The organism is Nocardia cyriacigeorgica (genome assembly GCF_029868385.1).
GTDB lineage: Bacteria > Actinomycetota > Actinomycetes > Mycobacteriales > Mycobacteriaceae > Nocardia > Nocardia cyriacigeorgica_F.
The window spans coordinates 57,672-154,601 of record NZ_JARWNX010000026.1 but is presented as its reverse complement, the minus strand read 5'-3'; the positions used below and the strand labels follow the sequence as shown (position 1 = coordinate 154,601).

92 protein-coding genes and 3 pseudogenes (1 of these 95 cut by a window edge) are annotated in these 96,930 nt (G+C 67.8%); 51 read left to right on the top strand and 44 right to left on the bottom strand.

Annotated features, from left to right (window positions below; genetic code table 11):
• Positions 1-193: 193 nt before the first annotated feature.
• On the bottom strand, positions 194-373 hold the full coding sequence (locus QH168_RS05345) for a YbdD/YjiX family protein (RefSeq protein ID WP_280233315.1): 180 nt from the start codon (positions 371-373) through the stop codon (positions 194-196).
• A 47-nt stretch (positions 374-420) separates the two neighbouring features.
• The gene (locus QH168_RS05340) at positions 421-2,682 is read right to left on the bottom strand and encodes a carbon starvation CstA family protein (RefSeq protein WP_280233303.1); all 2,262 of its coding nucleotides are present in this window, start codon (positions 2,680-2,682) and stop codon (positions 421-423) included.
• Between the two features lie 219 nt (positions 2,683-2,901).
• On the opposite strand from QH168_RS05340, the gene QH168_RS05335 reads away from it, so the two are divergent.
• The 3 genes from QH168_RS05335 to QH168_RS05325 all read left to right on the top strand — a co-directional run bounded on the left by QH168_RS05335 (position 2,902) and on the right by QH168_RS05325 (position 6,064).
• The gene (locus QH168_RS05335) at positions 2,902-4,206 is read left to right on the top strand and encodes an ABC transporter substrate-binding protein (RefSeq protein WP_280233314.1); all 1,305 of its coding nucleotides are present in this window, start codon (positions 2,902-2,904) and stop codon (positions 4,204-4,206) included.
• Between the two features lie 44 nt (positions 4,207-4,250).
• On the top strand, positions 4,251-5,153 hold the full coding sequence (locus tag QH168_RS05330; RefSeq protein WP_432421035.1) for a carbohydrate ABC transporter permease: 903 nt from the start codon (positions 4,251-4,253) through the stop codon (positions 5,151-5,153).
• A 101-nt stretch (positions 5,154-5,254) separates the two neighbouring features.
• Complete coding sequence (locus QH168_RS05325; protein ID WP_280233312.1) at positions 5,255-6,064, top strand: carbohydrate ABC transporter permease; 810 nt, start codon at positions 5,255-5,257, stop codon at positions 6,062-6,064.
• Positions 6,065-6,196: 132 nt separating this feature from the next.
• Here the strand turns inward: QH168_RS05325 and QH168_RS05320 are convergent, their stop codons facing one another.
• The 3 genes from QH168_RS05320 to QH168_RS05310 all read right to left on the bottom strand — a co-directional run bounded on the left by QH168_RS05320 (position 6,197) and on the right by QH168_RS05310 (position 8,247).
• A complete protein-coding gene (locus tag QH168_RS05320) occupies positions 6,197-6,808 on the bottom strand; it encodes a malonic semialdehyde reductase (protein ID WP_280233302.1) in 612 nt (203 codons plus the stop codon).
• Positions 6,809-6,989: 181 nt separating this feature from the next.
• Positions 6,990-7,400 carry a VOC family protein gene (locus QH168_RS05315; RefSeq protein ID WP_280233301.1) on the bottom strand — a complete coding sequence of 137 codons (411 nt, stop codon included), beginning with the start codon at positions 7,398-7,400 and terminating at the stop codon, positions 6,990-6,992.
• Positions 7,401-7,410: 10 nt separating this feature from the next.
• On the bottom strand, positions 7,411-8,247 hold the full coding sequence (locus QH168_RS05310; RefSeq protein WP_280233300.1) for an AraC family transcriptional regulator: 837 nt from the start codon (positions 8,245-8,247) through the stop codon (positions 7,411-7,413).
• A gap of 47 nt (positions 8,248-8,294) precedes the next feature.
• Between QH168_RS05310 and QH168_RS05305 the strand changes: the two genes are divergently transcribed.
• From QH168_RS05305 to QH168_RS05270, 8 genes are all read left to right on the top strand, one after another.
• Positions 8,295-9,179 (top strand): LysR family transcriptional regulator, encoded by an 885-nt coding sequence (locus QH168_RS05305; RefSeq protein ID WP_280233299.1) that lies wholly within the window; start codon positions 8,295-8,297, stop codon positions 9,177-9,179.
• 61 nt (positions 9,180-9,240) lie between these two features.
• Positions 9,241-9,375 (top strand): hypothetical protein, encoded by a 135-nt coding sequence (locus QH168_RS05300; protein ID WP_280233298.1) that lies wholly within the window; start codon positions 9,241-9,243, stop codon positions 9,373-9,375.
• 181 nt (positions 9,376-9,556) lie between these two features.
• Complete coding sequence (locus QH168_RS05295) at positions 9,557-10,480, top strand: quinone oxidoreductase family protein (protein WP_280233297.1); 924 nt, start codon at positions 9,557-9,559, stop codon at positions 10,478-10,480.
• A 41-nt stretch (positions 10,481-10,521) separates the two neighbouring features.
• Entirely contained in the window at positions 10,522-11,601 is a 1,080-nt protein-coding gene (gene ychF, locus QH168_RS05290; RefSeq protein WP_280233296.1) for a redox-regulated ATPase YchF, read from the top strand.
• Positions 11,602-11,805: 204 nt separating this feature from the next.
• Positions 11,806-12,762: an alpha/beta fold hydrolase gene (locus tag QH168_RS05285; RefSeq protein ID WP_280233295.1), complete on the top strand. Its 957-nt coding sequence runs from the start codon at positions 11,806-11,808 to the stop codon at positions 12,760-12,762.
• A 251-nt stretch (positions 12,763-13,013) separates the two neighbouring features.
• A complete protein-coding gene (locus QH168_RS05280) occupies positions 13,014-14,636 on the top strand; it encodes a hypothetical protein (protein ID WP_280233294.1) in 1,623 nt (540 codons plus the stop codon).
• Between the two features lie 162 nt (positions 14,637-14,798).
• The gene (locus QH168_RS05275; protein ID WP_280233292.1) at positions 14,799-16,490 is read left to right on the top strand and encodes a hypothetical protein; all 1,692 of its coding nucleotides are present in this window, start codon (positions 14,799-14,801) and stop codon (positions 16,488-16,490) included.
• Positions 16,491-16,630: 140 nt separating this feature from the next.
• Positions 16,631-18,166 carry an alpha/beta hydrolase gene (locus tag QH168_RS05270; protein WP_280233291.1) on the top strand — a complete coding sequence of 512 codons (1,536 nt, stop codon included), beginning with the start codon at positions 16,631-16,633 and terminating at the stop codon, positions 18,164-18,166.
• 141 nt (positions 18,167-18,307) lie between these two features.
• Here the strand turns inward: QH168_RS05270 and QH168_RS05265 are convergent, their stop codons facing one another.
• Complete coding sequence (locus QH168_RS05265) at positions 18,308-19,186, bottom strand: sigma-70 family RNA polymerase sigma factor (protein ID WP_280233290.1); 879 nt, start codon at positions 19,184-19,186, stop codon at positions 18,308-18,310.
• A 163-nt stretch (positions 19,187-19,349) separates the two neighbouring features.
• Between QH168_RS05265 and QH168_RS05260 the strand changes: the two genes are divergently transcribed.
• Both QH168_RS05260 and QH168_RS05255 read left to right on the top strand, forming a co-directional pair.
• Complete coding sequence (locus tag QH168_RS05260) at positions 19,350-20,519, top strand: serine hydrolase domain-containing protein (RefSeq protein WP_280233289.1); 1,170 nt, start codon at positions 19,350-19,352, stop codon at positions 20,517-20,519.
• 46 nt (positions 20,520-20,565) lie between these two features.
• Positions 20,566-20,985 (top strand): DoxX family protein, encoded by a 420-nt coding sequence (locus QH168_RS05255; protein WP_280233288.1) that lies wholly within the window; start codon positions 20,566-20,568, stop codon positions 20,983-20,985.
• A gap of 79 nt (positions 20,986-21,064) precedes the next feature.
• On the opposite strand, the gene QH168_RS05250 is transcribed toward QH168_RS05255, so the two are convergent.
• Positions 21,065-21,835, bottom strand: a complete 771-nt coding sequence (locus QH168_RS05250) for a hypothetical protein (protein WP_280233287.1) — start codon at positions 21,833-21,835, stop codon at positions 21,065-21,067.
• A 198-nt stretch (positions 21,836-22,033) separates the two neighbouring features.
• Here QH168_RS05250 and QH168_RS05245 point away from each other — a divergent pair, with 198 nt between their 5' ends.
• Positions 22,034-22,522 carry an FBP domain-containing protein gene (locus QH168_RS05245; protein WP_280233286.1) on the top strand — a complete coding sequence of 163 codons (489 nt, stop codon included), beginning with the start codon at positions 22,034-22,036 and terminating at the stop codon, positions 22,520-22,522.
• Positions 22,523-22,689: 167 nt separating this feature from the next.
• A pseudogene (locus QH168_RS05240) lies at positions 22,690-23,117 on the top strand (hypothetical protein); the annotation flags it as partial.
• Between the two features lie 11 nt (positions 23,118-23,128).
• Here the strand turns inward: QH168_RS05240 and QH168_RS05235 are convergent.
• Entirely contained in the window at positions 23,129-23,674 is a 546-nt protein-coding gene (locus QH168_RS05235) for a MarR family winged helix-turn-helix transcriptional regulator (RefSeq protein WP_280233285.1), read from the bottom strand.
• A gap of 71 nt (positions 23,675-23,745) precedes the next feature.
• Here QH168_RS05235 and QH168_RS05230 point away from each other — a divergent pair, with 71 nt between their 5' ends.
• The gene (locus QH168_RS05230; RefSeq protein WP_280233284.1) at positions 23,746-24,195 is read left to right on the top strand and encodes a MarR family winged helix-turn-helix transcriptional regulator; all 450 of its coding nucleotides are present in this window, start codon (positions 23,746-23,748) and stop codon (positions 24,193-24,195) included.
• 50 nt (positions 24,196-24,245) lie between these two features.
• Here QH168_RS05230 and QH168_RS05225 read toward each other — a convergent pair whose 3' ends face one another.
• The 6 genes and pseudogenes from QH168_RS05225 to QH168_RS05200 form a co-directional block, all read right to left on the bottom strand.
• Positions 24,246-26,192: a hypothetical protein gene (locus tag QH168_RS05225; RefSeq protein ID WP_280233283.1), complete on the bottom strand. Its 1,947-nt coding sequence runs from the start codon at positions 26,190-26,192 to the stop codon at positions 24,246-24,248.
• 449 nt (positions 26,193-26,641) lie between these two features.
• The gene (locus QH168_RS05220) at positions 26,642-27,592 is read right to left on the bottom strand and encodes a glycine betaine ABC transporter substrate-binding protein (protein WP_280233282.1); all 951 of its coding nucleotides are present in this window, start codon (positions 27,590-27,592) and stop codon (positions 26,642-26,644) included.
• A 155-nt stretch (positions 27,593-27,747) separates the two neighbouring features.
• A complete protein-coding gene (locus tag QH168_RS05215; RefSeq protein WP_280233281.1) occupies positions 27,748-28,533 on the bottom strand; it encodes an ABC transporter permease in 786 nt (261 codons plus the stop codon).
• A 34-nt stretch (positions 28,534-28,567) separates the two neighbouring features.
• A pseudogene (locus QH168_RS05210) lies at positions 28,568-29,861 on the bottom strand (ABC transporter ATP-binding protein).
• A complete protein-coding gene (locus tag QH168_RS05205) occupies positions 29,806-30,456 on the bottom strand; it encodes an ABC transporter permease (protein WP_280233311.1) in 651 nt (216 codons plus the stop codon). The pseudogene QH168_RS05210 and the gene QH168_RS05205 overlap by 56 nt, the downstream one beginning before the upstream one ends.
• Positions 30,457-30,547: 91 nt before the next feature.
• Positions 30,548-31,030, bottom strand: a complete 483-nt coding sequence (locus QH168_RS05200; protein ID WP_280233280.1) for a MarR family winged helix-turn-helix transcriptional regulator — start codon at positions 31,028-31,030, stop codon at positions 30,548-30,550.
• A 74-nt stretch (positions 31,031-31,104) separates the two neighbouring features.
• Here QH168_RS05200 and QH168_RS05195 point away from each other — a divergent pair, with 74 nt between their 5' ends.
• The 4 genes from QH168_RS05195 to QH168_RS05180 all read left to right on the top strand — a co-directional run bounded on the left by QH168_RS05195 (position 31,105) and on the right by QH168_RS05180 (position 35,578).
• Positions 31,105-32,547, top strand: coding sequence for an MFS transporter (locus tag QH168_RS05195; protein WP_280233278.1), 1,443 nt, complete (start codon positions 31,105-31,107; stop codon positions 32,545-32,547).
• 132 nt (positions 32,548-32,679) lie between these two features.
• Positions 32,680-33,276 carry a CHAP domain-containing protein gene (locus tag QH168_RS05190; RefSeq protein WP_280233277.1) on the top strand — a complete coding sequence of 199 codons (597 nt, stop codon included), beginning with the start codon at positions 32,680-32,682 and terminating at the stop codon, positions 33,274-33,276.
• A 268-nt stretch (positions 33,277-33,544) separates the two neighbouring features.
• Positions 33,545-34,687: a hypothetical protein gene (locus QH168_RS05185; RefSeq protein WP_280233276.1), complete on the top strand. Its 1,143-nt coding sequence runs from the start codon at positions 33,545-33,547 to the stop codon at positions 34,685-34,687.
• Positions 34,688-34,858: 171 nt separating this feature from the next.
• On the top strand, positions 34,859-35,578 hold the full coding sequence (locus QH168_RS05180) for a DUF1906 domain-containing protein (RefSeq protein WP_280233275.1): 720 nt from the start codon (positions 34,859-34,861) through the stop codon (positions 35,576-35,578).
• A gap of 197 nt (positions 35,579-35,775) precedes the next feature.
• Here the strand turns inward: QH168_RS05180 and QH168_RS05175 are convergent, their stop codons facing one another.
• Positions 35,776-36,135, bottom strand: coding sequence for a hypothetical protein (locus QH168_RS05175; protein WP_280233274.1), 360 nt, complete (start codon positions 36,133-36,135; stop codon positions 35,776-35,778).
• Positions 36,136-36,250: 115 nt separating this feature from the next.
• Positions 36,251-37,027, bottom strand: a complete 777-nt coding sequence (locus tag QH168_RS05170) for an Rv1157c family protein (protein ID WP_280233273.1) — start codon at positions 37,025-37,027, stop codon at positions 36,251-36,253.
• Between the two features lie 365 nt (positions 37,028-37,392).
• Between QH168_RS05170 and QH168_RS05165 the strand changes: the two genes are divergently transcribed.
• Entirely contained in the window at positions 37,393-38,649 is a 1,257-nt protein-coding gene (locus QH168_RS05165; RefSeq protein ID WP_280233272.1) for a mannosyltransferase, read from the top strand.
• Here the strand turns inward: QH168_RS05165 and QH168_RS05160 are convergent.
• Positions 38,588-38,887 (bottom strand): 4a-hydroxytetrahydrobiopterin dehydratase, encoded by a 300-nt coding sequence (locus tag QH168_RS05160; protein ID WP_280233271.1) that lies wholly within the window; start codon positions 38,885-38,887, stop codon positions 38,588-38,590. The two genes, QH168_RS05165 and QH168_RS05160, sit on opposite strands and share 62 nt — an antisense overlap.
• Positions 38,888-38,948: 61 nt before the next feature.
• Positions 38,949-39,125, bottom strand: coding sequence for a hypothetical protein (locus QH168_RS05155; RefSeq protein WP_280233269.1), 177 nt, complete (start codon positions 39,123-39,125; stop codon positions 38,949-38,951).
• A gap of 152 nt (positions 39,126-39,277) precedes the next feature.
• On the opposite strand from QH168_RS05155, the gene typA reads away from it, so the two are divergent.
• From typA to QH168_RS05130, 5 genes are all read left to right on the top strand, one after another.
• A complete protein-coding gene (gene typA / locus QH168_RS05150) occupies positions 39,278-41,179 on the top strand; it encodes a translational GTPase TypA (protein ID WP_280233268.1) in 1,902 nt (633 codons plus the stop codon).
• 145 nt (positions 41,180-41,324) lie between these two features.
• Positions 41,325-43,073: an ABC transporter family substrate-binding protein gene (locus QH168_RS05145; RefSeq protein ID WP_280233310.1), complete on the top strand. Its 1,749-nt coding sequence runs from the start codon at positions 41,325-41,327 to the stop codon at positions 43,071-43,073.
• A complete protein-coding gene (gene mshB / locus QH168_RS05140) occupies positions 43,070-43,963 on the top strand; it encodes an N-acetyl-1-D-myo-inositol-2-amino-2-deoxy-alpha-D-glucopyranoside deacetylase (RefSeq protein ID WP_280233267.1) in 894 nt (297 codons plus the stop codon). Before QH168_RS05145 ends, mshB begins: the two co-directional genes overlap by 4 nt.
• Positions 43,964-43,973: 10 nt before the next feature.
• Positions 43,974-44,132 (top strand): hypothetical protein, encoded by a 159-nt coding sequence (locus QH168_RS05135; RefSeq protein WP_280233266.1) that lies wholly within the window; start codon positions 43,974-43,976, stop codon positions 44,130-44,132.
• Positions 44,129-44,560 carry a hypothetical protein gene (locus QH168_RS05130; protein WP_280233264.1) on the top strand — a complete coding sequence of 144 codons (432 nt, stop codon included), beginning with the start codon at positions 44,129-44,131 and terminating at the stop codon, positions 44,558-44,560. The genes QH168_RS05135 and QH168_RS05130 overlap by 4 nt, the downstream gene beginning before the upstream one ends.
• A gap of 130 nt (positions 44,561-44,690) precedes the next feature.
• Here the strand turns inward: QH168_RS05130 and QH168_RS05125 are convergent, their stop codons facing one another.
• Positions 44,691-46,580, bottom strand: coding sequence for a PH domain-containing protein (locus QH168_RS05125; RefSeq protein WP_280233263.1), 1,890 nt, complete (start codon positions 46,578-46,580; stop codon positions 44,691-44,693).
• Positions 46,577-47,074 carry a PH domain-containing protein gene (locus QH168_RS05120; RefSeq protein ID WP_280233262.1) on the bottom strand — a complete coding sequence of 166 codons (498 nt, stop codon included), beginning with the start codon at positions 47,072-47,074 and terminating at the stop codon, positions 46,577-46,579. Before QH168_RS05120 ends, QH168_RS05125 begins: the two co-directional genes overlap by 4 nt.
• Positions 47,075-47,173: 99 nt before the next feature.
• Between QH168_RS05120 and QH168_RS05115 the strand changes: the two genes are divergently transcribed.
• From QH168_RS05115 to QH168_RS05095, 5 genes are all read left to right on the top strand, one after another.
• Positions 47,174-49,759, top strand: coding sequence for a bifunctional FO biosynthesis protein CofGH (locus QH168_RS05115; protein ID WP_280233261.1), 2,586 nt, complete (start codon positions 47,174-47,176; stop codon positions 49,757-49,759).
• 109 nt (positions 49,760-49,868) lie between these two features.
• A complete protein-coding gene (gene fdxA, locus QH168_RS05110) occupies positions 49,869-50,192 on the top strand; it encodes a ferredoxin (RefSeq protein WP_163824164.1) in 324 nt (107 codons plus the stop codon).
• Entirely contained in the window at positions 50,189-51,334 is a 1,146-nt protein-coding gene (dapC, locus tag QH168_RS05105; protein ID WP_280233260.1) for a succinyldiaminopimelate transaminase, read from the top strand. The genes fdxA and dapC overlap by 4 nt, the downstream gene beginning before the upstream one ends.
• Before the next feature lie 80 nt (positions 51,335-51,414).
• Positions 51,415-53,055 (top strand): L-glutamate gamma-semialdehyde dehydrogenase, encoded by a 1,641-nt coding sequence (gene pruA / locus QH168_RS05100; protein ID WP_280233259.1) that lies wholly within the window; start codon positions 51,415-51,417, stop codon positions 53,053-53,055.
• A 44-nt stretch (positions 53,056-53,099) separates the two neighbouring features.
• Positions 53,100-54,002 carry a proline dehydrogenase family protein gene (locus QH168_RS05095; protein WP_280233309.1) on the top strand — a complete coding sequence of 301 codons (903 nt, stop codon included), beginning with the start codon at positions 53,100-53,102 and terminating at the stop codon, positions 54,000-54,002.
• Between the two features lie 9 nt (positions 54,003-54,011).
• On the opposite strand, the gene QH168_RS05090 is transcribed toward QH168_RS05095, so the two are convergent.
• Positions 54,012-54,872 (bottom strand): oxygenase MpaB family protein, encoded by an 861-nt coding sequence (locus tag QH168_RS05090; RefSeq protein WP_280233258.1) that lies wholly within the window; start codon positions 54,870-54,872, stop codon positions 54,012-54,014.
• 133 nt (positions 54,873-55,005) lie between these two features.
• Between QH168_RS05090 and QH168_RS05085 the strand changes: the two genes are divergently transcribed.
• Positions 55,006-55,632, top strand: a complete 627-nt coding sequence (locus QH168_RS05085; protein WP_280233257.1) for a TetR/AcrR family transcriptional regulator — start codon at positions 55,006-55,008, stop codon at positions 55,630-55,632.
• 182 nt (positions 55,633-55,814) lie between these two features.
• On the opposite strand, the gene QH168_RS05080 is transcribed toward QH168_RS05085, so the two are convergent.
• Complete coding sequence (locus tag QH168_RS05080) at positions 55,815-56,663, bottom strand: oxygenase MpaB family protein (protein ID WP_280233247.1); 849 nt, start codon at positions 56,661-56,663, stop codon at positions 55,815-55,817.
• A 166-nt stretch (positions 56,664-56,829) separates the two neighbouring features.
• Here QH168_RS05080 and QH168_RS05075 point away from each other — a divergent pair, with 166 nt between their 5' ends.
• Positions 56,830-58,257: an acyl-CoA synthetase gene (locus QH168_RS05075; protein WP_280233246.1), complete on the top strand. Its 1,428-nt coding sequence runs from the start codon at positions 56,830-56,832 to the stop codon at positions 58,255-58,257.
• Positions 58,258-58,368: 111 nt separating this feature from the next.
• Here QH168_RS05075 and QH168_RS05070 read toward each other — a convergent pair whose 3' ends face one another.
• The 5 genes from QH168_RS05070 to dapD all read right to left on the bottom strand — a co-directional run bounded on the left by QH168_RS05070 (position 58,369) and on the right by dapD (position 63,156).
• The gene (locus QH168_RS05070; RefSeq protein WP_280233245.1) at positions 58,369-59,586 is read right to left on the bottom strand and encodes a DUF7373 family lipoprotein; all 1,218 of its coding nucleotides are present in this window, start codon (positions 59,584-59,586) and stop codon (positions 58,369-58,371) included.
• The gene (locus QH168_RS05065) at positions 59,562-61,028 is read right to left on the bottom strand and encodes a serine/threonine-protein kinase (RefSeq protein WP_280233243.1); all 1,467 of its coding nucleotides are present in this window, start codon (positions 61,026-61,028) and stop codon (positions 59,562-59,564) included. Before QH168_RS05065 ends, QH168_RS05070 begins: the two co-directional genes overlap by 25 nt.
• Before the next feature lie 46 nt (positions 61,029-61,074).
• On the bottom strand, positions 61,075-61,638 hold the full coding sequence (locus QH168_RS05060; RefSeq protein ID WP_280233241.1) for a PadR family transcriptional regulator: 564 nt from the start codon (positions 61,636-61,638) through the stop codon (positions 61,075-61,077).
• 25 nt (positions 61,639-61,663) lie between these two features.
• Positions 61,664-62,062, bottom strand: coding sequence for a VOC family protein (locus tag QH168_RS05055; RefSeq protein WP_280233240.1), 399 nt, complete (start codon positions 62,060-62,062; stop codon positions 61,664-61,666).
• 146 nt (positions 62,063-62,208) lie between these two features.
• The gene (gene dapD, locus QH168_RS05050; RefSeq protein ID WP_280233238.1) at positions 62,209-63,156 is read right to left on the bottom strand and encodes a 2,3,4,5-tetrahydropyridine-2,6-dicarboxylate N-succinyltransferase; all 948 of its coding nucleotides are present in this window, start codon (positions 63,154-63,156) and stop codon (positions 62,209-62,211) included.
• 116 nt (positions 63,157-63,272) lie between these two features.
• Here dapD and dapE point away from each other — a divergent pair, with 116 nt between their 5' ends.
• From dapE to QH168_RS05010, 8 genes and pseudogenes are all read left to right on the top strand, one after another.
• Positions 63,273-64,370: a succinyl-diaminopimelate desuccinylase gene (gene dapE / locus QH168_RS05045; protein ID WP_280233237.1), complete on the top strand. Its 1,098-nt coding sequence runs from the start codon at positions 63,273-63,275 to the stop codon at positions 64,368-64,370.
• A gap of 314 nt (positions 64,371-64,684) precedes the next feature.
• Positions 64,685-65,491: a TIGR00730 family Rossman fold protein gene (locus QH168_RS05040; protein ID WP_280233236.1), complete on the top strand. Its 807-nt coding sequence runs from the start codon at positions 64,685-64,687 to the stop codon at positions 65,489-65,491.
• Positions 65,485-66,027, top strand: a pseudogene (locus tag QH168_RS05035) (TIGR00730 family Rossman fold protein); the annotation flags it as partial. The gene QH168_RS05040 and the pseudogene QH168_RS05035, both read left to right, overlap by 7 nt.
• Before the next feature lie 130 nt (positions 66,028-66,157).
• Entirely contained in the window at positions 66,158-67,921 is a 1,764-nt protein-coding gene (locus QH168_RS05030; RefSeq protein ID WP_280233235.1) for a long-chain-acyl-CoA synthetase, read from the top strand.
• Positions 67,922-68,917: 996 nt separating this feature from the next.
• A complete protein-coding gene (locus QH168_RS05025; RefSeq protein ID WP_280233233.1) occupies positions 68,918-70,495 on the top strand; it encodes a hypothetical protein in 1,578 nt (525 codons plus the stop codon).
• On the top strand, positions 70,492-70,911 hold the full coding sequence (locus tag QH168_RS05020; RefSeq protein ID WP_280233232.1) for a hypothetical protein: 420 nt from the start codon (positions 70,492-70,494) through the stop codon (positions 70,909-70,911). The genes QH168_RS05025 and QH168_RS05020 overlap by 4 nt, the downstream gene beginning before the upstream one ends.
• 136 nt (positions 70,912-71,047) lie before the next feature.
• Positions 71,048-71,929 carry a dihydropteroate synthase gene (gene folP / locus QH168_RS05015; protein WP_280233231.1) on the top strand — a complete coding sequence of 294 codons (882 nt, stop codon included), beginning with the start codon at positions 71,048-71,050 and terminating at the stop codon, positions 71,927-71,929.
• On the top strand, positions 71,926-72,864 hold the full coding sequence (locus QH168_RS05010; protein WP_280233229.1) for a glucosyl-3-phosphoglycerate synthase: 939 nt from the start codon (positions 71,926-71,928) through the stop codon (positions 72,862-72,864). Before folP ends, QH168_RS05010 begins: the two co-directional genes overlap by 4 nt.
• Before the next feature lie 148 nt (positions 72,865-73,012).
• On the opposite strand, the gene QH168_RS05005 is transcribed toward QH168_RS05010, so the two are convergent.
• The 6 genes from QH168_RS05005 to sigE all read right to left on the bottom strand — a co-directional run bounded on the left by QH168_RS05005 (position 73,013) and on the right by sigE (position 77,857).
• Positions 73,013-73,570, bottom strand: a complete 558-nt coding sequence (locus QH168_RS05005) for a hypothetical protein (RefSeq protein WP_280233228.1) — start codon at positions 73,568-73,570, stop codon at positions 73,013-73,015.
• Positions 73,571-73,810: 240 nt separating this feature from the next.
• Complete coding sequence (locus QH168_RS05000) at positions 73,811-74,674, bottom strand: hypothetical protein (RefSeq protein ID WP_280233226.1); 864 nt, start codon at positions 74,672-74,674, stop codon at positions 73,811-73,813.
• A gap of 52 nt (positions 74,675-74,726) precedes the next feature.
• The gene (gene tatB, locus QH168_RS04995) at positions 74,727-75,143 is read right to left on the bottom strand and encodes a Sec-independent protein translocase protein TatB (RefSeq protein ID WP_280233224.1); all 417 of its coding nucleotides are present in this window, start codon (positions 75,141-75,143) and stop codon (positions 74,727-74,729) included.
• 33 nt (positions 75,144-75,176) lie between these two features.
• Positions 75,177-76,706 carry a S1C family serine protease gene (locus QH168_RS04990; RefSeq protein WP_280233223.1) on the bottom strand — a complete coding sequence of 510 codons (1,530 nt, stop codon included), beginning with the start codon at positions 76,704-76,706 and terminating at the stop codon, positions 75,177-75,179.
• 10 nt (positions 76,707-76,716) lie between these two features.
• The gene (locus QH168_RS04985) at positions 76,717-77,106 is read right to left on the bottom strand and encodes a hypothetical protein (protein ID WP_280233222.1); all 390 of its coding nucleotides are present in this window, start codon (positions 77,104-77,106) and stop codon (positions 76,717-76,719) included.
• A 79-nt stretch (positions 77,107-77,185) separates the two neighbouring features.
• Positions 77,186-77,857 carry an RNA polymerase sigma factor SigE gene (gene sigE / locus QH168_RS04980; protein ID WP_280233221.1) on the bottom strand — a complete coding sequence of 224 codons (672 nt, stop codon included), beginning with the start codon at positions 77,855-77,857 and terminating at the stop codon, positions 77,186-77,188.
• 259 nt (positions 77,858-78,116) lie between these two features.
• Between sigE and QH168_RS04975 the strand changes: the two genes are divergently transcribed.
• The 4 genes from QH168_RS04975 to QH168_RS04960 all read left to right on the top strand — a co-directional run bounded on the left by QH168_RS04975 (position 78,117) and on the right by QH168_RS04960 (position 82,144).
• Positions 78,117-78,755: an O-methyltransferase gene (locus QH168_RS04975; protein ID WP_280233220.1), complete on the top strand. Its 639-nt coding sequence runs from the start codon at positions 78,117-78,119 to the stop codon at positions 78,753-78,755.
• 103 nt (positions 78,756-78,858) lie between these two features.
• The gene (locus tag QH168_RS04970) at positions 78,859-79,524 is read left to right on the top strand and encodes a TetR/AcrR family transcriptional regulator (RefSeq protein WP_280233219.1); all 666 of its coding nucleotides are present in this window, start codon (positions 78,859-78,861) and stop codon (positions 79,522-79,524) included.
• Positions 79,525-79,544: 20 nt separating this feature from the next.
• Positions 79,545-80,486 carry an ABC transporter ATP-binding protein gene (locus QH168_RS04965; RefSeq protein ID WP_280233218.1) on the top strand — a complete coding sequence of 314 codons (942 nt, stop codon included), beginning with the start codon at positions 79,545-79,547 and terminating at the stop codon, positions 80,484-80,486.
• On the top strand, positions 80,483-82,144 hold the full coding sequence (locus QH168_RS04960; protein WP_280233217.1) for an ABC transporter permease: 1,662 nt from the start codon (positions 80,483-80,485) through the stop codon (positions 82,142-82,144). Before QH168_RS04965 ends, QH168_RS04960 begins: the two co-directional genes overlap by 4 nt.
• A 37-nt stretch (positions 82,145-82,181) precedes the next feature.
• On the opposite strand, the gene glgC is transcribed toward QH168_RS04960, so the two are convergent.
• Positions 82,182-83,396 (bottom strand): glucose-1-phosphate adenylyltransferase, encoded by a 1,215-nt coding sequence (glgC, locus tag QH168_RS04955; RefSeq protein WP_280233216.1) that lies wholly within the window; start codon positions 83,394-83,396, stop codon positions 82,182-82,184.
• A 107-nt stretch (positions 83,397-83,503) separates the two neighbouring features.
• Here glgC and glgA point away from each other — a divergent pair, with 107 nt between their 5' ends.
• Positions 83,504-84,688, top strand: coding sequence for a glycogen synthase (gene glgA, locus QH168_RS04950; protein ID WP_280233308.1), 1,185 nt, complete (start codon positions 83,504-83,506; stop codon positions 84,686-84,688).
• Between the two features lie 4 nt (positions 84,689-84,692).
• On the opposite strand, the gene QH168_RS04945 is transcribed toward glgA, so the two are convergent.
• From QH168_RS04945 to QH168_RS04905, 9 genes are all read right to left on the bottom strand, one after another.
• Positions 84,693-85,541, bottom strand: a complete 849-nt coding sequence (locus tag QH168_RS04945; protein ID WP_280233215.1) for a putative RNA methyltransferase — start codon at positions 85,539-85,541, stop codon at positions 84,693-84,695.
• Between the two features lie 31 nt (positions 85,542-85,572).
• Positions 85,573-85,740 (bottom strand): DUF3117 domain-containing protein, encoded by a 168-nt coding sequence (locus tag QH168_RS04940; protein WP_011211259.1) that lies wholly within the window; start codon positions 85,738-85,740, stop codon positions 85,573-85,575.
• A 198-nt stretch (positions 85,741-85,938) separates the two neighbouring features.
• A complete protein-coding gene (locus QH168_RS04935; protein ID WP_280233213.1) occupies positions 85,939-86,502 on the bottom strand; it encodes a DNA-3-methyladenine glycosylase I in 564 nt (187 codons plus the stop codon).
• Positions 86,499-86,855 (bottom strand): DivIVA domain-containing protein, encoded by a 357-nt coding sequence (locus QH168_RS04930; protein WP_280233212.1) that lies wholly within the window; start codon positions 86,853-86,855, stop codon positions 86,499-86,501. The genes QH168_RS04935 and QH168_RS04930 overlap by 4 nt, the downstream gene beginning before the upstream one ends.
• Positions 86,856-87,020: 165 nt before the next feature.
• A complete protein-coding gene (locus tag QH168_RS04925) occupies positions 87,021-88,157 on the bottom strand; it encodes an Mrp/NBP35 family ATP-binding protein (protein ID WP_280233211.1) in 1,137 nt (378 codons plus the stop codon).
• 19 nt (positions 88,158-88,176) lie between these two features.
• Positions 88,177-89,046, bottom strand: a complete 870-nt coding sequence (locus tag QH168_RS04920) for a lytic transglycosylase domain-containing protein (protein WP_280233210.1) — start codon at positions 89,044-89,046, stop codon at positions 88,177-88,179.
• A 165-nt stretch (positions 89,047-89,211) separates the two neighbouring features.
• Positions 89,212-90,555, bottom strand: coding sequence for a lytic transglycosylase domain-containing protein (locus QH168_RS04915; RefSeq protein WP_280233209.1), 1,344 nt, complete (start codon positions 90,553-90,555; stop codon positions 89,212-89,214).
• A 119-nt stretch (positions 90,556-90,674) separates the two neighbouring features.
• The gene (locus tag QH168_RS04910) at positions 90,675-91,286 is read right to left on the bottom strand and encodes a DUF1003 domain-containing protein (RefSeq protein ID WP_280233208.1); all 612 of its coding nucleotides are present in this window, start codon (positions 91,284-91,286) and stop codon (positions 90,675-90,677) included.
• Positions 91,279-92,565, bottom strand: a complete 1,287-nt coding sequence (locus tag QH168_RS04905) for a magnesium transporter MgtE N-terminal domain-containing protein (protein ID WP_280233207.1) — start codon at positions 92,563-92,565, stop codon at positions 91,279-91,281. Before QH168_RS04905 ends, QH168_RS04910 begins: the two co-directional genes overlap by 8 nt.
• Positions 92,566-92,618: 53 nt before the next feature.
• On the opposite strand from QH168_RS04905, the gene QH168_RS04900 reads away from it, so the two are divergent.
• From QH168_RS04900 to QH168_RS04890, 3 genes are read left to right on the top strand one after another with little or no spacing between them, the layout of a single operon-like run.
• Positions 92,619-93,566, top strand: coding sequence for an HpcH/HpaI aldolase/citrate lyase family protein (locus tag QH168_RS04900; RefSeq protein WP_280233206.1), 948 nt, complete (start codon positions 92,619-92,621; stop codon positions 93,564-93,566).
• A 51-nt stretch (positions 93,567-93,617) separates the two neighbouring features.
• Positions 93,618-94,109, top strand: coding sequence for a general stress protein (locus QH168_RS04895; protein WP_163824127.1), 492 nt, complete (start codon positions 93,618-93,620; stop codon positions 94,107-94,109).
• A 5-nt stretch (positions 94,110-94,114) separates the two neighbouring features.
• A complete protein-coding gene (locus tag QH168_RS04890) occupies positions 94,115-94,699 on the top strand; it encodes a suppressor of fused domain protein (protein ID WP_280233205.1) in 585 nt (194 codons plus the stop codon).
• Between the two features lie 9 nt (positions 94,700-94,708).
• Here QH168_RS04890 and corA read toward each other — a convergent pair whose 3' ends face one another.
• Positions 94,709-95,785 (bottom strand): magnesium/cobalt transporter CorA, encoded by a 1,077-nt coding sequence (gene corA, locus QH168_RS04885; protein WP_432421034.1) that lies wholly within the window; start codon positions 95,783-95,785, stop codon positions 94,709-94,711.
• Between the two features lie 135 nt (positions 95,786-95,920).
• On the opposite strand from corA, the gene QH168_RS04880 reads away from it, so the two are divergent.
• Positions 95,921-96,775 (top strand): PHP domain-containing protein, encoded by an 855-nt coding sequence (locus QH168_RS04880; protein ID WP_280233204.1) that lies wholly within the window; start codon positions 95,921-95,923, stop codon positions 96,773-96,775.
• On the top strand, positions 96,772-96,930 hold the 5' portion of the coding sequence (locus QH168_RS04875) for a hypothetical protein (RefSeq protein ID WP_280233203.1). The gene runs 108 nt beyond the window's last position; 159 of the gene's 267 nt are visible here — the first part of the coding sequence; it begins with the start codon at positions 96,772-96,774; the stop codon falls past the right edge of the window. Before QH168_RS04880 ends, QH168_RS04875 begins: the two co-directional genes overlap by 4 nt.

Here is a 96,930-nt window from a genome sequence, read left to right as displayed (position 1 = left end):
GCCCGTCGAAGCGGGAGTCCCTGGTGGAGACCGCTCGGTAACAGTGTTCGAAGTCCATGGCCGTGATCGTCACGTCAACCACAATGACAGCTGCCGCCGCCCACTGCTAGCGGAAATCGGTCATTACCCCGGTGGGCTGGTCAGACCGCCGCACGACACGCCGCGACTCGCCGAACGCCGCCGTCCGACCCGCTCAACAGCACCGGTTCGTCGGATTCCGATCCGCCTCGGCATGGCGCTCCCGCCAGTACTCCCGCTCGGACGGAATCGCGCAGCCGGGATGCTTGCGCCGCAGATGCGCGACATACCGCTGATAGTCCTGCCCGCCGAGCACGGAGTCGAACCACCAGAGCACAGCGCGCGCCCCACGCAGGAGCCGATGACGCGCCGCCGTCGTCGGCGCGGCAGCTCGGCCGACGCTCAGTGCGTCGCCTTCGCGTGTGCCGCGCCGGGCGTCTTCACATCGCCCTTCTCGATCAGTTCGTCCCATTCGCGCTGCACCTCCTTCTCCGCGGCGGTGGGGATGAATCCGCGCGGGGCGAAGATGCGCGAGGGTTCCTCCGGCGATTCGGTGGTTTCGGCCGTGCCCGCCCGCCAGGCCCGGTAGCAGACGATCGTGCCGACGACGGTGACGATCAGTACCAGCACCGCGAACACGATGGACAGCGTGCCCTGGATGAAGGTGTTGCGGATGACCGCGTCCACATCCTGGGGCGATTTGGCGGTCAGGCAGAGTTCACCGGCGTCGCGTGCGTTCTGGCAGATCTCGTGCTGCTTCCAGTAACCCACCTTCGGGTCGGCGGAGAAGATCTTCTGCCAGGAGGCGGTCATGGTGACGATGAGATCCCAGATCAGCGGAACACCGGGAATCCAGGCCCATTTCGTCATGCCCTTCTTCACCAGAATGGTGACCACGACCATCAGCGCGATCGCGGCGAGCAGCTGGTTGGCGATGCCGAACAGCGGGAACAGCGCGTTGATGCCGCCCAGCGGATCGGTGACGCCCATGAGCAGGATCGAGCCCCATGCGGCGACCACGATCGCCGAGCACAGCCACGCACCCACCCGCCAGGACGGATCCTTGAACTTGCGTGCGGGACCGGCGAAGTTGCCGAGCGCGTCCGACAGCATGAACCGCGCCACGCGGGTACCGGCGTCGATGGTGGTGAGGATGAACAGCGCCTCGAACATGATCGCGAAGTGGTACCAGAACGACTTCATGCTCTCGCCGCCGAGGAACTGGTGGAACACCTCGGAGATGCCGACGGCCAGGGTCGGCGCACCACCGGTGCGGGAGATGATGCTGTCCTCACCGACCTCGCTCGCGGCCTCGCTGAAGGTCTCCGGTGTGGCCGGAGGGCCGGACAGGCCGAGGCTGTTGGTGTAGGCGGCCGCCGTTTCGGGGGTGCCGCCGGTCGCGCCGAGCGGTGCGTTCATACCGAAGTACAGGTGCTGATCGATGATCGAGGCGGTGATGATCGCCATCACCGCGACGAACGATTCCATCAGCATGCCGCCGTAGCCGATCATCCGGCTGTGCGATTCCTTCTCCAGCAGTTTCGGTGTGGTGCCCGAGGACACCAGCGCGTGGAAGCCCGACAGCGCGCCGCAGGCGATGGTGATGAACAGGAACGGGAACAGACTGCCCGCGAACGCCGGTCCGGCGCCGGTATGGGCGAACTCCGAGACCGCGGGCGCCTTCAGCGTCGGCAGCGTGATCAGGATGCCGAGGGCGAGCAGACCGATGGTGCCGATCTTCATGAACGTCGACAGATAGTCGCGCGGCGCCAACAGCAACCACACCGGCAGCACCGAGGCGAAGAAGCCGTAGCCGATCAGCATCCAGGAGATGGTCACCGGGTGGAAGGTGAACCAGCTGGCCCAGGTGTCGTTCTCCGACACCCAGCCACCCGCGACGATCGCCAGGATCAGCAGCACGAACCCGATGATCGACACCTCGCCGACCGCGCCCGGTCGCAGATATCGCAGGTACACGCCCATGAACAGCGCGATCGGGATGGTCATGCTGATGGAGAACACGCCCCACGGGCTGTGTGCGAGGGCGTTGACCACCACCAGCGCCAGCACCGCCAGCAGGATCATCATGATGACGAGAATGCCGATGATGGCCGCCCAGCCGCCGAACCAGCCGAGTTCGTCGCGGGCCATCTGGCCGAGGCTGCGTCCGCGTCGTTTCGTCGACACCCACAGCACCAGGTAGTCCTGCACCGCACCGGCGAAGACCACGCCGATGATGATCCACAGCGTTCCGGGCAGATAACCCATCTGCGCCGCCAGCACGGGGCCGACCAGCGGGCCAGCGCCGGCGATGGCGGCGAAGTGGTGGCCGAACAGCACCCGCCGGTCCATCGGCAGATAGTCCTTGCCGTTCTCCAGGATCTCGGCCGGTGTGGCGACATCGTCGCGCGGTTCGACCACCCGGTATTCGATCAACCGGGCATAGAAACGGTAGGCGATGATGTAGGTGGAGACCGCCGCGATGACGATCCACACCGCGTTCACCGATTCACCGCGGGCAACCGCCAGGATCGTCCAGGCGACGGCGCCGACTATCGCGATACCCGCGAATATCGCCTTCTTGGCCGGAGTCATCGGGGACCGGTCCACCACGCCGACGGGCGGGAGATCCGGATCGGTCCGCAGATATTCGATGGTCGCCATCTGCCTACTCTCCTGTGAAACGCGCAGGATGATGCTGAAACACGTGCCAACGTAGCCGATCGGAGATCACCGGCGGGCAGGTTCGTGCGCGCTGTGATCGCGGTCGGTCCGGTCGTTGTCGTGTGTCGGCGGTCACCCTTCTCAGTTGCCGCCAGTATGCTGCCATGCGGCCCCAGACGCTCCACATCCGCCCTGAGGAGGCCGGAGCTGGAATCCGCACTGTCGAGCACACCCGTCCGGCGGCGTACGCTGCTCGGCTCCGCGCTGGCCGCCCCGTTGCTGGCGGGCGGATGCGGCGCCGATGACGATGCGCTGACCTTCTTCTTCGGCGCGCGTCCCGAGGAGGCGCGCGTGCGGCGCCGGATCATCGACGAGTTCCGCAAAACCCACCCGGAGATCCGCATCCGCACCGTGGTCTCCGGGCCGGACGCGCTCCAACAGATGCTCACCTACTGCGCGGGCGGTAAATGTCCCGACATCATGATGGCGTGGGAGCTGCTGTACGCCGGTCTCGCCGAGCGTGGTGTGCTGCTCGACCTGAACACCCTGCTCGATCGTGACCCGGAATACGCTGATGCGTTGCGGCGGGACAGCTTTCCCGCCCTGTACGACACCTTCACCTATGGCGGTGGTCAGTACGCGCTGCCCGAGCAGTGGTCCGGTGTGTTCCTGTACTACAACCGGCAGCTGTTCGCCGATGCGGGCGTCCGGGCGCCACGGAACTGGGACGAGGCCTGGAGCTTCGACGAATTCCTCGACGCGACCCGCGCGGTGACCTCACGCGAAGGCAAGGGGCGGTGGGGTTTCGCCGATGCGTGGGTCCCGTACTTCTCGGCGGCATGCTTCGGGATGAACAACGGGGTCGACTGGTTCACACCGTCGGTCGCGCCTACCCGCACAAACCTGGGAGACCCGCGTTTCGCGGCGGGCTTCCAGTTCTACGCCGATCTGGCGGTGCGCCATCGCGTGGCGCCGCGAGTCGCCGATCAGCAGTCGGTCTCGGCTCCCGATCTGTTCCGGCGCGGGCGGGCCGGAATGGTGCTCGGCGGGCACTGGCTGTACTCGGAATTCGCCGGACACGACGACCTCGATATCGACCTGACCGTGCTGCCGGTCGGCCCGCACGGTGGTCCGGGCGCGATCACCGATGTCGGATGCACCGGACTGGCCATCGCCGCCGACAGTCCGCGGATCGAACAGGCTTGGGAATTCGTCAAATTCGCGACCGGACCGGTGGGGCAGGCGATCATCGCCGAATCCGGGCTGTTCGTTCCGGTGCTGACATCAGTGCTGTCCTCAGGCGAATTCGCCGCCGCCCATCGCGATATCACCAACCTGGAGGTGCTCAGCGACGGACCGCGCCACTCCCGCGCCCTCCCGGTCACCCCCGCCTGGGGCAAGGTCCAGGCCCTGGTGGAACGCGGCGCCAACCGCGTCCTGCGCGGCGCCGCCCCCGCCACTTCCCTGCACCCCGACCTCACCCGCACCGTCGACGCGCTCCTCACCCAGGAGAACGCGCGGTGAGTGGCATCTGGCTGCGGCGAACAGCGAGACAACCCCGCACTCAGGTGCCACTCGCGCGGGGTTCGGGGTTGGTGCGGCGGCGGGCGCGGGCGGGGCGGTGGTTCGTGGCGGCGAATGTGGTGGGGGTGGGGGTGTTTGTGGTGGGGCCGCTGGCGGTGTCGCTGTATTTGAGTTTCTTCTCGTGGGATCTGTTCGGCGCGCCGCGGTTCGTCGGGCTCGCGAACTATCGGCGGCTGTTCACCGCGGACCCGCTGTTCCTGATCGCCGTGCGCAATACGGTGGTCTTCACCCTGATGACGCTGCTGCCGACCGTCGGGATCGGCCTCGTGGTCGCCGCGCTGCTGAACCGGGCGACGGCCGGGATCGGCTTCTTCCGCACCGCCGCCTTCCTGCCGCTGGTCGCCTCGACGGTGGCGATGGCGGTGGTGTGGCGGTTCATCTTCACCACCGACGACGGACTGCTCAATCTGCTGCTCGGCCGGTTCGGTATCGATCCGGTGCCGTGGCTGATCGACCCGGATCTGGCGCTGATGTCGTTGAGCATCGTCACGGTGTGGAAGAGCGTGCCGTTCGCCACCGTCATCCTGTTGGCTGCCATGCAGGGGGTGCCGCAACAGCTGTACGAGGCCGCGCGGATCGACGGTGCCGGTACCGTGCGACGGTTCTGGTCGATCACGATTCCGCTGATCCGCGGGCCGCTGTCGTTCGTCTTCGTCATCACGGTCATCAATTCGGTGCAGGCTTTCGATCAGGCGTACGCGCTCACCGGCGGCAACGGCGGGCCGGAGACGGGGACCTATCTGCTCGGAATCATGTTGTTCCAGCACGCATTCGCGTTCTACGAAGTGGGATACGCGTCGGCGTTGGCGTGGGTGATGTTCGCGGGATTGTTCGTGCTGACGGTGGTGCAGTTGCGGTATGCGCGGCGCGGGGAGGTGACCGGGTGAGGGCCGGGGCGCCGACGCGTACGCAGATCTCTTTGCGGGGCAGAATTTCTCGCCGACCTCTGGTCGGAGTCCGGGTGGATCGGGCGATCGTGCGGCGAACGATGGCCGGGGTCGGGGTGTATGTCTGCCTCGTGGTCGTCGCCTGGGCGGCGCTGACGCCGATCCTGTGGGCGCTGTCCGGGTCGTTGAAGAGCGAGGGCGCGGTCACCGATCCGGCGCCGATCCCCGCCGACCCGCAATGGTCGAACTATGCGGAGGTGTTCGATCTGCTGCCGCTGGGGCGGATGCTGTTCAACACCACGGTCTACGCCCTGTGCGTCACGGCGGGCCAGGTGTTGTTCTGCTCGTTGGCGGGCTATGCGTTCGCGCGGTTGCCGTTTCGCGGACGGGAAACGCTGTTTCTCGCCTATCTGGCGACGCTCATGGTGCCGTTGACCGTCACCCTCATCCCGCAGTTCCTGCTCATGCGCGCCTTCGGTTGGGTGGACACACCATGGGCGATGATCGTGCCCGGTGTCTTCGGCAGCGCCTTCGGCACCTATCTGATGCGACAGTTCTTCCTCGCGGTGCCCACCGAATTGGAAGAGGCCGCCATCCTCGACGGCTGCACCACCTGGCAGACCTATTGGCGAGTACTGCTGCCGCAGGTCCGCCCCGCGCTCATGGTGCTGGTCGTACTCACCTGGATCACTGTGTGGAACGACTTCCTCTGGCCGCTGGTGATGATCCAGCGCGACGAGATCGCCACCGCGACATTGGGTCTGGTGCGATTGCAGGGCCAGTACCACACCAAATGGCCGATCCTCATGGCAACGTCGATGCTGATCATGTTGCCGCTGCTGCTGTTGTACGCGGTCGCCCAACGCGCTTTCGTTCGGGGAATCGCGCTGTCAGGGCTGGGCGGGCGTTGAATTCATCGGGGCGCTGAATACACCGGGCCGTGCGGAGTCCATGTCGGCGGCCGACGGTCGTCGGTGAACCATCCGCCCGCGCAGACGATTCGGCCCCACCGCACCGGGCGACGGGGCCGATCGAGCACTCGCTCAGAGCGTCGTGATGACGTCCTTCGCTTCGAAGCGCGGGCTACGCGGGAACCAGGCGTCGGCGCCGGGCTTGCCGATATTGATGGCGACCAAGGCGTGGTGGCCGCCCTCGGGGAAGAACTCCTTCTCCACGGCCGCGTGGTCGAAGCCGTTCATCGGGCCCGCGGCCAGGCCCGCCGCGCGGACGCCGATGATGAAGTAGGCGATCTGCAAGGAAGCGTTGAGCTTGGCCGAATGCTCGCGGTAGGCGTCGTCGGCGAAGAAGTCCTTCGCGCCCTCGAAGTGCGGGAAGACCTTGGGCAGATGCTCGTGGAAGTTGTTGTCGGCGAACAGCGCCACCGTCAGCGGAGCCTTGGTGGTCTTGTCCTTGTTGCCCTCGCCCATATGCTGCACCAGCCGCTGACGAGCCTCGGGCGAACGCAGGACGACCGCACGCAGCGGCTGCTGATTCATCGAGGTCGGACCCCATTTGACCAGGTCGTAGATCGCCTGGATCTGCTCATCGCTCACCGGTTCGTCGGTGAAGGTGTTGGCCGTGCGCGCCTCGCGGAACAGCAGGTCCTGGGTGGCGGCGTCGAGCTCGAGCAGGTCGGTCGGCTGCGTGGTGGTCATCGAGTCTCCTGTGCGTTCGGTTGATCCCCTGCGGAAGCGGTAAGGGTCGCTCGCTTCGATGACCGAAGGTAGCACTCAAGCGGACTACGGTCCATTTATGTGCGGACGCTTGTGGGAACCCGCACATCGCGGAATAGAACGCCGTGGCCCGCACTACGGGCCACGGCGGGTATCGGGTCGGCTATTCGCCCGCGTAGGTGCCGAAACTCCAGAGGTTGCCCTCTGGGTCGGCGACGCTGAAACCGCGCGAACCGTAGTCCTCGTCGCGCAGTCCACGCACGAGCCGTGCGCCAGCGGCGGTGGCGCGTTCGTAGAGTGCGTCGGGGTTGTCGCATACCAGATACAGCGAGGCCGCACCCGCCGGTCGCGCCCCGAACTCGCTCTCGTTGCGGCCGGTGGAGCCGAACATGATGCCGCCGCCCGCGGGCCAACGCATTTCGGCGTGCTCGACGACGGACGGATCGTCTTCGCGGGCATACAGCGCCGTCAGCTCGAAGCCGAACGCCTCGGTGAGGAAGGTCGCGGCCGCGCGGGCATCGCGGAAGGCCAGACAGGGCCAGACGTGGGTCGTGGTCGAAGTGGGAGTAGTCATGGTTTCAGCCTCACTCGCCCGGGGTGTCCGGGTCTTGGACGGATGGAATCTCTTCCGCCAACCACATCGTCGGACTGCATCCGGCCAGTTCGGCGAAATCCCGATTCAGATGCGCCTGATCGTAATAACCGCAGGTCGCCGCGATCTGAGCGATGCTGACGAACGACGGTGTGCGGGCCAGCATCGCCTTGGCGCGGTCGAATCGGGCGATCCGGGCGGCGAGTTTCGGACTCAGACCGAACTCGGTGCCGAACCGGCGCGTCAGATGCTGTCGGCTCCATCCGATCCGCTCGGCCAGCGGCGCCACCGGCAATGTCCCGCCCGAACCCACCACCGCCCGCCACGCCCAGCTCAATTCGGGCGCAACCACTCGATCGGGATGTGCCAACCGGGTGAGTACCCGATCACAGGCCTCGAACCGGCGCGGCCACTCGGGAGACAGATTCAGCTCCTCGGCCAACTGTCCTGCCACCGGGCCGGTCACATCGGCCAGCTCGACCGAGATGTTCCACAGTTCGCCCGCGGGCATACCGAACAGTGCGCGGCAGCCCAGTGGTGTCAACTCGATCGCGACGCCCTCCTGGTTGCCGTCGTGCGCGATCGCCGCCGGACCCTGCTGCAACCCGCTCAGCACGCACCGATAGTCGGCCGGAGCCTGTGCGGCGTCGGTCTGGGTGACGACGTCGATGGTCGGGCCGATCGCCACGATGAACGTCATATGCCGCGACGGCAGTCCGCGATGCAGGCCGGGCGGATACCCCGACATCCGGTAGCCGATATAGCGGTCGATGAACGCCGCGAGCCCCGGCGCCGGCCGCGCCGTCACCACCTCCGAGATCGGAGCCATGCCACCGACGCTACGACGCGACGGCACTGACCGCTAGCCTCCAGGACGTGGAACGCCGGGATATCGAGATCTTTCTGACCCTGGCCGAGGAGCTGCATTTCACTCGTACAGCAGAGCGTCTCGGCGTCAGCGGCGCCCGGGTCAGCCAGACGATCAAGCAACTGGAGCGCCGGTTCGGTGTTGCGCTGTTCCATCGCACCAGCAGGCAGGTGACACTTACGCCGGCCGGCGCTGCGCTGCGTGACGATGTGCAAGCCGGCTATCAGCGCATCCAGGACGGCATCGCCAAGGCGATCGCCGTGGGACGCGGTGTTTCCGGAACCTTGCGGATCGGGTTCTCCAGCCCCGTGGTCGGGGAGATCATCATGTCCGCCGCCGAGGTGTTCCGCACCCGCTATCCCGAGTGCGAGGTGCGCATCCGCGAAGTGCATCTCTCCGATGCGTTCGGGGCATTGCGCGCCGGCGACCTCGACCTCCAGATCACCGAACTGCCTGTGCGGGAAACTGACCTGTCATGCGGCTCCGCGGTGTTGCGTGATCCGTGTGTGCTGGCCGTCTCGGCCAGGCATCCCCTTGCGGGGCGCGACAGCGTCACGGTCGAGGATCTGATCGGCGACGCTGTACTCGTGCCAGCAGGATCTCCCGGATACCTCTTGGACGCGCTCATCCCGGCACACGCCCCCAGCGGGCATCCCATTCAGCGCAAGCAGGCTCTGACCTCGCGGCAGGAGCTGCTGACGCTGGTCAGCAGCGGCGCCGGGGTCGCCGTCGTGGGCAGCCAGGCCACGCGATACCACGCTCGGCCCGACATTTGCTATGTGCCCATCGCCGATCTCCCGCCCATCCAGTACGGGCCGGTCTGGCCTGGTGGCGGCCAGACCGCCCGGGTGCGTTCGTTCATCGAGCTCCTGCGCGCGAAGCCCGATCGTTAACTTCTGTATTAAGGATCGTTGACGATCTTGTCGTTGTTGCGGGGCGCGCGTCATCCGGCCTGTGGAGATGCAGTTCCACGGTGATCTACAGGTCGAGCTGGAGGATCCGTTCGGTCACTCCTGGTTCTTCACCACCCGTGTCGCCGAGATGGACGCCAAGCAGCTGAAGGACACCGCATCGGCGGTCAACCTCTGATGAGATCACCGCGCGGCCCGATCGGTCCCGGCGGGTCTGTGCCCACGCCGGGAGGCACGTGATCCGCCTCTCTACCTGAGGCAACATGGGGTGAGATGCCGCACTCATGGGTACTTGGGTATGTGAGGTGGAGCCGGTATGTGGTTACCGTTACCGCTCCTGAACCGAGCCTGGAGGTGTGATGCGGCGGGTGCAATACGAGCACAGCGGAGGTCCCGAGGTGATCGAGGTCGTCTCGGCCGATGTGCCGACGCCCGGTCCGGGCGAATTACTCGTCCGCGTCGAGGCCATCGGTGTGACGCTGCCGGTGGTGCGCACGGTGCGCGAACAGCGTGAACCGATTCCGCTGGGCGGTGAGATCGCCGGTGAAGTGGTCGCCGTCGGCGAAGGGGTGGACAGTTACGCGCCCGGATATCGGGTGACCGGCCTGGTCTTCGGGCACGGATACGCCGAGTACGCACTGCTGTCGGTGGCGATGGCCTCGACGATTCCCGACGGTGCGTCGGCGGTCGACGCGGTGGCGCTGGTGCGCAGCGGTCTGGTGGCGTTGGGCGCCCTCGATGCGGCGACGCCCGTCGAGGGTGAGACGGCGCTGGTCACCGCGGCGGCCAGCGGTGTCGGGCATCTCGCCGTGCAGTTGGCGCGGGTGCGCGGCGCGGCGCGTGTGGTCGGTGCGGTATCGGATCCCGTCAAGGCGGAATTCGTGCGTGATCTGGGCGCCGATGAGGTCGTCGCCTACGACGACGCCGCCTGGGGCGATCCGGTCGACTATGTGCTCGACGCCGTCGGTGGTGAACTGCTCGCCCCGGCACTCGCCGCGGTGGCGCCCGGCGGCAGGCTCATCGCCTACAGCTGCGGCGGTGGTGCGGTGCAGGCCTACGATCTGCTGTCCGGTGCGAAGTCGGTGATCGGGTTCCAGCTCGCCAGGATCGCGCGCGAACAGCCCGAGGTGTACGAGCACTGGCGTCAGGAACTGTGGCAGTACTTCGCCTCCGGTCTGCTGCGTCCGGCGGTGCACGCGGAGTTCGCGTTGGAGGACGCGGCCGCCGCGCACACCGTCATCGAGAAGCGCGCCAACCTCGGCAAGGTCGTGCTGATCCCCTGAGCGGTCGAGAGGGTGAGGCCACCGCGTAGACTCTCCTATCCGTGAGTCTCACCCTCGGAATCGTCGGCCTGCCCAACGTCGGAAAGTCGACGCTGTTCAACGCGCTGACCCGCAACGACGTGCTGGCCGCGAACTACCCGTTCGCGACCATCGAGCCGAACGTCGGGGTGGTTCCGCTGCCCGATCCGCGGCTGGACACACTGGCCGAGATCTTCGGCTCCGAGCGCATCGTCCCCGCCGTGGTCTCGTTCGTCGATATCGCGGGCATCGTGAAGGGCGCCTCCGAGGGCGCGGGTCTCGGCAACAAGTTCCTCGCCAATATCCGTGAGGCCGACGCCATCTGCCAGGTCGTGCGCGTCTTCGCCGACGATGACGTGGTGCATGTCGACGGCAAGGTCGACCCCACCGCCGATATCGAGGTGATCGAGACCGAACTGATCCTCGCCGATCTGCAAACCCTCGAGAAGGCGGTCCCGCGCTTCGAGAAGGAAGCCAAGATCAAGAAGGACCGCAAGCCGATCGCCGACGCCGCCAAGACGGCCCAGGAGGTCCTCAACAGCGGAACCACGCTGTTCGCTGCGGGCAACAAGGTGGACACCGAGCTGCTCAAAGAACTCTCCCTGCTCACCACCAAACCCTTCCTCTACGTCTTCAACGCCGACGAGTCCGTCCTCACCGACGACGCCAAGGTCGCCGAACTGAAGGCCTCCGTCGCCCCCGCCGACGCCGTTTTCCTCGATGCCAAGGTGGAAGCCGAACTCCTCGAACTCGATGAGGAATCGGCCCTCGAACTGCTCGAGTCGATCGGCCAGACCGAACCAGGCCTGCACGCCCTCGCCCGCGCCGGTTTCCACACCCTCGGCTTGCAGACCTACCTCACCGCCGGCCCCAAAGAAGCCCGCGCCTGGACCATCCACCAGGGCGACACCGCCCCCAAGGCCGCAGGAGTCATCCACACCGACTTCGAACGCGGCTTCATCAAGGCCGAAGTAGTCGCCTTCGACGACCTCGTCGCCGCCGGTTCGATGGCCGCCGCGAAGTCGGCGGGCAAGGTGCGCATGGAGGGCAAGGACTACGTCATGGCCGATGGCGACGTCGTCGAGTTCCGCTTCAACGTCTGACGTCGGGCCGGAACCGGCTTGGTGTGGATCGGGCGGGGTCCGTAGGCTTCCTGCGCCTGTGGTGAGCAGGCACCGGCGGATGCACCACCTTGGTGGTGTTCTGGCCACCCTTCGGGGGAGCGTCTCCAGCACTCGGGGCTCTGCTGGCGGCGGCCGATTCGGCGCAGAGTTGTCCGTGTCACCGCAAGTGGACCGGAGGCTCCGATGTCGATCACCAGCACCATCGCCTATACGGCAGAGCGTCGTGCCACGGTCTCGACCGATGACGGGGTGGCGCTCGCGGTTCGCGAGTACGGCCGGCGGTATGCGGATCTGACCGTTGTCCTCGTGCACGGGCACTGCCTGCGCACCGAGTCGTGGACCGATGTCCGCGACGGGCTGCTGCGCGAGAACCCGGGTGTGCGGGTCGTGTGCTACGACCACCGCGGCCACGGTGATTCGGCCTCGGCGTCGAGGCGGACCTACCACCTCGAGCGGCTCGGCCACGATCTGCGCGATGTGCTCGACGGCGTCGCCCCCACCGGGCCGGTGGTTCTGGTCGGTCATTCGATGGGCGGTATGACCGTGCTGACCTACGTCGACCAGAACCGGCACGAGATCGGCACCCGCATCGTCGGTGTCGGGCTCATCGCGACCGCGGCCAGCGGACTCGCCGATGCGGGCTTCGGTCGACTGCTGCGGCACCCGATCGTCGCCGGTTTCCAAGCGGCGGTGCGTCGGGCGCCGCGCTTGATGCAGCGGGCCAAGCGAGCGGCCTGCAAGGTCTTCGCGCCGGTCATCCGCACCGCCGAGTTCGGCAACCGCAAGGTCAGCGCCCGGGTGCTGGCGCTGGCGTACGCGATGCACAACGAGACGCCGATCGTGACGATGGCGAGCTTCCTGAGCGCCTTCATGACCTACGACCGCACCGACGCCCTGCCCACCCTGTCGAAGATCCCCACCCTGGTCCTGTGCGGTTCCGCCGACCTGATGACCCCGCCCTCGCATTCGGTCGCCATGGCCGCCGCCATCGACTACGCCGACCTGGTGCTGATCGATGGTGCCGGGCACTCGGTGATCATGGAGCAGCCGGTGGAGGTCGCCGGAGGTATTGCCCGGTTGATCACGCGAGCCGGCGATGCGGATCGGACCGCGCTCGCGGATCTCGCGCTCGTCGCATAGGTACCGCCAGCTCACGGTCGGTCGGCGGTTCGAGGGCCGCCGGCCCATGACGACGTCGCAATCCGGTTCGGATAGTGCCCCGGGTGCCGGCCCGGCGAGGTGACGGTGCCTGCGCGAATGGCCGTGGATGTCGGCGAGCAACGGATCGCCGAATCGGTAGGTCGTCGCTGGCGGCGAAAGAATGTCGGCGGCCGAGTCGCCTTCGGCGCCCGGCGTCTGGAACACTCGATCGCCGGAAAGGTTCATTGCTGATGCTCCGTCGTTTCACGACCAACGCGCCCGCCGCGGCGCCGCCGGTGGATGACTTGATGGCCGGTGCGCTGCCGGACCGGGTGCAGATCGCGCATGAGCGGTTGGCGCACCAGGACGATCCGGCTCTGCTGAAAGCACTGTCGGAACGTGAGTTGGCCGCGTCCCGCGAGTTGGCCGAACTCGTCCGCGACTACGAACGCCATGAACAGCGGGCGCGGATCCAGGCGGCCGCCGATGCCGCCGAACGAGTGCGGCGCACGGCCGCCGAGCTGGCCGAACGTGAGGCCGCGGATCTGCTGCGCGCCGCGGAGGCGATCGGGGAGCAGCGACGCAGCAGCAGTCCGCATGCGAAAGTCGCTCGGCTACACCAGCGCAAACCGCGTGTGCTCGGGCTGCTCGCCGGTGTGGTCGCGTTCTCCATGCTGTTCTCCGCGGTCACGGTGCAGCAGAACATCGCACCCACCGGCGGCGTGACCAACCCGATGTTCTGGCTGTCCTACGGTTTGGAAGCCCTGATCAGCGCGGTACTGGTCGCGCTGATGCTCTCCACCGGCGATACCGCCGAATGGGGTGTGATCGAGCGGTTGTGGCAGGTGTACACGGTCGAGGGCGTATTGCTGACGGCGAGCGTCGCGTTGAACACGTTCCCCTACTTCAAAGCGGGCGATCTCACCGGCATCGGAGTCCACGCGATCGCCCCGATCATGATCGGTGTCGCACTCGTGACGCACCGCCTGGTCGCCGAGCGATACGGACGCGCGATCGAACAAGCGACCGCCGCCGTACCCGACCGTGAAGACCTCCAGGAGCGGCTGGCCGCGCTCACTCGGGTCGGCGGCGCCGGAAACCAGATCCTGCCGAGCATCCTCACCGAACAACCAGCGCCCACCGGTCGCCTCGAGGAGCCCGTCGCGGGCGTCCCGGAACAACCCACCGACGTGGCAGTGCCGGTTCCGGCCGACGCCGATCGAGACGAACAGAACACCACGTCCACAGCGCCCGACCAGTCCACTGCCCACCCCGACACCGAGACGCCGACCACCGGTTCCGCCGCGACAGTCCCCGCCCCGCCGTTCACCGAACTGTGGCTGGCCACGACACCACTACCCGCCGCGCCGTCTCCCGCCGTGAACCCGGACAGCACCGACGCCGACCCGGACGAGGCAGAGCTGGACGCCCGGTTGGCGGCAGCGGTACGAAAGACACTGCACCGGATCAGGATCAGCGAGCAGACGGAGCCGAACTCCGTGGAGCACTCGGCAGCGAAGGGGCCCGCTGTCGTACATGAGCAGTCAGGGGAGACGGCTGCCGCTGTCGCGCCTACGCACTCAGCGGAGGAGGCAGCCACCGCCCCGCACGACCGGACACCCCCGGATTCCGCGGAAACGCAGCGACACCTCGCGCGCGCGGAGGCAGCCGAACCGCACCCCGAAGCGATCGCCCCCGACCGGCGGGAACCGGTCACCACGGACCGCACACCGAGCGCGGCCGACAAAGAGCGTGCACCCGACCTGGAACCGGACACGCTGATCGCGTCCGGCCCGATCGCCCACGCCAACGGAGACCCCCTCGCTCGGACCGCGCCGTACATACCAGAGGAACGCCAACTCACCGTGCGCTGACCCGAGCGCCGAGTGACCACCCGTGAACACCGCCCGATCTGCATGGCGATGTCGAGCCTTACCGGCTTCTCGACCGACACGCCCGCAGCATCGCGTTTCCTGAGGAAACCGCTGGTCGAGCGTAGTGTCGTTGCATCATTCGGCGCTCGATGAGGTGGAATCATGTCCAGCTTGTTGTCGGGTATGCGGATCTCCTCCATCGCTGGCTGTGCTGTGTTGGCCGCCGCGTGGGGAGTTGTTGTTACGCCGCCGCTGGTGCAGGCGGCACCGGTGAGTCAGCGGTTCGGATGTGATGGTGACAGTGCGCAGAGCTATCGGGTTCCCGATGGTGTGCGGGAGTTGTCGGTGCTGGCCAAGGGTGGGTCGGGGCAGCAGAACGTCGGTGAGGGGACTCGGGGTGGGTTCGGGGGTGTGACGACCGGGACGATCTCGGTGCAACCGCATGAGGTGCTCACCATCTACGTGGGGTGTGAGGGTGGGGCCGACGGTGGTCGGTCGGGTTACGGCCGCGGCGGTGCGCGGGGTGAACAACCGGCGCCGAACGCGGGCGATGGTGGGGGTGGTGGCGGTGCGACGGCGATCATGTCGGGGGAGACGGTGCTCGTGGTCGCGGGCGGTGGCGGTGGTGGCGGTGGTTCCTCGCACGAGGGCAACGGCGGGCGCGGTGGCGAGGGCGGCAACGGTGGCAACCCGGCACAGGCCGGTGCGATCGGCGGCAACAGTTCCGGCCCCGAAGCATGCGGCGGCTGTCTGCACACCACGCACGGCGAAGCGGGTGCATCGGGTGGGAGCACACCGCCGTACGCGCCGGGTGGCGCCGGAGGTGGCGGTGGTGGCGGCTACCTCGCGGGCAAAGGCGGCAAGCTCGGCAGCGGGCAGAACCTGAACGGTGGCGGCGACGGCGGAGGGGGTGGACTGTCGCATGTCGACGGCGATCGCGTACGCGACCCTGTCTTCAGCGCCAGTACGGAATCGGGCAACGGCTCGGTGGTCGTCACGACGGGACAGATCGGATACCAGACCTTCGAGTACCGCGGGCACACCGAATTCTTCTGCGTCCCTTCGGGAGTCACCTCGGTGACCATCGACGCGGTCGGCGGCGGGGGTGGACATTTCGGTGATACCGGCATCGGTGGAGCCGGTGGCGGCGTCACCGCGACGGTCGATGTGAACCCTGGCACCGAGCTGGCCGTGACCGTCGGCCAGTGGGGACACGACAACGGCGGATTCGGTGACGGGCACGGCGGCCGACACGGGACGGCACCAGGTTCGGGCGGTGCCTCCGGCGCTGGTGGCGGCGGATCCACTGCCGTCGAGTCGACAATGAGCCCGTGCGGCGTCCACGCGCCGGTCGGCAAGAGCTATCTGGTCGTGGCGGGCGGTGGCGGCGGCGCCGGTGGCAACAGCGGCGCGAGCGATGGCGCGGGCGGCGACGGTGGGGCAGGCGGGAACCCGGGCCACGACGGCAACAGCGGCGACGGCAACTCCGATATCGGCGACGGCGGCTCCGGCGGCTGCGGTGGACGTCATCCCGGCGGAGGATGCAACAACTCCAAACATGGCGGACACGGCACCGACGCACCGGCGGGCAGCTCCCAGGGCGGTGCAGGTGGTGGTGGCGGCGGTGGATACAACGGCGGTGGCCGCGGGCACGGCGCGAGCGTCGCCAGTGATTCCGGTGGCGGCGGAGGTGGTGGCGGCGGACGTTCCTACGCCGAACCCGATGCCACGGATGTGCGCTACTACCAGGGGACTTCGGGCACCGGGAAATCCAATGGGGCGGTCCACATCTCCTGGCAGTCGCTCCCAGGAGAGCCGGAACCGCCGTGCACCGGTTCGTTCTGTCCCCGGTGAGCACTCGTCACCAGCGGTGACAAACACCGCACTGATCGTGCTGCCCCACTGTGACAAGATCACCTGGTTCGGTGATCTGTGCGCGGGAGGGCTGTCAATTGGTTCTGCGGTGGGGAACCACGAGTTCTCGCTGGATCCGGGTGGCGGTTACCGCGCTGGTCGCCGGGGCCGGTGTGCTCGGGTCGCCGGTGTCCGCGTCCGCGGGTACGGGGGCCGACCCGTATATCGATCGGCTCGCCGAAGCGGCGGGAACGCCCGCACTGCACTGGTCCGATTGTGCGGACGGGTTCGAATGTTCGGCCGCACGGGTGCCGTTGGATTATCGCCAGCCGCGAGGTGAGCAGATCGAGCTCGCGGTGATCAAACTGCCCGCCACCGATCCCGGACGCCGGATCGGCACGTTGTTCGTGAACTTCGGTGGGCCGGGCCCGTCCGGGGTGGAGCGGTTGCGGGAACGCGGGCGATGGCCGTGGCTGTTCTCGGAGGAGCTGCGGGCCCGGTTCGATGTGGTGTCCTGGGATCCGCGTGGCGTGGGCAACAGTGCGCCGGTGAACTGTTTCGCCAGCGACGACGAGCAGCTGGCATTTCTGGGTGCTATGCCGGAGATGCCTGCCGTCGCGGAGCAGGAAGCGGCATTCTTCGGCTGGTCAAAGGAATTCGCCGACCGATGCGCGCAGCAGGCCGGCCCGATTCTCGACCATGTCTCCACTGCCGACACGGCACGTGACCTGGAACTCCTCCGCCGCGCGGTGGGTGACGAGAAGCTCAGTTACCACGGCATTTCCTACGGAACGCAGGTCGGGGCGGTCTATGCCAACATGTTCCCGAGCCGGGTCAGGGCCATGGCATTCGACGGGTCGATGGACTTCGTCGGCAACGCCAATGGTCATGGAACGCAAGGGACAACGGTTCCGTTGGACGCTCGCCAGAACGTCGCCGCAGGGATCGCCGCCACCTTCGACGCATTCCTGAGGCAATGTTCGGAGGCGGGCCCGCGGTGCGCTTTCTCCGCCGGGGATCCGAGGGTGAAATGGACGGTGCTGGCGGAGCGGGCTCGACTGGCGCCCATCCGCTTCGACGGCCAGGCGTGGACCTATTCGGCGATCATCGGGGCCGCGGCGAGCCTGTCGCAATCATCCAACTACCCCGCACTCGCGCTACTCCTGCAACAGCTGTTCGACGCGGGCACAACCATTCCCGGTGTGCTGCCGGTCGCGCGCGACCGGTCGTACTCGGGTAACCGCACCGAGGCATATCACGCGATTCAATGCAGCGACAGTGCTGTCCCGACCGACCCGGGTATGTACAGCCGCGCCGCGGTATCGGAAGACCAGCGGGTGCCGTATTTCGGGCGGATCGCGGTGTTCAGCAGCATGACGTGCGCGTTCTGGCCGAACCACGATGTCGATCGATACACCGGCCCGTGGAACCGCCGCACCGCCGCCCCGATCCTGGTGCTCAACACCAGATTCGACCCGGCGACCCCGATGGCCGGCGCCTACGCAGGCGCCGCACAGCTGGCCGACGCCCAGGTGGTGGTGATCGAAGGCGCCGGCCACAGCAGCATGTACGTGCCGAGCAGCTGCGCGGAGCAGGTCAAACGGGACTACCTGTTCACCGGGCAGCTGCCGCCGAAGAACACCGGATGTGCGATCGACAGGTCGCCGTTCGACTGACCGGCGCGGTGTCGGCGCGCCGCTCGGGCCAGCCGACCCGGCGGAAGAGGCCCGGTGCTCGATCGAGAAGCGCGCCCATGCCCGGCCGCAGCGCTCGACCCGGCCGAGTGCCCGGAGCCCGGCACCGGAGCAGTCGCGTCTTCATCCCAGCACCGCACTCAGATCCAGATCGGTGAGCCGCTCTCGATCGGACAGGATGTCGATCACGGTGATGCGGTCGCCGACGACGGTGAAGCTCATGATCGAGCAGGGCCCACCGTCCATGGTGTTGACCAGCCCCGCGCCGCCGTTGATGACGGCGGGATGGGTGACGCACAGGGTCGCCATGCGCTGGAACGTCTCGGCCTGTCCGGCGACGGCCGCACGCCCGCGGATGACGCGCAGGTCACCGGCGTCGGCACGCAGTACGACATCGGGGTCGAGGATGCGCACCAGTTCCTCGAATTCGCCCTCACGAGCCGCGGCGAGGAAGGCATCGACGACGCGGCGCTGACGGGGTACGTCGGTACCGGTCGCGGGCACTTCGCCCTGGATGCGGCGGCGGGCCCGACTGGCCAGCTTCTTGGCGGTGTGTGGCGTGCGGTCGATGATGGGGGCGATCTGCTCGTACGGAACGGCGAACATATCGTGCAGTACGAAGGCCAACCGTTCGGCGGGGCTCGCGGACTCCAACACCGCCAGCAACGCCACTCCCACTGAATCGGCGAGCAGGGCTTCGTGCTCCGGGTCGGGACCCGACGGCGCGCTGATCACCGGATCGGGCAGGTTCTCGATCTCCAGCGGCTCTTCCTGTCTGACCTTGCGCGTGCGCAGCATGTCGAGGCAGACCCGCCCGACGACCGTGGTCAACCAGCCACCGAGGTTGTCGACGTCGGTGGTGTCGGTGCGAGCCAGGCGCAGCCACGCCTCCTGCACCGCGTCATCGGCATCGGTGACCGAGCCGAGCATCCGATAGGCGACCGAGCGCAGGTGCGTGCGGTGCTCCTCGAACCGGTCCGCCAGGAATTGGTCGTCGTTCACAGGTCCTCCTCGATCCGTCCTACATACCGATGACGAACCGGCGACGGTAAAGGTGACCGTATCCGCCTGCGGTCACGTTTTTCCGCCGCCGTACGTCAGTGCACCAGAAGACGATCCAGCGGCCGCCGAATCCCGAATCGAGGCCGCCACCGAAAGGGACACCATGAGCACGATCGAGATCCACGGCACCGTCGCCGAAGGGTTCGAGCAGGTACGGGACGAGTTCACCGCCGCCGTCGAGGAGGAAGGCGGGCAGTCGGGTCCGCAGCTGGCCGCCTACCTGTGTGGACGGCAGGTGGTGGATCTGTGGGCAGGGGCCGAGGTCACCGGCACCACGCTGACGGGCTTGCATTCATCGAGCAAAGGCGCGGCAGGGCTGGTGATGGCGTTGCTGATCCAGGACGGCCTCCTCGACGTCGATCAGACCGTCGCCGAGTACTGGCCGCGGTTCGGCACGGCGGGTAAGGAGCACATCACCGTGCGTGATGTGCTCGTGCACCGCGCAGGCGTCATCGGCGCGGGCGGCGGATTCACCGTCGCCGAACTCGCCGACGAACGCGTCATCGCCGAACGGCTGGTCGGGCAGCGGCCCTGTTTCGCACCGCGCACCGCGCACGGGTACGGCGGATTCGTCATGTACGCGATCCTCGGCGAGGTGGTACGTGCGGTCACCGGAAGCACCGTGCAGCAACTGTTCGAGCAGCGGATTCGTGCCCCGTACGGGCTGGATGTGTATCTCGGCCTTCCGGAGGAACTCGACCACCGCTTCCTGCCCGTGCTGCCGTGGCGGGCGACGCCCGAAATGGAAGTGTCCTTCGCGGCGAATTCGCCCAATCCCCATGGGATGGCGGGTATTTCCTACAACCTCAACGCTCGCGGGTTCACCGCGGCGGATGTGATGGCCTTGCCCAACGATACGCAGCTGCGTCGGCTCGGCCAAGCCTCGGCCGGCGGTGTCGGCAGTGCGCGTGGGTTGGCGCGGATGTACGCGGCGGCGGTCTCCGGTGTCGACGGTCGGCCACCGTTGCTGTCGGCGGACACCATCGAGGTGATCTCCGAAATACATTCCAGTGGAACTGATCTGGTGCGTGGACAAGCGCCGTACACGCTGGGTTTCGAGGCCAAGGGACTGGTGCACCAGTTCCTCGGCGTGCATGCCTTCGGGCACGCGGGATCGGCGGGTTCGGACGGATTTGTCGATCCGCACAGCGGACTCACCTACGGATACACCCGTCGTCGCGCGGCTTTCGCGTTCAACGCGCCGGAAAACGCACGGTTGGCTGCGGCCGTCCACCGCGCGGCCACCGGCTCCGGGCACGCACGAGCTGCGTGACCCGACCACAACTACCACCGGGAGTGATATGAAAACTCGCCACTCGATGACGCGCGCACTGAAACTTGCCCGCTGGATTCCGGTCACCGCGGTCGTGGTCGAAACCGCCGTCGGCTCGTATTGGGATCTCGCCCGGATCTCCTATGTCCGTGAAGCATTCGATCATCTCGGCTACCCCATGTACTTCGCGACGGTACTCGGCACCGCCAAAGCCGCCGCCCTCGCCGCGATCCTCACCCCTGGCCATCCGCGGACCAAAGAATGGGCGTATGCGGGACTGGTCTTCGTCTACGGCGGTGCTGCCGCCTCACATCTCGCCGTCGGTGACGGTGCCGACAAGGGGGCCATGCCTGCCATGTTCGCCGCGTGCACCCTGGCTGCCCGTGCGTGGCTGCCGCAGGGCGATCCCGCAGCCTCCCCGTCGGTCGCGCTCGGCGCCCTCGGACGTCGTCCTCGGTACGTCTGATCGACCCCTGAGAACAGGAAGTAAGAATCATGCGGGAGCGCACCGAGACCGAGATATCGCGGCCCGCAGCGGGTTCCGGTCAGTTCGCGGCCGCCGCGAAATACGCGGTGCGCACGTCCACCATGGTGGGTGGTGGGAAGTCGGGTGCGCCCGCGCCGAGCTCGCCCATCGCCACCTGCCAGGTGTCGGAGGATTTGTCGATGGAGGTGCGGGCGTCGGCGTCCTGGAGGACGACCTCCGAGCCGCCGGTGCACGAATACGCGCCGACCATGCCGTCGGACCGGCCGCCCCACGCACCGCCGACCCGGATCCGGCATTGCCGCCCGTCGGCGAGTTCGAGGGCCCAGGGCTCGGGGGATTCGGTGGCGCCGATGGGTTCGAGCGGCGGGTCGACGGTGTACCGGCGGAGTTCGCGTTTCCACGGGTCGTTGGCGCACAGCAGTTCGTTCATCGCCGGTGTCGGCCAGCAGACGTCGGCGGCGTCGGCGGAGGCGCCGCAGTGGTAGATGCCCGCGGTGGAAGCGGAGAAACTGGCGGTGGCGTCGCGGCAGTTCAGGGTGCCGAAGGGGTCGGGGCTGATCACGGTGAATCCGTCGACGGGCAGACCCGTGGCGTCGACGGCGGTGAGGGCGACGACCTCGGTCGCCGTATCCGACGCGGTGGTGGTTGCCGCGGTGATCGCGGACGGGCTCGGGCCCTCCGGCGCCGACTCGGCCGCCGGTCCCGCCTGAGTGGTGGTGGCCAGCTGTGTGGCCGGGCCCGAGTCCTCCTCGGAGGATCCACAGGCCGTCGTGATCGCGAGCAGCGCGCCCACCGCCGCGACCCACCGTGCAGAGAACGCGAACGCCATGAGCCACCGCCTCGTCTGGGACACCCGTGCCGCCGAGTGTAACCAAGTGGGTGCGGTGACCCGGCGATTTCACGCGCCCGGCGCAGACGGTGACCAGCGCGGACCGAGATGGCTCTGCGTGAAAACCGGTTGTCGGCGGCGGTGCGGGTCCCCTAACGTCTGACCGGTTTGCCGACCACGACCCGAGGAGGCGCCGCCATGGAGCCCGTCACCGAACGCGACATCAGGTCGTCGTTCATCAATTGCTCCAAAGGAGAGGCCAAGCGGTTACCCGTCCCGCGCGATCTGGACCAGCGACCGTGGGACGATCTGGACTTCCTCGGCTGGAGTGATCCGTCGTTCCCCGGCCGCTGCTATCTCGTCACTCCCGACGACGAACGCCTCGTCGGCGTCGCGTTCCGGTATGAGACCGGTGGGTCGGGCCGCGCGCAGATGTGCACGATCTGCCTCACCACGCACACCGGTGGCGGTGTCTCGCTGCTGACCGCGCACAAGGCGGGCGAATCGGGTCGTCGCGGCAACTCGGTCGGCACCTATATGTGCACCGATCTGGCGTGCTCGCTGTACGCGCGCGGTAAGAAGCGGCCCGCGCTCGGCAGCCGCTACCGCGAGGACCTGAGCGCCGAGGACAAGATCGAACGGGTCCGCGAGAACCTGAGCGCCTTCCTGGACCGGCTCCGGCGCTGACCGACGGGTCTTGACACCGCGCCGGTCGCGGCTTTGACTGACCTGAAGCCGGTGTTACCTCATCCGACGGTGCTCTGAGAGGTCGACATATGCACAGCACATCGTCCGCGTGCCCGGCGCGTCGGCGGATCGGGCGCCCGCCGCGCGCTCCTCCCGGTGCTGGCATTGTGAATCCCGGTGGACTGCTGGAGAGCCCGGCCAACGCGGACGCGCCGACCAGACAGGTGAACACGTTGATCGCGCCCGGCGGCTATGTCGGCACCTGGTTGCGCAACAACGCGCGTGGCGATCCCTCGCGGCGCTCTACCGATCGGCCTATACCGTGCAAGCCGTCTACGGCTTTGCCGCACAACAGATGTCGGGTGCGGCGCAACTGGTGACCAACACCAAGGGCGGAGTGAGCACCCGGGTCGGCATGTCGATGGCACCGCCGCTGTGGATCGTGAACTTCGCCCTGATCTACATATTGAACCCGTCCATGGCTGCCTCGATGCCCGCTTACTGGGCTCCCATACCGGCCGAGGTCGCCGACGCCATCGAATCGAGCCCCACCGGCCAGGTGCCGTTCAGCGATTACGCGTCCTACTTCCGGTGACGCCCAGCGGCTCACTTGCCGGTGGTCGGTGTGGCCTTCTCCAGGTTGACGGTCATGCGCCCGAGCACGTCCATCATCTGCGCGAACTCTTCGGCGCCGACCCCCTCCGCCATCAGATCGCGCAGGCCACCGACCTCGTTCGCTGCCGCCGCGTGCACATCGCGACCGGCGGCCGTCATCGCGTACCACCCGTCGGCGTCGCGGTGGATCCAGTCGCGGACGGCCAGACTTTCGATCACGTCGGACACCTTCTCGCCGTTGGCTTCCCAGAATGGGCGCAGGGCATCGGTGAGCTGGGCGTCATCGACCGGGCCGCGGCTGATGACGTTGAGCGTCTGCCATTCGCGGCGGTTCAGTCCGGCATTGCCGAGCAGTCGATCGAAGGTGGTCTCGATCAGCTGATCCAGCCTCTTCAGGCGGAAGCCGATCATACGGTCCTGATCGGGGCCGGAACTGGAGCCGGAGGGTGGTGGGGTGGTGGCGGCCGAGCCCGATTCCGGGGGCGATGCGCAGGCCGTGAGGGTGAGGACGGCCAGGGCGCAGAGCAGATAACGCATGAGGGACCTCTTTCCGAGTGCGGATTTAGTTGTAATTCTACAACTAGATGTCCGGCGCTACCATTTCACCCATGAACGACGTCGAGCGAGTCGAACGCGCCATGGTGGAGATCCGCCGCCGCCAGACCCGCCGCACCCTGGCACCCGAGGGAGAACCCGCAGGCCAGGCCTTCGATGTCCTCGATGTGGTCGCGTCCGTCCCCGAACCCACCGTCTCCCTCGTGGCCGATAGCCTCGCCGTCGACCGCCCACGCGCCAGCCGCTTGGTCGCCGCGGCCGTCGACGCCGGATATATCGAACGCATCGCCGACCAATCCGACGGACGCCGCTCCCTACTCGCAGTGACCCCCACCGGCCGGACCGTCCTCCAGTCCGCCCACCAACGCCGCATCGATGCCTTCACCTCGGCCATGCACAGCTGGACCACCCCCGAACGCGCCCAATTCGCCGACCTGCTCACCCGTTTCGTCGCGGGTATGCAGGGGCAGGGTTCCGGGCGATCCAGCGATCACCAGGCCTGAGTACGCGTTCTGTGTTTCGCGGCCCTCGCCGCTGAGAGCAACCCGGCTGGTCAGCTTCTGGCCAATCGGAACTCGAGGCTGTAGCTGGCGTCCTCGCCGTCTTCGGGTGTGTCGTACTGATTCGTCTGCAACCACGTCGCTGCCGCATCACCGCTGGCGTGGATCTTCGGGTCGGCGCGCTCGGTGACTGTGACGATATTGTCCTCGTCATTGGGATCACCCCAGCGTCGATATGCCACCGGCGGTAACGGTTTCGCCGGATCGGTCCTATCCCACGCGGTGAGCGCATCCAGAGCGAACAGGTCCATCGCGATGAGGTCGGCCGGCGCCCACGCGGCCCACAGTGCTGTCGCGATCAAGGTTATGGCCGCGATGACAGCGGCGGCGATGAGCGCGACGCTGAAGGCTAGTCCGGCCGTCACCAGCCCAGCTTTCGCGCCGAGTTCGGCCAGACCGATGGCAGTACCTTCGGCCGCGAGCGCGACATTGGCGATGCCCATCAGCGCCTCACCCCACGCGTTCCAGAAGCCGTGGAGCTGATCTCTGGCCGCCTGCTCGCTATCGACCTCGAATCCGATCATCGCGATCGCGGCGACGCCGTACAGTTCGAACGAAGCCGGGCCCCAGACCGTGGAGTTGTAGCTACCGGCCGCTTCGTTGTCATCCATATCGGCCCACGGCCCACGCGGGAACGACCTGCGCTCGGTGGTCAGCGTCATCATCGGGCCGCCAGCTGCCGACACCGGGACGGAGTTCGGCACGATATGCCCGATGAATGCGTCCCACCAGATCTCGTCATCACCCATTCCGGCGGTTTCCCGGTTGCAGCGACCGCTCTGGCTCCACATGGCGTACGCGATCTTCGGATCCGCCTCGATGCGGAGTAGCAGCGTATTCGATTCCAGCGTTGTGGCGACCGAGCCGTCGAAGATGGCTTTGGTGACATTGTCGACCGTGACCGTCAGCTGGTAGATCCCTGCCGGAACAGGCGCTCCGGGAATCGTCGGATGCGACGACGGCACCGGGAAATCGACGCAGTCGGCAACCCGTTCGTCGACGACATAGTGATCGGTCGCGTCCTTCAGCGGGGTCATCTGGTCACCCCATACCGCGCATTTCGACTCCCACCGCACCGATGGGTCGGTCGAGAGCGCCAGTGTGACGGTCACCGTGGGGGTGATGAAATTGAACCCGGTGAGCCGTAGCGATCCACCGGGCGTGGTCGCCGGTATCCGGACACAGTCGTTTCCTTTGGTGTAGTTGGCACCGCCCTCGCAATACGACGCGAACGCACCGGAGGCGACCGGCGGATGCTTTCGCTCACAATGTGCGGCGATCGCACCCGAGGGGGACGGTGTATATGTGCAGGTCTGGGCATATTGGTAGTTCTGCCAGATATGCTGCCCGCCGGGTACCGGGCGGAAACTCTCGACGTTGCCGAATTCTTCGTTACCGGAGGGATAGCCGATCGAGGTCAGCCACGGCCATGGCCCCTGGTAGATCGTCGCTCCGCTGCCGTTGGGTCCATGGGCGACTGCTTTGTCCCACAACCGCGTCTGTCCGGGGCCGAGCACACCGTTCGATTTGTGGAAGAACGCCTGACCGGCAACTCGCAAACCTTCGCGGACGAATTCCTCTGCGAACCAGGATCGCTCGATCGCACCGTCGGCTCCGGCCGTGGCGAGGCAGTCGCTGAACAGGCAATCCGCCTTCCCGGTTTCCCGAAGCTTTCGGTATCCGGCGAAGGCGGTATCGAGCTGCTCCTTATCTGCTTTGTCGATGCTGGAGAACACGCCGGCAACGGCCTTCTCGAAATCGTTGCGCGCCGACTCGCCCGCACGGAAGCGCTCCCACAGCAACGCGAGCGCGGGGACGATGGCGTCGGCGGTGCCGAGCGCGTCGCACATCGCCTGCACTTTGCGTGCCGGTCGTTGTTTCGGTTTGTGCACGCCCACCGGCCGGTCCGAGCCGGTCAATTGATTGATCAGATCGATCAACTGCGCACAGCAGGTGTCGGGGCGTGGCCTGGGCCGAGGTGGCCGATCGGTGCCTGGAGTGCTCGGTGCGGGCGGGTGCGAGCAACCGCATGGATCGGGTTGCTCCGGAGAGCACGGGTTGGGACGGACGCCATTGTCGCTTCCGTTGCCATCATCATCGTCATCACACGGTTTGTCCGGATACCGTCCGGACCGGGTATCGACGGTCATCGCCTGCTCGATTCGGTTGCCGCGGAACAACTCGACCATCGGAGCCCATATCGGACCAGGGCCCCATCGCATGACCGGGAGCATTACGCTCGCGTCCCGGCGAGCTCACCGCGGCGCCGGGTGCGAACGTACACCGGGTGGGCATCCTGTGGGCGAGCAGAGATTCGGCTCGCTACCGTATTGTCGCGCGGCGGCCTCGGCGCGGCAAGAGGCATTCCATGACGGCCCGCCGGAGTGGATCACCCCTCGGTGACGAACCCTTCGGCGACCAGCCAGTCGCGGGCGACGTCCGCCGGTTCGCGGCCGTCGACGTCCACCTGGCGGTTGAGTTCGGTGATGGTTTCGTTGGTGAGCAGGGCGGAGATGGGTTCCATGACGGTGATGGCTTCGGGGTGGGCTTCGGCGAAATCGCGGCGCATGACCAGGGCCGCGTTGTAGGTGGGGAAGAAGCGCTGATCGTCGTCGAGCAGGATCAGGCCGAGGGAGGGGATGCGGCCGTCGGTGGCGGCGACGGAGCCGAAACTGCATTGGCGGCCGTCGGCGACGGAGGTGTAGACCAGGGCGTCCTGGACCAGGCGTTTCTGCACGGCATCGTTGTCGATGCCGTATTTGCGCGCCATACCGGGGAAACCGTCCTGGCGCACATTGAATTCGGTGCCCACGCAGGTGGCGGCCCGTCCCGGATCGGTGGCGACCAGGCGGGCGTAATCGGAGAGGGTCCGCACACCGGTGTCGGCGGCGGTGGCGGCATTGGTGACCAGCGCGTAGGTATTGTTCATCGGCGCCATCGCGGCCCAGACCATATCGTGGGCGGCCAGATCGGCGTCGCGGACGGCTTCGAACTGTGCGAGTTCACCGGGAACGGGGGTCTCATTGCCGAGATAGTTCATCCAGCCGGTGCCGGTGTAGTCGTAGGCCAGATCGATCTGGCCGTGCAACTGGGCGTCGCGCAGACTGTTCGAGCCTTGGATATCGGTCAGATCCCGCACATCGGCACCTGCCGCGACCATGGCGAATTCGATGAGATAGCCGAGGATGTTCTGCTCGGTGAAATCCTTGGAGCCCACCGTGATCGGCACGCCTTTCAGCGCCGGGACGGGTTGGATACTGCCGGGTCCGACGCGCAGGGGAACAGCGCTACCCGCCTCCAACCCACATCCGGTGAGCAGCAGGATCGCAGCGGATATCAAGAGGAAGATCCGCCCGCCGTGACCGATATGCGCGGGGCAGGGGAGCCGACTATCAGGCGTGTCGTTGCGTGACGCCGTGACCACCCGCGGCAGAACGCGCCACCGGCCGCGGCGTTCGTATCGGCCGAGTCCCGCGACATCTGTGCCCGCGGAACTCATGTCAACCCCCGCGGCCCGAGAAACTCTTCGGCCAGCGCCCCCAGCCAATCGACCAGCAGTGCGAGCGCGACGGCGAGCACAGCGCCGACGACCAGCGTCACATTGTCGCGCAACTTGTATCCGGTATCGATGAGGATGCCGAGACCACCGGCACTCACCAGGAACGACAGGGTCGCGGTGCCGACCGCGAGCACCAGCGAAGTGCGCAGACCGGCCAGGATATAAGGCACGGCGAGCGGGAATTCGATGCGGCGCAATACCGTCAGCGTCGACATGCCCTGTCCGCGGCCCGCATCGATGAGCGTCCGATCCACCTGCTGATAGCCCAGAATCGTATTGCGCAGCACCGGAAGTAGCGAATAGAACGCGATCGGTGCGACACCGATCCAGAACCCCGTGGTCTTGGTGACCAGATAGAACAGCACGATCAGGCCGATGGCCGGTGCGGCGGCGCCGATATTGGCGATGCCGACGAACAAGGGTGCGAGTCGGCGATACCGCGGACGCGACAGCAGCGTGCCGAGCGGCACCGCGACTACGACGACGATCAGCACCACGGTCACCGTGATCAGCACATGCTGCCAGGTCACCGTCGCGATATTCGAAGCGTTCAGACTGGCCTGCTGGGTGAGCGTGAGATCGCGGTTGAAGGCCCAGATCAACACGCCCGCCGCCAGGAGCAGCACGAGCGCGGGCTGGACCAGCAGCCGCAACCGCTCGGCCCGGCGTTCGGCAGCCGGAGACGTCGGGCGGCCCGGCGCGGGCGCGGTGGTCGCTGTCATGACGGGCTGCCCGCGTCGGCGGTGCGGCCCGGCATCACACGCCGCCCTTGTCGTTGTCCGCGCCGGTGTCGTCGGTGGTCGCGCCGACCGGCCGGGGCGGAGTGTCGTCGGCCGAATGCGGGCGTACCTCGCCGTTCGCGTGCTCGGCACGCATCCGGGCCAGATGCCCGACCAGGGTGTCGATGGTGATCAGCCCGGCGTATTCGCCGCGCCGCCCGGTCACGACGGCAGTCGCCGTGCTCTCCGCCAGCAGCGCCTCCAAGGCGTCCTGCAAGGTCGATTGCAGCGACACCAGTTCGCCCACCGGACTCCCGACCTCGCGCAGCGAATCCGCATGCGCGAGTTGCGGTGTCGATACCCAGCGCAGTGGACGCTGCTGCCCGTCGAGGATCAGCGCCCACGGCCAGTCGCGGCCCGCCAGCTCCCCGCGCAGCCGATCGACAGAGACGTCCTCGGCGGCGGTCGGACACTCTCCGCGTTCCACATCGCGGACACGGGTGAGGGTGAGCTGTTTGAGCGAGGCGTCGGCGCCGACGAAACCGGCGACGGTGTCATCGGCCGGATCGGCCAGGATCGCCGCCGGTGTGTCGTACTGGAGGATCCGGGAGTGATTGCCCAGCACCGCGATCCGATCGCCGAGTTTGACGGCCTCGTTGAAATCGTGGGTGACGAACACGATCGTCTTACGCAGTTCCGATTGCAGCCGCATCAGCTCGTCCTGTAACAACCCGCGGGTGATCGGGTCGACGGCGCCGAACGGCTCGTCCATCAACAGCACCGGCGGATCCGCCGCCAGTGCCCGCGCCCACCCCGACCCGCTGCTGCTGGCCGCCGGAGAGTTGGCGCGGATATCTGGTGCGGTAGGTGTCCGGGTCCAGGCCGACCAGTTCGAGCATTTCGTCGGTGCGCGCCGCGATCCGCTTGCGGTCCCAGCCGATCAGCCCCGGCACGGTCGCGATGTTCTTGGCGACGGTCATATGCGGGAAGAGCCCGGCCTGCTGGATGGAATAACCGATGCCGCGGCGCAATCGGTCGGGATCGATCGACAGCGCGTCCTCGCCGCCGATGGTGATGGTGCCCGAGGTCGGTTCGATCAACCGGTTGATCATCCGCATGGTGGTGGTCTTACCGCAGCCGGACGGCCCGACCAGGACCACGATCTCGCCGGCCGGAATCGTCATGCTGACATTGTCGACCGCCGGTTGCTGCTGGTCGCCATAGCGTTTGGTGACCGAGTCGAGGACGATCTCGACACCGGATACGGGTTCGGAGTCAGACACGGATCCCTTTCGACGTGGTGATTCGGCCGAGGAGCAGCAGCAGACCATCCAGCACCAGCGCCAGTGCCACGATGAGCACGGTGCCGGTCAAGGCCTGCGGCACCGCATTCGGCGTGCCGAGCCGGGACAGACCGGAAAAGATCAGATTGCCCAGCCCCGGCCCCTTGGCGTAGGCGGCGATGGCGAGGATGCCCATGAGCATCTGGGTGCTGATACGGATTCCGGTGAGCACGGCGGGCCAGGCCAGCGGCAGTTCGATCCGGGCCAGCACCCGCAGGCGGTTCATGCCGACGCCGCGCGCCGCATCGGTGATCGCCGGATCCACGGCGGCGAGCCCGACGATGGTGTTGCGCAGGATCGGCAGCAGCGCGTACAGCACCATCGCGGTGATGGTCGGTGCGACACCGAGTCCCAGCAGTGGAATCAGCAGGCCGAGCAGGGCGAAGGAGGGAATCGTGAGAATGGTGCTCGCCGCGGCGGTGGCCACCGAGGAACCCAGTGGACTGCGGTAGACCAGCACACCGATCGCCACCGCGACGATCGCGCCGAGCAGCACCGATTGCACGACCGCCGACACATGCAGATAGGAGTCGGTGAGCAACTGGTGGCGCCGGTTCACCACGAAAGTCCACAGCGTATCCAGAGTTTCCGCCTCCCCGAATCCTCGCCCGTCGCGGGTCAGTGTATCGACCGGACGCTACGTCGCGCGGTATTCGACGTTCGCGGTGCGTGATTCAGCGGGCGGGCCGCGGCCAGGGATTGCCCTCCAGGCGTTCGACCGACTGGTTGAACCGGGTGATGAGCCGGTGCAGCTGCTCGACGTCCTCGGCGGGCCAATCGGCCACCACCCGGCCGATGCCGTCGCGGCCGACGGTGCGGTCGGCGGCGAGCAGCTTCGCCCCTTTATCGCTCGGGCGGACCTTGCGCGCGACACCGCCGTCCGGATCGGGCACCCGCTCCACCAATCCTTGTTCGAGCATCGCGCCGACCTGCCGGTTGACCGTCGAGATGTCCAGGCGTAGCGCCTCGGCCAGTTCGCGAAGGCTCAACGGGCAGCCGAGGTCGAGCCGGGTCAGGATCAGGAACGCCGAGCGGTCCAGCTGAAAGCGGGGGTGACGGCTCGACGCGGGGGTATGGCGGGACAGCAGGGTCAGCTCGAACGACAGCCGCGACAGCGGTTGCTCCACCGCCGAACCGAAATCACCCGAATCGGACATGGCCAACACTATGTCGCCCGGTCACCGGAATAACAAATTGTGCACCATGCACATCGTATGTACCGTGCACATTCATGACCGCTGTAGCCGACGTGTCTTCGAACACGACCGACAACCGGCGCACACCCGCGCCCGCTGTCCTCATTGCGACACTCTCGACGGTGGGTGTCGTCGTCTCGTTGATGCAGACGCTGGTCATCCCGATCATTCCGGCGCTGCCCGGCTATCTGAACACCTCCGCGTCCAATGCGGCCTGGGTCGTCACCGCGACGCTGCTCGCCGGTGCGGTCTCTACGCCGATCAGCGGCAGGCTCGGCGATATGTTCGGCAAGCGCCGGGTGCTGTTCGTGAATCTGGGCGCGATGATCCTCGGTTCGATCATCTGCGCGCTGTCGACGGCGCTGCTCCCTGCCATCGTCGGACGCTCGCTCCAGGGCATGGCCGTCGGCGCGATCCCACTCGGCATCAGCATCATGCGTGATGAGCTGCCGCCGGAACGTGTGGGCGCGGCAATGGCGACCATCAGCGCGACCCTCGGTGTCGGCGGTGCGATCGGACTGCCGTTCTCCGCCTTCATCGCGCAGAACGCCGATTGGCACATGCTGTTCTGGATCTCGGCCGGTCTCGGTCTGCTCTGCCTGCTCGCGGTGGTCGTATTCGTCCCGGAATCGCCGGTGCGTACGCCGGGCCGGTTCGATTTCGGCGGTGCCGTCGGACTGTCGATCGCATTGCTGGCGCTGCTGATCGCGATCAGCAAGGGCGCCGACTGGGGTTGGGGCAGCGCAACGATCCTGAGCTTGTTCGCGGTGTCGGTGCTGGTGTTCCTGGCCTGGGGCGCCTTCGAACTGCGGCAGCGTTCCCCGCTGGTCGACCTGCGGGTGTCCGCGCGGCCGCGGGTGCTGTTCACCAATATCGCGTCGGTGGCGGTCGGGTTCGCGCTCTACGGCATGTCGCTGACCTTTCCGCAGCTGCTGATGGCGCCGGAGGAGACCGGATACGGATTCGGTCTGTCGATGGTGCAGGCCGGATTGGCGCTGGCGCCCGGTGGTTTGGTGATGATGCTGCTGTCGCCGGTGTCGGCACGGCTGTCGGCGGCTCGTGGACCGAAGTTCACGCTGGCGGTGGGATCGGCCGTCATCGCCGTCGGGTACCTGTGCGCGCTGGCGCTGATGAACAGCGTCTGGCAGATCGCGCTGGCCGGGGTCATCGTGGCCGGTGGTGTCGGCCTGGCCTACGCCGCCATGCCCGCGCTGATCATGGGCGCGGTGCCGATCAGTGAGACCGCGGCCGCCAACGGACTCAACTCGCTGATGCGGTCCATCGGTACCTCCACCTCGGCGGCGGTGATGAGCGTGGTGCTCGCCCATATGACGATCTCGCTCGGCAGCCACGTCCTGCCTTCCCGCGACGGATTCCACACCGCCTTCCTGATCTCCATGGCGGCGGCGGTGCTCGCCATCGTGCTGACCGCGCTGATCCCGATCAAGGAGAAGAAGGGCGCAGCCGTCTCGGCATGAGCCGAGCCGCGGCCCTCGTCGACCACGGCCGGGAACCCGCGGGCCCGTCGGTACGTCTAACAGTTCGAGAGCCGAATCGGCTCGCGAACGAATGGAGCCGATATGGCGGAGCGGGGAACAGCATCGACGCCGATGCGAACGGATCGACGGGGACTCGGGTGGGTGATCATCGGATCGGTGGTCGTCCTGGCGATCGTCGCGGGCGTGGCCGGGGTGTGGTGGTGGCAGGAGCGGGGCCCCGGCCCTGCGGTCGTCGGGGAGCGGATCACCGAATTCCCCGAGATCGATACGACGGCACTGGACCCGGGACAGGCCGCGGTGGTCGCGGTGTTGCGGCAGGAGTTCGCCGATCCGGGGGACGGGCCGAAATACGCCGAAGGCGTGACCGAGCCGTGGTGCGCCGATTTCGTCAGCTGGGTCATGCGCGAAGCGGGCCTGCCGCTGGCCAATCCGAACTCGGGGTCGTGGCGGATCCCCGGTGTGTACACATTGCAGGAGTACTACCAGGGCGCGGGCCGGTTCGTCCCGTTCGAGGCCGGATACCTGCCGCGCACCGGCGATGTGCTGCTCTACAGCGATGGCAGCCCCTTCACCCAGCACACCAATATCGTGCTGACCACCGACGACGGCGTGGTGACCACCATCGGTGGGAATGAATTCGGTGCGGTGAGCATGCATCGTTTCGCCGTCGCCGAGGTGCCGGGCGTGGTCGGCTACGGCCGGATCTGAGCCGGTCGAGTGCGCTGGCGGCGAATCGGGGCGCGCGAAAGTGCTTCGGACACAAAGAAGGGCTCGTCGCCGACGGTATCGCCGCCTAGCATGTACCGCGGAGGCGCCCGGCAGCGCCACCGCCGATCCCTGTCCTGCTGTCCCCTCATCGGCAGGACGGGGATCACTCATCTCATGACATGGCCGTCACCCACGTGCGGTCTGCTGGTCACCCACATCGCGTAGCGTGTCGAACAGTCCGTTGGAGGTGAGGGTTTCGGAACGTCTTATGCAGCCGATAGAGCACGCGCGCAAGGGTCCGTCCTGGATCGACTACGCCGAATTCGGCGAACGTTTCGTCACCCATGCGGTGACGACCGACCGGATCGAGGCCGCGGTCGCCGGTATCGCCGGTAAGGGCATGAAATTCGGTCCGTTCTCGGTGGGGCCCGCCGGTCTGGCCGGTTTGGTCGCCGAGGGCAAAGTGGGCCGACCGGTGGTGGTTCGCAGCGGACCACACGTCACCTTCGAGATGCGGGTTCCGGTCTCGCTGGCGGTGAAAGTGCTGCTCGGTGGCAAGAAACTGCGCCTGGAGACGGTCGTCGCGATCGATATGACCCTGCACGCGCGCACCGCGGCGCCGCTGCTCATCGTCATCGATATTCCGCCCATCCGGCCCGCGGACGTCAGCGTGGTGTTGCGTGCGCAGGCCGTGGACTCCGCCGGTGAATGGCTGCTGGACCCGGTGGCCGGAGTGCTGCAACGCGAGGTCGCAAACCGCGTCAACGCCATGCTCGCCGACCCGCAGGCAGTGCGTTCACGGGTCTTCGACGTGGAATCGATGGTCGCCGGTACGCCGTCGCCGCATCGCGGGGCCGCTGAATTCGAATGGATCGGCTACGACGAGTTCGGCCACCGGTTCTTCCCGCTGATCGTCACCCGCGACCGTGTTTTCGATGTGGTGCGGGGCCTGTCCGGCCGCCCGATCGAGGTGGGGCCGTTGCGCACCGGGCCACGGGACTCGGCGACGGTGACCGTGCGCGGCGCCGTGCGACTGCCCGAACTCACCGAACGGCCGCGCACCGACCCCGATCGGTCCGAGGTCGTCTTCGATCTGCTGCTGCCGGTGTGGCTCGACATCACCGTCGATGTGCTCAAGGCCAACCGCTACCGCGCCGATGTGCGCATACCGCTGGTACTCACCGCGCGAGCAGCCGATCCGCTGCTGATCGTCATCGATGTGCCGCCGCCGGACCGCGGCGATATCCGGCTCGAGTTCAGCGCGGTCGGTATGCGCGCGGCCACCCTCGGCGTGCTGGCCGGTATCCGCAAACAGGTCATCGCGCAGGTCGCGCAGGTCGTGCGCAAGGAACTGGCCGACCCGGCCGGACGCACGATCGATGTGGCCGCGCGCATCGACGGCACCGTCTGAACGATACCGCTGTGGCGGAAGTGGTGAAAGTGCCCGGTGAGTCTGGCGATTCGTATGTGAATGTGGTGAAATGAGTTCACGTTCGAGGCCCCCGGCGCGCGAGTGACACTTGGGGAAGGTGCGCCGGGCACGCTTGCCAGTGCCGGTCGGGGGGCGCGAAGGAGTCCTGCGATGCGTTCATCTCTGTCCCGGCGTGATCTGTTCGGCTATGCCGCCGCCGCGGCCGTGGTCGGTTCGCTCGGAGCCACCACCCTCAAAGCCGCACCGGCCGCCGCCGATTCCCTCGGCACGCTCGTCGACTACGCCGCCGGAGTCCCCTCCGCCGCCGCCATCCGGGACGCGGGCCATATCGGCGTCATCCGCTACGTCTCCGACCGACGCCCCGGCGCCGAATGGATGGAAGGCAAACCGCTGCGCGCCGCCGAAGTCGAGGACCTCGACTCGGCCGGACTGGCCATCGTGTCCTGCTACCAGTTCGGCAAAGGGCCCACTGCCGACTGGCGCGGTGGCCTGGAAGCAGGCAAGCGCCATGCCGAACGCGGCCTAGAACTGCATCTGGCCGCCGGTGGCCCCGAGGGCGTGCCGATCTACGCCTCGATCGACGACAACCCCTCCGCCGCCGACTTCGCCACCATGATCGCGCCCTATCTGCTCGGCTGGCACGCCGTCCTCGGACGAGAGAACACCGGGGTCTACGCGAACTCACCCACCATCGACCTCGCCGTCGCCGCGGGCCTCGGTTCCTGGTACTGGCAGCATGATTGGGGCACACCGGAGGGGCATGTGAACGCGGCGGCCCATCTGCACCAGTTCGAGATCGACGACCGCACCATCGACGGCATCGGCGTCGACCTGAACAACGTGCTCACCGCCGAATACGGGGCCTGGTAAATCCGTTCGCGGGCCCGGGTTACGTCTGGCGGTGTCCGCTACGGCGCCAGCGGTCGCCCTGGCTGGTGTACGCGACGCTCGGCCGTGGCTGCTATGTCTGGTGTCCGGCTACGTCCGGCCGCGCCCGCTATACCTGGTAGCCGGCGAGCCCCGCCGTGTCCGCAATGCCTGGTGGCCGTCGAGTCCGGCAGCGGCCGCTACGTCTGGCAGTGGCAGACCGGCGCGACCCGTAGATCCGGCTCGTCATCGGGAACCACCCGCAGCGTGGGCCTGGTCTCCGGCGCCGCATTGTTGCCCAGCCAGGACAACAGCGACCAGCGCGACAGCCCGGACAGGGCCGAACCGAGGCTGGCGAAGGACCCCGACGAGATCACCGAGGCGAACGATCCCACCGATCCGATCGACAGCACCGATCCGACGCTGCCGATGGACAGGATCGAATAGGCCGAGCCGATGGACAGGATCGAACCCTCGGACCGGATGGACAGAATCGACCGGCGCGAGCGCCTGCTGCGCACCGAATCGCGGGACTTCATCGAACGCTCGATAGTCGCCATTGCTTCGGTCTACCACAGCCGCGGTGCGGTTCGGGAGAGGCTCGGGCAATCGAGGTGCCGCAGTGCACGACGAGGCCCCGGCAGCGATGCTGCCGGGGCCTCGAAGATGCGGACGTCAGACGGTGAAGAAGCCGAGCGTCGGCAGGAAGTTGCAGGTGCGCGGTGCGGCGTCGGCGGCCTGGGTGGTCAGCGAGCCACCGACCACCGCGACGATCCGGCCGGAACCGGTGTTCGCGATGGCGGACAGGGTGGCCGGGCCATCCGGGTTGATCTTGGCCTCATTGGTCAGCGCCTGCACACCGGACTGGCGGGTGTCGAGGTTGAGCCACTGCACCGTCATCGGCGGGTTCTGCACATCGGTCGGCGATTTGGTGCCGAGCGCGGTGAACACGAAGCCGGTCTGGCCGACCTGCGGTCCCGGCGGGGGCAGCTGGGCCGGGCCGGGAACCGCGAGCGCGGTGCCGACCGAATCGGCGGAGTCGGAAATGCAGCCCTTACCGATGGTCGGGTACAGGAACTGTGCGATGGCCGGTCCCTGCTCCGGTAGCTCGGGGCCACCGCCGCCGCTGCCGTCGAGGAACTTGATGATGCGTTCCAGCGTCGACTTGATCTGCGGCGGCAGATTCAGCGTGGCCAGCAGGGCTTTGGCCTGGTCGAGCAGCGCGGCCTGCGGGCTCGCGGTATTGGCGGCCGCGATCTGGCCGACGATGGCAGGCGTCAGGGCGGCGAGCGCGTCGACAGGGACGCCCTCGGGAACCATGGGGACGCTGTTCGGCACCGCGGCGGGCGCCGGGGCCGGGGCCGCGACGGTTGTCGCGGGCGCGGCGATCATGGCACTCGCCGCAATGGCGAGCGCGGACAAGGCGATCCGCGATCCTCGGGTGCGAAGCACTGGTCTTGCCGTCCTTACCTCGGGTACATCTGGGCGACGCTGAAAAGCCGTCGTTTCGGGGGTCACTCTAAGGACAACACCGCACGTTGTACAGCAGCAGTGCCGGAAATGCGCGCCGTGGACGAACGTGTTATCAGAAGGTAGCGCCGATCCGTGTTACGGGTGTGAATGTTGATGCAAATGTTACTTGTGGTGCGGGGGTTGAGTGTGCCAGGGCGGCGAGGCGCCGACCTGTGCTGCGGTTAATGTAGTCGGAGCCTTCCGTTCCAGGCCGATGAATCGCCGAACCGCGCGATCTCGGCCCGACTCCGAAAGTCCCGCATTTGAACCAGCAGAGCGCTCGGACGGACGTACGCCCGCCCGCCGTGCCCGCCCGATCGGCCGAACCGCACCGCTGGGCCACCCACACCCGCCTGGCGGTGGCCGCGCTCGCCGCGACGGTCCTCGCCCGGCTGCTGTGGATGCTGTTCGCGCCGAACGGAATGAACCTGGTCGACCTGCACGTCTACGTCGACGGCTCCGCTGCCCTGCTCACCGATAAGCTCTACGACTTCACCTACGCGGAGAAGACCCCGGATTTCCCGCTGCCGTTCACCTATCCGCCCTTCGCCGCGGTGGTCTTCTTCCCGCTGCACTATCTGCCGTTCACGCTGGTCGCCATCGCCTGGCTGCTGGCGATCGCCGCCGCGCTCTACGGCATCGTGCGTATCGCGCTGGAACTGCTGCTCGGGGCCGAGGCGGCGCGGGAGCCGCGCTGGCGCACCGCCTCGATCACCTGGACCGCGATCGGGCTGTGGCTCGAACCTGTGCGCACCACGATGGACTACGGCCAGGTCAATGTGTTCCTGGTGTTCGCGGTGATGCTCGCGGTGCGCAGCTCGCGCTGGTGGATTTCGGGAACGCTGGTCGGCGTCGTCGCCGGTATCAAACTCACCCCGGCGATCAGCGGGCTGTATTTTCTCGCGCGACGACGCTGGATGACGGTGGCGTGGTCGGCGGCCGTCTTCGGCGCGACGGTCGGGCTCAGCTTCCTCATCTCGGCCGGTGAGACCCGCCGCTATTTCGGCACCCTGCTCGGTGACGCCGACCGGATCGGCCCGGTCGGCTCGGTCTGGAATCAGTCGCTGCGCGGTGCGCTGAGCCGCCTGCTCGGCCACGACGTCGAAACCGGACCGTGGTGGCTGGCCTCGGTGGCCCTTGTCGCGGTGCTCGCGGTGTTCGCCTGGCGCGCGCTCGGACCCGACGACCGGCTCGGCACCCTGCTGATGGTGCAGCTGTTCGGGCTGCTGATCTCGCCGATCTCCTGGTCGCATCATTGGGTGTGGCTGCTGCCGACGGTGCTGTGGCTGCTGTACGGGCCGCTGCGCGAACTGCCGGGCGCGCGCGTCTTCGCCGGGTACTGGTTGGTGACCGCGCTGGTCGGCGCGCCATGGGTGCTGTCGTTCTTCCAGGATTCGATCTGGACCATCCCGCGGCCGTGGGTGCTGTCCTGGCTCGGGACCGTCGATGTGATCGGGGTGCTCGCGATGCTGGTCTGGATCATCTGCACCCCGCGGCTGCTCACCCGGACGAGGCGGCCAGCCGATCGATCTCCTGCGCCATCGCCACATCCCGCGCGGTGAGTCCGCCTTCGCTGTGCGTCGACAGAGTGAAGCTGACATTGCGCCAGCGGATATCGATATCGGGGTGATGGTCGGCGGCTTCGGCCGCGACGGCGACCCGGCGCACCAGTTCGATACCGGCGGGGAAAGTGGCCGCTTTGATCGTGCGGGAGATGGAATCCCCGGAACGGCTCCACTCGGGTAGCGAGGCCAGCGCTTCGGATATTTCCGTATCGGAGAGTAATGGCGTAGTGGTCATTGTCTCGTTGTACCCCGGTTGCGCACGATCATGGCCGGGGTCGGCAAATCGTTCGGATCGTTCAGGCCGCGCGCGCCTTCTTCAAACCCTTTTTCAGATCCTTACCGCTCACACCGGCCGCTTCCAGGCGTTTCATCCGCATGATGACCACAGGGCACTTCAGACAGCGCGTCTTTTTCCGACAGCACTTCTTCTTCGGCTTGAGGCTCGACACCTTCTTTGCCTTGACCTTACCCATGGCGAGTAAGCCTACCCTTAGTCGAATGTGGGATCTCAGGTGCACCTGGGTGCCGGTAGGGTGTATCTGGCCGCGATGCCCGGTGAGTTCCATTCTCCACCTGTTTGCAGAGCACCGTCGCCACCATCTACCCAACAGCAGGAGGAACAAGCGTGTCGTCTGCACGCGATTTTCGCAACGTCGCCATCGTGGCCCACGTCGACCACGGTAAAACGACGTTGGTCGACGCCATGCTCCGCCAATCCGGCGCCTTCGCCGAACGGGCCGAACCGGTCGACCGGGTCATGGACTCCGGCGATCTGGAACGCGAGAAGGGCATCACCATTCTCGCCAAGAACACCGCGGTGCATCGGCACAATGCCGACGGCTCGGTGACCGTCATCAATGTCATCGATACCCCCGGCCACGCCGACTTCGGCGGTGAGGTCGAGCGCGGTCTGTCCATGGTCGACGGTGTCGTGCTGCTGGTCGACGCCTCCGAGGGCCCGCTGCCGCAGACCCGGTTCGTGCTGCGCAAGGCACTGTCGGCCTCGCTGCCGGTGATCCTCGTGGTGAACAAGACCGACCGTCCCGATGCCCGGATCTCCGAGGTCGTCGAGGAAAGCCACGATCTGCTGCTCGATCTGGCCTCCGATCTGGACGACGACGCCGCCGAAGCCGCCGAACTCGCGCTCGATCTGCCCGTGCTCTACGCCTCCGGCCGTGAGGGCAAGGCGTCGAAGGTGGCCCCGGACAACGGTCAGGCCCCCGACGCGGAAAACCTCGACGCCCTGTTCGAGGTGCTGCTGGAGAACATCCCCGCCCCCAAGGGCGATCCGACCGCACCGTTGCAGGCCCACGTCACCAACCTCGACGCCTCGGCCTTCCTCGGCCGTCTCGCGCTGGTCCGCATCCACAACGGCGAGCTGCGCAAGGGCCAGAACGTGGCCTGGATGCATGCCGACGGCATCAAGAACGTCAAGATCACCGAGCTGTTGCAGACCATCGGCGTCGAGCGTCAGCCGGGTGAGGTGGCCGTCGCGGGCGATATCGTCGCCGTCGCGGGCATCCCGGAGATCATGATCGGCGATACCCTCGCCGATCCGGATCAGCCGGTGGCGCTGCCGCGCATCAGCGTCGACGAGCCCGCCATCTCGGTGACCATCGGCACCAACACCTCGCCGCTGGTCGGTCGGGTGCAGGGCCACAAACTGACCGCCCGCATGGTGAAATCGCGGCTGGATCAGGAACTGGTCGGCAACGTCTCGCTGCGCGTGCTCGATATCGGCCGTCCCGACGCCTGGGAGGTGCAGGGCCGCGGTGAGCTGGCGCTGGCCATCCTGGTCGAGCAGATGCGCCGTGAGGGCTTCGAGCTGACCGTCGGCAAACCGCAGGTGGTGACCCGTCAGGTCGACGGCAAGGTGCACGAGCCGTACGAAGAGCTGACCATCGACTGCCCCGACGAGTACCTCGGCGCGATCACCCAGCTGCTGGCCGCCCGCAAGGGCAAGATGGTCCAGATGAACAACCACGCCGCCGGATGGGTGCGCATGGAGTTCATCGTGCCCTCGCGCGGTCTGATCGGGTTCCGCACCGACTTCCTCACCGAAACCCGCGGCACCGGCATCGCCAACGCCGTCTTCCACGGCTACGCGCCGTGGGCGGGGGAGATCCGGGCGCGCCACACCGGTTCGCTGGTCTCCGACCGCGCGGGCACCGTCACCCCGTTCGCCATGATCCAGCTCGCCGACCGCGGCCAGTTCTTCGTGGAGCCGGGCGCGGACACCTATGAGGGCATGGTCGTCGGCATCAACCCGCGGGCCGAGGATCTCGACATCAACGTCACCCGCGAGAAGAAGCTGACCAATATGCGCTCCTCCACGGCCGATGTGATGGAGACGCTGGCCAAGCCGCTCCAGCTCGACCTCGAAGGCGCCATGGAGTTCTGTGCCGCCGACGAATGCGTCGAGGTCACCCCCGAGGTGGTGCGGGTGCGTAAGGTCACGCTGGCCGCCAACGACCGGGCTCGTGAGTTGTCGCGGCGTAAGGCTCGCGACCGGGCGGCCGCGCAGTAACCCGCGTTCGCGGACAACAGCGGCGACAACGATCGTCGGATACCGGAACCGCCGGGCCCAGCGCCCGGCGGTTTCGCGTAGCCGGACGAGTGCGAGGTGGCGAGGTAGAGTGCCGAGGGTGAATTCGGGGGCGCGACGGCGCGCGATGTGGCGCGCGATGCTTGTTGTGATGACGGCGTTGCTGCCGGTGGTCGCCGGGTGCACCGCGAACCCGCCGCCGCCGATCGAGAGCACCGACAGCCCGAAGACGACACCGGCCGAGCCGGGGAAGAACACCGTCGTCGTGGCCATCGACGACATCGGTATCGGGTTCAATCCGCATCTGCGTTCGGATCAGTCGCCCGCGACGGCGGCGGTGAGTTCGATGGTGCTGCCGAGCCCGTTCCGGCCGGTGCCCGATCCGGCCGCGCCGGGCGCGACGCTGTGGGTGCCGGATACGGCGCTGGTCGAACAGGCCGAGGTGACCTCACAGGAGCCGTTCACCATCACCTACAAACTGCGCAATCAGGCCAATTGGTCCGATGGTGCGCCGATCGCCGCGGAGGATTTCCGTTTCCTGTGGCGGCAGATGACCACCCAGCCCGGTGTGGTCGACCCCGCGGGATACCGACTCATCTCCGATGTCGCGTCGACGGCGGGCGGTAAGACCGTCACCGTCACGATGACGGCACCGTATCCGGCCTGGCGTCAGCTGTTCGCGAACCTGCTGCCCTCACATCTGGTGAAGGATTCGCCGGGCGGATTCGAACGCACGCTCGCCGAGGGCATCGCGGTGTCCGGCGGCAGCTTCAAGATCAAATCCGCCGATCAGGGCCGCGATGAGATCTTGCTCGAACGCAATGACCGGTACTGGGGCAAACCGGCGGTGCCGGATCAGATCCTGCTGCGTCGCGGCGGAACTCCGGCCCAGGTCGCTGATTCGCTGCGCACCGGTGACGCGCAGATGGCGCTGGTGCACGGCGGTGTGGCGACCCAGGCGCAACTGGCGGCCATCCCTTCGGTGCGCACCGCGATCATGCCGCAGGCGCGAGAACTGCAATTCGTGCTGAACGGTCGCAGCGGCGATCTGGTCGACCCGCGGGTGCGCACCGCCGTGCTGGCGCTGCTCGACCCTGCGCTGTTGGCCACGGTCGGCGCGCAGACCGGCGGTTGGGTGGAGCCGGTACGTGCCCAAGTGCTTTCGCCCTCCGATCCCGGCTACGTGCCGACCGTGCCGCCGCGTCCGAGCCAGGACGATGCCTTCGCGCTGCTGGCCGAGTCCGGATTCGGACGCGCTCCCGAACCGCCGCCGGTGGTTTCGGCGACCTCGCCGGCGCCGCGCCCGCGACCGGTCGCCAAGGACGGTAAATCGCTCACCATCCGCATCGGCGCCGTAGCCAACGACGCCACCGCGCTCGCGGTCGCCAATACCGCCGCCGACCAATTGCGCAGTGCGGGCATCGACGCCACCGTGCGCAGCGTGCCCGGCGACGAGTTGTACGGCAAGGAACTGGTCGAAGGCGCCATCGACGCCATAGTCGGCTGGGAGGTCGCGGGTTCGGACCCGGCCACCGTGCTGGCCTCGCGCTACGGTTGCCCGCCGGTGCAGGCGCCCGGTCCGGATGGGGAGGAACCGGAGCCGAGCGCCGAGGTGGTCCGGCTGGCGCCGAGCAACCTGTCCGGTATCTGCGATCCGGGCGCGCAGCCCGCGATCGACGGCGCCCTCGTCGGTGTCGAGACACCCCGCGTGCTCGCCGAGGCCGAACCGCGGCTGTGGGCGGCGGCGACGGCGCTGCCGATCGTGCAGGACAACGTGGTCGCGGCCTCCGGTCCCTCGGTGGACGGTGCTTCGCTCAGCGGCGCCATCCAGGTCGGCATCTTCGGCGACGCGGCGAACTGGCGACGCGTCGGATGAGTTCTCCCGCAGCCGGAACCGGTGGCCTGCTGCTGGTGCACGCCCACCCCGACGACGAATCCATCACCACCGGCGGCACCATCGCCCACTATCGCCGTCGCGGTATACCGGTCACGGTGGTGACCTGCACCCTCGGTGAGGAGGGTGAGGTGATCGGCGACCGGTGGGCCCAGCTCACCGCCGACCACGCCGATCAGCTCGGCGGGTACCGGATCCTCGAACTCACCCGTGCGCTGGCCGCACTGGACGCGGGCGCACCCCGATTCCTCGGTGGCGCCGGCCGCTGGCGCGATTCCGGGATGGCCGGTACGCCGAGCGCCGAGCATCCACGCGCCTTCGTGCGGTCGGGTCCGGCGGCGGTCGACGCGCTGACCGATGTGCTGTTGGAGCTGCGGCCACGGGTCGTGGTCGGCTACGACCCCAACGGCGGCTACGGTCATCCGGATCATATTCGCGCCAACGAGATCACCACCGCCGCCGTGCACCAGGCGGCCGAACGTGGTTGGGACACACCGAAGTTCTATTGGACGGTGACCGACGCCGAGATGCTTCGGCTGCATACCGAAGCCTTGGCCCGCCGTACCGTCGAGGGGTTGCCGGGTGCGCTGCCGCCGGGGTGGCGGCTGCCCGCCGAGGGTGAGTTGGCCTGTGTGCCGAGTGATACCGTCACCACCGCCATCGACGTCTCGGATGTGCTGGCGGCCAAGCGCGCCGCGCTGCGCGCCCATGCCACCCAGGTGAGCGTCGCGCCGTCGGGTCGCGAGTTCGCGCTGTCGAACGATATCGCGCAGCCGGTGCTGCCGGAGGAGCATTTCGTGCTGGTCCGGGGTGAGCGCGGGCCGGTCGGGCCGGATGGACGCGAACACGATCTGTTCGCCGCCCCCGCCTAGACTCGATCGCATGTACAACTGGGAGCTCCAGAACGCCATCGTGGCATTCGTGGAAAGCCTGCGGCCCGGCGCGCAACAGCAGCACGAGCTCTACATGTCGGTGCTGTACACGTTCGTCGATATGCAGAGTCACCTGCTGACGCTGCTCGGCTACCCACCGGTCGCGTGACCGCCACCGTGGACGACCAGGCGGGCAAACCGGCCCCGTCGCGGTCCGGACTCCTGCTGTCGCGGCCGGTGCATGCCGCGCTCGGCGCGCTGATCATGATCGCGCTGATCGTGGCTGCGGTGATCACACTGGTCCTCGAGGTGCTCTATCTGCCGCTGTATCTCGGCAGCGTCGCCTTCCCGATCGCGGCGCCGCTGGCGGGCGCGGTGAACGTCCTGCTGGTACTCGGCGCCCGCACCGTCTCCACCCGCCCCATCGTCATGCTCACCCCCATCGTCGCGTGGACCATCGCCTTCCTGGCCGCCGCCAGTGCGGGCCCCGGCGGCGACGTCCTACTCGGCGACGACGCCCGCACCCTCCTACTACTCCTGTGCGGCCTGGCCCCACCCCTGGTCTACGTGTACACACGGGTGAACCGGACGCGCTGACGCCGCTCACCTCGACGCCGACCCGCGCACAATCCATCGGGCAGTGCCACCGGAGCCCCCGCACTGCCGGTCGCCCACGCGCTGTAGTCGGCCACCTCGCACGATGGTGCGGGTTGTGGTGGGCAGCTGACTATTTCGTGCCGAGCCTGCCCGGAGTGACGGCGTCGATCAGGGCCCAAGCCTGGTCCAGGGGTAGGTCGATGACGTGGTAGCGCTTCTTGCCCGCGGCGGTGGCGGCGGTGACGGTGGCGAGGCCGGAGCGGCGCTGCCAGAAGGTCTGGCGCACGGTCCAGCCGATGATGCCGGGGGCCTCGAGGCAGTCGCGGTCGCGGTCGAGGGAACCGGAGCGGGTGATCAGCCAAGTAGGTGAGGTCGCGGTGGCGGGCAGGACCGCGTGGCCGAGACCGCGGTACCGGTCCTCGGCCAGGGCCGCGGTGATCGGGACCAATGCGACGGGCAGGAGCCACCACCACGGCGAGAACTCCTGTCCGGCAAGGACCATCAGCAGCAGCGGGGCCGCGGCGACGGGAGCGGGCCACATCGCATGCGTGTACCGGCGCCGCCGTGCCGCCGGTCCGTGCATGATGAGGTCCACTCGTCCGGGCGCCGCCCCCACAGCCGTGGGAACCGAACCGTCGGGCACCCGAATGGTTCCGGAACTCGTACCTCTCGCGGAGGTTCCCGCCGTGGCTTCGGGACCCGTGATCGCTCCGGCACCCGCGCTCGCGGCAATGGTGCCGGAGTCGGTGGCCGTGCCCGCTCCGGAATCGGTGCCCGCGCTCGTATCGGAACCGGAATCCGCCGCAATGGTTCCGAACTCCGTACCGTTCACAGAACCACCCGCGGCAGTGACACCGTTCGACCTCGATGGCGTGGCAGCAGCCGTCGCCCGCGACACCCCGTTCGGATACTTCGCCGTATGCGGGCTCAGCAGATGCGCGAGGGTGGCGTCGACCGCGGCTCGTGGCGCCTGCGGCAGGATCTTCTGGCGCGGGTTCTGCCCGGTCATGATGGCCTCGAGTGAGGCACCACCGGCCAGTCGCAGCAGCAGCGGCTCGTTGACGGTGGCGCCGCGGAATCGGGCCAGGTCCAGGGTGATCTGCCGGGTGGTGAACAGGCCGTAGCGCAGGTGCAGGGTCGTACCGTTATCGGTGACGCGCAGACCGAAATACGTCGCCAGATAGTGCGCGCAGGCCGCGATGCTCATCACCAGCACCACCGAGATCAGCAGACCGAACCCGAGCAGGGTGAGCAGCAGTACGCCGCGGCCCTCCACCGAATGCACGGCATCGGACCGGAACACCACTTCACCGAGCCCGTACTGGAACCCGATGCCGACGATCGGCGCGACGATGGCGAAACCGGTCAGTGACAGCGGCGCGTACTTCACCCAGGCCGGTCGCCAATGCCCGATCTCGCGATTGCGTTCCCGGCGTGAACCATTGTCGAGGGTCGTGCCGGATCGATCGCCCGCCGCTTCCGGCGCCCCTTCGGGTTCATCGGCGGCCACATGCGGCGCCCTGGTATGTGCGAGCAGTTCGACCCGCAGCGCGGGGACCACGGCCGCGTCCAGGGCGTTGAGTTCGAACTTCTCCCCGGATTCCGCGTGCTGGCCGGTGCCGATGGCGAGCACGGCGAGCCCGAGTATCCGGTGCAGCAGATCGGCCTCGATATCCACCGACCGGATGCGTGAGCGCGGCACCGACAGCTTCTTGCGCTGGAACAATCCCGTCCGCAACTCGATATGGGTCGGCCCGATCCGATAGGTGGTGGTGAACCAGCGGGTGAGCGCATACCCGACGATCGCCACCACCGGGAGAACGCTCCACACATGATTGCCGCTGCTGGTGCCGAGGATCAGCGTGCCGAGCAGCACCGGGATGAACCGGATGACCTGGTCGACCGGGTGCACCAGCAGCATCCGCTTGTCCAGCCGTAGCCAGGGCTGGTCGCTGTCGGGGTCCGGATGGTCGGTATGGGTGCCGGGGTGCTCGGTGCCCGGACCGAGCCGGTCGCTCATGTCGCGTCCCCGCGATGTCTGGCCGCGATCTCGGTCAGGCGGGTCACCGTCTGCTCGGCCACCGGCAGTTCCAGCCCGCTGATCGCCACCGCACCCGCCGATGACGCCGTGGTGACGGTGACCGTCGCCAGCCCGAGCGCCCGCTCCAGCGGCCCGCGTTCGGTGTCGACGGTCTGGATGCGCGAGATCGGCGCCACCCGGCTCTCCTGGGTCAGCCAGCCCACCCTGGTGTACACCGCCTGATCGGTCACCTCCCAGCGATGCACGCGGTATCGCCACCACGGCACCACCGCGATGCTGATGACCGCGACGATCAGGACGATCACCGTCACCGTGCCCTGTAGCGAGCGGTTACCGGCATCGAAGGCCGCCCAGATCAGCAGCCCCACCAGCGGGATCAGCCAGGCGAGCACCGATTGCAGCGTCCACAGCAGTTTCGCTTTCGGACTGGGACGCCAGGCCGGCTCGGCCATGATCGTGCGCGGCTGCGTCATGTTTGCCATCGTGGCATGCCGCGCGTGGAATAGCCCGCGCGCCGGGGGAGTTGTCAACGCTCACAACCCTGGAGGGAGACAGTTCCGGATGTGTGGCGCATGATCGAGGGCGTGATCGACCTATCCGAGCCGACCGTTCCCGCACCCCCGCCGAGCCCATCGGCCATGCGCCGGGCGCTGCGGCGGGCGCGTGACGGAGTGACCCTGAACGTCGACGAGGCCGCGGTGCTGCTGCACGCCACCGGCGACGACCTGGCCGATCTGTGTCGCAGCGCCGCCAGGGTGCGCGATGCGGGTCTGGAATCGGCGGGTCGCCCGAAGACGATCAGCTATTCGCGCAATGTCTTCATCCCACTCACCCACCTGTGCCGGGACAAATGCCATTACTGCACCTTCGTCACGGTGCCGGGCAAACTGCGCGCCGAAGGCCGCGGCATGTTCCTGGAGCCGGACGAGGTGCTCGACATCGCCCGCCGCGGCGCCGCCCTCGGCTGTAAAGAGGCGCTGTTCACCCTCGGTGACCGGCCCGAGGACCGCTGGCCGGAGGCCGCGCAGTGGCTCGACGAACGCGGCTACGATTCGACCCTCGACTATCTGCGCGCGGTATCGATCCTGGTGCTCGAGGAGACCGGGCTGCTGCCGCATCTGAACCCGGGCGTGATGAGCTGGGAGGAGATCTCCCGCCTCAAGCCGGTGGCCCAATCCATGGGCATGATGCTGGAGACCACCGCCACCAGGCTGTTCACCGAGAAGGGCAACTGCCATTACGGCAGCCCGGACAAGGATCCGGCGGTCCGGCTGCGCGCCATCACCGACGCGGGGCGGCTCTCGGTCCCCTACACCACCGGCATCCTGGTCGGCATCGGTGAGACCATGGCCGAGCGTGCCGAATCGATCATGGCGATCCGTAAGCAGCACAAGGCGTTCGGGCACATCCAGGAAGTGATCGTGCAGAACTTCCGTGCCAAGGGCGATACCGCCATGCGCGACACCCCCGATGCGAACATCGACGAATTCCTGGCCACCATCGCGGTGACCAGGCTGCTGCTCGGTCCCGACGTCCCGGTGCAGGCTCCGCCCAACCTGGTCTCGCAGGCCGAATGCACGGCCCTGCTGGACGCGGGCATCGATGACTGGGGCGGGGTCTCGCCGGTGACGCCCGATCACGTCAACCCCGAACGGCCCTGGCCCAATCTCGACACCCTGGCCGAACTCACCGCGGCCGCCGGATTCGAACTGGTCGAACGCACCTCGGCGCATCCGAAGTATGTGCTCGCGGGCAATCCGTGGGTCGATCCGCGCATCGGTGCGCATGTGGCCGCGCTGACCGATCCGGACACCGGTCTGGCCAGGCCCGATACGGTTCCGGTCGGCCTGCCGTGGCAGGAGCCCGACGAAAGCTGGGAATCGGCGGGCCGCGTCGACCTCAATACCGCCATCGACTCCGATGGCCGCAACACCGACACCCGCAGCGACCTCAACAGCGCCTTCGGCGATTGGGACACCGTGCGCGAACAGGCGCGCGATCTGGCCGCGGTCCCCGAACGGCTCGACGCCGACGTGCTCGACGCCCTGCGCGCCGCCGAACGCGATCCGGCCGGGCTGTCGGATGCGCAGTATCTGGCGCTGGCCACCGCCGACGGCGCCGACCTCGACGCGGTCGCGGCGCTCGCCGACGGCCTGCGCCGCGAGGTCTCCGGGGACGAGGTGACCTATGTGGTCAACCGGAACATCAACTTCACCAATATCTGCTACACCGGCTGCCGGTTCTGTGCATTCGCCCAGCGCAAGGGGGATGCCGACGCGTTCACCCTGAGCACAGGCGAGGTCGCCGACCGGGCCTGGGAGGCGCACGTCGACGGCGCCACCGAGGTGTGCATGCAGGGCGGTATCGACCCCGATCTGCCGGTCACCGGGTACGCGGATCTGGTGCGGGCGGTGAAGGCGCGGGTGCCGTCGATGCATGTGCACGCGTTCAGCCCGATGGAGATCGTCAACGGCGCCTCGCGCGGCGGGCAGAGCGTGCGTGACTGGCTGGTGGCATTGAAGGAGGCCGGGCTCGACACCATTCCCGGCACGGCCGCGGAAATCCTGGACGACGAGGTGCGCTGGGTGCTCACCAAGGGCAAACTGCCCGCCTCGGCCTGGATCGAGGTCATCACCACCGCCCATGAGGTTGGCCTCCGGTCCAGCTCGACCATGATGTACGGCCACGTGGACAATCCGAAACATTGGGTCGGGCACCTGCGGGTGCTGCGCGATATCCAGGACCGCACCGGTGGTTTCACCGAATTCGTCCCGCTGCCGTTCGTGCATCAGAGCGCACCGCTGTACCTGGCGGGCGCGGCGCGTCCCGGACCGACCAACCGCGACAACCGGGCCGTGCATGCGCTGGCCCGCATCATGCTGCACGGGCGCATCGACAACATCCAGACCAGCTGGGTGAAATTGGGCACCACCGGCACCAGGGTGATGCTGGACAGCGGCGCCAACGATCTGGGCGGCACGCTGATGGAGGAGACCATCTCCCGGATGGCTGGCTCCCAGCACGGGTCGGCCAAGACCGTGGCCGAACTCACCGAAATCGCCGCGGGCATCGGTCGTCCGGTGCGCGAACGCACCACCACCTACGGCGTTCCCGCGGGTCGCGGGCCCGCCGCGGGACTCGAACTATCCATCCACTGAGGCCACGTCCCAAGTTAGGGCAGGCTGACCGAGGGTAACGTGTGAGGCGCCAGGGATACTTGTGCCGGGCGCAGTACCCCCGAGGTGAGGACAGACTAGGAGAACGGCAGTGCCGTACATCATCGCTGAACCGTGCGTTGACGTGAAGGACAAGGCGTGCATCGAGGAATGCCCCGTGGATTGCATCTACGAGGGTGGTCGCATGCTGTACATCCAACCGGACGAGTGCGTGGACTGTGGTGCGTGTGAGCCGGTGTGTCCCGTCGAGGCGATCTTCTACGAGGACGACACCCCGGACCAGTGGAGCGGCTACATCAACGCCAATGTCGACTTCTTCGATGAGCTGGGTTCGCCCGGCGGCGCGACGAAGGTGGGCAAGGTCGATTTCGATCCGCCGTTCATCAAGGAACTGCCGCCCATGGCGTCCGAATGAGCGCTGGATTGTCGAGTACCGATAGTGCGGCGGCACGCGTGCGGGTCAGCTCGCTGCTACCGGATTTCCCCTGGGACACCATCGCGGGCGCGAAGGCGAAAGCCGCCGCCCATCCCGGTGGGATCGTCGATCTGTCGGTCGGTACGCCGGTCGACCCGGTCGATCCGCTGATCCGCGCCGCGCTGAACTCGGTCGCGGAGGTCCCCGGATATCCGACCACCCACGGCACCACCGCGCTGCGTGAAGCCGCCGTCGACGCCCTGCGTCGCCGGTACGGGATCACCGGGATCGACCAGGCGGCGGTGCTGCCGGTCATCGGCACCAAGGAGCTGATCGCCGGGCTGCCACGGTTGCTCGGCCTGAGCGTGGCCGATCTGGTGGTGATCCCCGAGGTCGCGTACCCCACCTACGAGGTGGGCGCGCTGCTCGCGGGCACCGAGATCGCGCGCGCCGACGGCCTGACACAGCTGGGTCCGCGGTCACCCGCGCTGATCTACCTGAACTCGCCGTCCAACCCGACCGGCAAGGTGCTCGGCGTCGACCATCTGCGCAAGGTCGTGGCCTTCGCCCGCGAACGCGGCGCCATCATCGCCTCCGACGAGTGCTATCTGGGTTTGAGCTGGGAAGGCCGGGCCGTCTCGGTGCTCGATCCGGAGGTCTGCGATGGCGACCACACCGGTCTGCTCGCGGTGCATTCGCTGTCGAAGACGTCGAACCTGGCCAGCTACCGCGCCGGGTTCGTCACCGGTGATCCGCACCTGGTCGCCGAACTGCTGGAAGTGCGTAAACACTCCGGCATGATGGTGCCGTTCCCGATCCAGGCGGCGATGACCGCGGCGCTCGGCGACGACGCGCACGAGAACCAGCAGCGTGAGCGTTATCGCGCCCGCCGCGACACCCTGCGCGCCGCACTGTTGTCCGCGGGTTTCCGCATCGACCATTCCGAGGCGGGCCTGTACCTGTGGTCCACGCGCGGCGAACCCTGCCGCACCACCCTCGACTGGCTCGCCGAGCGCGGCATCCTCGCCGCTCCCGGCGATTTCTACGGTCCGGCCGGTGCGAAGCATGTGCGCATCGCGTTGACGGCCACCGATGAGCGGATCGCCGAAGCGGCGGCCAGGCTCGGCGCCGCCAGTTCCTGACTCGATACCGCGATCGGCCGCCGGAAACGCAGGTGGGCGTGGTTTCTGTGCTGCGCCGCGCACCGGAGTTAGCCTTGGTTATGGACGCTGTCACGGTGGTCCCTGCCCCTGAGAACGAACCGGTGCACACCTACGCGCCGGGCAGTCCCGAGCGGGAGCGGTTGGCGAGCGCGCTGGCCGCGATCTCCGCCGAGACCGTCGAGATACCGCTGGTGATCGGTGGTAAACACCGGCCGGGGATCGGCGCCCGGCACGATATCGTCGCACCGCATCGGCACCGGCAGGTATTGGGTACCTACACCGATATCACGCACGCCGAGGCGAGCGACGCCATCGAGGCCGCGATAGCCGCCGCACCCGGCTGGCGCGCCCTGCCCTTCGATGAACGCGCGGCGGTCCTGCTGCGTGCGGCCGATCTGCTGTCGGGCCCGTGGCGGGAAAAGGTCGCCGCGGCGACCATGCTCGGCCAGTCGAAATCGGTGCAGCAGGCCGAGATCGACGCCCCCTGCGAGCTGATCGACTTCTGGCGGTTCAATGTCGCCTTCGCCCGCGAGATCCTCCAGCAGCAGCCGCGTTCGAGCGCGGGTGTGTGGAATCGGATGGACTATCGGCCGCTCGAGGGCTTCGTCTACGCGATCACGCCGTTCAACTTCACCGCCATCGCGGGCAATCTGCCGACCGCGCCCGCGCTGATGGGCAATACGGTGGTCTGGAAGCCGTCGCCGACGCAGACGCTGGCCGCGTATTACACGATGCGGGTGCTGGAGGCGGCGGGGCTGCCGCCCGGTGTCATCAATATGGTCACCGGTGACGGTGTGGAACTGTCGGAGGTGGCGCTGGCCGATCCGCGGCTGGCGGGCATCCATTTCACCGGTTCCACCAAGACCTTCCACTATCTGTGGCGGCAGGTCGCGACGAATATCGGTGCCTACCATGGCTATCCGCGCCTGGTCGGGGAGACCGGCGGTAAGGATTTCATCGTCGCGCACGCCTCGGCCGAACCGGCCGCCCTGATCACCGCGCTGGTGCGTGGCGCCTACGAGTACCAGGGGCAGAAGTGCTCGGCCGCGTCCCGTGCGTATCTGCCGCGTTCGCTGTGGCGCGAGATGGGTGACGATTTCCTGGACGTGGTCGGCAAACTCGAATACGGCGATATCGCTGATCTGTCCAATTTCGGTGGCGCGGTAATCGACCGGCGCGCCTACGACAAGAACGTGGCCGCCATCGAACGCGCGCGCTCGACAGGGTTGACCATTCCGGTCGGCGGCTCCTATGACGACAGCGAAGGCTGGTTCGTCCGGCCGACGGTGCTGCTGTCCGACGATCCACGCGATGAGGCATTCACCACCGAATATTTCGGCCCGATCCTGTCGGTGCACATCTACGACGACGCCGAACCCGGCGCCTACGCCTCGGTGTTGTCGGAGGTGGAGTCGGCGGCGCCGTACGCGTTGACCGGTGCGGTGTTCGCCACGGATCGGCATGCGATCGAACAGGCATCGGCGGCGCTGCGGTTCGCGGCGGGCAACTTCTACGTCAATGACAAACCCACCGGCGCGGTCGTCGGTCAGCAGCCCTTCGGTGGTGCGCGGGCCTCCGGCACCGACGACAAGGCCGGTTCGCCGTTGAACCTGCTGCGCTGGGTCGCCCCGCGCGCGTTGAAGGAGACCTTCGTACCGCCGGTCGATCACCGGTACCCGCATATGGGGTCGCAGGCGTGAACCCGCTGCGGCCCGCCATCCTCGCCGCGGCCGGGTCACCGCGGATGAAACGGCTGGTGACCGGAACCCCGGTGACCGTCGATATCGTGCGGCGATTCGTGGCGGGGGAGACGAGAGCCGATCTGATCCTGGTGGCACGGACGCTCCTGGCGAGCGGGCGGGCCATCAGCGTCGACTACCTCGGCGAATACACCACCGACCGCGCGCAGGCCGATGCGGCGGTGGCGGAATACCTGTCGCTGCTCAATGATCTGTCGGCGCTGGATGTTTCACTCGGCGCCGCCGGTGCCGCGCCGCTGGAGGTGTCGGTGAAGCTGTCGGCGCTCGGCCAGTCGCTGCCGGGGGACGGTCCCGCCATCGCCACCGAGAATCTACGAACCCTGTGCACCAAGGCGGTACAGGCCGGGATCTGGGTGACCGTCGACGCCGAGGACCACACCACCACCGACGCCACTCTCGCCACGGTCGCCGAACTCCGCGACGAATTCCCTTGGCTCGGCACGGTATTGCAGTCCTATCTGCGCCGTACCGAGGCCGACTGCCGGGATTTCTCCGGCCCGGGTTCCCGGATCCGGTTGTGCAAGGGCGCCTATCGGGAACCGGAGGAGGTGGCCTATCAGCACCGCGATGAGGTCGATGCCGCCTATCGGCGCTGTCTGGAGATCCTGATGCGCGGTGAGGGTTATCCGATGGTGGCCTCGCACGATCCGGAGATGATCGCCGCCGCCGACTGGTTGCTCGCCGATACCGGACGTGGTGCGGGCGATGTGGAATATCAGATGCTCTACGGCATTCGGGACGACGAACAGGACCGCATCGCCGTCGCCGGGAACACCATGCGGGTGTATGTGCCCTACGGCAACCAGTGGTACGGCTACCTCATACGTAGGTTGGCCGAGCGCCCGGCGAACCTCGGGTTCTTCCTGCGAGCGCTCGCGGGGCGGTGACCGGGCCGGTCACACCAGCGGTAGACCCTTGCGCATCCGCCTGCGCAGATCCCACAGGTAGAAGTTGAGCGGGAACATCCGCGCCCGCTGGGGCAAGCGGGTCACGATCGCGCCGATGAGCCGCATCAGCCGCTCGAACCGGCGCTGATCGCGCGCCGACCAGCGCATCCCCATCTCCCGGCGCAGATGCCACGGCAGCACACCGGTGACGACGAACCGCTGGAACCGCGCGGCCGACAGCTGTACGACCCGCGGCATCATCTTCAGGTCGATGAGATCGTTGAAGTAGTCGCGGATCACCGGGTCGATCCGGGTGGCGGCCAGGTTCGTTGCCCAGTATTCATCGAAGGCCGCCCGGTCGGCGGGCCACATTTCCGGCCGCATCTGCAAGGTCGCGCCGAGCCGGACGCTGTGCTGATAGAAGGCATCGGCGGCGGCTTCGTCGATACCGCCGCGCAGTGTGTCGAGCATATCGGCGAAACCCCAGTACAGGCACGCCGCGACCCACAGTTGCAGGTTCGGATCGAAGGCGTTGTATTTCACCGGGCTGGAAGGCTTGGACCGGATGGTGCGATGTGAGCCGTTGACGGCCTCGCGGTAGGCGGCGCGTTCGGCTTCGCTGCCCATCATCGCCACGGCGAGATAGGTCAGGGTGGTGCGCAGCCGTTTGATCGGATGCACCATCACCTTGCCGCTGTCGACATCGCTTTCCAGCACCCCGTAGGCGACCGGCCGCAGACCCAGCTGCATGATGACGTTGGCGGTGCCGCCGAGGAAGGCGGAGACACCGTCGATGTAGTCCTCGACGACGAAATCGGCCGGGGGTGCGGGGACGGGGCCGCCGGGGGTGGCGGGCACGACAGCGGTCATCGTTGACCTCACTTCCGGTGAGAAGATTACGCGGAAACATTCTCATCTACTCACGGCGCATGTCAATCGAGCCTGCAATTGTGCGATGCTTGGTGTGTCATTGTTTCGCCGAGTCTCACGGGGAGGTGCCGATATGGCGGCGCTGGCCGATCTGCTCCCGCTGGTGCGCACACAACGCCGGGATCAGGATCAAACCGTGCTGTCCGCGGCGCTGCTGGCGTTCCTGGACTTCGGCATCAAACGCACCAGCATGGGCGAGGTGGCCCGACGCGGCGGGCTCTCGCTGGCGACGCTCTACCGGCGTTTCGCGGGGAAGACCGATCTGATCCAGGCGGTCGGGTTACAGCAGACGCGGGAATTCATCGACGGTGTCGACGCGGCGGTGCAGCGGCAGATCGAACGCGATGCCGGTGCCGAAGATCAGATCGTCGAACTGTTCGTCGCCTTCCTCGACGGGCTGCGTGGTAACAAACTGCTCGACCGGCTGTTGCAGACCGAACCGGAGATCGTGCTGCCGTATCTGACGGTGAAGGGCGCGCCGGTGATCGAACTGGGTCGCGATTATGTCGCGGAGTTCATCACCCGGTTGCAGCGTGAGGGCAAACTGCCCGACTACGACCCGCTGCCACTGGCGGAGATGATCGCAAGGACCGCATTGTCGCTGGCCTTGACGCCGCAGACGGTGATTCCACTCGATGATGATGCGGCGGCGCGGGAGTTCGCGCGCGATCATGTGGTTGTGTCGTTCCGCATTCCGTAGCGCCGCCTGCGCGGGGATGCTCGCGCCGATCGACGGCTCGAATGCGGAGCTTTTACACCAGGTGTGTGCCGAGGCGTCGACGCAGCCGCATATCCGTCAGGAACATGTTGACCGGAAATGTCTCGAGTGGCAGCGGGAGTCGGGCCTCGATCACGCGGACCGACGGCTCGAATGGGAAGCTTTCACACCAGACGTGCGCCGAGGCGTCGACGCAGCCGCATATCCGTCAGGAATATGCTGACCGGAAAGGTCTTGAGCGGCAGCGGGAGTCGGGCCTCGATCGCGCCGACCGTGTGCAGCAGGCGCGACAGTCGGCGCTCATCGCGCTCACTCCACTCCATGCCCATCTCCGCGCGCAGATGCGGTGGGAGGAGTCCGGCGGTGACGAAACGGTGGAAGCGGCGCAGCGGGACCCGGACCGGCGGCGGGAACATCTTCAGATCGACGATATCGTCGAGCATGTCCCGGACCGGCGGATCGATCGAGGTGCCCGCCAGATTCTCGGCCCAGTAGCTGTCGAAGGCGGCGCGGTCGGCGGGCCACAGCTGCTGTGGCATCTGGAGGGTGGTGCCGAGGCGGGCGGCGTAGCGGTAGTAGGCGTCGGCGGTGGCATCGTCCATCGGGCCGTGCAGGCGGTGGTGCAGATCTCGTCCGCCCCAGTACAGGCAGGCCGCCACCCATAACTGCAAACGCGGATCGAAGGCGTTGTATCGCACCGGGCTGGAACGGGTCGAATGCACCGGGCGGTGTGAGCGGTCCAGCGCCTCCCGATAGGCCTCGCGTTCCTCATCGCTGCCGAACATGGCCACAGCCAGATAGGTGAGCGTGGTGCGGGTGCGTTTGATCGGGTGCAGCATGATCTTGCCGCTGTCCACCGGACTCTCCAGCACGCCGTAGCCGACGGCCGGATGGCTCAGCTGCATGATGACATTGGCGGCGGCGCCGAAGAACACGGCGGATCCGTCGATATGGCGCCGGATATCGAAATCATCGGTGCGTGACCGGGTGGTCGCGCGCGAAGTGCTGGTCATCGTCGACCCCATCTCGCCGTTGAGAAGGTTATGCAACTACTTTCTCACCGCTTCATCGGGGGTGTCAACGGTGCGCGGCCGATCGTGCGGTATCCCGGTGGCCCGGCGTGATGATGCTGCGCTGCCTCCTCCTGGCTCGTCGCTCGCGTCGCGGTAGCGTGGGCGGATGTCGTACGGTCCGCCGCTGCTGCTGCGCTCCCTTGATCCGCTCGCCGTCGCGGCGGGCGCGGATATCCCCGATGCCGTCACCATCGACGGCGTAACGCTCTCGCGCAGCGATCTGCTCGGCGCCGCCACCTCGGTGGCCGAGCGCATCGCCCGCGCCGATCGCGTCGCGGTGCTGGCACAGCCGACCGCGACCACGGTGCTCGCCATCGTCGGCTGCCTGATCGCCGGTGTCACCGTCGTCCCGGTGCCGCCGGACGCCGGAACTGTCGAATCCGCCCACATCCTGGCCGATTCGGGGGCGCAGGCATGGCTCGGCGCGGCGCCGGAAGGCACCGAACTGCCGGTGGTTCCGGTCCGTTTGCATGCCAGGTCGTGGCACACCTATCCCGAACCAGCGCCGGAGACAACGGCATTCGTGCTCTACACCTCCGGCACCACCGGATTGCCGAAGGGTGTGGTGCTCAGTCGCGGCGCCATCGCCGCCGGGCTCGACGCGCTCGCCGAAGCGTGGTCCTGGACCGCCCGTGACGTGCTGGTGCACGGCCTTCCGCTGTTCCACGTGCACGGATTGATCCTCGGTGTACTGGGCGCGCTACGCGTCGGCAGCCCATTGATCCACACCGGAAAGCCGACTCCCGAGGCGTACGCGGCCGCTCCCGGCACGCTGTATTTCGGTGTGCCGACGGTATGGTCGCGCATCGCCGACGACCCCGATGCCGCCAAGCGTTTGGCCGACGCCCGGCTGCTCGTCTCCGGTAGTGCACCGCTGCCCGTCCCGGTCTTCGAACGCCTCGCCGAACTCACCGGCCACGCGCCCGTCGAGCGCTACGGCATGAGCGAAACCATGATCACCCTGTCCACCCGCGCCGACGGCGAACGCCGCCCCGGCTGGGTCGGCACCCCCGTGCACGGTGTGCAAACCCGTCTGCGCGACGAATCCGGCGCACCCGTCCCGCACGACGGCGAAAGCATCGGCGGGCTCCAGGTGCGCGGGCCCATGCTTTTCGACGGCTATCTGAATCGCCCGGACGAGACCGGCGCGTGCTGGACCGATGACGGCTGGTTCCGCACCGGCGACGTCGCCGTCATCGACGCGGACGGTTTCCACCGCATCGTCGGCCGCGAATCGGTCGACCTCATCAAATCCGGCGGGTACCGCATCGGCGCGGGCGAAGTGGAAACCACCCTCCTCGGCCACCCCGCCGTAGCCGAGGCCGCCGTCGTCGGCCTCCCCGACCCCGACCTCGGCCAACGCATCGTCGCCTTCGTCGTAGTACGCGCAAACGCCGCGCCCCCCACCGAATCCGACCTGATCGACCACGTGGCCCGAGAACTGTCCGCCCACAAGCGACCACGAGAAATCCGCCTCGTCGATTCCCTGCCCCGCAACGCGATGGGCAAGGTGCAGAAGAAACTCCTCACCTGAGCTGCCGATGCGGACGCTCGCCGTCGTTCAGGGCGAGCAGGCGTGATGCCTCAGGTGGAATCGGCGACCTGCTCGGGTTCGCGCAGGCTCGGGTGCCGAAAACGCCGACGTCTACTGGGTGTTGACCAGTAGGGCGTATTGGGCTGCTGCCTGTTGGCGGACGTCGGTGGGGTCGTCGCCGGTGACGAAGGCGGCGTGGTGGCGGTAGGTGAGGTAGCAGCGGGCTGTGGCGGGGTTGTCGGTGGTGGCGGGGCGTTCGACGCAGTGGGTTTCGGGGACGTCGGGTGGTGGGTCGATGGGGGTGGTGGTGGGGCCGAGGCTGTCGGACCAGGCGGTGCCGAAGGCGGTGGCGGCGGGGTGGTCGCGGAAACGGAAGACGGTGGTGGTGCCGGATCGGGCGGCGGCCTCGACGCCGCCGCTGTCCCAGGCCTCGCGCATGCCCGGATTGTCGGTCGGCCGGAAATGCACGACCGCCCGACCGCTCCAGGCGGCGTAATCGCGGGCGGAGATCGGCACCCGTTGATCGCGCGGGCCCGGCGTCAGGGCGCGGCGCAAGATGGCGTCGGGGTCGCGGGGGAGGTCGTCGAACTCGTCGGCCGGGGTGGGCTCGAAATCGTCGAGTAGCGGCAGCTGTACGTCGAACACCTCGCGCAGGCGCGTGGTCATCGCCTCCAGGTCCGGTGTCGGATGCTGCAAGAACACGCTGATGACGGTCTCGCCGTGCGCCATCAGCGCGCTGACGGTCTTGATGCGCGGCCGCCAATGTGCGTGCGCCTGCGCGTATCCCGGCACCGTGACGGGCCGATTGTCGGGATTCACCCCGAAATCGGTGCTCTCCAGTTCACGTGCCGCCGTCCTCGCGCGGGCGGTATCGGGGAATCGCATCAGCACGATCCTGGTGACGGTCGCGTCGGTCTCGGTGGGGCGGACATCGGTGGGGAACGGCTCATCACCCTCGGCGATATCGAAGGCCACCAGGAAGCCGTTCCGCTCCAGGGTCGTCAGGTTCACGTTGGAGATGGCGGCGGCGTCGGCGGCCTTCTTCGGGCTGTCGATCACATCGGTGCCCCAGTTGTGCACGAGTTCGTCATCGATCTGGTGCGGTACCGCGATCGCGGCGGCCATCCGCAGGCCCTCCAGGATCGGTCCGTCGGAGGGCAGGCGCACGCTGTCGACGTCCAGGGGCTCGATCGGATGGTCCCCGACGTCCAGCGTGCGTACGTCGATCTCGGCGGCCACCGGAGTGCCTTCCACCGTGGAGCAGGCCGTCACCATCGCGAATGCGCCCACTACGGCGAGCCGGGTCAGAACGGCGCGGTGCGTACCCATTCGTCGATCACCTCCTGGTGCGTGTGGTCTTTCCAGAAAACCTGAAAGGTGATGCCGGAGCGCGGTTCATCGGCGAACTGGACCAGCACCCACGGACCTGTCGATCCATTGAACTTTCGCACGATCAACGCCTGTCCGTAGCGGGAACGCACCTCCTCGGTGGCGCCCGCGGGCAGGGTGGCGATATAGGAGTCGACGGTCGCGGCGTCGTCGTGGGTGAGCACCTGTAGTTCGAGCTTGTCCGCGTCGAGGCAGTTGAAACCGTAGGTCCACACCGCATTCGGATTCTTGGTGGCGAAACTGCATTGCAGGCCACGGAATCCGGTGCTGTCTGGGCGCGAGGGCAGCAGATCGGGGAACAGCGCGACGGTATCGCGGCCCGCCGCCCACGGGTCCGGCGCCACCGGGGTGGTGTTCGTGGGCGGCACCGTGATCGTCGGCGGAGCGACGGTCGTCGTCGGCTGCGCCTGCACTTCGTCACCGGACCTGGCGAGGACGACGGCCGTCGCCGTCACGGCGGCAATGACCGCCACTGTCCCCGCGACCACGACCGGCCACCGACGACGCCGCGGTGCCACCGGCGGCGATGCGGGCGTCGGATCGGTGAACGCACGCCGCGCCGCCTCGACCATCTCCGCGCAGCTGCCGAAGCGCTGCCACGGCTCCTTGGCCAGAGCGCGCGCGAACACATCGTCGAGCGCGGGCGGAAGATCGGGCCGCACACCGCTGATCCTCGGGACCGGCTGCACCAGATGCGCGCTGATCACCGCGGCCGCGCTGTCCGCCGGATACGGCGCCTGCCCGGCGAGCAGGTGAAACAGTGTGCAGCCCAGCGAATACTGATCCGAGCGCGGATCCAGCGGTTTACCCTCCAACTGTTCAGGAGAGGCGTAGCGCAGCGTGGCCAGCAGGGTGCCCGCCTGGGTCAGCGCCGTGGATTCGTCGCGTGCCTTGGCAATGCCGAAATCGGTGAGCAGCACCCGTTCCGGTGTACCCGCCGCCGGATCGGTGCGGATGAGGATATTGGCGGGCTTCACATCCCGGTGCAGCATGCCCGCGTGGTGCGCGTAATCGAGCGCGTCGGCGGTGGCCGCCGCCACGGACAACGCACGCATCGGCGGCATATGTCCGTTCCGCATGGCCGTCTCGGCGTCGGTGCCCTCGACGTACTGCATGCTGATCCACAGCTGCGACCCTTCCCGGCCACGATCGTGGATGGTGACGATATTCGGATGATCCAGCCGCCCGGCGAGTTCGGCTTCCCGCTCGAACCGTCCGCGGAACATCGGGTCCTCGGCGAACGAGGGATGCAGCAGTTTCAGCGCCACCAGGCGCGGCAGTCGCGGATGCCGTGCCGCGTACACGCTGCCCATCCCGCCGACGCCGAGTACCCGCTCGATCCGGTACCCGGCGAAATCGGCACCGGGCCGGAGTGCGTGCATGTGGGCACGGTAGCCCACCCGACCTGGGTGTTCAATCGGTTCGGCGTCAGGTCTCGCCGGCCATCCGGTGGGCGCCGTGTTCCAGGCGACGCAGGAGTCCGGCGGTCCATTCCGCGCGGGTGTCGGCGGTGTGCAACCACAGGTCGATCACCTCGCCGACCGGGCCCCAGGTCTGGAGATCGGTATCGGGCGGCAGATGCGCGGTAATGCTCGATCGCCATTCGGCCATGATCTGGAAGCGTTGGCGCAGCAGGGTGATGGCTTCGGCGCGCGGTAGGTCGTCGAGGAACCCGACGGCGGCGGCAAGCAGGTCGAGCCGGGGATCATTGCTGGTGAGCGCCGCGCGGAGCAGGTCGAAATAGGCCTGTGCGCCCTCGTCGGTCACCTCGTATTCCATGCGCGGCGGTCCGCCCACATCGCTGGGCGCGGTGTCGTGTGCCAGCAGCAATCCCTGCTTGGTCATCGTCTTGAGCGCGTGGTAGATAGAGCCGGAGGTGGCGCGGGCCCATTCGTCGGCGCCCCAGGATTCCAGATCGGCGAGCACCTGATAGCCGTGTGCCCGGCCGCGGCGGCGGATCGCACCGAGGGTCAGCAGCCGTACCGCCGACATGGATCGTTCCCCTTCTCCGCGAAGCTCACCCCTGGCCGGGGCGGCGGGTGCTGACCCACCAGAGCGTACCGAACGGGTCGACGAAACCGCCCATACGTGTGCCGTCGTCCTGGGCGGTGATCGCCATGGCCGAGCGGGCTCCGGCGGCGACGGCGCGGGCGTGGGTCCGGTCCGGGTCCGGCACGGTGGCCCACATCTGGACGTGCACCGGTTCCGATGGCGATCGCAGGCATCGCTCGCCGTGGGCACCGGAATCGGCGAAGAACAGTTCCCCGTCGCCGATCCGCGCCTCGGCATGGATGATCCGCTCCGGATCGGCGGGCAGCGGGATGACGTTGCGTACCTGGGCGTCCAATGCCCGCTCGAGGAATTCGGCGTAACTGTTGGCGTTGTCGACCATGACGTAGGGCGTTATCGAAGACATTCCGACCTCCTACTAACTAAATTTGGTTAGTAAACCGTAGCGCGCCGTGGACTACTAAGCAAATTTGGCTAGTTGGGTATACGTGGGCAGGCGATAGCACGCCTGATGCGGGCCGGAAACGCTGTCCGGCCCGCATCGGACGGGGCTCAGTCGTTGGCGTGCAGATCCGCGTTGAGTTCGATGCCGGTGCCCTTGCGGTGGACCACCTCGACGGCGCCGGTGAGGGAGTTGCGGCGGAACAGCAGGTTGTTCTGGCCGCTGAGCTGGGCGGCTTTGACGACGGTTCCGTCGGGGGTGGTGACCTTGGTGCCCGCGGTGAGGTAGAGACCGGCTTCCAGGACGCAGTCGTCGCCGAGCGGGATGCCCAGGCCCGCGTTGGCGCCGAGCAGGGAGCGTTCGCCGATGGCGATGACGGTGGTGCCGCCGCCGGAGAGGGTGCCCATGGTGGAGGCGCCGCCGCCGATATCCGAGCCGTCGCCCACCACGACGCCCGCGGAGATACGGCCTTCGACCATGGAGGCGCCGAGGGTGCCCGCATTGAAGTTGACGAAACCCTCGTGCATGACGGTGGTGCCCGAGGCCAGATGCGCGCCGAGACGGACGCGGTCGGCGTCACCGATGCGGACGCCGGAGGGCACCACATAATCGACCATGCGCGGGAACTTGTCGATGCTGTAGACGGTCACCGGGCCGCGGGCGCGCAGCTTGGCGCGGGTGGTTTCGAAGCCCTCCACCGCGGCCGGACCGTGGTTGGTCCACACCACGTTGCTGAGCAGCCCGAACTGGCCGTCCAGGCTCACCTCGTGCGGGCGGACGAGCCGATGCGAGAGCAGATGCAGCCGCAGGTACACATCGTGGGCGTCCACGGGCGCGGCGGACAGGTCGGCGATGGTGGTCTGCACCGCGATCACCTCGACGCCGCGGGCCTCGTCGGGGCCGACCAGCGCGGCGAATTCGGCGGGAACCTCGTCGAGCCGCTTGGTCGCGGTCTCGGCGAACTCGCCCAGCCGTGGGTTCGGGTACCAGGTGTCGAGGACGGTGCCGTCCGCGGTCACATTGGCGATACCGACTGCTGTTGCTCCCTGAATGCTCACGTCAGCAGAGCCTACCGATCGCCGCGGGCCCGTGGTGCAGCCACGTCACCGGCTGCCGCGCAGATCACGGCGCTGCCGTCGGCTCCACGGAGCGGGCCGCTGACTACGCTTGGCCCGTGACCCTCGATCTGCGCGCCGACCCGATAGCTCTCACCGCCGCCCTCGTCGACATCCCGAGTGTGTCGAGGGACGAACTGGCCGTCACCGATGCCGTGGAGGCCGCGCTGCGCGAGCAGACCACCGGCTTCGAGATCGTGCGCGACGGGAACGTGGTGCTCGCGCGCACCGATCGCGGATTGCCGACGCGAGTGGTGCTGGCCGGACATCTGGATACTGTGCCGATCGCGGACAATGTGCCCAGCCGGATGGACACCGAGGACGGTGCGCCGGTGATGTACGGCTGCGGCACCGTGGATATGAAGTCCGGTGACGCGGTGTTCCTGCATCTGGCCGCCACCATCGCCGAACCCGCCCACGATCTGACGCTGATCTTCTACGACTGCGAGGAGATCGCCGCGGAGTTCAACGGCCTGGCCCGCATCGAACGCGAACGCCCGGAATGGCTGGACGGCGATCTGGCCATCCTCGGTGAGCCGTCCGGCGGGTGGATCGAGGCGGGCTGCCAGGGCACGCTGCGCGTGCGGCTCACCACCGCGGGGACGCGGGCGCATTCGGCGCGGGCCTGGCTGGGCGACAATGCGATTCACCGTTTGGCGCCGGTGCTGCATCGGCTCTCGGAATACCGGGCGCGTGAGGTGGATATCGACGGCTGCGTCTACCGCGAGGGATTGTCGGCGGTCCGCGTGGACGGCGGGGTGGCGGGCAATGTGGTGCCCGACGCCGCCGAGGTGGACGTCAATTTCCGTTTCGCCCCCGACCGCAGCGTCGCTCAGGCCACCGACCACGTCCGCGAGGTGTTCGCCGGTCTCGACCTCGACTTCCAGGTCACCGACGCGGCCCCCGGCGCCCTCCCCGGCCTCACCGCCCCCGCCGCCGCCGACCTGATCAGCACCGTACACGCGCACGGCGCGGCCGGGGTACGCGCCAAATACGGCTGGACCGACGTCTCCCGCTTCGCCGCCCGCGGCGTCCCCGCCGTGAACTTCGGCCCCGGCGACCCCAACCTGGCCCACAAACGCGACGAACGAGTTCCCCTGACCCAGATCACCCAAGTCAGCGACATGCTGCGGACCTACCTGACCACCACGCAGTAGCCGACCAGCCACCCGGCTACCAGGCGTGCGGAACTACTTGACCGCCACGTACCAGCCGGCCACCACCCGGTCGAGCACTAGCCCGCCCACCACCTGGCCGCCCACCACCCGGTCGACCACCAGAAACAACGGCCGGTCGACCCCCGTTTTCGAGCGAAGCGAGACCGAACCCCACAGTTCGCGGCCCGTCTCGCGTCTCCGCTGGCGCTGCGCAATCCGAAGGCAAGCAGCGGCAGCGGAGACGCGAGACCCAAAGGGGCCGCGAACACGCGCTGCCGCAGGCAGCGCAAATTAGACACAGTAGGTTGGCCAGCATGTCCACCGATGCGGTCGAGCCAGTCGCCAACAAGCCGAAGTCGACAGCCAGGTTCCGCGGGCCGATCATGTTTCGCCGGGATCGCAAACCCGGCGTCGGCACCGCCGACCGGAATCTGCTGGATCGCCGTGGTGACAGTGACTGGGTGCACACCGATCCGTGGCGGGTGCTGCGGATCCAGGCCGAGTTCGTGGAGGGCTTCGGTGCGTTGGCGGAGGTGCCGCGCGCGGTGACGGTGTTCGGTTCCGCGCGCACTCCGGTCGATCATCCCGAGTACGAGGCGGCCCGCGCGATCGGCTCCGCGTTGGCGCATGCCGGGTTCGCGGTGATCACCGGCGGCGGGCCGGGCGCGATGGAGGCCGGTAATCGTGGTGCCTGTGAGGCGGGTGGCTATTCGATCGGGCTCGGTATCGAGTTGCCGTTCGAGCAGGGGCTCAACGAATGGGTCGATCTCGGTATCAATTTCCGGTACTTCTTCGTCCGCAAGACCATGTTCGTGAAGTATTCGCAGGCGTTCATCTGCCTGCCCGGCGGTTTCGGCACTCTCGATGAACTGTTCGAGGCGTTGACGCTGGTGCAGACCCGCAAGATCACCCGGTTCCCGATCATTCTGTTCGGCACCAGGTTCTGGGGCGGTCTGGTGGACTGGATCAGGGATTCGCTGCTGGCGTCGGGCAAGATCTCGCCGGGTGATGTGGAATTGCTGCATGTCACCGACAGTGTCGAGGATGTGGTGCGCATTCTGGAGCAGTCCACCACCGAACGCGACAACCTGGAAACGATGGGTACGGAGGACAAATGGTGAGTGCGGCTGATTCTCCCTTCGCTGTCTGTGTCTACTGTTCGGCCAGCACCCTGGATCAGGCGCAACTGTCGTTGGCGGCCCGGGTCGGCGCCGAGATCGCGCGGCGTGGTTGGCAATTGGTCTCCGGCGGCGGTCATGTCTCGATGATGGGCGCGGTGGCGACGGCGGCCCGCGCCGGTGGCGCGAACACGGTCGGGGTCATCCCGAAGCATCTGGTGCATCGTGAAGTGGCCGATGTGGACGCCGACGAACTCGTGGTCACCGACACCATGCGGCAGCGGAAACAGGTGATGGAGGACCGCGCCGACGCATTCCTCACTCTGCCGGGCGGTATCGGCACGCTCGAGGAATTCTTCGAGACGTGGACCGGCGCGTATCTGGGTGTGCACGACAAACCGGTCGTCGTCCTCGATCCCGGCGGGCATTACCGCGGGCTGTTCGCGTGGGTGGATGAATTGCATCAGCGCGGTTTCGTACCGCAACCGGCGCTGGACCGGGTCACGGTGGTGGCGGATATGCCGTCGGCGTTCGACGCCCTCACCCGTTTCGCGCCCCGGTCGGTGGCCGATACGTCGGGAGCGGCGATCTCCCGTCCGCGATCGGCAGCGACCGAATCGGTCGAACATGCTGTGGCGCAGCAGAACTCGGTCGAGGGGAACGGCGCAGGTGAGTAACGACGCGAAGGTCGGTGTCTTCGACCTGGCCAAGAGCCTGCCCGGTATGGCTGTGGACGCACCGGGCATGCTGCGCAATGCGCTCGGCATGCTGGTGCGACCCGGCGACAAGGCCTCGGTCGGATTGTTCTTCCAGCGTGCGGCGCATAAGCATCCGCAGCGGCCGTTCCTGCGGTTCGAGGGCGCCGAATACACCTATGGCGAGGCCAATTCCCTGGTCAACCGGTATGCGAGCGTGCTCACCGCGCATGGGGTGCGTCGCGGCCATGTGGTCGGCGTACTGATGACCAATCGGCCCGAAACCCTGTTCACCGTGCTGGCCACGGTGAAGCTCGGCGCCACCGTCGGTCTGCTCAACCATCATCAGCGTGACCGGGTGCTCGCGCACAGTGTCGGGCTGCTCGGCAGTGTGGTGAACGTGGTTGGCGCGGAATGCCGGGAGGCGCTCGATTCGCTGTCCGAGGCGCCCGACCATGTGCTGTATGCCGAGGATCTGCATACCGAGGCCGAGCACGCCGATCCGACCGATCCGCCTGTGTGTGCGCGGGTGACCGCGCGGGAGCGGGCGTTCCTGATCTTCACCTCCGGCACCACCGGCCTGCCCAAGGCCAGCGTCATGACGCATCTGCGCTGGACCAAGAGCATGTCCGGGCTCGGTGGGCTCGGTATCCGGTTGCGCGGCAACGACACCATGTATTGCTGTCTGCCGCTGTATCACAACAACGCGCTCACCGTCGCGCTGTCGTCGGTGCTCGCCGCGGGCGCGACTTTCGCACTCGGACGCCAGTTCTCGGCATCCCGGTTCTGGGATGAGGTGATCCGGGAACGGGCGACCGCGTTCATCTACATCGGTGAGCTGTGCCGGTATCTGCTCAATCAACCGGCCGGACCGGTCGACCGGCAGCATCGGGTCCGGTTGGCCGTCGGCAACGGGTTGCGGCCGGAGCTGTGGGACGAATTCAAACGTCGGTTCGGTATCGGCCGGATCGTGGAGTTCTACGGCGCCAGTGAAGCCAATATCGCCTTCGTCAACGCGTTCGGGGTCGATCGCACGGCCGGATTCGGGCCGCTGCCCTACGCCATCGTCGAATACGACGACGACACCGGCGCACCGAAACGCGGCCCCGACGGCCGTCTGCGCCGGGTGCGTTCGGGCGGGGTCGGACTGCTGCTGGCGAAGGTCACCGGCCGTGCACCGTTCGACGGCTACACCGACGCGGCGGCCTCCGAGGCCAAACTGGTCCGTGACGGTTTCCGGGCGGGCGATGTCTGGTTCGACACCGGCGATCTGGTCCGTGACCAGGGCTGGAACCATATCGCCTTCGTCGACCGACTCGGCGACACCTTCCGCTGGAAGGGCGAGAACGTGGCCACCACCGAGGTCGAAGCGGCGCTGACCGTCGCCGACGTGATCTCCCAGGCGGTGGTGTTCGGCGTGGACATCCCCGGAGCCGACGGCAAGGCCGGTATGGCCGCGGTGACCCTGCGCCCCGGCGCCGAATTCGACGGCCGCGCCATCGCACGCGTGGCCTACGACCAACTCCCCGGATACGCGGTGCCATTGTTCATCCGCATCGTCGACGAACTCGAGACCACCTCGACGTTCAAGAGCCGCAAGGTCGAACTGCGCACCCAGGGATACACGCCCGACGCGGACACGACGCTGTACGTGCTCGCCGGTCGCGAGACGGGGTACGTTCCCGCCTACACGGACTACGCCGCCGATGTCGCGGCCGGTCGAGCGCCCACGGGCTGATCGGGGTCCACGGGCCGGAACCGGTCGATACACGAGTCGGCACCGTCGGACCATGTTCCGCCCGGAGGTGCTGTCGCCGATCCGGTGCGGACGCGCGGTGGCGACTGACCGGGCGCTGGTGACGGCGACGTCGCAGAGGTAGCGGACGGCAGATTCCGCGCGGCTGATCTCTACCCGACGATTCCTGGGCGACGCGACGCGTGGTCGCCGCCGTCATCGCCTCGGGTGGTGCATGACGGTTTCGTTGTTCCCAATCATGGTGCGGCCGGCAACCTTGACCTCCTGTAGGACACCAGGATTCGATGAATCTTCAACGAATCCAGCTGTCGGAACGGAGGACTGATGGCGACTGATGACGGCGGTGGGTCGGCTCGCGACAGGAAGTCGGAGCACACCGGCACAGGTGGGCCGAGAGGAGATTCCGCTCACGGACCGGGTGACGGCGATAGGGGTTCCGGATCGTCGAACGGTTCCTTCGGCCCGTTCCTCCCGGCGGCTCCGGAACTATCGCCGGGCCCCGCAGGGCCAGGTGGTGGTGCCGGCAGGCTGTGGGTCGGCGACGAAGGACTGATTGCGCCCGCGGTGGCGGTCGGGAACGTCCGGGACAAGCTCGAGGACGTGGGCCGCACGCTCGCGGGCGCGATCCCCGAGACCGTGTGGGCCACCGTGACCACGCCGTTCGGTCCGGCTGGAATCTTCGGTGATTCCGAGGTCGAATCTGCCTGGTCGACATTCCATCGGGCTTGGACTCGCGAGACCGGCGTGACCACCGCGGCGGTCACGCAAGTGGAGAAGCTGCTGCCGCATTCGGAGAACAAGCAGCGGGAAACGGACGGAGACGGTGCGCGCAATGTACGTCGTGCGGCGCCCGATGCATCTCGCACGCCACTCGAATCGCTCCGTGGGTCGGATCGGCAGGTTCCTGAGCGGCCGGAACCCGGGCAGCCGCTGGATCCTCCCGGCAGTCGGGGAAAGACCGCAGCGAATGGATGACATATGAGCACGACATCCGCCCTGAAGGAAGCGTTGGCGGCGATTGATCTACTCACCCCTGGCTATCGGCGATTACTGCGCGAGAAGCTGCCGGAGGCGATTGCGGTCGCTCTGAAACCTCCGGCGCCCAAGGGCTCTCCGACAAAGATCTCGACGCGGGCAGCCGGATACACGAAATCCGGGAGACTGTGTGATGAGTCCGCCTTCGATCTGGCGCGAGTCGCGACAGGGTCACTGCCGCAGGCATGGAAAGGCGATGCGGCGGAGACCGCCGCCCAGGTCGTCCGGGCACTCTCCGCGCAATCAGAAGCAGCGAAACGAGCTTTCGGCGGCGCGGGTGCCGCGCTGACCGAATTCGGCGAGAAGCTGACGTTGGTGCAGCGAACCGATGCGCGTGGCGTCGCACTGTTGCGGCAGGCGGCCGAGACCATACAGGGGGATGGGGCCGATGCCGAGGTCCGAGCGTTGCAGATGGCGGCCGACGGCTGCCATCAGCGACTCAAGGCCGCCCGGATCCGCGATGACGCCGCCGAGGATGCGGCGAGCGCTCTGAAGGAATATGCGGCGCTGGCCCGGGCGGGCCGGATCAATTCCCCCGGTATCAGTCCCGCGTCTTCGGTCGTGCTCGCCTATACGGGGGACTTCGGCTTCACCGCAGACCCGCTCGCGAAACTGCTCACCCCGATCGCCTTGGAACGCGGGTCGCAGCGGCTCGATAAACTGTCGGCCGCCGATCGCGCGGCTTTCGACAAGATGCTTGCCGATGCGCATACTCCGCAGGAGGCCGCATACCTGTGGAATGCGTTGGCCGCCGGACACTCGTTCGCCGACGTTCAGGAGTTCGGTCGGGTGATTCATCGACACGGCAAGGACCTGAATTGGATGTACGATCACCTGGATCCTCATATCAACACGAGAAATATGTCGACAGGTAAGGGGAACGAACACGATTTGATATACCGATCATTTTATCTATCGCGGACCTACGACGGCAAAGGATTCGGTTTCGAAAGAATATATGAGCAGAACAAGAAGAACTGTGTTTCCGCATCGACCCTGGTTGCGCGGGCAGCCAACGATCCGGTGTTCATGCTCGGCTTGACCACTGGCGAAGGACCGGGCGCAGTGGCGGGCGCCCGGCCCGGTGATGATAGTCAGAATGCTTTCCGCAACCGGCTCACCACCGTCTATGACGCCACCGATGCCAAGCACCCAGGTGGCAGGAACGGCTCGGAACTGTTCACGAATCAGCTCGGCCCGATTGCCGGCAGCGGATATCACAACAATACGAGCGTCGATACACCCGCGGAGCGGCGCGATTATCTACCCGCCATCGAATCCGCGGTGAACGAAGGTAAACCGGTTCCCATTACAGTCGCGAAAAGCAATGCCGAAGACCCGGGTGGCCACCAATTAGTCATCCTTGCCGCACAAGGCGACAAACTGGAGGTCTACAACCCCTGGGGCTATACGAGATGGGTGACAAAGCAGCAATTCATCGACGGTGAAATGGGCAGAGCAACCGGCGCGGAGCCGAGCGCCGGCCATGACGATCCCACCGCGGTGGCCCTGCCGCAATGACGGGCCCGACCACCCGACGCGATACCGAATTGCGTCGAATCGACGTTGCTGCCGCGCTCACCGCCGGCATGCCGGAGCAGGGTCCGGCGCGTATCGCGCTGTTCGGTGATGCGGTGGTGGCGGCGGCACTACACGCAGAGGATGTCGGGGCGAGCGCGTATCCCCTCGAGTTCTTGGCAGGTTGTGTGCGGTCGCTCGGCCTGGACGCCACGGCGGAACTGCCCGAACCACTGATCGGTGCGGAGCGGATCGGGCTCGTACGCGGGTGGATGTCGGCCGCTCTCGCGGAGCCGGGTGTCGACGTCGCCCGTGACGATCTGTTCGCTCGATGGTTGGAGGCGGTCGCGCTGGTGTTGGCAGCGCGAGCACGCGTAGCCCGGACGGGGTCCGATGTGCCGCCGTCGACGCCGAGCTGAACGGGTCCCGCTGTGCTCGTGGCGGTGGTCTTCCGCCGTGGCCGGGGCGGCGACGGCCCGTTGCGGTGTGTGATCGGCACCAACCATTGCGGTCTACAGCGGAGAGGCTGTTACATCAGTCGGTACAGTCGGACCCATGTTCCGCCCCGACGCGCCGTCGCCGACCCTGTGCGGACGCCCGGTGGCGACGGATCGGGCGCTGGTGATGGCGATTGTGAACCGCACCCCGGATTCGTTCTACGACCGGGGCGCCACCTTCACCGATGCCGCCGCCATGGACGCGGTGGCGCGGGCGGTGGACGAGGGGGCGGATCTGGTCGATATCGGTGGGGTGAAGGCCGGGCCGGGTGAGGTGGTCGACGCCGCCGAGGAGAGCCGCCGGGTCGTTCCGTTCGTTGCCGCTATTCGCGGCGCGTACCCGGATCTGTTGATCAGCGTCGACACCTGGCGTGCCGAGGTGGCGCGGGCGGCCGTCGGTGCGGGGGCGGATCTGATCAACGACACCTGGGCCGGGGCGGACCCGGACCTCGTCGCGGTCGCCGCCGAACTGGGCGCCGGCATCGTGTGCAGCCACACCGGTGGCGCGGTACCGCGCACCCGCCCGCATCGGGTCCGCTACACCGATGTGGTCGCCGAGGTGACCGATTCGGTGGCCGGGGCGGCGGAAGCGGCACTGGCCGCGGGGGTGCGGCGCGACGGGATCCTCATCGACCCGACCCATGATTTCGGGAAAAACACCTATCACGGGCTCGAACTGTTGCGTGGAGTGGACGTTCTCGTAAAAACCGGATGGCCGGTCTTGATGGCGCTCAGCAATAAGGATTTCATCGGAGAGACTTTGGGTGTCGGTCTCACCGAGCGGCTGGAGGGCACATTGGCAGCAACGGCATGGTCGGCGGCGGCAGGCGCCCGAGTCTTCCGCGTCCACGAGGTCGCCGCGACCCGGCGCGTCGTGGACATGATCGCCGCGATACAGGGTATCCGGCCCCCCGCACGAACCCTGCGAGGTCTGGTATGAACATCCAACACCGTGAGCCCGGTTGGGCGATGAGCAACACCTGGGACACCCCGGTCTGGCCGGTGGACGACCTGATCGCCGCCAAAGCCGGACGCACCGTCTCGGTGGTGCTGCCCGCTCTGAACGAGGAACGCACCGTCGCCGATGTGGTGGCCAGTATCCGGCCCCTGCTCGGCAACCTGGTCGACGAGCTGGTGGTGCTCGATTCCGGGTCAACCGACGCCACCGCCGAACGCGCCCGCGCCGCCGGTGCCCGCGTGGTCAGCCGGGAACAGGCCGTCCCCGAACTCGACCCGGTACCGGGCAAGGGCGAGGTGCTGTGGCGTTCGCTGGCGGTGACCAGCGGCGATCTGGTGGCCTTCGTCGACTCCGATCTGATCGACCCCGACCCGGCATTCGTACCCAAACTGCTCGGACCGCTGCTGACCGTGGACGATCTGCATCTGGTCAAGGCCTACTACCGCAGACCGCTGCGGCAGGGCGGCGCAGTGGACGCACATGGCGGCGGACGCGTCACCGAGTTGGTGGCCCGCCCCCTGCTCGCGGCGCTACGCCCCGACCTGGCCGAGGTCTTGCAGCCGCTCGGCGGCGAATACGCGGGGACCAGGGAACTGCTGACCTCCGTCCCGTTCGCCCCCGGGTACGGCGTGGAGATCGGGCTGCTGCTCGACACCTACGACCGCCTCGGCCTCGATGCGATCGGCCAGGTCAACCTGGGCGTACGTACCCACCGCAACCGTCCGCTGGCCGATCTCGGCGTGATGAGCCGCCAGATCCTCGGCACCGTCCTCGGCCGCAGCGGCGTCCGCGACTCCGGCGCCGCGCTGACCCAGTTCCCCCTGATCGGCGACGCCTTCACCGCTCACAGCACCGAGGTCTGCCTCACCGACCGGCCACCGATGAACACGGTGCGTCCGGAGAGCGTCGCGGCCTGAGCGGATACGGCTCCGTGTCCGGGATCGGGCGCGATCCGGTGCGGCCGGTTGGGCCGTGGCCCGGCGCGAGATGCTCAGGGGCGAGGGCAGTTGTGGCGTGAGATGCAGGGCGTGGCCCAGTGCGCGGTGATCAGCCGCGGTACGAGTCTCAGCTCGCCTCAGGCTTGTCGTGGCGCGGTTCGGTTTCGGTAAGCGGGCCCTGTTCGGTCGAGGACTCCGGCTCCAGGCCAGATGGTTCGGCCGTGGGCTGTTCCTGCCGATGCGTCTTCGGTTCCGCCTCGTCGGCCGCCACGGTCTCGGTATCGCTCTTCGCGGCGCTGGTGCCGGTGCCGGTGCCGGTGCCGGAGTTGGAGTTGGTGCTGGTGCCAATGCTGGATCCAGATCCAGATCCAGATCCAAGGTCGGGGCTGGAGCTGGAGTCGGGGCTGGAGCTGGAGCCCGTGCCGTGGGTTCGGGGCCCGTCGCGCGTCGGTTCCATCTCATCGACAGCCACCTCCGCTTCATCGGCCGTCGACCCAGCCCCGGCGACAGCCGACACCGTCTCGTCGCCCTCGTGCTCACCTTCCGGCTCGGTCTCATCAGCGAGCCTGGCCTGTAGCTCCGCCACGGTGACGTGGGCGCGGCGGTGGTCGGCGGGCTTGCGGATGAAGACGGCGACGGTGACCAGCAATCCGATTGCGATCAGTGCCGCCGCAACGATCGTCATCACATTCACCTGTACCTCCGCGTCATGTGATTGCCGGAAACCTGGGCCGACCGTTATCGGAGCCCTCGGATGGTTATTTCCTGGCTATCTAAACATGGGGGAGTGCTGGCGGGACCTGCGGGTAAGTGCCGAACGCCGCGGTGTCGCCGGTGTCGGTGGCCGAGTCCTGGCTCGGGCACCGACACCGCGTCGATGCCCTTGTGCCGCAGAGGGACCCGTGCCCGCGCGGCCGGGAATCCGTCAGCGGCGCTGCCGCAGCGCGGGAGGTCGCATATCGGCGGCGGCCTCGTGCCGGTAGACCGGCGTCAGCAGATCCGCCTCGATCGGCTCACCGGTGCCGCGGTCGAACCGCACCGCGATCAATACCGAGAACCGGCGGCCGTCCGCGCGTTCGTGCAGTCCGGCCAGGCGAGTCGCCAGCAGTCGCACCGCACCGAGCGAACCCGGCGGATGTAAACCGTCGATCACCAGGATCGAACCGCGGCCGTCGGGCCGCGCCAGACGGGCGAGGTAGGCGATATCGTGCGGCTCCGGTCCGGCGGGCCGGTACACCCGACGCGCGGCGCGGTCCTCGATCCCGCGGCGCGCATCACCGGCCCGGGTGACCGCGCGCCGCAGCCGCGGATCGGTGGCGATGAGCTGACGCAGACTGGGCGAGAGTTCCGGGCCGCCGAGCACGATCAGACCGTCGCGGTGCAGATCGATCGGATGGCCGGGCAGGAAATGCTCGACGGTCACCGAGAACCCCAGTTCGCGCAGCAGCTCGGCCAGACGCGGGGCGGCGGCGGGATCGGGCGCACCGACCAACCGTCCGGTGCGTACCCGAGGGGTGAGCACGGTGAGCGCACCGTGCCCGAAGAACAACCCCTCCGGCGCCGGGCCCTGGGTGCTCACCTGATGGATGCGGGCCCGGGAAAGACCGGCCGCCGCACCGATTCTGGCGAACGTCCAGCCCTCGGCATGTAACTCACGAATCACCGCACGACGAATCCGCGTGAGTTCGTTGATGGTCTGCTGCGCCGCCGCGACACCATCGGTGGCTGCCTTGAGGCGCTCGACCTTGTCCTCGATCGCGAACACCCGCGCCACGTCATCGGCCGACATGTGCGAAGTTTAGACAGCGTTAGGCGACGCGGTGTCTAGATCGCTTGACAGATCAGGTGGCGTCGGTGTCGATCGGCGGACGTTCGTTGCGCTCCAACGGTTTCTCCAGCTTCGGCGCTGGGTAATCAGGCATGCCGCTATTGACGCCGTAGAGGTCCTGCTTGTCCGGTACGGCCCTGCTGATGTCCTTGAACAGCGAATCATCGCCGTTGAGAAGGTGTTTGGTCACCATGGACTTCGGGGTCATGCCGCGCAGTTCGTTCAGGTCGGCGAGCGGTTTACGCAGATCCTCGAATTCGGGGCCGAGTTCCTGTTTCAACTGCGCGCTCGCGCCACTGGCGTAATCGCGCACCTGCCGCAGACTGCGGGTGGTCCAGCGCACGGCGCCGGGCAGGCGCTCCGGGCCGAGGATCACGAGGGCGGCCACGAGCAGGATCACCATCTCGCTCCACCCGATGTTGCTGAACACCAGACCAGGCTACCGCGCGCCGAACCGACCGGGTCAGTCGGATTCGAGGGTGACCGGCACGTCCACTTCCCGGCCTTCCCGGATCAGCCGGACCGTCACCGTCTCGCCGATCTTGTTCGCCTGCACGGCGACGACCAGCTCTTCCGGCCCGGTGACCTCGCGGTCGCCGACCTTGACGATGACATCGCCCTCGACGATGCCCGCATCGGCGCCCGGCCCGCCGGGCGCCACATCGGCCACCTCGGCGCCGCTCATGGCCTCGTTGGCCACCGATTTGGTGCGGGCGCTCAGACCGATCACCGGATGGTGTTTGACGCCGTCGCGGATCAGGGTCTGGGCCACATCGGTGACCACATCGACCGGTACGGCGAAGCCGAGGCCCACCGAACCGCCGGTTTCGCTGCGGATCGCGGTGTTGATGCCGACGACCCGGCCCTCCATGTCCACCAGCGCGCCACCGGAGTTACCCGGGTTGATCGAGGCGTCGGTCTGCACGGCGTCGATGACGGCCTTGGTGTCGCTGCCCTCGCCCTCGAGCTTCACCGGACGGTGTAGCGCGCTGACGATGCCGGAGGTCACCGTTTTGCTCAGTCCGAGCGGGGAGCCGATGGCGAGTACCGCATCGCCCACCTGAACATCCTCGGACTTGCCGAGCTGAGCGACAGTGAGATTTTTCACATCGACCTTGAGCACCGCGAGGTCGGTCTTGGTGTCGCGGCCGACGATCTCGGCCGGAACTCGGGTGCCGTCGGAGAACATCACCTGGATCTTCGCGCGGCCGGAATTGTCCTGCGCGGCCATGGAGATGACGTGGTTGTTGGTGGCGATGTAGCCGTTACCGTCGATGACCACGCCCGAGCCGGTGGCGCCGTTGTCGCCGACGGTCGTGCGGATCGAGACCACCGAGGGCAGTACGGCATCGGCGACCTGGGCGATCTGGCCGTGCGGCTGTTCGGAACCGTCGGTCTGCTCGAGGGCGACCTTGCGTGAGGTCAGGGTGGAGGCGGTTTCCGCGGTCAACCGGCCGACGAGGCCGCCGATCAGGCCGATCGCCAGGGCGAGCACCGCGAGCAGCACGAGTGCGCGTGGCGCGACGCGGGATCCGAACAGGACCTCACGCGCGGACAGTTTGGTGGCAGCGCCGAGGGTCTGGGGCGCGGGGGAGGGCAGTGCGGGTGCGCCGAGCCTGGCGCCGGATTCCGGGTCGCGCCAGGGATCGGCCGGGCCCGCGATCGCGGTATCGCCGGTGCCGGCGTCGGGGTCGCGCTGGAGCAGTTCGTCCGAGCCCGCCGGACGACCGAATGCTTCGGCCAGCACGGCGTCCGGTGGCCGGTTCTGCACCTGGTCGGCGCCCTGGCCCGCGGCGGCTGTCGAGGAGCGGGGCGCGAAGGATCCGGCCTGACCGGAGGGGCGACGGAAGGCGCGAGCGGTGTGGGTATCCACGTGCGGGCGGTATACCGGGCGCGGCCCGAGCACTGGCGCGTCCGGCGGCCGCAGGTTCCCCCTGTTGGCCGCCGAATCCGAGGTGTCGGCCGATCCGGTGTTCGTCGATTCGGTGGTCACGCGCCAAACTCTACTTGCGCCACCACGTCGTCCACCGCCTACTGTCGAAGCTCGCGCCCAAAGACCCACCGAGGAAACCGGAAACGGCCTCGTCACGGGAATGCGAAGCGGCGGCGGAGCGATCGGTGCCGGGAAGTTCGCCGAGCGGAATGCGGGTCAGGCTGTCGTGCAGTCCGTGTGGAATCGAGACCTGGCCTGCCCGGCGCAGTGCGATGCGCGCCTGCTGCTGGGCCTCGACCTCGGCCGCGCATTCGGGGCAGACGGAAAGATGCTGGGCGGCACGCAGATAGGCGTTCATCCTGAGTTCGCCGTCCACGTAGGCGGCGACGGCCTCGCTCGCCAGATGCTCGGTGGAGCGGAAACGCGGTGAACGACCTGACGTACTGGAGTCGCCACTCATTCGGTGCTCACCCTTCCAACCGACATCGACACGGCCGGGTGATGGCGCCAGGCCGGAACTCACCCGCTATTTGCTGCTGTCAGGACCCGCTCGCCGAGTCGGCGAAGCGCTCCTGAGTTCCATTATGCGCAAGGTGCTCGCGCAGTGCCTGACGGCCGCGATGGATCCGGCTGCGGACGGTGCCGAGTTTCACCCCGAGCGTCGCCCCGATCTCCTCGTAGGACAGTCCCTCGATATCGCACAGCACCACCGCGGCGCGGAACTCCGGCGCCAGTGCGTCCAGCGCCGATTGCAGATCGGGATCCAGGCGTGCGTCGTGGTAGACCTGCTCCGGCCCCGGTCCCTGGGCCGGTACCCGGTCGTAGTCCTCGGGCAGCGCTTCCATCCGGATGCGGCCGCGGCGGCGGACCATGTCGAGGAACAGGTTGGTGGTGATGCGATGCAGCCAGCCCTCGAAGGTGCCGGGCTGGTAGTTCGACAGCGAGCGGAAGACCCGGATGAACGTCTCCTGGGTCAGATCCTCGGCATCCTGCGCATCACCGGAGAGGCGGTAGGCGAGCCGGTAGACCCGGTCGGCGTGTTCTCGGACCAGTTCGTCCCAGGACGGCATGACCGAACGGTCACCGGTGGCATCGAAGGCCGCGGTGCCGGTCAGTTCGTCTTCGGCCACCTCGGCCAGTTCCAGTGCGTTGACCTCGTGCTGGGTTGGCAGCTCGGGCAGGGTGGCGTACTCGCGCGCCGCATCGACCATGTGGATGGGAAATACCTCCTACTCGGGACCGTGGCGAAGGAGTTCAGGCTGCGGTCCGGATCCACGGACCGTCGCTGTCGGGTACAACCGATGGAAGGTGTTCGGTTGTTCCCGACCCGGTGCTCTGGCTCTGTCGCCCGCCGGTCGGCTGGTCTTGCGTGGTGCCTACTCTGTCGTGTCGCGATATGGCCCGTGTATGGAGATCCTGAGGGACACCTGAGAATGTTTCGGGCCGCTGGTCACGGTTTGGCATAGCCTCATGGGCGTGGCATCGAACCTGGAGCGAAATCTCGCCTACGTGGAGGAATCCGTCGTGGAGGACGAGATCCTCGTCAGCGCCCGCGAACGGGCCACCGAACTGGGCGCCGCGCCGGTGGCCCCGTCGGTCGGCGCCCTGCTGAGTATGTACGCGCAGATGCTCGGTGCGCGGGCGGTCGTCGAGGTGGGGACGGGCGCGGGGATCAGCGGTCTGTGGTTGCTGGACGGTATGCGCGAGGACGGCACGCTGACCACCATCGATTCCGAGCCGGAGCATCAGCGGGCGGCCAAGGACGCCTTCCGTGCCGCCGATATCCCGCTCGCGCGTACCCGGCTGATCAACGGCCGCGCTCTCGACGTGCTGCCTCGGCTGGCCGACGGCGCCTATGACCTGGTGTTCATCGATGCCGCACCGGTCGAGCATCCGCAGTATGTGGCCGAAGGCGTGCGGCTGCTTCGCGACGGCGGTGCCATCCTGCTGCACAATGCCCTGCTCGGCGGGCGGGTGCCCGATCCGGCGCAGCGCGATGCGGCCACCCAGGCGGTGCGGGCGGCGACCAGGGCCATCGCCGAGGACCCGAATCTGACGAGTGTGCTGATTCCGGTCGGCGACGGGCTGCTCTGCGCCTCCAGGGGCTAGGCGGGCTAGGTCCAGGCGCTCCCACCAGCCTTTTTCCGCGGCCTTCCCGGCTCGGTGCTACCCATTGACTGTCGATTGAACAAGTGTTTAATATATTGAACATGTGTTCAACCCATCAGCCGTACCGGAAGGATCCTCCGCGGATCTGAGTACTCGTGCGCGTATCCGCGACGCCGCCATCGCCATTTTCGGCGAACAGGGATTCGGTGTCGGCGTGCGTGCCATCGCCACCGCCGCCGGTGTCTCGCCCGGCCTCGTCAATCACCATTTCGGATCGAAAGACGGGCTGCGCGAGGCCTGTGACGACCATGTACGCGCGGTCATCCGGAAATCGAAAACGGATTCCGTCGAACATCCGACGCCGACGAGCCTGCTCGGTCAGCTCGCCGACATCGAGAGTTTCGCACCGATGGTGGCCTACATCGTGCGCAGTTTCCAGGCGGGCGGCGGGCTCGCGGCCGCATTGTTCGACCATATGGTGTCCGATGTCGAGCAGTATCTGACCGCGGGTATCGCCGCGGGCACGATCCGCGCCCCACGTGATCTGACGGCGACGGCCCGATATCTGGCCGTGCACAACGGCGGCGGAATGATGCTGTTCCTCCAGCTCTACGCCGACACCCATGACGCCCCGCTCGACTACGGCAAGGCGCTGCGCGAATACGCCGAACAAATGGTTCTCCCCGGTGTCGAACTGTTCACCAACGGTCTGCTGGCCGATTCGGTGATGCTCGACACCCTCCTGCAACACAAGACTCCAGATACCTGAAACTCTCACCAGGAGTTCCCATGACATCGGTCATCCACGTCCGGGATCTGCACAAACACTTCGGCCGGGTGCACGCACTCGACGGACTCGATCTCGACGTCGATCAGGGCGAGGTGCACGGCTTCCTCGGCCCCAACGGCGCGGGCAAATCCACCACCATCCGCATTCTGCTCGGCGTCCTGGCCCGCACCTCGGGCGAGGTGCGGCTGCTGCGGCGCGACCCGTGGGTCGACGCGGTCGAATTGCATCGCGAAATCGCTTATGTACCAGGTGATGTCACGCTGTGGCCGTCGTTGTCCGGCGGCGAGACCATCGATCTGCTCGCCCGCATGCGCGGTGGGATCGATACCGCGCGCCGCGCCGAGCTGATCGAACGGTTCGAACTCGATCCGCGGAAGAAGGCGCGCACCTATTCGAAGGGCAACCGGCAGAAAGTCGCGCTGGTATCGGCGTTTTCATCGAATGCCGAACTGCTGTTGCTCGATGAGCCGACCTCGGGCCTCGACCCGTTGATGGAGCAGGTGTTCCGGGAATGCGTCGCCGAGGCGGCCGAACGGGGCACCACCGTCCTGCTGTCGAGCCATATCCTGTCGGAGGTGGAGGCGCTGTGCCAGCGGGTGACCATCATCCGGTCCGGGCGCACGGTGGAAACCGGGACGCTGGCTTCGATGCGGCATCTGAGCCGCACCTCCATCACCGCCGAATTGACCGGTGATCCAGGAGATCTCGGCGCCTTGCCTGGCGTGGCGGATGTGCGCCTGGACGAGCGCACATTGCACTGCCAGGTCGACAGTGAACATCTGGGTGAGCTGATCCGCATCCTCGGCGATACCGGCGTACGCAGTCTGGTGAGCCAGCCGCCGACGCTGGAAGAGCTGTTCATGCGCCACTATTCGATCAACGGCGACGGCAATGGCGACGCCGTGGAGCGCGACGGCGCATTGCTGAAGGCGCAGAAATGACCACCGCCGCGCTCCCGGCTCCGGCCGCCCACCGGGCCGCCGGACGATATGCCACCGCCTCCGGTTTCGCGGGCACCGGCCGCATGCTGCGGCTCGCGCTGCGCCGCGACCGGATCGTGCTGCCCGCCTGGGTACTGCTGCTGTCGGTGCCGCTCGGCAGCGTCTATGTCGCGAGTATCGATGCCGTCTATCCGACCGAGGCCGACCGCGCCGCATTCGCCGATTCCATCCTGGCCAGCCCCACCCAGCTGGCCATGTACGGGCCGATCTACGACACCGGCATCGGTGCGGTCGGTATCTGGAAAGCGGGGATGTTCTTCACCCTGATCGCGGTGGCGACCATCCTCACCGTCATCCGGCACACCAGGGCCGAAGAGGAGACCGGACGCGCCGAACTGGTGGCCTCCACCTCGGTGGGACGTTTCGCCGGACTCACCGCGGCACTGGTGCTCGGGCTCGGCGGTGCGCTGGTGGCCGGGCTGATCGGGGCGGGCAGTCTGGCTGCGGCCGAGGTGCCGGTCAGCGGATCGCTGGCGTTCGGGCTGGCGCTGGCCGGTTCCGGCATGGTGTTCGCCGCGGTGGCGGCGGTGGCCGCGCAACTGAGTACCGGTGCCAGAGTGGCGCGCGGTATCGCCTTCGCCGTGCTCGCGCTCACCTTCACGCTGCGGGCGGTGGGCGATGCCCAGGCCGGTGACGGCCCGGTGAGCCCGTTGAGCTGGCTGTCCCCACAGGGCTGGTCATTGCAGGTGCGGGCCTTCGCCGGAGACCGCTGGTGGGTGCTGCTGGTGCACCTGATCACCGTGCTGGTGTGCGTCGCCGCGTCCTATCTGCTGCTGATGCGACGCGACGTCGGCGCCGGGCTGATCGCCGAACGCCTCGGGCCACCGGCGGCGAGCGCCGGGCTGTCCGGTCCGATGGGGCTGGCCTGGCGTTTGCAGCGGGGCACGTTGCTGGCCTGGACCGTCGGCCTCGGCCTGTACGCGCTGCTGATCGGCAGCGTGGTGCACGGTATCGGTGACGAGCTCGGTTCCAGCGAGACCATCCGCGATCTCATCACCCGCATGGGCGGCGCGGAATCGCTCGAGGACTCGATGATCACCTACGCCTTCACCATGCTCGGGGTGGCCGGTTCGGCGTATGCCATCTCGGCGACGCTGCGCCTGTTCGGCGAGGAGAACAGCGGCCATACCGAAACCGTGGTCACCGGGGCCGTCGGACGCATCCGCTGGGCGCTGTCGCATCTGGTGTTCGCACTCGGCGGTCCGGTGATCGCGATGCTGACCGCCGGCCTGCTCGGCGGACTGGTCTACGGGACCGCCGCCGACGATATCGGCGGCAAACTACCCGGTGTGCTGGCCGCCGCCCTGGTGCAGCTGCCAGCCATCTGGTTGTTCGTCGCGATCACCGTCGCCCTGTTCGGGCTCGCACCGCGCTGGACCCCGCTGGCGTGGGGTGTGCTGACGGCCGCGATCGCGGTCTTTCTGCTCGGCTCGGCATCCGATGCGCCGCAGTGGTTCCGTGATCTCGAACCGTTCAGCCACGCACCGAAGGTGCCGGGATCGGCATTCACCGCGACGCCGGTGCTGGTGGTCACCGGGCTGGCGGCGGCGCTGCTCGCCCTCGGCCTGGTCGGCTGGCGCGGGCGGGACCTGCGCTGAACGAGTCGTGCGTGCCCGAACCCTGGGCACGCACGACTCACACCCAGGTGCCCTTGCCGACGGTGACGACGCCGCCGTTGCTGATGGCGAACCGCTCGCGGTCGCGCTCCAGATCGACGCCGATGATCTCGCCTTCCGACACCACCACGTTCTTGTCCAGAATGGCCCGCCGGACCACCGCGCCCTTACCGATCCGCACCCCCGGCATGAGCACGCTGCCCTCGACGGTCGCGCCGTCGTCGACCATCACATTGGCGCTGAGCACCGAATTGCGCACCGTGGCGGCGGACAGGATGCTGCCCGCGCCGACGATCGATTCCTGTGCCAGCCCGCCCTGGGCGAACTTGGCGGGCGGCAGATTCTCGGCCGCCCCGCGGATCGGCCAGTGCTTGTTGTAGAGGTTGAACACCGGATGCACCGACACCAGATCCATATGCGCCTCGTAGAAGGCGTCGATGGTGCCGACATCGCGCCAGTAGCCGCGATCGCGGTCGGTGGCACCGGGGACGTCGTTGTCGGCGAAATCGTAGACCGCGGCCTGACCGGCGGCGACCAACCTCGGGATGATGTCGCCGCCCATATCGTGGTCGGAATCGGAATTGTCGGCATCGGCCCGGATCGAATCGACCAGCACCCTGGTGGTGAACACGTAATTGCCCATGGACGCGAAGGTCACGTTCGGATCGTCGGGTGTGCCGGGCGGATGCGCGGGCTTCTCCAGGAACTGGGTGATCCGCCCGGATTCGTCGGAATCGATGCAGCCGAACGCGCTCGCCTGGCTGCGCGGCACCCGGATGCCCGCCACCGTCACCCCGGCGCCGGATTCGATGTGATGGGCCACCATCTGCTCGGGGTCCATCCGGTACACGTGGTCGGCGCCGAAGACCACGATGTAGTCGGGGTCCTCGTCGTAGATCAGGTTCAGCGATTGCATGATCGCGTCGGCGCTACCGGTGTACCAGCGCGGCCCGAGCCGCTGCTGCGCCGGGACCGGCGTGATGTACTCGCCGCCGAAACCCGACAGCCGCCAGGTCTGCGAGATATGGCGGTCCAGCGAATGCGATTTGTACTGGGTGAGCACACACAGTCGCAGGAATCCGGCATTGACGAGGTTGCTGAGGACGAAGTCGATGAGGCGGTAGGCACCCCCGAACGGGACCGCCGGTTTGGCCCGATCGGCCGTGAGTGGAAAGAGTCGCTTGCCCTCGCCACCGGCGAGCACGATTCCGAGTACGTGCGGCTGGCTCCTCACACTGTCAAACTACCGAACCGTGCGGCCGGAGGTGGGCTGGCGTGCGAGTGGCCCGTGCCGTGCCGAGCGTCTACGTTGAATCCGTGAGTTCTGGCAGGGCGGCGGCGATGACGGAGCCGACGGATCGGCTACGGGTCGCCATGCTGACCCGCGAATATCCGCCGGAGGTGTACGGCGGTGCCGGTGTCCACGTCACCGAGCTGGTGGGCGAGTTGCTCAGGCTGGCCGAGGTCACCGTGCACTGTATGGGCGTGCCCCGCGACACCGCGGTGGTGCATCAGCCCGACCCACACCTGTACGCGGCCAATGCCGCGATCCAGATGATGTCGGCCCAGCTGCGGATGGCCGATGCCACCGGCGAGGTGGATGTGGTGCATTCGCACACCTGGTACACCGGGCTCGCCGGGCACCTGGCCGCCACCCTCTACGGCATTCCGCATGTGCTGACCGCGCATTCACTGGAACCGCGGCGGCCGTGGAAGGCCGAGCAACTCGGCGGCGGCTATCGCCTGTCGTCCTGGTCGGAACGCAATGCCGTCGAACACGCCGACGCGATCATCGCCGTCAGCGCGGGGATGCGCCGCGATGTGCTCGACGCCTACCCCGCGGTCGATCCGGCGCGGGTGCATGTGGTGCACAACGGCATCGATGCCTCGGTCTGGCATCCGGGAGCCTCCGACGCCGAATCCCTGCTCGACACCCTCGGGGTGCGCCGGGATCGGCCGATCGCGGCCTTCGTCGGGCGGATCACCCGGCAGAAGGGGGTCGCGCATCTGCTGGCCGCGGCGCGCGATATCGATCCCGACATCCAGGTGGTGCTGTGCGCGGGCGCGGCCGACACCGCCGAACTGGCCGATGAGGTCGCCGCGGCGGTGGACCAGCTCGGCCGTCGGCGCGGCAATGTGTTCTGGGTGCGCGATATGTTGCCCACCGAGCAGGTCCGGCAGGTGCTTGCCGCCGCCACCGTCTTCGTCTGCCCCTCGGTGTACGAACCGCTCGGCATCGTGAATCTGGAGGCCATGGCCTGCGGCACCGCCGTGGTCGCCTCCGATGTGGGCGGCATCCCCGAGGTGGTGGCCGACCGGAGCACCGGCCGGCTGGTGCATTACGACCCGACCGAAACCGGCGCCTATGAACAGGGCCTCGCGGCCGCGGTGAACGAGCTGGCCGCCGATCCGGTGCTCGCGGCGGAGTACGGTGCCGCGGGGCGGGCACGGGCGGTGGCGGAATTCGACTGGTCGCGGATCGCCGCACAGACCCTCGAGGTCTACGACCACGTCCGCAAGCCCTGACCGGTCAGGCGGTGGGGCGATAGGTGGACACCACCACCGAGGCGGTGACCTCCGTGACGTCCGGCAGCGCCGCGATCCCGGCCGCGGCGGCGTTCGCGTGATGCGCCGACGGACCCATGGCGACGACCTGCGTGATATCGGTGCGCGACAGCTTCATCGGATACTCGACCGTCCCGCGCGTGCACAGCTCGAAGGCCCGGGACATGGTGGCGGTGAGTCGCTCCTGCTTGTCCGGATCGACGCTCACCATGCCGAGGGGTTCGATGAGTTCGGCCAGATGACGGCCGGTCGGGGTGACGACGACGAACCGGCCGCGCGTGCTCAGCACCCTGGCCACCTCGTCCGGATTGCGCGGTGCGAACACCGACAGCGCCGCATCGACGGTGTTGTCGCGCAGCGGGAGTCCGCGCCAGGCATCGGCCACCACCGCGGCGGCCCGCGGATGGGCGCGTGCGCCACGCCGACCGGCCGCTTTCGCCACGTCCAGCGCGATGCCGTCGGCGTGCGGCCGGGCGTCGAGCACCCGGCCCAGGTAATAGCCGGTGCCCGCGCCGATCTCGAGCATCAGCTCGGACGCGGGCTCCGCCGGGCCGGGGACGCCCGGCGAGCTGTCCCCGGCGACGGCCGCGACGACGGCGTCGGCGATCGGTACGAAATGACCGCCGCCCTGGAACGCCGCTCTGGCGTCGAGCATTGCCGCCGTATCGCCGGTCATCTTGGTCGACGCACCCGTGAGCAGGGTGATGTAGCCCTGTTTGGCGATATCGAAACTGTGCCCGCGGGCACAGCGCAGCGAACGATCCGAGGCGGACAATCCGGCCTGACATTCCGGGCAGGCCAGCGCACTCGTCACCGCCGTCAGTGCCGAGTGCGTAGACGGGTGACTAGCTGGTGACACTCTTCAGTTCGTCGCCGAGCGCTGCGGCTTCATCCGGCGTGAGCTCAACGACCAGACGCCCGCCACCCTCGAGTGGAACCCGCATGACGATCCCACGCCCTTCTTTGGTTGCCTCGAGGGGACCGTCCCCGGTGCGGGGCTTCATGGCCGCCATCCTCTGCTCCCTCCAGATCTGCGCGGTGTGCTGCGCACTTGCTTGCAACTCCAGTTGTCGCCAACTGGGCAGCTCGCCGGCATGTGGCGAGCTGCACTCGGTCCATTCTTCCTTATCGCTGGAGCGGACGGATACCTGAGTTCGAAAATGTGACCGCTCGGTAGGTGCGCCCCGGTCTTCACCGCGGCCGTGCGCGGTCTAGGGTGCGCCGTCGTCGACCCAGCAATCGGCCAGATGATCATCGACCAGACCGGTCGCCTGCATCAGCGCGTACGCGGTGGTCGGTCCGACGAACTTGAATCCGCGCCGCTTCAATTCCTTTGCCAGAGCGATGGATTCGGGTGTGGTGGCGGGGACGTCGGCGAGGGTGCGCGGGCGCGGGCGCGGCGGTGGGGCGAACGACCAGATCAGCTCGTCGAGGCTGGTGTCGAGTGCGCGGGCCACCTTCGCGTTGGCGATGGCCGCGTCGATCTTGGCGCGGTTGCGGACGATGCCGGTGTCGGCGAGCAGGCGTTCGCGGTCGGTGTCGTCGAACCGGGCCACGTCCTCGATGACGAACCCGGCGAAGGCCGCGCGGAACGCCGGTCGTTTGCGCAGGATCGTGATCCAGGCCAGACCGGATTGGAACGCCTCGAGGCACAGCCGCTCGAACATGGCGTCGTCGCCGTGCAGCGGGCGGCCCCATTCGGTGTCGTGATAGTCGCGGTAGAGCTGCGATTCCAGCGACCACGGGCAGCGGATCGGCTCGGTGGTGGTGCTCATCGCGGATCGGGGCCCGCCGAAGGTGGCACCGGGCCGGACGCGGCCGGTCGCGTGGCACCGGCGGCCGCCTCGGCGCGTGCCTGCGCCAGCTGGCCCTGGAGTTCATCGATACGCGCGGCGAGTCGGGCCAGTGCCCAGTCGACCTCACCGGCCTTGTAGCCGCGCACCACCTGCTGGAAACGCAGCGACCGCACATCGGCGCCGGAGATCCCGTCGACCGGGAGCACCGTGGCCGTGGTGCCCTCCGGCAGCGGCCCCAGCTCCTCCGCGCGCCCGAAGACCGCCCCCGCGAGCAAGAACAACACCGCGGCGACCAATCCGACGATCAGTACGTACAACAGCAGCGTGAGCATGCTCCTCCGCCTCTTCGCGTTCTTCGGCCGGACTCGGGCGCAGCGACATCCGCGTCGGCGGCCGGCGGTCGCTGAGTGGTCGGGTCGGCCCGTCCCCGACGAGTTACCCATGTCGGCGCCAAATCAGTCGTCACCGCCGGAATCGATGGACGCGCCGGAACCAGTTCACAAATGCCGGGTCGTGTCGATGCCGAGCGACATGCCCGCCAGACCACGGCGGCGCACCGCCAGTTTGTCGGCCACCGCGCTCAAGGCGACCGCGGCCGGATTCTCCGGATCGCGCAGCACGATGGGGGTGCCCTCGTCACCGGCTTCGCGCAGGGACTGCTCGATCGGGATCTGACCGAGCAGCGGCACGTCGGCGCCGACCGCGCGGGTGAGCCGATCGGCCACCGCTTGGCCGCCGCCGGAACCGTAGAGGTCCATGCGGGTGCCGTCGGGTAGATCGAGCCAGGACATGTTCTCCACCACACCCGCGATCCGCTGCCTGGTCTGCAAGGCGATGGCGCCGGCGCGTTCGGCGACCTCGGCGGCGGCGGGCTGCGGTGTGGTGACCACCAGGATCTCCGCGTTCGGGATCAGCTGGGCGATGGAGATGGCGACATCACCGGTGCCGGGCGGCAGATCGAGCAGCAGCACGTCCAGATCGCCCCAGAAGACGTCGGCGAGGAACTGCTGGAGCGCACGGTGCAGCATCGGTCCGCGCCACACCACCGGCGTATTGCCCTGGGTGAACTGGGCGATGGAGATCATCTTCACGTCATGCGCGATCGGCGGCATGATCATCCGCTCGACCTGGGTGGGGCGGGCGTCGGTGCCGAGCATGCGCGGGATGGAATGGCCGTAGATATCGGCGTCGAGCACACCGACCGACAGCCCGCGCGCGGCGAGGGCGGCGGCGAGATTGACCGTGACGCTGGACTTTCCGACCCCGCCCTTACCGGAGGCCACCGCGTACACCCGGGTCAGCGATCCGGGCTGGGCGAAGGGGATGACCGGTTCGGCGGAGTCGCCGCGCAGCTGCTTGCGCAGTTCGGTGCGCTGCTCATCGTTCATCACGTCCAGGTCGACGGTGATCGCGCCGACACCGGGCACATCGGCGACGGCCTTGGTGACCCGCTGGGTGATCTCGGTGCGCAGCGGGCAGCCCGCCGTCGTCAGATAGACCTCGATATGGACATCGCTGTCGGCGCCGATATCGACGCTTTTCACCATGCCCAGTTCGGTGATCGGTTTGCGAATTTCCGGGTCGTCGACCTTTGCGAGGGCGCCCCGCACGTCCGCTTCCGTTACCACTGGCATAGCGCCGATTTTAGGCGTCTCAGATACGGGGCAGCTGTGCGGGCTGTGGTGCGATCCCGGTGCCGTAGGAATTGGCCCACGCCATGACGTTGGCGACGTAGGCCATCGAGTTGTTGTAGCGCAGGATCGCGCGCGACTGCTGGGCCAGATCGCGCATGTCGAGACCGCCGTCGCAGAGGTATTTGCCCGCGGTCAGGGTGGCGTCGTAATAGTTCTGCGGGTCGGCGATGCCGTCGCCGTTGCCGTCGGCGGCGTAGTGGGTCCAGGTTTCGGGCAGGAACTGCATGGGGCCGACCGCGCGGTCGTAGCCGGACAGTCCGTCGAGTCCGCCGCCGTCGGAATCGTGGATGACATTGTTGCCCGCGAGGCTGCCGTCGAGCACCGGGCCGTAGACCGGGTCGAGGGCGTTGCCGTCGGCGTCGGCCTTGCCGTTGTAGATATGGGTCGATTCGACCCGGCCGATGCCCGCGAGCACCGTCCACGGCATATGGCAGGTGGGGTTCTCGACGGCCAGTGCCTCTTCGGCGGCGACGTAGGCGGCGTGCGCGATGCCGGGGATGCCCATCTGCGCGGCCGGAAGATCGGCGGGTACCCGATCCTGGGGCAGGGCAACGGTTTTCACCGTCGGCGGAACCGCGCGCGACTGTTTGGCCATCGCGTTGGTGAGGCTCTCGAGATCGACGACGGTCTGCGCCGACGCGGCGAAGCTGGTGTCGTGCTGCTCGCCCTCGTCGGCGGCCAGATGCATTTCGACCGTCGCCGCGGTGGGGTCGGTGCCGACCGCCGATGCGGTGTTGACGGCGACGAGTCCGGCGGGAACGAGCCCGGTCAAGGCGAGTACGGAGCTACGCCGAACGGTAGGCGGCGGTTGTTTGCGGTGACGCCCCACGGTGCTGTGACCCTCCATCGACTCAAGGAGTCGAGCTCGCGGCGGAGGCGCCGACTCTGTTACGAGTCGTTGTCTCTCTCGTGAGCCCTTCGTGACCTACGAACGAAGGCTACAGCATCCGAGACCTTTTTGTTACTGCTTCGTGATCTGGGTTTCCGTTTGAAATCACTGCGGGGGCGCGGGAAGTGGGACGACGATGCCGAACGGCAGCGTCACCGCGGGCTGCGGTGTCGGGGTCGCGGTGGGTTCCGGTGCGGGCGGTGGACCGGGCTCCGGAGTCTTCGATGGTTCGGCCGGTGGCTGTGCGTTCGGATCGGCCGGTGCGGGCTGGGCCGGGGCGCCGGGTGCCTGGTCCGCTTGCGGTGCGGGCTGACCGGGCTGCGCCGGATCGGCGGGCTGCCCCGGTTGCGCCGGATCGGCGGGCGCGCCGGGCTTCGGCATCGGCGCGGGCACCACCTGACCGGGCGCGGGTGGCGGTGGTGGCGGGCAGAAGATGCCGCACGGGATCGGCGGCAGGCCGGGGATGATGATCATCGGTTCGCCCGGAGTGGTGGTGGGCGGCGTGGTTTCGGTACCGGGCGGCGGGGTCTCGGTGGTGGTCGTGGCGGTGGTGGTGTCGACGGCGGTCATATCCGGGCCCATCTCGATCGGGGCACTGCCCGGCGGGATCAGATCGGGGGAGATGGTGACCGGGGCCGGAGTGCCGCCGGTGCGGTAGGCCGCCGACCAGCTCAGCACATTGGCCGCATACGACATGGAGTTGTTGTAGCGCAGCACCGCGCGCAGTTCCTGGGCTGGATCGCGCAGGTTCAACCCGCCCGAGCACAGGTATTTTCCGGCGGCGAGGGTGGCGTCGAAGACGTTGTGCGGGTCGGAGATTCCGTCGCCGTTGCCGTCGGCGCTGTAGAGGTTCCAGGTGCCGGGCAGGAATTGCATGGGACCGATGGCGCGGACATAGCCGCCATCGGTGGCTCGGATGATCTCGTTGCCCGGCAGGGTGCCGTCGAGTGCGGGGCCGAAGATCGGGGTCACCGAGGTGCCCGCGGCATCGGTACGGCCATTGCCCGCATGGCCCGATTCGATCCGGCCGATTCCGGCGAGCAGATTCCACGACACGCCGCAGCCGGGCATCGACGATTCCAGTGCCAGTTCGGCATTGCGGTAGGCGGCGAGAACGACCTCGGGGATACCGAGGGTGCCGCCGCCGATGGGTAGGGAGATGTTCTGTAGCGGGACCGCGCCGCCGAAGGGCGGTACGCCGTCGGCGGGCGGAGTCATCGCGCGCAGCTTGCGTGGCGGCTCGGGCGCCACGGGTAGCAGGCCGATCGTCTGGGACAGCTTGGCGCCCTTATCGTCGCCGACCGTGTCGGTACTGCGCGAGGACGCCGCGAGCAGGGCTTCCGGTGCTTCGGGCGGGGTGGTGGAGGTGGTGGTGTGGGTGGCGGATCCGGTAGCCACCAAACCGGCGACGACGAGTGCCGAGACGGTTATCGGGGCAGGTATTCGCATTCGGCCGCACCAATCCTCTACGTCGCGGGAAGCAACCGTCCCGGACATCCGGGCCCGGCTCGCTCTGGACAACGTGATCCAGGTTACCCATCGGTCAGAAGACTGTTGTGTATTTCCGGTCAATCATCGGAGACGGGTGGTGAAACCGGGGCTTGGCCCTGCTTTCTACCGGAGCTTTTCTTGCGTGTCGCCTTTCCGGCCTTGTCTGGGCGAGGCTCGTGCTCCGGCAGCGTGGCCTCGGCGAGCCGGTCGAGCACCTCGCGCATTTCCTCGAGCTCGCGGCGCACGTAGTCACGTGTCGCGACCTCGCCGACCGCGATGCGCAGCGCGGCCAACTCGCGAGCCAGGAATTCGGTATCGGCCTTGGTCTGCGCGGCCCGTATCCGGTCTTCCTCCAGCGATACGCGGTCGCGGTTGTCCTGCCGGTTCTGCGCTAGCAGGATCAGTGGGGCGGCGTAGGCGGCCTGGGTGGAGAAGGCCAAGTTCAGCAGGATGAACGGGTACGGATCCCAGCGCAGCGCGATGACGAAGACATTGAGCAGGATCCAGACGATGACGATCACGGTCTGGATGGCGAGGTAGCGACCGGTGCCGAGGAACCGCGCGACCCGCTCGCTGCTGCGGGCCAGTGCCTCGGCATCCCAATCGAACCGGAACCGGGAGCCGACCGGTGTCTCGAGCCGCTGCCTGGCCGTGCTTATCGCCCGCCCCGCCGGATTCTTGTCAGTCACGGCCGTGCACCCCTTCGTGTAACTCCTCGTCCTCGCGCCAGTCCTCCGGCAGCAGATGATCGAGGACGTCGTCGACGCTGACCGCGCCGAGCAGATGATTCTCCTCGTCCACCACCGGCCCGCAGACCAGGTTGTAGGTGGCGAAGTAGCGGGTGACGGTGGTCAGCGGCGCCTCCGGCCGCAGCGTCGACAGATCGGCGTCGAGCAGTCCGCCGACCAGGTGCGCTGGCGGTTCGCGCAGCAGCTGCTGCAAATGAACACAGCCGAGGTAGCGGCCGGTCGGGGTGGCCGTCGGCGGCCGGACCACGAACACCATCGACGCCAACGCCGGGGTGAGGTCGGGGTTGCGGACCCGGGCCAATGCTTCGGCCACCGTCGTCGCCGGGGTCAGCACCACCGGACGCGGGGTCATCAGGCCGCCCGCGGTGTCGGGGGAGTGTTCGAGCAGGCGGCGCACCGGTTCGGATTCCTCGGGGTCCATCAGCGCCAGCAGCGATTCGGCTTCGTTGGCGGGCAGTTCGCCCAGCAGATCGGCGGCGTCGTCGGGATCCATCGCCTCCAGCACATCGGCGGCCCGGCGGACCTCGAGATGGCCGAGCAGATCGACCTGATCGTCATCGGGCAGCTCCTGGACGACATCGGCGAGGCGTTCGTCGTCGAGCGCCACCGCGACCTCGATGCGCCGCTTCTCCGGCAGCTCGCGCAGCAGATGCGCGACATCGGCCGCGCGCAGGCCCTCGAACTGCTCCAGCAGCGTGGTGACCTCCTGGCCGGGCCTGCCGATCTCGTACGGCGTCAGCCCGCTGACGTGCACCCAATCCACCACGTGCACCGTGCGTCTGCGCCCGAGCCGCCGATGCCCGCGCACCGCGACCCGCGAGACCCGCCAATCCCGCGTCCTGGTCTGTTCCAACCCGAGATCGACCACGAACACGTCCACCCCGTCCAGATCGGGCAGATCGGGATCCTGCACCCGGACCGCCGAATCCACGATCTGCGCCAAGGCCAGCAGTTCGCCGGGCCGCTGAGCGAAGCGGCGCAGGCTGACGGTGCCGGTATTGAGCGTGACATTGCCCGGTTCGATCGAGGTCACCCGCAGCATCGGCACGAAGATCCGGCGCCGGGTCGGCAATTCGATGACAAGGCCGTGCACCCGGGGTTGCTGGCGGTCGTAACGGACTGCCACGACCACATCGCGGATGCGGCCGATAGACTCGCCGTCCGGTCCCAGCACCGCCAGGCCCGCAAGCCTGGCGACGTACACCCTGGTAGCTGCCATGAATGCCAGGTTAGAGCTTCGCGGGCCGAAGTTGGCCGACGACAGGAGTGTTGATGAAGCCGCGCCGTTCCGTGCTGGCCGTGCCGGGAAGCAACCCGAAGATGATCGAAAAAGCCAAGGGGTTGCCCGTCGACGAGGTGTTCCTCGATCTGGAGGACGCCGTCGCCCCGGCCGCCAAGGCCGCCGCCCGCGCCAACATCATTGCCGCGCTCAACGATTCCGGGTGGGGGTCGCAGCTGCGGGTGGTGCGGGTCAACGACTGGACCACACCGTGGACCTATCAGGATGTGATCAGCGTGGTCGACGGCGCCGGCACCGCGATCGACGCCATCCTGCTGCCCAAGGTCACCGACGCCGGTCAGGTACGCGCGCTGGATCTGCTGCTGAGTCAGCTGGAACAGACCAACGGCCTCGAGCCGGGCCGGATCGGGATCGAACCGCAGCTGGAGAACGCGCTCGGGCTGCGCAATATCGATGCGATCGCCACCGCGAGCCCGCGGGTGCAGGCCCTCGTCTTCGGTCCGGCCGATTTCATGGCGAGCATCAATATGCGCACCCTCGTGGTCGGTGAGCAGCCGGAGGGCTACGACACCGGCGACGCCTATCACCACATCCTGATGACGATCCTGCTCACCGCCCGCGCGCACGGATTGCAGGCCATCGACGGCCCGTATCTCCAGATCCGCGACGTCGACGGATTCCGCCGCGCCGCCGGTCGCACCGCGGCGCTCGGCTTCGACGGCAAATGGGTGCTGCATCCGGGGCAGATCGACGCCGCCAACGAGATCTTCAGTCCGCGGCAGGCCGATTACGACCGTGCCGAACTGATCCTGGAGGCCTATGCGTTCCATACCTCCAGCGCGGGCGGCGCACGCGGCGCGGCCATGCTCGGCGACGAGATGATCGATGAGGCCAGCGCGAAGATGGCGCAGGTCATCGCCGATAAGGGCCGGGCCGCCGGCATGTCGCGCACCACCCGTTTCACCCCACCGGAAAAGTGACGCGCGGTATATAGCACGGCGCGGGGCCGGATGGAATAGCAGAATGGACCTATGACGAATCCCTTGGGGAACGCGAATCGCGGCAGGCAGGGCCTGCCGACGCCGCCGTCGGGCTGGCCGGTCGGGTCGTATCCGACCTACGCCGAGGCGCAGCGCGCCGTCGACTATCTGGCCGACAATCAGTTCCCGGTACAGGACATGACGATCGTCGGCGTCGACCTCATGCAGGTCGAGCGGGTCCTCTACCGGTTGAACTGGGGCAAGGTGATCGGCGGCGGTGTGGTGTCGGGCGCATGGCTGGGCCTGTTCCTCGGCCTGCTGCTGAGCCTGTTCACCACCGGCGGCGCGCTCGGCCCGCTGCTGGTGGGCCTGGTCGGCGGCATCATCTTCGGCGTCATCTCCACCTCGATCCCGTACGCGGCGACGAAGGGGCAGCGCGATTTCGCGTCCACCATGCAGCTGGTCGCGGGCCGCTACGACGTGCTGTGCGATCCCAAGACGGCCGAGCAGGCCAGGGACATGCTGGCGCGGCTGGCGATCTGATACGCATGGATGTGGTGAACACGGTACGCGCGTGCGTACTCGGACATTTCGGAGTCGAGGCGTCCGCGGTGGACGCGGCCTCGGTGACTTTCCTCGGCCTGGAACCGATCGAGATCCTGCGCATCGTCCCCGGCGACGATCTGGTGCACTATGCGACGCTCGGCGGTTCCCGTCATCCGATGGGTGATCCGTCGGAGGTGCTGGCCGATCCGGTGCAGGGCCCGCGCGCGGAACTGGTGCTCAGCATGCACGCCGGTGTCGGCGCGGCGTCCGGGCTGGCCCGCGCCCTCGGCATACTCGCGGCCTCGCCCGCGGTGGAAGGTGTTGTGCTGCAAGCGGATGCGCTGCTCGATCTGGGCGAGCCGATGTGGCACAATGCGCCCTTCACCGCAGTGCTGCTCGGTCCGAGCGATATTCCCGATGTGGTCCTGCCCGAACCCGCCGAGCCGGTGCGGTATCTGGACGTCGTCCCGGTCACCGCGACCGAGGCGGCCTGGGTGCGGGTGCGTGGCGCGCAGGCGTTGCGGGATGCGTGGGCCGAGGCGGGCATCGACGTGCGCGATCCGCATCGTGGGGCCGCGACGCTGTAGCCCGCCCGGTCACAGCCAGTGGTTGCGGTGGAAGACCGCGTAGAGGCCGGTGCAGATGGTGAGGATGATGACCCAGACCACTGGATAGCCCCAGCTGGTCTTCAGTTCCGGCATATGTTCGAAGTTCATCCCGTAGATACCGGCGATCATGGTCGGCACCGCCGCGATGGCGACCCATGCGGAAATCTTGCGCATATCGGTGTTCTGCTGCACCGCGATCTTGGCCAACGCCGCATTGATCAACGCGCCGAGTGATTCGTCGAAATCGACGATGCGGTCGGCGACGGTGGTGTGGTGGTCGGCGACATCGCGGAAATAGCGCCGGACCTCCTTCGGCAGCGGCAGATTCGTGTTCTGGCTCAGCAATTGGAGCGGGAGCGCCAGCGGGGCGACCGCCCGCCGCAATTCCACCACCTCACGTTTGAGCTGATAGATGGATTCGACGGCGACCTTGCTGCGCGGGGTGAAGACCTCTTCTTCCATCTCGTCGATATCGTCTTCGATCGACTGCACCACATCGAGATAGTTGTCCACCACATAGTCGGCGATGGCGTGCAGCACCGCACCGGGGCCGTGCCGCAGCCGTTCCGGATCGGCCTCCAGCTCCCTGCGGACCGCGGCGAGCCCGGAATGTTCGCCGTGGCGCACCGCCACCACGAAATCGCGCCCGGTGAAGATCATCAGCTCGCCGGTCTCGACGATTTCGCTGACGGAATTCAGTTCGTGTTCGTGATAGGCGACCGGACGCATCACCAGCACCAGGGTGTCGTCGTAGCGCTCCAGCTTGGGGCGCTGGTGGGCGTGGACGGCGTCCTCGACGGCAAGCGCGTGCAGCCCGAAGGTCTGCGCGATATCGGTCATCTGCGCCTCATCGGGGTCGTGCAGGCCGATCCAGACGAAGCCCTCGCCCCTGGTCCGCACCTCCTGCAAGGCCGCCTGATGGGTGAAATGCCCCGGCAGCCGCGCCCCGTCGACATAGACCGCGCAGTCGACGATCGCCCGCGCGGTCGGCACGGGAATCCGCGGCAGCGGGGCCGGGGCCTTCGCCGGACCTCGGAAGTACGGCAGCGGGGGAATCGACGGCACCGGTCGATGCTACGTCCGCGCCGGACCGACAGCGGCGCGGTGGCGTTCCGGTCGGCGCCGGGTCTCTGTGGTCCTGGCGCGGCTGGTCCGGGCATGGGGACAGCCCGCCGATCGCACACTGACACACTGGAGGGCGTGCGCATCGACCTGCATACCCATTCGACCGCCTCCGACGGCACCGATACCCCGGCCGAGCTGGTGCGGAACGCGGCGGCGGCCGGACTGGACGTCGTCGCCATCACCGATCACGACACCACCGCGGGCTGGGCCGAGGCGGTGGCGGCGCGACCCGAGGGCCTGACCCTGATCCGCGGTATGGAGATGTCGTGCATCGGTCTCGGTGAGGACGGCTGGCCGGTGTCGGTGCATCTGCTCGCCTACCTGTTCGACCCGTCGGATCGCAGTTTCGCCGAGGAGCGTGAGCGGTTGCGGGCCGAACGCGTCGAGCGATTGCGGGCGATGGCCGAGCGGATGGCCGCCGACGGTCTGCCCGTCGATCCCGATGCGGTGCTCGCCTCGGCCGGGCCGTCGGCCGGACGGCCGCATCTGGCGCGAGCGCTGGTCGCGGCAGGGGTGGTGCCGACCGTCGACGCCGCCTTCGCCGATCTGCTGGCCCCGCACGGTCGCTACTACGCCGAGAAGGCCGACACGCCGCTGCGTCGGGCGGTGGAGATGATCGCCGCCGCGGGCGGGGTGAGCGTGCTCGCCCACACCAGGGCGCGCAAACGGGGCAGACTGCTGGCGATCGACGACATCAGGGAACTCGCCGAACTCGGGCTCGGTGGGCTCGAGGTCGACCACCCCGACCACGGCGCGGCCGACCGCGCGCTGCTGGAGGGCCTCGCCGCCGAACTCGGTCTGCTCACCACCGGCTCCTCGGACTATCACGGCAGCAACAAGACCATCCGGCTCGGTGAATTCACCACCGATCCCGCCCAACTCGAGGTGCTGGTCGGAAAGGCGACCGGGGTGCCGGTGATCGGCTCGTGAGACTCGCGCGCGGGCTCAGCGGCATGGTCGCCGCCGGAACGTTCGTCCTCGCCCTCGTGGTGGTGGCCGCGGCGATCATGGGCGCTCGGCGCGGTTTTCCCGGTCCGGGTGGCGAGTCGGTGAGCTGGCATGTGGTGTCGGCGGCGATCGTCGTT

What these genes read in the sequence shown, in the direction of transcription:
- QH168_RS05080 (WP_280233247.1), bottom strand. Translation starts at nt 56,663, where the DNA reads ATGACCAGCACTTCGCGCGCGACCACCCGGTCACGCACCGATGATTTC.
- QH168_RS05160 (WP_280233271.1), bottom strand. Translation starts at nt 38,887, where the DNA reads ATGACCACTACGCCATTACTCTCCGATACGGAAATATCCGAAGCGCTG.
- glgA (WP_280233308.1), top strand. Translation starts at nt 83,504, where the DNA reads ATGACGGAGCCGACGGATCGGCTACGGGTCGCCATGCTGACCCGCGAA.
- QH168_RS04890 (WP_280233205.1), top strand. Translation starts at nt 94,115, where the DNA reads ATGGATGTGGTGAACACGGTACGCGCGTGCGTACTCGGACATTTCGGA.
- QH168_RS05060 (WP_280233241.1), bottom strand. Translation starts at nt 61,638, where the DNA reads ATGTCGGCGGTACGGCTGCTGACCCTCGGTGCGATCCGCCGCCGCGGC.
- QH168_RS04925 (WP_280233211.1), bottom strand. Translation starts at nt 88,157, where the DNA reads ATGCCAGTGGTAACGGAAGCGGACGTGCGGGGCGCCCTCGCAAAGGTC.
- QH168_RS05000 (WP_280233226.1), bottom strand. Translation starts at nt 74,674, where the DNA reads ATGTCGGCCGATGACGTGGCGCGGGTGTTCGCGATCGAGGACAAGGTC.
- QH168_RS05275 (WP_280233292.1), top strand. Translation starts at nt 14,799, where the DNA reads ATGTCCAGCTTGTTGTCGGGTATGCGGATCTCCTCCATCGCTGGCTGT.
- QH168_RS04930 (WP_280233212.1), bottom strand. Translation starts at nt 86,855, where the DNA reads ATGCTCACGCTGCTGTTGTACGTACTGATCGTCGGATTGGTCGCCGCG.
- QH168_RS05230 (WP_280233284.1), top strand. Translation starts at nt 23,746, where the DNA reads ATGAACGACGTCGAGCGAGTCGAACGCGCCATGGTGGAGATCCGCCGC.
- QH168_RS05180 (WP_280233275.1), top strand. Translation starts at nt 34,859, where the DNA reads ATGCGTTCATCTCTGTCCCGGCGTGATCTGTTCGGCTATGCCGCCGCC.
- QH168_RS05185 (WP_280233276.1), top strand. Translation starts at nt 33,545, where the DNA reads ATGCAGCCGATAGAGCACGCGCGCAAGGGTCCGTCCTGGATCGACTAC.
- QH168_RS05255 (WP_280233288.1), top strand. Translation starts at nt 20,566, where the DNA reads ATGACGCGCGCACTGAAACTTGCCCGCTGGATTCCGGTCACCGCGGTC.
- folP (WP_280233231.1), top strand. Translation starts at nt 71,048, where the DNA reads ATGTTCCGCCCCGACGCGCCGTCGCCGACCCTGTGCGGACGCCCGGTG.
- QH168_RS05125 (WP_280233263.1), bottom strand. Translation starts at nt 46,580, where the DNA reads ATGAGCGACCGGCTCGGTCCGGGCACCGAGCACCCCGGCACCCATACC.
- QH168_RS05175 (WP_280233274.1), bottom strand. Translation starts at nt 36,135, where the DNA reads ATGGCGACTATCGAGCGTTCGATGAAGTCCCGCGATTCGGTGCGCAGC.
- QH168_RS05245 (WP_280233286.1), top strand. Translation starts at nt 22,034, where the DNA reads ATGGAGCCCGTCACCGAACGCGACATCAGGTCGTCGTTCATCAATTGC.
- QH168_RS05065 (WP_280233243.1), bottom strand. Translation starts at nt 61,028, where the DNA reads ATGCACGCACTCCGGCCCGGTGCCGATTTCGCCGGGTACCGGATCGAG.
- QH168_RS05120 (WP_280233262.1), bottom strand. Translation starts at nt 47,074, where the DNA reads ATGACGCAGCCGCGCACGATCATGGCCGAGCCGGCCTGGCGTCCCAGT.
- dapC (WP_280233260.1), top strand. Translation starts at nt 50,189, where the DNA reads ATGAGCGCTGGATTGTCGAGTACCGATAGTGCGGCGGCACGCGTGCGG.
- mshB (WP_280233267.1), top strand. Translation starts at nt 43,070, where the DNA reads ATGAGTTCTCCCGCAGCCGGAACCGGTGGCCTGCTGCTGGTGCACGCC.
- QH168_RS05025 (WP_280233233.1), top strand. Translation starts at nt 68,918, where the DNA reads ATGAGCACGACATCCGCCCTGAAGGAAGCGTTGGCGGCGATTGATCTA.
- QH168_RS05280 (WP_280233294.1), top strand. Translation starts at nt 13,014, where the DNA reads ATGCTCCGTCGTTTCACGACCAACGCGCCCGCCGCGGCGCCGCCGGTG.
- QH168_RS05310 (WP_280233300.1), bottom strand. Translation starts at nt 8,247, where the DNA reads ATGGCTCCGATCTCGGAGGTGGTGACGGCGCGGCCGGCGCCGGGGCTC.
- QH168_RS04960 (WP_280233217.1), top strand. Translation starts at nt 80,483, where the DNA reads ATGACCACCGCCGCGCTCCCGGCTCCGGCCGCCCACCGGGCCGCCGGA.
- QH168_RS04975 (WP_280233220.1), top strand. Translation starts at nt 78,117, where the DNA reads ATGGGCGTGGCATCGAACCTGGAGCGAAATCTCGCCTACGTGGAGGAA.
- QH168_RS05005 (WP_280233228.1), bottom strand. Translation starts at nt 73,570, where the DNA reads ATGACGATCGTTGCGGCGGCACTGATCGCAATCGGATTGCTGGTCACC.
- QH168_RS05250 (WP_280233287.1), bottom strand. Translation starts at nt 21,835, where the DNA reads ATGGCGTTCGCGTTCTCTGCACGGTGGGTCGCGGCGGTGGGCGCGCTG.
- QH168_RS05115 (WP_280233261.1), top strand. Translation starts at nt 47,174, where the DNA reads ATGATCGAGGGCGTGATCGACCTATCCGAGCCGACCGTTCCCGCACCC.
- QH168_RS05070 (WP_280233245.1), bottom strand. Translation starts at nt 59,586, where the DNA reads ATGGGTACGCACCGCGCCGTTCTGACCCGGCTCGCCGTAGTGGGCGCA.
- QH168_RS05040 (WP_280233236.1), top strand. Translation starts at nt 64,685, where the DNA reads ATGTCCACCGATGCGGTCGAGCCAGTCGCCAACAAGCCGAAGTCGACA.
- QH168_RS04895 (WP_163824127.1), top strand. Translation starts at nt 93,618, where the DNA reads ATGACGAATCCCTTGGGGAACGCGAATCGCGGCAGGCAGGGCCTGCCG.
- QH168_RS04905 (WP_280233207.1), bottom strand. Translation starts at nt 92,565, where the DNA reads ATGGCAGCTACCAGGGTGTACGTCGCCAGGCTTGCGGGCCTGGCGGTG.
- QH168_RS04935 (WP_280233213.1), bottom strand. Translation starts at nt 86,502, where the DNA reads ATGAGCACCACCACCGAGCCGATCCGCTGCCCGTGGTCGCTGGAATCG.
- QH168_RS05055 (WP_280233240.1), bottom strand. Translation starts at nt 62,062, where the DNA reads ATGTCTTCGATAACGCCCTACGTCATGGTCGACAACGCCAACAGTTAC.
- QH168_RS05135 (WP_280233266.1), top strand. Translation starts at nt 43,974, where the DNA reads ATGTACAACTGGGAGCTCCAGAACGCCATCGTGGCATTCGTGGAAAGC.
- QH168_RS05020 (WP_280233232.1), top strand. Translation starts at nt 70,492, where the DNA reads ATGACGGGCCCGACCACCCGACGCGATACCGAATTGCGTCGAATCGAC.
- QH168_RS05295 (WP_280233297.1), top strand. Translation starts at nt 9,557, where the DNA reads ATGCGGCGGGTGCAATACGAGCACAGCGGAGGTCCCGAGGTGATCGAG.
- QH168_RS05095 (WP_280233309.1), top strand. Translation starts at nt 53,100, where the DNA reads ATGAAACGGCTGGTGACCGGAACCCCGGTGACCGTCGATATCGTGCGG.
- QH168_RS05075 (WP_280233246.1), top strand. Translation starts at nt 56,830, where the DNA reads ATGTCGTACGGTCCGCCGCTGCTGCTGCGCTCCCTTGATCCGCTCGCC.
- QH168_RS04915 (WP_280233209.1), bottom strand. Translation starts at nt 90,555, where the DNA reads ATGCGAATACCTGCCCCGATAACCGTCTCGGCACTCGTCGTCGCCGGT.
- QH168_RS05235 (WP_280233285.1), bottom strand. Translation starts at nt 23,674, where the DNA reads ATGCGTTATCTGCTCTGCGCCCTGGCCGTCCTCACCCTCACGGCCTGC.
- QH168_RS05190 (WP_280233277.1), top strand. Translation starts at nt 32,680, where the DNA reads ATGCGAACGGATCGACGGGGACTCGGGTGGGTGATCATCGGATCGGTG.
- QH168_RS05010 (WP_280233229.1), top strand. Translation starts at nt 71,926, where the DNA reads ATGAACATCCAACACCGTGAGCCCGGTTGGGCGATGAGCAACACCTGG.
- QH168_RS04985 (WP_280233222.1), bottom strand. Translation starts at nt 77,106, where the DNA reads ATGAGTGGCGACTCCAGTACGTCAGGTCGTTCACCGCGTTTCCGCTCC.
- QH168_RS04965 (WP_280233218.1), top strand. Translation starts at nt 79,545, where the DNA reads ATGACATCGGTCATCCACGTCCGGGATCTGCACAAACACTTCGGCCGG.
- sigE (WP_280233221.1), bottom strand. Translation starts at nt 77,857, where the DNA reads ATGGTCGATGCGGCGCGCGAGTACGCCACCCTGCCCGAGCTGCCAACC.
- pruA (WP_280233259.1), top strand. Translation starts at nt 51,415, where the DNA reads ATGGACGCTGTCACGGTGGTCCCTGCCCCTGAGAACGAACCGGTGCAC.
- QH168_RS05320 (WP_280233302.1), bottom strand. Translation starts at nt 6,808, where the DNA reads ATGACCACCACGCAGCCGACCGACCTGCTCGAGCTCGACGCCGCCACC.
- QH168_RS05285 (WP_280233295.1), top strand. Translation starts at nt 11,806, where the DNA reads ATGTCGATCACCAGCACCATCGCCTATACGGCAGAGCGTCGTGCCACG.
- QH168_RS05215 (WP_280233281.1), bottom strand. Translation starts at nt 28,533, where the DNA reads ATGACAGCGACCACCGCGCCCGCGCCGGGCCGCCCGACGTCTCCGGCT.
- QH168_RS05145 (WP_280233310.1), top strand. Translation starts at nt 41,325, where the DNA reads ATGTGGCGCGCGATGCTTGTTGTGATGACGGCGTTGCTGCCGGTGGTC.
- QH168_RS05085 (WP_280233257.1), top strand. Translation starts at nt 55,006, where the DNA reads ATGGCGGCGCTGGCCGATCTGCTCCCGCTGGTGCGCACACAACGCCGG.
- QH168_RS04940 (WP_011211259.1), bottom strand. Translation starts at nt 85,740, where the DNA reads ATGGCGGCCATGAAGCCCCGCACCGGGGACGGTCCCCTCGAGGCAACC.
- QH168_RS05325 (WP_280233312.1), top strand. Translation starts at nt 5,255, where the DNA reads ATGGCCGGGGTCGGGGTGTATGTCTGCCTCGTGGTCGTCGCCTGGGCG.
- QH168_RS05340 (WP_280233303.1), bottom strand. Translation starts at nt 2,682, where the DNA reads ATGGCGACCATCGAATATCTGCGGACCGATCCGGATCTCCCGCCCGTC.
- QH168_RS05195 (WP_280233278.1), top strand. Translation starts at nt 31,105, where the DNA reads ATGACCGCTGTAGCCGACGTGTCTTCGAACACGACCGACAACCGGCGC.
- QH168_RS05260 (WP_280233289.1), top strand. Translation starts at nt 19,350, where the DNA reads ATGAGCACGATCGAGATCCACGGCACCGTCGCCGAAGGGTTCGAGCAG.
- QH168_RS04900 (WP_280233206.1), top strand. Translation starts at nt 92,619, where the DNA reads ATGAAGCCGCGCCGTTCCGTGCTGGCCGTGCCGGGAAGCAACCCGAAG.
- QH168_RS05315 (WP_280233301.1), bottom strand. Translation starts at nt 7,400, where the DNA reads ATGACTACTCCCACTTCGACCACGACCCACGTCTGGCCCTGTCTGGCC.
- QH168_RS05155 (WP_280233269.1), bottom strand. Translation starts at nt 39,125, where the DNA reads ATGGGTAAGGTCAAGGCAAAGAAGGTGTCGAGCCTCAAGCCGAAGAAG.
- QH168_RS05200 (WP_280233280.1), bottom strand. Translation starts at nt 31,030, where the DNA reads ATGTCCGATTCGGGTGATTTCGGTTCGGCGGTGGAGCAACCGCTGTCG.
- QH168_RS05090 (WP_280233258.1), bottom strand. Translation starts at nt 54,872, where the DNA reads ATGACCGCTGTCGTGCCCGCCACCCCCGGCGGCCCCGTCCCCGCACCC.